This is a genomic window from Psychrobacter sp. 28M-43 (assembly GCF_014770435.1).
Taxonomy (GTDB): Bacteria; Pseudomonadota; Gammaproteobacteria; order Pseudomonadales; family Moraxellaceae; genus Psychrobacter.
Window position 1 is genome coordinate 1,094,534 of record NZ_CP061739.1, and the last position, 115,343, is coordinate 1,209,876.

At 42.6% G+C, this 115,343-nt stretch carries 89 protein-coding genes and 1 tRNA gene (2 of these 90 running past the window's edge); 46 read left to right on the forward strand and 44 right to left on the reverse strand.

Features of this window, described 5'->3' with window-relative positions:
• From IEE84_RS04745 to dinB, 5 genes are all read right to left on the reverse strand, one after another.
• On the reverse strand, window positions 1-699 hold the 5' portion of the coding sequence (locus tag IEE84_RS04745) for an asparaginase (protein ID WP_191115041.1). 402 nt of this gene lie to the left of the window's left edge; 699 of the gene's 1,101 nt are visible here — the first part of the coding sequence; the start codon lies at window positions 697-699; its stop codon lies off the left edge, out of view.
• A 163-nt stretch (window positions 700-862) separates the two neighbouring features.
• Window positions 863-2,539 carry a FimV/HubP family polar landmark protein gene (locus tag IEE84_RS04750; protein ID WP_191115042.1) on the reverse strand — a complete coding sequence of 559 codons (1,677 nt, stop codon included), beginning with the start codon at window positions 2,537-2,539 and terminating at the stop codon, window positions 863-865.
• Between the two features lie 51 nt (window positions 2,540-2,590).
• Window positions 2,591-4,348 (reverse strand): FimV/HubP-related protein, encoded by a 1,758-nt coding sequence (locus IEE84_RS04755; protein WP_191115043.1) that lies wholly within the window; start codon window positions 4,346-4,348, stop codon window positions 2,591-2,593.
• A 110-nt stretch (window positions 4,349-4,458) separates the two neighbouring features.
• Window positions 4,459-5,661, reverse strand: coding sequence for a tRNA preQ1(34) S-adenosylmethionine ribosyltransferase-isomerase QueA (queA, locus tag IEE84_RS04760; RefSeq protein ID WP_191115044.1), 1,203 nt, complete (start codon window positions 5,659-5,661; stop codon window positions 4,459-4,461).
• Between the two features lie 167 nt (window positions 5,662-5,828).
• Window positions 5,829-6,914 carry a DNA polymerase IV gene (gene dinB, locus IEE84_RS04765; protein ID WP_191115045.1) on the reverse strand — a complete coding sequence of 362 codons (1,086 nt, stop codon included), beginning with the start codon at window positions 6,912-6,914 and terminating at the stop codon, window positions 5,829-5,831.
• Between the two features lie 506 nt (window positions 6,915-7,420).
• Here dinB and IEE84_RS04770 point away from each other — a divergent pair.
• On the forward strand, window positions 7,421-7,666 hold the full coding sequence (locus IEE84_RS04770) for a hypothetical protein (protein ID WP_191115046.1): 246 nt from the start codon (window positions 7,421-7,423) through the stop codon (window positions 7,664-7,666).
• Between the two features lie 83 nt (window positions 7,667-7,749).
• Here the strand turns inward: IEE84_RS04770 and IEE84_RS04775 are convergent.
• Window positions 7,750-7,836, reverse strand: a tRNA-Leu gene (locus IEE84_RS04775).
• Window positions 7,837-7,988: 152 nt separating this feature from the next.
• Entirely contained in the window at window positions 7,989-8,762 is a 774-nt protein-coding gene (locus tag IEE84_RS04780; RefSeq protein ID WP_101205461.1) for a ferredoxin--NADP reductase, read from the reverse strand.
• Between the two features lie 426 nt (window positions 8,763-9,188).
• On the opposite strand from IEE84_RS04780, the gene tsaA reads away from it, so the two are divergent.
• The 8 genes from tsaA (at window position 9,189) to gspK (ending at window position 17,245) form a co-directional block, all read left to right on the forward strand.
• Window positions 9,189-10,043: a tRNA (N6-threonylcarbamoyladenosine(37)-N6)-methyltransferase TrmO gene (tsaA, locus tag IEE84_RS04785; RefSeq protein WP_191115047.1), complete on the forward strand. Its 855-nt coding sequence runs from the start codon at window positions 9,189-9,191 to the stop codon at window positions 10,041-10,043.
• A gap of 59 nt (window positions 10,044-10,102) precedes the next feature.
• Complete coding sequence (gene tfpB / locus IEE84_RS04790; RefSeq protein WP_191115048.1) at window positions 10,103-11,890, forward strand: type IV pilus assembly ATPase TfpB; 1,788 nt, start codon at window positions 10,103-10,105, stop codon at window positions 11,888-11,890.
• A gap of 158 nt (window positions 11,891-12,048) precedes the next feature.
• A complete protein-coding gene (locus IEE84_RS04795) occupies window positions 12,049-12,837 on the forward strand; it encodes a TatD family hydrolase (RefSeq protein WP_102094913.1) in 789 nt (262 codons plus the stop codon).
• Between the two features lie 233 nt (window positions 12,838-13,070).
• On the forward strand, window positions 13,071-13,754 hold the full coding sequence (locus IEE84_RS04800) for a TetR/AcrR family transcriptional regulator (RefSeq protein ID WP_057759351.1): 684 nt from the start codon (window positions 13,071-13,073) through the stop codon (window positions 13,752-13,754).
• Window positions 13,755-14,133: 379 nt separating this feature from the next.
• Window positions 14,134-14,760 (forward strand): prepilin-type cleavage/methylation domain-containing protein, encoded by a 627-nt coding sequence (locus tag IEE84_RS04805; RefSeq protein ID WP_416383475.1) that lies wholly within the window; start codon window positions 14,134-14,136, stop codon window positions 14,758-14,760.
• A 38-nt stretch (window positions 14,761-14,798) separates the two neighbouring features.
• Complete coding sequence (gene gspI, locus IEE84_RS04810) at window positions 14,799-15,269, forward strand: type II secretion system minor pseudopilin GspI (protein ID WP_224737900.1); 471 nt, start codon at window positions 14,799-14,801, stop codon at window positions 15,267-15,269.
• Window positions 15,266-16,129, forward strand: a complete 864-nt coding sequence (gene gspJ / locus IEE84_RS04815) for a type II secretion system minor pseudopilin GspJ (RefSeq protein ID WP_191115051.1) — start codon at window positions 15,266-15,268, stop codon at window positions 16,127-16,129. Before gspI ends, gspJ begins: the two co-directional genes overlap by 4 nt.
• A gap of 48 nt (window positions 16,130-16,177) precedes the next feature.
• Window positions 16,178-17,245 carry a type II secretion system minor pseudopilin GspK gene (gene gspK / locus IEE84_RS04820; protein WP_224737903.1) on the forward strand — a complete coding sequence of 356 codons (1,068 nt, stop codon included), beginning with the start codon at window positions 16,178-16,180 and terminating at the stop codon, window positions 17,243-17,245.
• A gap of 22 nt (window positions 17,246-17,267) precedes the next feature.
• On the opposite strand, the gene IEE84_RS04825 is transcribed toward gspK, so the two are convergent.
• From IEE84_RS04825 to ychF, 4 genes are all read right to left on the reverse strand, one after another.
• On the reverse strand, window positions 17,268-17,948 hold the full coding sequence (locus IEE84_RS04825) for a TetR family transcriptional regulator (RefSeq protein WP_057759356.1): 681 nt from the start codon (window positions 17,946-17,948) through the stop codon (window positions 17,268-17,270).
• A gap of 104 nt (window positions 17,949-18,052) precedes the next feature.
• Window positions 18,053-19,468 carry a deoxyguanosinetriphosphate triphosphohydrolase gene (locus IEE84_RS04830; protein WP_191115052.1) on the reverse strand — a complete coding sequence of 472 codons (1,416 nt, stop codon included), beginning with the start codon at window positions 19,466-19,468 and terminating at the stop codon, window positions 18,053-18,055.
• Window positions 19,469-19,742: 274 nt separating this feature from the next.
• Window positions 19,743-20,351 (reverse strand): hypothetical protein, encoded by a 609-nt coding sequence (locus IEE84_RS04835; RefSeq protein WP_191115053.1) that lies wholly within the window; start codon window positions 20,349-20,351, stop codon window positions 19,743-19,745.
• A gap of 128 nt (window positions 20,352-20,479) precedes the next feature.
• A complete protein-coding gene (gene ychF / locus IEE84_RS04840; RefSeq protein ID WP_102094907.1) occupies window positions 20,480-21,571 on the reverse strand; it encodes a redox-regulated ATPase YchF in 1,092 nt (363 codons plus the stop codon).
• A 409-nt stretch (window positions 21,572-21,980) separates the two neighbouring features.
• Here ychF and IEE84_RS04845 point away from each other — a divergent pair, with 409 nt between their 5' ends.
• From IEE84_RS04845 to IEE84_RS04855, 3 genes are all read left to right on the forward strand, one after another.
• The gene (locus tag IEE84_RS04845; protein ID WP_191115054.1) at window positions 21,981-24,170 is read left to right on the forward strand and encodes an ATP-dependent helicase; all 2,190 of its coding nucleotides are present in this window, start codon (window positions 21,981-21,983) and stop codon (window positions 24,168-24,170) included.
• A 343-nt stretch (window positions 24,171-24,513) separates the two neighbouring features.
• Window positions 24,514-25,761: an NAD(P)/FAD-dependent oxidoreductase gene (locus tag IEE84_RS04850; RefSeq protein WP_191115055.1), complete on the forward strand. Its 1,248-nt coding sequence runs from the start codon at window positions 24,514-24,516 to the stop codon at window positions 25,759-25,761.
• 163 nt (window positions 25,762-25,924) lie between these two features.
• Entirely contained in the window at window positions 25,925-26,263 is a 339-nt protein-coding gene (locus tag IEE84_RS04855; protein ID WP_055124581.1) for a RidA family protein, read from the forward strand.
• A gap of 187 nt (window positions 26,264-26,450) precedes the next feature.
• Here IEE84_RS04855 and IEE84_RS04860 read toward each other — a convergent pair whose 3' ends face one another.
• The gene (locus IEE84_RS04860) at window positions 26,451-27,263 is read right to left on the reverse strand and encodes an enoyl-CoA hydratase (protein WP_191115056.1); all 813 of its coding nucleotides are present in this window, start codon (window positions 27,261-27,263) and stop codon (window positions 26,451-26,453) included.
• A gap of 210 nt (window positions 27,264-27,473) precedes the next feature.
• Window positions 27,474-27,974 (reverse strand): lactoylglutathione lyase family protein, encoded by a 501-nt coding sequence (locus IEE84_RS04865; RefSeq protein WP_102094903.1) that lies wholly within the window; start codon window positions 27,972-27,974, stop codon window positions 27,474-27,476.
• Between the two features lie 107 nt (window positions 27,975-28,081).
• Between IEE84_RS04865 and IEE84_RS04870 the strand changes: the two genes are divergently transcribed.
• On the forward strand, window positions 28,082-28,951 hold the full coding sequence (locus IEE84_RS04870) for a LysR family transcriptional regulator (RefSeq protein ID WP_191115057.1): 870 nt from the start codon (window positions 28,082-28,084) through the stop codon (window positions 28,949-28,951).
• 95 nt (window positions 28,952-29,046) lie between these two features.
• Here IEE84_RS04870 and IEE84_RS04875 read toward each other — a convergent pair whose 3' ends face one another.
• From IEE84_RS04875 to ppsA, 8 genes are all read right to left on the reverse strand, one after another.
• A complete protein-coding gene (locus IEE84_RS04875) occupies window positions 29,047-30,183 on the reverse strand; it encodes a glycerate kinase (RefSeq protein ID WP_191115058.1) in 1,137 nt (378 codons plus the stop codon).
• Window positions 30,184-30,295: 112 nt separating this feature from the next.
• Entirely contained in the window at window positions 30,296-31,654 is a 1,359-nt protein-coding gene (locus tag IEE84_RS04880) for a GntP family permease (protein ID WP_228724811.1), read from the reverse strand.
• A 469-nt stretch (window positions 31,655-32,123) separates the two neighbouring features.
• A complete protein-coding gene (locus IEE84_RS04885) occupies window positions 32,124-32,363 on the reverse strand; it encodes a hypothetical protein (protein WP_191115060.1) in 240 nt (79 codons plus the stop codon).
• A gap of 355 nt (window positions 32,364-32,718) precedes the next feature.
• Window positions 32,719-33,225, reverse strand: a complete 507-nt coding sequence (gene rplI, locus IEE84_RS04890; RefSeq protein WP_057759378.1) for a 50S ribosomal protein L9 — start codon at window positions 33,223-33,225, stop codon at window positions 32,719-32,721.
• Window positions 33,226-33,245: 20 nt separating this feature from the next.
• The gene (rpsR, locus tag IEE84_RS04895; RefSeq protein WP_010198808.1) at window positions 33,246-33,476 is read right to left on the reverse strand and encodes a 30S ribosomal protein S18; all 231 of its coding nucleotides are present in this window, start codon (window positions 33,474-33,476) and stop codon (window positions 33,246-33,248) included.
• A 16-nt stretch (window positions 33,477-33,492) separates the two neighbouring features.
• On the reverse strand, window positions 33,493-33,897 hold the full coding sequence (gene rpsF / locus IEE84_RS04900) for a 30S ribosomal protein S6 (RefSeq protein ID WP_101205443.1): 405 nt from the start codon (window positions 33,895-33,897) through the stop codon (window positions 33,493-33,495).
• 291 nt (window positions 33,898-34,188) lie between these two features.
• Window positions 34,189-35,169, reverse strand: a complete 981-nt coding sequence (locus tag IEE84_RS04905; protein WP_191115061.1) for an RDD family protein — start codon at window positions 35,167-35,169, stop codon at window positions 34,189-34,191.
• A gap of 114 nt (window positions 35,170-35,283) precedes the next feature.
• A complete protein-coding gene (gene ppsA / locus IEE84_RS04910; protein WP_191115062.1) occupies window positions 35,284-37,668 on the reverse strand; it encodes a phosphoenolpyruvate synthase in 2,385 nt (794 codons plus the stop codon).
• A gap of 713 nt (window positions 37,669-38,381) precedes the next feature.
• On the opposite strand from ppsA, the gene ppsR reads away from it, so the two are divergent.
• Together ppsR and sthA are read left to right on the forward strand one after the other, a co-directional pair.
• Window positions 38,382-39,278: a posphoenolpyruvate synthetase regulatory kinase/phosphorylase PpsR gene (ppsR, locus tag IEE84_RS04915; RefSeq protein ID WP_101205440.1), complete on the forward strand. Its 897-nt coding sequence runs from the start codon at window positions 38,382-38,384 to the stop codon at window positions 39,276-39,278.
• A gap of 143 nt (window positions 39,279-39,421) precedes the next feature.
• A complete protein-coding gene (sthA, locus tag IEE84_RS04920) occupies window positions 39,422-41,071 on the forward strand; it encodes a Si-specific NAD(P)(+) transhydrogenase (RefSeq protein WP_057759390.1) in 1,650 nt (549 codons plus the stop codon).
• A gap of 103 nt (window positions 41,072-41,174) precedes the next feature.
• Here the strand turns inward: sthA and IEE84_RS04925 are convergent, their stop codons facing one another.
• The 5 genes from IEE84_RS04925 to IEE84_RS04945 form a co-directional block, all read right to left on the reverse strand.
• Window positions 41,175-42,365 (reverse strand): ABC transporter permease, encoded by a 1,191-nt coding sequence (locus tag IEE84_RS04925; protein WP_191115063.1) that lies wholly within the window; start codon window positions 42,363-42,365, stop codon window positions 41,175-41,177.
• On the reverse strand, window positions 42,365-43,675 hold the full coding sequence (locus IEE84_RS04930) for an ABC transporter permease (protein WP_191115064.1): 1,311 nt from the start codon (window positions 43,673-43,675) through the stop codon (window positions 42,365-42,367). The genes IEE84_RS04925 and IEE84_RS04930 overlap by 1 nt, the downstream gene beginning before the upstream one ends.
• A gap of 3 nt (window positions 43,676-43,678) precedes the next feature.
• Entirely contained in the window at window positions 43,679-44,878 is a 1,200-nt protein-coding gene (locus IEE84_RS04935) for an HlyD family secretion protein (protein ID WP_191115065.1), read from the reverse strand.
• Window positions 44,879-44,926: 48 nt separating this feature from the next.
• Window positions 44,927-45,793: a YihY/virulence factor BrkB family protein gene (locus tag IEE84_RS04940; protein ID WP_114700932.1), complete on the reverse strand. Its 867-nt coding sequence runs from the start codon at window positions 45,791-45,793 to the stop codon at window positions 44,927-44,929.
• 102 nt (window positions 45,794-45,895) lie between these two features.
• Complete coding sequence (locus IEE84_RS04945; protein WP_191115066.1) at window positions 45,896-47,554, reverse strand: TolC family protein; 1,659 nt, start codon at window positions 47,552-47,554, stop codon at window positions 45,896-45,898.
• Between the two features lie 542 nt (window positions 47,555-48,096).
• Here IEE84_RS04945 and glpK point away from each other — a divergent pair.
• The 4 genes from glpK (at window position 48,097) to IEE84_RS04965 (ending at window position 52,686) form a co-directional block, all read left to right on the forward strand.
• On the forward strand, window positions 48,097-49,707 hold the full coding sequence (gene glpK, locus IEE84_RS04950; RefSeq protein ID WP_191115067.1) for a glycerol kinase GlpK: 1,611 nt from the start codon (window positions 48,097-48,099) through the stop codon (window positions 49,705-49,707).
• A 247-nt stretch (window positions 49,708-49,954) separates the two neighbouring features.
• Window positions 49,955-50,467: a hypothetical protein gene (locus tag IEE84_RS04955; protein WP_057759401.1), complete on the forward strand. Its 513-nt coding sequence runs from the start codon at window positions 49,955-49,957 to the stop codon at window positions 50,465-50,467.
• A 266-nt stretch (window positions 50,468-50,733) separates the two neighbouring features.
• Window positions 50,734-51,756, forward strand: coding sequence for an endonuclease/exonuclease/phosphatase family protein (locus IEE84_RS04960; RefSeq protein ID WP_191115068.1), 1,023 nt, complete (start codon window positions 50,734-50,736; stop codon window positions 51,754-51,756).
• Between the two features lie 237 nt (window positions 51,757-51,993).
• Window positions 51,994-52,686, forward strand: a complete 693-nt coding sequence (locus IEE84_RS04965) for a TetR/AcrR family transcriptional regulator (RefSeq protein WP_101205430.1) — start codon at window positions 51,994-51,996, stop codon at window positions 52,684-52,686.
• A 116-nt stretch (window positions 52,687-52,802) separates the two neighbouring features.
• Here IEE84_RS04965 and IEE84_RS04970 read toward each other — a convergent pair whose 3' ends face one another.
• From IEE84_RS04970 to IEE84_RS04990, 5 genes are all read right to left on the reverse strand, one after another.
• Window positions 52,803-53,579 (reverse strand): hypothetical protein, encoded by a 777-nt coding sequence (locus IEE84_RS04970; protein WP_191115069.1) that lies wholly within the window; start codon window positions 53,577-53,579, stop codon window positions 52,803-52,805.
• Between the two features lie 155 nt (window positions 53,580-53,734).
• On the reverse strand, window positions 53,735-59,062 hold the full coding sequence (locus IEE84_RS04975; RefSeq protein WP_191115070.1) for a DUF11 domain-containing protein: 5,328 nt from the start codon (window positions 59,060-59,062) through the stop codon (window positions 53,735-53,737).
• A 139-nt stretch (window positions 59,063-59,201) separates the two neighbouring features.
• The gene (locus IEE84_RS04980) at window positions 59,202-61,310 is read right to left on the reverse strand and encodes a beta strand repeat-containing protein (protein ID WP_191115071.1); all 2,109 of its coding nucleotides are present in this window, start codon (window positions 61,308-61,310) and stop codon (window positions 59,202-59,204) included.
• Between the two features lie 77 nt (window positions 61,311-61,387).
• Window positions 61,388-61,852 (reverse strand): hypothetical protein, encoded by a 465-nt coding sequence (locus IEE84_RS04985; protein ID WP_191115072.1) that lies wholly within the window; start codon window positions 61,850-61,852, stop codon window positions 61,388-61,390.
• Window positions 61,853-62,093: 241 nt separating this feature from the next.
• The gene (locus tag IEE84_RS04990) at window positions 62,094-64,124 is read right to left on the reverse strand and encodes a hypothetical protein (RefSeq protein WP_191115073.1); all 2,031 of its coding nucleotides are present in this window, start codon (window positions 64,122-64,124) and stop codon (window positions 62,094-62,096) included.
• Window positions 64,125-64,707: 583 nt separating this feature from the next.
• Here IEE84_RS04990 and aceE point away from each other — a divergent pair.
• On the forward strand, window positions 64,708-67,518 hold the full coding sequence (gene aceE, locus IEE84_RS04995) for a pyruvate dehydrogenase (acetyl-transferring), homodimeric type (RefSeq protein ID WP_191115074.1): 2,811 nt from the start codon (window positions 64,708-64,710) through the stop codon (window positions 67,516-67,518).
• Window positions 67,519-67,546: 28 nt separating this feature from the next.
• The gene (locus IEE84_RS05000; protein WP_191115075.1) at window positions 67,547-69,244 is read left to right on the forward strand and encodes a 2-oxo acid dehydrogenase subunit E2; all 1,698 of its coding nucleotides are present in this window, start codon (window positions 67,547-67,549) and stop codon (window positions 69,242-69,244) included.
• Between the two features lie 196 nt (window positions 69,245-69,440).
• Here IEE84_RS05000 and IEE84_RS05005 read toward each other — a convergent pair whose 3' ends face one another.
• Complete coding sequence (locus tag IEE84_RS05005) at window positions 69,441-70,067, reverse strand: OmpW/AlkL family protein (protein ID WP_191115376.1); 627 nt, start codon at window positions 70,065-70,067, stop codon at window positions 69,441-69,443.
• 714 nt (window positions 70,068-70,781) lie between these two features.
• Here IEE84_RS05005 and IEE84_RS05010 point away from each other — a divergent pair.
• A complete protein-coding gene (locus IEE84_RS05010) occupies window positions 70,782-71,765 on the forward strand; it encodes an ion transporter (RefSeq protein ID WP_057759421.1) in 984 nt (327 codons plus the stop codon).
• Between the two features lie 127 nt (window positions 71,766-71,892).
• Here the strand turns inward: IEE84_RS05010 and IEE84_RS05015 are convergent, their stop codons facing one another.
• The 3 genes from IEE84_RS05015 to IEE84_RS05025 all read right to left on the reverse strand — a co-directional run bounded on the left by IEE84_RS05015 (window position 71,893) and on the right by IEE84_RS05025 (window position 76,848).
• Window positions 71,893-72,540 (reverse strand): TerD family protein, encoded by a 648-nt coding sequence (locus IEE84_RS05015; protein WP_191115076.1) that lies wholly within the window; start codon window positions 72,538-72,540, stop codon window positions 71,893-71,895.
• 97 nt (window positions 72,541-72,637) lie between these two features.
• Window positions 72,638-73,780, reverse strand: a complete 1,143-nt coding sequence (locus tag IEE84_RS05020) for a helix-turn-helix transcriptional regulator (protein ID WP_191115077.1) — start codon at window positions 73,778-73,780, stop codon at window positions 72,638-72,640.
• A gap of 227 nt (window positions 73,781-74,007) precedes the next feature.
• Window positions 74,008-76,848 (reverse strand): ATP-binding protein, encoded by a 2,841-nt coding sequence (locus tag IEE84_RS05025; RefSeq protein WP_191115078.1) that lies wholly within the window; start codon window positions 76,846-76,848, stop codon window positions 74,008-74,010.
• A 357-nt stretch (window positions 76,849-77,205) separates the two neighbouring features.
• On the opposite strand from IEE84_RS05025, the gene rsmG reads away from it, so the two are divergent.
• From rsmG to IEE84_RS05075, 10 genes are all read left to right on the forward strand, one after another.
• Window positions 77,206-77,922, forward strand: coding sequence for a 16S rRNA (guanine(527)-N(7))-methyltransferase RsmG (gene rsmG, locus IEE84_RS05030; protein ID WP_191115079.1), 717 nt, complete (start codon window positions 77,206-77,208; stop codon window positions 77,920-77,922).
• Between the two features lie 238 nt (window positions 77,923-78,160).
• Window positions 78,161-78,940, forward strand: a complete 780-nt coding sequence (locus IEE84_RS05035) for a ParA family protein (protein ID WP_191115080.1) — start codon at window positions 78,161-78,163, stop codon at window positions 78,938-78,940.
• A gap of 157 nt (window positions 78,941-79,097) precedes the next feature.
• Window positions 79,098-80,267 (forward strand): ParB/RepB/Spo0J family partition protein, encoded by a 1,170-nt coding sequence (locus IEE84_RS05040; RefSeq protein WP_191115081.1) that lies wholly within the window; start codon window positions 79,098-79,100, stop codon window positions 80,265-80,267.
• An 85-nt stretch (window positions 80,268-80,352) separates the two neighbouring features.
• Window positions 80,353-81,078 (forward strand): MotA/TolQ/ExbB proton channel family protein, encoded by a 726-nt coding sequence (locus tag IEE84_RS05045; protein WP_191115082.1) that lies wholly within the window; start codon window positions 80,353-80,355, stop codon window positions 81,076-81,078.
• Window positions 81,079-81,143: 65 nt separating this feature from the next.
• The gene (locus IEE84_RS05050; protein WP_057759437.1) at window positions 81,144-81,575 is read left to right on the forward strand and encodes an ExbD/TolR family protein; all 432 of its coding nucleotides are present in this window, start codon (window positions 81,144-81,146) and stop codon (window positions 81,573-81,575) included.
• 75 nt (window positions 81,576-81,650) lie between these two features.
• Complete coding sequence (gene msbA / locus IEE84_RS05055; RefSeq protein ID WP_191115083.1) at window positions 81,651-83,438, forward strand: lipid A export permease/ATP-binding protein MsbA; 1,788 nt, start codon at window positions 81,651-81,653, stop codon at window positions 83,436-83,438.
• Window positions 83,439-83,504: 66 nt separating this feature from the next.
• Window positions 83,505-84,635 carry a tetraacyldisaccharide 4'-kinase gene (lpxK, locus tag IEE84_RS05060; protein ID WP_191115084.1) on the forward strand — a complete coding sequence of 377 codons (1,131 nt, stop codon included), beginning with the start codon at window positions 83,505-83,507 and terminating at the stop codon, window positions 84,633-84,635.
• A 49-nt stretch (window positions 84,636-84,684) separates the two neighbouring features.
• Window positions 84,685-85,497 carry a 3-deoxy-manno-octulosonate cytidylyltransferase gene (kdsB, locus tag IEE84_RS05065; protein WP_191115085.1) on the forward strand — a complete coding sequence of 271 codons (813 nt, stop codon included), beginning with the start codon at window positions 84,685-84,687 and terminating at the stop codon, window positions 85,495-85,497.
• 104 nt (window positions 85,498-85,601) lie between these two features.
• Window positions 85,602-86,732: a DNA polymerase III subunit delta' gene (locus IEE84_RS05070; protein WP_191115086.1), complete on the forward strand. Its 1,131-nt coding sequence runs from the start codon at window positions 85,602-85,604 to the stop codon at window positions 86,730-86,732.
• A 111-nt stretch (window positions 86,733-86,843) separates the two neighbouring features.
• Complete coding sequence (locus IEE84_RS05075) at window positions 86,844-87,191, forward strand: PilZ domain-containing protein (RefSeq protein WP_101205408.1); 348 nt, start codon at window positions 86,844-86,846, stop codon at window positions 87,189-87,191.
• A 176-nt stretch (window positions 87,192-87,367) separates the two neighbouring features.
• On the opposite strand, the gene ppk2 is transcribed toward IEE84_RS05075, so the two are convergent.
• On the reverse strand, window positions 87,368-88,447 hold the full coding sequence (ppk2, locus tag IEE84_RS05080) for a polyphosphate kinase 2 (RefSeq protein WP_228724812.1): 1,080 nt from the start codon (window positions 88,445-88,447) through the stop codon (window positions 87,368-87,370).
• A gap of 186 nt (window positions 88,448-88,633) precedes the next feature.
• A complete protein-coding gene (locus tag IEE84_RS05085; RefSeq protein ID WP_191115087.1) occupies window positions 88,634-90,163 on the reverse strand; it encodes an acetyl-CoA C-acetyltransferase in 1,530 nt (509 codons plus the stop codon).
• Window positions 90,164-90,712: 549 nt separating this feature from the next.
• Here IEE84_RS05085 and IEE84_RS05090 point away from each other — a divergent pair.
• From IEE84_RS05090 to IEE84_RS05105, 4 genes are all read left to right on the forward strand, one after another.
• Window positions 90,713-92,113, forward strand: coding sequence for a 3-oxoacyl-ACP reductase (locus IEE84_RS05090; protein ID WP_191115088.1), 1,401 nt, complete (start codon window positions 90,713-90,715; stop codon window positions 92,111-92,113).
• A gap of 324 nt (window positions 92,114-92,437) precedes the next feature.
• A complete protein-coding gene (locus tag IEE84_RS05095; protein ID WP_191115089.1) occupies window positions 92,438-93,352 on the forward strand; it encodes a MaoC family dehydratase in 915 nt (304 codons plus the stop codon).
• A gap of 58 nt (window positions 93,353-93,410) precedes the next feature.
• A complete protein-coding gene (locus IEE84_RS05100; RefSeq protein WP_323969921.1) occupies window positions 93,411-93,983 on the forward strand; it encodes a protein tyrosine phosphatase family protein in 573 nt (190 codons plus the stop codon).
• Window positions 93,984-94,261: 278 nt separating this feature from the next.
• Window positions 94,262-95,698 carry a serine hydrolase domain-containing protein gene (locus IEE84_RS05105; RefSeq protein WP_191115090.1) on the forward strand — a complete coding sequence of 479 codons (1,437 nt, stop codon included), beginning with the start codon at window positions 94,262-94,264 and terminating at the stop codon, window positions 95,696-95,698.
• A 55-nt stretch (window positions 95,699-95,753) separates the two neighbouring features.
• On the opposite strand, the gene IEE84_RS05110 is transcribed toward IEE84_RS05105, so the two are convergent.
• The 3 genes from IEE84_RS05110 to IEE84_RS05120 form a co-directional block, all read right to left on the reverse strand.
• Window positions 95,754-97,001, reverse strand: coding sequence for a cation:proton antiporter (locus IEE84_RS05110; RefSeq protein WP_057759457.1), 1,248 nt, complete (start codon window positions 96,999-97,001; stop codon window positions 95,754-95,756).
• Between the two features lie 250 nt (window positions 97,002-97,251).
• Entirely contained in the window at window positions 97,252-99,138 is a 1,887-nt protein-coding gene (ilvD, locus tag IEE84_RS05115; protein ID WP_191115091.1) for a dihydroxy-acid dehydratase, read from the reverse strand.
• 220 nt (window positions 99,139-99,358) lie between these two features.
• Window positions 99,359-100,171 carry a hypothetical protein gene (locus IEE84_RS05120; protein WP_224737907.1) on the reverse strand — a complete coding sequence of 271 codons (813 nt, stop codon included), beginning with the start codon at window positions 100,169-100,171 and terminating at the stop codon, window positions 99,359-99,361.
• A gap of 233 nt (window positions 100,172-100,404) precedes the next feature.
• Here IEE84_RS05120 and IEE84_RS05125 point away from each other — a divergent pair, with 233 nt between their 5' ends.
• From IEE84_RS05125 to dusB, 3 genes are all read left to right on the forward strand, one after another.
• The gene (locus tag IEE84_RS05125) at window positions 100,405-100,845 is read left to right on the forward strand and encodes an HIT family protein (RefSeq protein ID WP_191115092.1); all 441 of its coding nucleotides are present in this window, start codon (window positions 100,405-100,407) and stop codon (window positions 100,843-100,845) included.
• A 310-nt stretch (window positions 100,846-101,155) separates the two neighbouring features.
• Window positions 101,156-103,201, forward strand: coding sequence for a BCCT family transporter (locus IEE84_RS05130; protein ID WP_191115093.1), 2,046 nt, complete (start codon window positions 101,156-101,158; stop codon window positions 103,199-103,201).
• A gap of 121 nt (window positions 103,202-103,322) precedes the next feature.
• Window positions 103,323-104,354 carry a tRNA dihydrouridine synthase DusB gene (gene dusB, locus IEE84_RS05135; RefSeq protein ID WP_191115094.1) on the forward strand — a complete coding sequence of 344 codons (1,032 nt, stop codon included), beginning with the start codon at window positions 103,323-103,325 and terminating at the stop codon, window positions 104,352-104,354.
• A 79-nt stretch (window positions 104,355-104,433) separates the two neighbouring features.
• Here dusB and IEE84_RS05140 read toward each other — a convergent pair whose 3' ends face one another.
• Window positions 104,434-104,835 (reverse strand): DUF1622 domain-containing protein, encoded by a 402-nt coding sequence (locus IEE84_RS05140; RefSeq protein ID WP_224737909.1) that lies wholly within the window; start codon window positions 104,833-104,835, stop codon window positions 104,434-104,436.
• 220 nt (window positions 104,836-105,055) lie between these two features.
• Between IEE84_RS05140 and IEE84_RS05145 the strand changes: the two genes are divergently transcribed.
• From IEE84_RS05145 to IEE84_RS05165, 5 genes are all read left to right on the forward strand, one after another.
• A complete protein-coding gene (locus tag IEE84_RS05145) occupies window positions 105,056-105,943 on the forward strand; it encodes an SDR family NAD(P)-dependent oxidoreductase (RefSeq protein ID WP_191115095.1) in 888 nt (295 codons plus the stop codon).
• Window positions 105,944-106,254: 311 nt separating this feature from the next.
• Window positions 106,255-107,292 (forward strand): DUF1852 domain-containing protein, encoded by a 1,038-nt coding sequence (locus IEE84_RS05150; RefSeq protein ID WP_191115096.1) that lies wholly within the window; start codon window positions 106,255-106,257, stop codon window positions 107,290-107,292.
• 54 nt (window positions 107,293-107,346) lie between these two features.
• Window positions 107,347-108,375: a methionine synthase gene (locus IEE84_RS05155; protein WP_102090954.1), complete on the forward strand. Its 1,029-nt coding sequence runs from the start codon at window positions 107,347-107,349 to the stop codon at window positions 108,373-108,375.
• Between the two features lie 105 nt (window positions 108,376-108,480).
• Window positions 108,481-108,996, forward strand: a complete 516-nt coding sequence (locus tag IEE84_RS05160; RefSeq protein WP_191115097.1) for a flavin reductase — start codon at window positions 108,481-108,483, stop codon at window positions 108,994-108,996.
• Window positions 108,997-109,109: 113 nt separating this feature from the next.
• The gene (locus IEE84_RS05165) at window positions 109,110-109,925 is read left to right on the forward strand and encodes a sulfite exporter TauE/SafE family protein (protein ID WP_191115098.1); all 816 of its coding nucleotides are present in this window, start codon (window positions 109,110-109,112) and stop codon (window positions 109,923-109,925) included.
• A gap of 146 nt (window positions 109,926-110,071) precedes the next feature.
• Here the strand turns inward: IEE84_RS05165 and IEE84_RS05170 are convergent, their stop codons facing one another.
• From IEE84_RS05170 to lipB, 3 genes are all read right to left on the reverse strand, one after another.
• Window positions 110,072-110,536: a hypothetical protein gene (locus IEE84_RS05170; protein WP_101205393.1), complete on the reverse strand. Its 465-nt coding sequence runs from the start codon at window positions 110,534-110,536 to the stop codon at window positions 110,072-110,074.
• A gap of 157 nt (window positions 110,537-110,693) precedes the next feature.
• Window positions 110,694-111,224: an inorganic diphosphatase gene (locus IEE84_RS05175; RefSeq protein ID WP_191115099.1), complete on the reverse strand. Its 531-nt coding sequence runs from the start codon at window positions 111,222-111,224 to the stop codon at window positions 110,694-110,696.
• Window positions 111,225-111,463: 239 nt separating this feature from the next.
• Window positions 111,464-112,303 carry a lipoyl(octanoyl) transferase LipB gene (lipB, locus tag IEE84_RS05180; protein ID WP_191115100.1) on the reverse strand — a complete coding sequence of 280 codons (840 nt, stop codon included), beginning with the start codon at window positions 112,301-112,303 and terminating at the stop codon, window positions 111,464-111,466.
• A gap of 406 nt (window positions 112,304-112,709) precedes the next feature.
• Here lipB and IEE84_RS05185 point away from each other — a divergent pair, with 406 nt between their 5' ends.
• Both IEE84_RS05185 and IEE84_RS05190 read left to right on the forward strand, forming a co-directional pair.
• The gene (locus tag IEE84_RS05185) at window positions 112,710-114,194 is read left to right on the forward strand and encodes a coniferyl aldehyde dehydrogenase (RefSeq protein ID WP_191115101.1); all 1,485 of its coding nucleotides are present in this window, start codon (window positions 112,710-112,712) and stop codon (window positions 114,192-114,194) included.
• 453 nt (window positions 114,195-114,647) lie between these two features.
• Window positions 114,648-115,343, forward strand: partial view of a glycine betaine ABC transporter substrate-binding protein gene (locus IEE84_RS05190; RefSeq protein ID WP_191115102.1) — the 5' portion only. Its footprint extends 1,233 nt past the window's final position; only the first 696 of its 1,929 coding nucleotides appear in the window; it begins with the start codon at window positions 114,648-114,650; its stop codon lies off the right edge, out of view.

Below are 115,343 nucleotides of genomic sequence, written 5' to 3' on the forward strand. Positions count from 1 at the left end.
GTTTTCAGCACGTGTTTTAATACTGGACAGCAAGTCTTGTTGGTCATCGAGCCAATGTTGCCTACGCGTGTCAGGTAGACTTTTTATATAGCTATTGGCTGGATAAGCGGCGCGGGAATGACCAGTAAATGCCATCAGATCATGGCTGTGAATTTTTTGTACCGTTTGAGCAGGCCATGATTCGCCGCTAAAACTAATTTTCACGCCTGATTCACCAGCAGCGGCTAGTTTTAATGAGTCGTTGAGATTGCCCCAAGCATCGCTATGTTCATCGATGTTATAGGAATGCAATATCTCACTGTCTAATAATGGACGCATACTTGCGGTCAAAACAATACAGATATCACTACCTGCAAACGCTTCTGCTAAAAATGCGCCTAAGTAACTCAACGTATCCGTGCCAGTGATGAGTACAAAGCGTCTATCACCTTTGGCATAAGCATTCAGGAGTAGTTGATAGAAATGGGTAAAATCGACAGGGGTAAGCTGGCTGCTGTCTTTGATCAGGGCGTTTTCCAACCATGAGACGGTCGGTAAGTTATTCGTACTGTCTTGCGCGGACAAAAGCTTTTGTAGAGTAGGCAAAAACACTTCTGCTGATAATGGCGCTAAAGGTCTGCCGTAGCTACCAAAGGTACCGCCAGCATAAATCAGTTGAATAGGATCGGATAGATTTTTGAGCATAACAGAAGAAGGCATAGTATCAACACAGTAAACAATTATGGAAGAAAAGAGGCGCTAGAGGATTGAGCAACTATGGCTGAAGGGTTCAATAATAGATAGTATTAGAGTTAAAAGCAAAAAAAATCAGCAAGCATCCCGTGATTAGGAAGTACTTGCTGATAAGAAACTAGACTATTAACTACGCAGTACGTTCGAGTAATAGCTGTGCTTGCTGTTTCTGCTCACTAGTACCTTGAGCTATCACTTCATTGAGTAAACGCTTGGCACTATCATATTCACCCAGTTGTAGGTATTGATCTGCCAAGTCTAACGTCACTTGATTACTGTCTAATGACTTTACGAAATCAAAGTCTGCTGCGAAACGTGATGAAAAGTCTTCTGCTGATTCAATCTCTTGAGGCGTGACAGGAGTGTCGCTCTCAACTGGTGCAGCTATAGAGACTGGGGTAGTAGTCGACGGAGCCTCAAATAGAGAATCAGCATCGTCGATATTAAAATCATCGTCTATCAGCGTATTGTCATCAAACCTCAATGGTGCAGCAGGTGCGACATTCGATTCTTCAACAACGCTAACATCATTAACCTCGATATCATCATTGAGTAATGGTTCCTCAAGATTAATATTTGCAAAGTTGTCTTCTTCAAGGGTCATACTCTCAGAAGCATTACTTCCAAAATCAGTATTTTCCAGAATGAAATTGTCAAAATCACTGTCGTTTTCAGTCGTAGATAGGTCGTCATTGGAGACAGTACTGATATCATCTGGTGCATCTAGACTGCTCAAAGATAAAGCAAAGTCATCTTCACCGTTTTGGATAGTATCAATAGAGTGTTGTTCTGAATTCGTAGATACGTCATTAGGGACGATATTGTCTTTGTCTGTATCGGCTGCTAAATCATCGAAATCTAAGATAAAATCTTCTTCTAGTGCGGCTTCCTCATTGTCATCATATGAGAGGTTAGTGTCTATAGATGATTCATTCGAAGTATCATCAAATGAATCAAAGTCAAACTCAAAGTCACTAAGATCGTTATCTTCGTTATTACTAATATTATCGTTAGCGGAGCTCTCTAAAACGTCGTTATTTACATTGTCCAATGGTGTGACAGGCATTTCACTTGTCGTATTAGGCGCATCGAAATCATTCTCTAGATCGCTGAGCGTCAGATCAAAGCTATCATTCGGATTTTCGGTAATAGAACTAACATTGTCGACTTTATCTGATAACTCTAAGCTGTCGATAGAATCATTTATTGCAGTCTCATTTAGTGCAGTATCGTTATTACTTTCTTCAATTGGCTGATGAGCTACTGCATTAGTACTATCATTCTGACTAATAGGTAAATCGAAGTCGATAGCGCCAAAATCGTCTTTGGTATTGTCTATGGCTAGCGTTTGCACAGCGGCAGGTTCTAATTCCTCAAAAGATAGACTTCTTATCTCGTCTGCTTGAGCGATAGTCTGACTATCATTATGGGCTCTTATAGACTCATAAATATTATTAAAATCTTCTGGCTGGTTTATCGTCGCGTATATGCTGAGTAGTTTAAGAGACAATGCACTGTTATGAGGTTTTTCACTTAGACCACGTTTAATGGTTTCGATCGCCTTGTCATAGCGCTGCTGATCCATAAAACGCTGAGCAATAGTGATATGGTCAAATTTATGGCTATTGCTGACATTAGTGTGGGTAGGAGTACCATAATCTACTTTTGGTGAGGGAGTAGACGTATTTTTTCTTGCATTAATAGGCGATGGTGCTGACGATTTCTGCGCCTTGTTTTTGCGCAAGAATAAAGCAGCCACTAACAGAATAAGCGCCAATCCGGCGATGATATATAGCATATTGTCCATAGTTATTCCTACGCCTGTGATCACAATCTAATGTATGAATCAGTTAGGCAATTATTGATTGCGTAATTTTTCGAGACGAGCCTGTAGCTCAGCCAATTTTTGGTTTTGTAATTGAATTTTTTTAGTATAGCTGCTAAGAGTGCTACTTGTACTTGATAAACGTTGGGCTTGTGATGCTGCCTGCTGCCGCGATGCTTTGAGTGTCGCTAATATATCTGTGCTCAAACCATTTCCTGTGTTTGATGCTGCTTTCGCTTGAGTGCCATCTGCATTGCCATCTCGCCCAGGCGCAAGCACAGAAAATTGTGCTTTTGATAAAGTCTGTGTTTTAGTTGTCGTGGCTTTCTCAGGGCGTTTGGCCGCTTGCGTACTTATAGAGGGTTTTTTAAAAGGTCTTTGAGCTGTTTTTTGCATCGCCGCTGTATTTGCTCTGCGAATATACTGTCTTTGTGCATCGATAGCCGCTTCTAAGTTTTTCTGTGATGGTATGACATCATAACTGGGTAAAATAAGCTTAGCATCTGCTTTTAATTGATCTGCGTCTTTATTGATAAAGGCATCAGGGTTTTGTGACTGAATTTGCTTCATCACAATGGAAGTATCTAGATTATTTTCTTGCGCGATCTGCTGAGCAATAATCCATAGGCTATCGTTACGTTGTACTTGGTATTGATTAGTTGTCGTACTATCTATTGCTCTATCATTTGAAGGTACATTATTAATAGCGCTATTAGGGGTTTTCGACGTTGCATTGCCAATAGAAGCTGCCACGACGCTAGTAGCATTTTTCTCAGTATTGCTTGCTAAGATGCTAGTAGTTGGAGTAGGTATGGGTGATACGTCAGCGTCTGTATGTTTACGACTCGGCTGTATCTGCCGTGTGACTTGAATATTTAGAGTATCGAGTGGTTTATCAATCAATACTTTATCTAAGATTGGAGTGTTTTTAATACTTGCTTTGGCGTTATCATTGGCACTAACTTTCGTAGTTTCAGTGTTGTTATTTACATTTAAGGAACTGCTATCTAAACGGTTCGCTGAACTAAGTCCGTTATCAGTCTTCTTTGCATTACTGATAGTATTTTTTATATTAGAGTCGCTATTTAAACGCCCATTATCAAGTCGACTAGGCGCGTAAGTAAGATTGCTAGTCTGCGAAGTAGCTGTCACTGTCGGTGCTTGTATGTTAGACACTGCTCTAGAAATAGAAGAATCAACTGTTGCTATGTTTGCTAGAGTTGGTTTATTTGCAGCAGCGTTAGATACCGATATTAATGGCGGCGGTGCACCTTTTCTTACGGTTAACGGTTTTGCAGCACTTGCAGAAACACTTGGTAAATTAAGTTTCTGAGTGCCTTTGACACTATTTTTGGAAGCATTATTAATCGGTAGACTATCGTTTAACGGCATTAATAATGTTTTTGGTACAACATTTTGCTGCCCATTATCATTGATCGATAACACCAAATCAGCAAAAGGCTTGGACACAGGCTGTGATGTGCTGATTAATACCTGACCACTGGTCGCAGAAGTTGCTTGAAAGTGCACCTGCATTGAGTCAGTCGGTGTCAAGCCCATCTGTTGATAAATAACTGGATTGGCCAAGCTCGCTGAAAAATCAGCCGCTCGTATGTCAGTAACCACGATACTTGCGCTCAACGGTTCATGCTGGGCTGAGCTAACCACTGTCCTACCGATAGTTGCCGCTTGCGCGCTTGGAATAAGAGCGGCCAAACCTACAGAATAAAGTAATGCCATCGATACCGCGCGATGTACAGGAGTCAAGCGACGAGATAAATGACAAGACATGAGCAGTCCTTTACAAAATAAGTTATCTTTGCTGTTATAACAAAGTACGGTTTAGTTTACCAGTTTATTTCACAACTGTTGCGTCCAATGCATAAATGTTTATTTAATGTTCAGCTTGTTTTCTTGTCAAGTAACATAGCATCACCATAACTAAAGAATCGATATTCTTTTTTAATAGCATGTTGATAGGCATATTCAATCGATGCTTTGCCAGAAAAAGCTGATACCAACATTAGCAACGTCGATTTGGGTAAATGAAAGTTTGTTAACAGTCGATCAATGACACCGAATTTAAACCCTGGATAAATAAAAATGTCTGTGTCCCCTGACCAACTAGAGAGTGCTTGCCCATTGATAGCTGTTTTTTGATAAGCCGTTTCAAGGACGCGAGTCACCGTGGTACCAATAGCAATAACCTTATTACCATTTGCATGCGTCTGATTAATCAGCTCAGCAGTTGCTTGTGGCAAATGTGCATACTCACTGTGCATAATATGACTGAGTAGGTTGTCTGTTTTAACTGGCGCAAAGGTACCAGCGCCAACATGCAATGTCACAAAAGCAGTATTGATGCCTTTTTCTGCCAACTTATTGAGCACCAAGTCATCGAAATGCAAACTTGCTGTCGGTGCAGCGACACTTGCAAGCTTAGCGGGATCATGAAATACCGTTTGATAACGAGTATTATCAGTGTCATCAGCATGACGTTCAAAGTAAGGCGGGATAGGTAACTCACCGTAAAGTTCTAAATTAGGCAAAATTGGCGCATCAAAGGCTAAAATAAACAAGTTGTCCTGACGACCAATCATCGCGCCACTCATATGACTATCAGCAAGTTGAAAACGTTGACCAAGTTTCAGTGCTTTGCTGGCTTTTACATGGCAAAGAGCAATATGTTCTTGATTGACTGACTTATTATCTGAATCTTCTAAATGCAGTGTTGCTACATCTAAGTCTGAGACAGTAACCAATCGCTCAATCAAGACCTCAAGTTTACCGCCAGTGTCTTTTTGACCAAATAGGCGTGCCTTCATTACCTTTGTATCATTAAAGACAATCAGGTCTCCAGCATCTAATAAATCAGGCAACTCAGAAAACAAACAGTCTTCTACAGGCGTAGCATTTGTAACAGTGTGAGCAGGCAAGTACAAAAGTTTTGAAGCAGAACGCTGTGCCAATGGATATCGCGCAATCAAACGATCTGGTAAGTCATAGTCGTAATCTTCCACGCTTAGATAATCTAAGACGTCACTATTGTTATTGGTATTAAGCGAGGCATTAGAATCGGAAGATGCAGTGTGAGTGTTGGTCATAATCAGTCTTTAAATGGATAGAAATTTTGGCATAATTGTAGCAGAAATACTGCTATAAAAGGTTGCTTTACAAAGTAGTCACCGTGCACAAAACATATTTGAATAGCCTAAGCAAAAATAATAGTTTTCAACTGTTCTAATGTTTATTACGTTAGTCTTTGCTTATTTTACTCAAATAAATTTAATTGAGGCAATAGTTGAGCTGCAGGTGTCAATGACGAAAAAGTGACCCCGACTAATCGGATAGGGAGCTGGCGCGGAATATCTAAGAATAATTTGTCTAACCAGTAATGAGCAGATTCAGCACTACTAAAAGCGGTAGTCAGCGTGTGCGTACGGGTAATCTGAGTAAAGTCGGCATACTTAACCTTGAGCGTTATAGTATGAGCGATGAGATTTTTTTTGTGCAGTTGCGAGAAGGCATCCGCATTTTGTTCATAGATTTGTATACGTAACGCCGTGTCATCGTTTAGATTTTCTCTAAAAGTAGTCTCCGAACCAACAGACTTATGCAGGCGCTCAGACTTGACAGCGCGTTCATCGCGACCATGAGCGATATCATGATAAAACTGTCCTCGCTTACCAAACTCATTAATCAATACATCGGCTGACATACGGCGTAGATCAGCACCATTAGTCACGCCCATCGCATGTAATCGTCTTGCCGTTGCTTTACCTATCCCGTGAAATCGTTCAATAGGCAGTGTACTAATAAAAGCATCAGCGTCTTCTGGTGTGATAATAGCGGTGCCGTTAGGCTTATTGATATCAGAGGCAATCTTGGCCAACATCTTGTTGAAGGACACGCCAGCAGAAGCAGTCAATCCTGTATGTTGCAATATTTGTGCTCTTAACCAATTTGCCATTAATGTCGCTGAGCCTTTATGTACAGTAAGACCAGTGACATCAAGATAAGCTTCATCTAGCGATAATGGCTCAACATGAGGCGTTAAGCTGTACATGATATTGCGAATATCGCTGCTAACAGCTCGATATACTTCAAAACGTGGTCTGACAAATATGACTTCTGGACAACGTTTGCGAGCCTCATAACAAGACATGGCTGAGCGCACCCCAAACTGACGTACCTCATAGCTAGCCGCTGCTACAACACCGCGACCATTTGGATCTCCACCAACCACTAGTGGTTTGCCCCGTAATTCTGGGAAGTCACGTTGTTCTACACTGGCATAAAACGCATCCATGTCTATATGAATGATTTTACGTGGACTGGATGCTGTAGGAGTTTTCATGGTTGATATTTTACATCACTCAATACTTCTGTTTCAGTATCGATTATTAAACGGTAAAGGGGTTTTTCGAATATAGAACCATAAAAATATGGCAATATGTGAATAATTTATATATCAATAATTAAATTTAGTGTAAAGTTAATAGTCAGAGATATATGGCGTTAAGACACTAGTAAATTTAATATAGTTAACATATGTTCACTAACAGATGTTCAGTATGGTGTATACCTTAAGTTTTTCAGATTTTCTATACCGCCTATCTGAATATTATCGCCTTCCATCATGAATATTATAGTTACATGTTACAGTTCTAATGCTATCGTTTTACAATATATTAACCACGATAATCAATAGTTATGAAAGTAATAAATGGTCTTTTATAGGAATTGTATTTACCTGATAAGACATTGTTTATAGCTCATACCAAACTTATGAATTGAGTACTGGTAAATTAACTTTCTAAAAAAATAGTAATGAGAAAGTTCAAGATAATTAAGGAGCTGATGATGAGTCATGAATTAAAAGGGAGCGATTTGACACGAGCAATGCTAGCGCGGGGTGATAAAAAAATATGGTGCGCAGTGTGTGATGAAGGCGATGAACAAGCGATGATGGATCAGTGTGGTAATGATTTTACAGCCTATATTGTGTCATTTAATGATGGATATTTTTATTGTAGTGCTGGCATGCCATGGAATTATGCGGTACCGATTAAGATAAGTGCTGTCATGCCATTTGAAGTATCGATATAAACAAGCTAGGAATTTATTAAAACAAATATAAATAATAAGCACAAAAAAACCTCCGATAAAGGAGGCTAGTTTGTACTAAATATTGGTACCAGTGGTCGGACTCGAACCGACACGCTTTTAAAGGCAACGGATTTTGAATCCGTCATGTCTACCAATTCCATCACACTGGCATGTTAGGTGATAATAGTTATTGACTAAATATTACCGAATTGGGTTACAGTGTTGACTGTATAGGCTGCGTATTATAGCAGCCTATTTACATGCGTCAAGTATTATTTTATACAATTTTTCATTTATTCTAGTGATGCTAAATAGCATCATTCTAGCCGACAAAGGCACGCTCAACTGCGTAATCTGCTTGCACACCCATACGTGGTGAAACAGTCAAGCCAAAGTCATCTAAAATAGCAGAAACCTCAGCATTAAACGGCATACTGCCACAAAGCATGACACGGTCGTCGTCTTTATTCATTGGTGGTAAACCAATATCTTCGAACAATTTGCCTGACTTCATCAAATCAGTGACACGTCCTTGATTTCTGAATTCTTCACGCGTAACCGTTGGATAATAGATGAATTTTTCGCGATACCATTCACCAAAGATTTCATCATTAGGTAGCTCGTTTTCGAACATCTCGCGATAAGCCAAATCATGAACATGACGTACGCCATGTACTAAGATAATTTTGTCAAAACGCTCATACACTTCAGGATCACGTGCTAGTGACAAGAAAGGAGCAAGGCCAGTACCAGTAGAGAGCATGTAAAGGTTCTTACCTGGTAGCAGATCGTCCAATACTAGTGTGCCTGTTGGCTTTTTACTGACTAACAGCTCATCACCTACTTTGATATGCTGTAAGCGTGAAGTTAACGGACCATCTTGAACTTTAATAGAGAAGAATTCTAAATGATCTTCATAGTTAGGGCTGGCAATTGAATAAGCGCGTAGTAGTGGCTTGCCATCAACAACAAGTCCAATCATCGCAAATTCGCCATTACGAAAGCGCAAGCCATCGTCACGAGTGGTTTTGATACTAAATAGAGAATCATTCCAGTGATGAACCTCTGTGACCGTTTCGGTGCGAAGTTTTGACATAAAGTCCTCGTTAATAAGTTGTTATTTGTGTGTTAAGTTTGAATAAGTATTAAATCAGAATGTTCAATGTTAGATTGAACATTATAAAAACGTATCAGTCTTTTAATCGTTGTCGACACTGCTATTTTTATGAACGAGTAAATGATGGGTAAGCGCAATAGAATTGGTTTATCAGCTTATGTACAGCCATTTATTATGTCATTAGACATAGTAAATGTGCGTCAACGATGACAGCATTACTGCTCATATCATCCAAATGTAAATGACTCTCATCAAATTTCTTGCTCATAATACCAAACTTTAAAATAAAAATCCGTCTAGCAGTGATTGTCTAGCATGATAAAATGGAATATCGTTAGTGAGTAATTTCGTATCATTTGGCAAAACTGCTTTATCAAGGTAGTTTTGTATTACTGGAGTTGGTCTATGCTTGATGAAAATCCCCTGTTAGATAACTACTATCAAGCTCCTATTATTGGCTATCATCGTGCGCCGCTTTCGCAGAAATTTGGTGCGCCGCGCCAGCCAAACCTAGTCGCTTTGACTAGTGTCATTGAGATGTTAGCGCTATATGATACGCCAGCTGCATTTGATGGTTTGGATAAGTTTAGTCATATATGGGTGAGTTGGCAGTTTCATCATAATTATCGATATAAAAATAACAATGAAACCAGTACTAGTTTTCGCGCTCAAGTACGTCCACCAAGATTGGGCGGTAATCAAAAAATAGGGGTGTTTGCCAGTCGCAGTATGTATCGTCCTTCAGGACTAGGTTTGTCTGTCGTCAAGCTCGAACAAGTCAAAATAATTCAAGGTCGTGTATTATTAATTATCAAAGGCGCTGATATGATAGATGGCACACCAATCATCGATATAAAGCCATATGTGGCCTATAGTGATGCGCTGATCCAAGCACAGAGTGGATTTGCACCAACTGCTCCAGAATTATTAAACGTAACCGTGACCGATGCCGCTAACGAACAATTTATGATGTTAGTAAGTGCAGGCGAGTCTAGTAATGCTAATAATGATAAAAGTATTAAAGACGCAAACACTGGATTAAATAGTGCGACAGTTGCGTCTACGGTTCATCGTATACAAAATCAAGTAGTAGCCTCAGATATGAGCATTATCAAAGAATTAATTGCTCAAGACCCGCGTCCAGCTTATCGACGGACAGAGATAGCCACGCCATTTGTTATGCGTTATAAATCGGTTGATGTGAGTTTTCAGTTGATGAAATCAGGACAGCTACAGATAATCGCTGTAGTTGCAATATAACTGGCTTGCATTGATATCATTTTTGACAACACATTGTAAAACAATAGAAGAAGAGAGATATGTCTGCTCAACAGTACTCGATAGTGATTGATTTGCGTTGGTGTCTAGATGAGCTATTGGCAGATAAAGTGATTGACCAACGCGGCTATAACCTAGTCATTACTAGCCGTCGCGACAAAGCGCAGCACCCTCTACTAACGATTAGTGAATTTGGCTTGCCTAATGGCCATGCGACGGACAATAGCGCTGAAAATAAATTAACTTTGGCTTGGCTCAACCAATGGTTGGCGGCTAAAGCAGATATGTCTCTCGTTCGTATTGACCCTCTAAAAGTTGATGTCCCTGCAGTTACACAATTGATGTCATTTGAATATGCACGCTCGCAGCATATTTTGCCGATTGAGGTCGCTATAGACGAAGTGATTATCGGAACGGATCAGCCTTTTTATACTGACTGGCACTCAAGTATTGAAAAATTGATCAAATCAAAAAGCTATCGCACAGTCTATATCAATCCTGAGCAGATCAAACGCTTCCGGCAAGAGTTCTATCAAGTTACCCAAGCGATTGCAGGCGCAAATAGTGTCCATAAGCGTGCAGCTGCCGACGTGACCAATGTCGAAGCATTATTGCAATTGGGCGACAATACTAATCCCGATGCCAATGACCAACATATTGTTAGAGTTGTTGATTGGCTGTTGCAATATGCCTTTGAGCAACGAGCTAGTGATATCCATTTAGAGCCACGCCGTGAAACAGGTAAGGTGCGCTTCCGTATCGATGGTGTGCTCCATACGGTGTATGAGATGCCATTGGCAATCATCGTCGCGGTAACCGCACGTATCAAAATTCTAGGACGGCTAAATGTTGCAGAAAAGCGTAAACCGCAAGATGGTCGTTTAAAGACGCGAACGCCAAAGGGGCTAGAGACAGAACTTCGTTTGTCGACTATGCCAACCGCTTTCGGTGAAAAGTTGGTCATGCGGGTATTCGATCCTGAAGTGCTGGTGCGTTCCTTCGCTCAGCTTGGTCTATCGGGCAAACAGCTTGAAACGTGGCATGAATTGACTGCTCATCCAAATGGGATTATTTTGGTCACCGGGCCTACAGGTTCAGGTAAGACCACGACCTTGTATAGTACTCTCAAGCAGTTAGCGACTGAACAAGTCAATGTCTGTACCATTGAAGATCCTATTGAAATGATTGAACCTGCATTTAACCAAATGCAAGTGAATCCAGGTGTCGATTTAAACTTTGCTGACGGCATTCGCTCCTTGATGCGTCAAGATCCTGACATCATTATGGTAGGGGAGATTCGTGATGCTGAAACAGCCAATATGGCAGTACAAGCCTCATTGACAGGGCATTTGGTGCTCTCGACACTACATACTAACGATGCGCCAAGTTCAATCACTCGCTTGCATGATTTGGGGATTCAGCCATTTTTGACATCAGCGACTATCTTAGGTGTGATGGCACAGCGATTGTTACGTACGCTATGCCCGCATTGCAAAAAAGCAGTAGACGTTGTGCCAGACAGTGAGATTGCTATTCAATGGCAGGAGTTGGTACAACCTTGGCGCGCACCTGCCCCAGCACAAATTTATGTGGCTCAAGGCTGCGAGCATTGTCGACACACTGGTTATCAGGGACGAGTCGGCCTATACGAGATTATGCCATTGTCTAACGAATTAAAAAAACTGGTCGCAGCCGATACAAACTTAGATGTGCTTAAACAACAAGCCTATCGAGAAGGTCTACAGCCATTACGTTTATCAGGTGCAAAACGTATTAGTGAAGGCGTGACAACCATAGAAGAGGTGATGCGAGTCGTGCCTCTTAATTAGTCTCATGTATTAGGCCATGAATTGGGGAATAGTATTTTAAGAGTAGGAAATATGATGCCACTTGAAAACAGCTTCCTTCACAGCAATCAATGCAAATAAGATTCAAATTTTTAATTCCCAGACTTTTAATTGAGAAAGTTTTAATAACGAGATTATTTATGTTTACAGATACTCATTGTCACCTCAACCGTTTAGATTTGACGAAATATGATGGTAAATTATCTGGCGCGATTGACGCCATGAAAACTGCTAATGTTACCCGTGCGATGGCAATCATGTGTGATTTTGCAGAATATGACGAGATTGCCAATATTGTGAGCACCTATGGTGACGAGACGCTAAATCTAGGGATGAGTGTAGGGATTCATCCTTGCGAAGATATCGATGTACTGAAATCAGCAACGGTTGAGCGTCTAGTAGAGACTGCTGATAAAGACCATGTATGGGCAATAGGCGAGACAGGGCTAGATTACTACTGGTCTACAGAAAATAAAAAAGAGCAGCAAGCCAGTCTTGCACGTCATATCCATGCCAGTCAGCAACTAAAAAAACCGCTTGTCATACACATGCGTGACGCAAAAGAAGATACGATCGATATCTTAAAAAGTGAAGGCGCTGAGCATGGTATTATTCATTGCTTTACTGAAGATTGGGAGACTGCGAAACGTGCTTTAGATTTAGGATTTTATATCTCCTTCTCAGGTATTGTCAGTTTTAAAAGTGCCCAAAATATCCAAGACGCTGCACGACATATGCCTAGAGACAGAATCTTGATTGAGACCGACAGTCCATATTTGGCGCCTGTGCCTAAGCGTGGTCGTCCCAATGAGCCCGCCTACGTACCTTATGTCGCGAGCTTTATCGCAGATATGTACGGGTGTGATAGTAACGAGGTTGGAGCATTAACCGCAAAAAACTTTGAAAATTTACTGGCACAGTATCGCTAAAATGGTTATGCTATGACCAGTCAGTCATTTATGTGGTGGTCGTGTAGTTTAATCCCCTTTAGTATTTAATTTACTAAATGTAACTATATGATTATCAATGACTATTTGTAAATATAAGCATATCCCTTTTATGGTATTTCAGCAGTTCTTGTATAGTTTTATACGCTCATTGCCAAATGTACGCACATAATTGATGGTCATATGCTTAATCTTGTCATGTTTTAGGAGAGATTATGAGTCGTCAGCACCAGTTCAAGGCACGAGAAGAGAACATCTTAGCGATGGCAGAACAATTGCTACTTGAGTCAGGCGATGGTGATATCACTTTAGACAGTTTGGCAGATCAGCTCGATTTGGCTAAAGGCACCCTGTACAAGCATTTCTCCAGTAAAGATGAGCTTTATCTGCGTATTATTATTCGTTATGAAGAGCAATTGTTTGAGATTAACCGTATTGATGACTGCCCGTCGGCAGGCGTTGCCCGTATGATTTTTCAGCAGTTATTCAACCCGCAAAAAGCCATGCTATTGAACCAAATCGAAGAGCGTCTGGCAGCATCAGTGACTGGGCTCAATCGTTTGTTTGGTGAGTTATATGATATCCGTCGCCAGCGCATGAAGCGTTTGATTGATATTATTAGCGCATACCTAAAAGATGAGCACAGTAATTTAAGTACTCGTGATTATCTATCGTCTATTTGGGCGATTGGTCAGGGCGGTGCAGGACTATTGAATTCCAGCTTTTACCAACGCTACTTAGGTCGTCGTGATACGCTGCGTTATGCCTTTGTTCAGCAAGTGCTAGAGTTGCCAAGCCATTATCCTGCTGATGATGAAGAGGTCATGGATGAAGACATGCAAGAGCTAGTAGAGCAAATCGATACTGAATCAGAAGAGCACCGCAATACCAACTACTAAAGTAGTTATTGGTAAAATAGCAAGTAATTGTTGGGTTATGAACCTTTCTTGGTTTTAATAAATCGTGTTGTAATGCTTACTATTGCAGCACGATTTGCAGTATTAATTCATATATCTTCTAATATTCTTTAAAATTCCTTTCTCATTCTGCGACAATTAAAATTGGGCTTATAGGTGCAATATGCCGGTCACTGTCAAGACGCAGTCCAGTTCAGCGGCTACTTGCTCTTTTACTCTAATTAGTCAAACGTCTCAGTCCAACTGCTTAGATACAAGACCTACAGACCATTGTCGCCGCTGCGTCTCCATACCAAGGGATGCTTATCACTTATCATCAGTCTCATCAATAAACAGTCGGACACAGGCTGGTTTTACATTGGTGGAAATCGTGGTGGTAGTGGTTATCTTGTCTATATTTGCTGGCATAATGAGTTTGTCTGTCGGTAGCAGTGAATCCCGCAAAAATCGCGCTTTTTATGAGCATCTTACCGATTCGTTGAGCTACGTTCGACTATTATCGGCTGAACGTATGCAGCCGATGGGTTTGCGTATGCAGGCAGATAAGCAAGGTCAAGTAGAGCCAGTCATTGTTACCCTATCAAATCCATATGTCGCGTACCAGACAACAGAGATGATGTCAGATAGCATCGATAGTCAGCCTAAGAATGCTATGGAGCTATCGGCAGAGGTTGCTGGTCTATCAGGCTCTACTGATGAGCAAAAACCAACGCCAAGTTGGGAGGTCGAGTCGGGTATTAGCTTGCCTGAACTACCCACTGGCGTAAGTATTAGAGTTCAAAGTTTGGATTCTAGTGGTTTACAAAATACGGGACGAACCCAAACGTTACAGCCTTGGTTTAGCGACCAAAACGTACCGCAGGTATTGTGGTTTGGTACGGGACAAGCAACGCCTGTCACCATTGAAGTACTTCATGATTCGCGTTTAGTGGGCGAGGTGATTACGATAATGCCAGATGGTAGCATGCGAATCGGACAGGGGTTATAGTGACTAAATTATATAAACCTCCTATGACAAATCAGCCTATGTCACCAAAATTTATATCACTCAAGCCTAGGCGCGAGAGCGGCTTTACCCTTATCGAAGTGATGGTTGCTCTAGCTATTTTGGCAGTGGTAGCAGTCGCGGCGAGCCGTGCCAGTAGTGCATATCTGAGCTCAGTTGATATATTGCGTACTCGTACGCTTGCTCACTTCGTCGCTCAAAATGCCGCTGCTGATTTACGTATTCAAGAGACGTGGCTGACAGTCAACCGCACCCAAACCGTTAATGCACAAGGGCGCAATTGGCAAATAGAAATGACAGTCGGTGACGCCATCACACCTGCCTTAAAAGAAGTAAATATCGCAGTTGCGCCTATTATAGATGGACAGACTCGCACATCGGTCACTGATATCACTGTGATGCTAAGTAATGCTGAGCAAGATACAGGCAGTTTGGATTCGAGTGGTCTAAGCACAATAGATAATAGCGAGCAGGCAGGGGGCGGTCTGTGAGACTTCAGCGTGGTTTCACACTGCTTGAGCTAATGGTTGCCATGGCAATATTTGCGATGTTAGCCGTTGCAGGCTGGCAAGTGTTTGATGGGGTCAATCGTGCTCGTGAGCGCGCAAAATTCCATGCTGACAATCTGGCTGTCCTGCAGTACGCTTATTTACAATTACAGCAAGACATGGGTCAAATCATCCCTTATCAAGCGGCTACTACCCAGAATGTCAGTACAGCGAACAATAATATAAGCAACAGTACTAGTTCAGGTAATAATACTCAATTAAGCGAGCAAATAGATGAAATAGCGCCTGAGCCCTTTATGAGCTTAGATGATGAACATGTCAGCTTTGTACGCTTTGCCGATCCTGATCCACGATATCAGAGTAGCAATAGTCTCCAACGTATCGAATATATTTTTGCGGATGAGCGTTTGATACGTCGCCAGTATAACAGTATGGAAGGCGGGCGTGACAGCGTCAGCCTAGACAGCGTATTGCTCGAAGGTGTCACAGCAGGAAGCTGGCAAGCTTATCTACCAGAGCTAAGTACCAAGTTTCCGAGCGATGACGCTAACAGTGGTGGTAGTATAAATACAGCGGTGAGACAATCAGCGAATACAGCGAGTCCTAAGCCCGCAGCTGCCTTATTACCGAAAGGAATCGCGGTTAGCTTTACATACCAAGATATGCCAATCACTTGGCAATGGGCACTTGCCCCGCAACCGATATCGCATAGCAATAGTCAAAGCACAGCCAATGATACAGATGGTGGTAGCAATGATAATGTTAATAATGACAACAGCGGTAGTGATGGTAGTAACAATAATAGTAGTGCGGATAATAGCAGTGCGGGAACGAATAATTGAGAAGGTAGTGGTTAAAATGTATCAATTGCTCAACAACAAAGGCTATGTATGTCGATGACTGCGAACTCTCAACGCGGTGTTGCGCTGCTGACTATCTTATTACTGGTAGTAAGTATTACTGTGGTTGCAGGGTCGATGCTTGCTAGCCAAAAAATCGCAATTAGGCGTAGTGGTCTGTTATTCGATCAAAATCAATTGCTGCAAGATATCGATGGAGGTCAACAGTTGGCGGTGACGATGATTCGCGCTGATAGCAACCTCAATGATACGGATAGTGCGCAAGATATCTGGGCGCAGCCCATACCACCTTATACATTGTCCAATCATAGTGTCAGCATCGAGCTACGCGATGAGTCTGGTCGTTTTAACATTAATAACTTGTATCAAGGTGGGGCGGCCAACACCACTGCTTTAGCAGTATTCCAACGACTACTCACGCAACTAAATCTAGAGCCTGATATCGCTATTGCTATACTTGATTGGCAAGATGCAGACGGCGAGGTATATCAAGATGGCGGTGATGAAAATACGGTATATGCGCAGCAGTCAAACGCTGTAGCAACAGATGCTCTGCCAAATCAGCCTTTTGTCAGTATCGATCAGCTACTAGAAGTGAAAGGAGTGAGCGCTGAGACATTATCAGTATTACGACCTTATCTTACTGCGGTGCCTTATTATGTGCCTATTAATATCAATACTGCCAGTCCCGTATTGTTAGCCGCACTAGTTAATGGTGCTAACAGCCAACAGATGCAGGCTCTGGTAGATATGCGCGCACAGCAGGCGCTGACGTCTATTGATGCAGTATGGCAATTGCCGATATTCGGCAGTGTGAATGATGAGCAACGAAAAGCGTTAACACCAATTCTCGCAGTTGATAGCCAAGCATTTATGGCGCTTATCACAGCGACTGATAATGCAACTGTCGGTCAGGCGAGAGAGCGTTTTGCTACTGTTTTGATTAGTAAAACTGTCGTTGATAATAATCAAGTAGTTAATAGTAGTGAGGCTGCTAATAATAATCAGGCGAGTAATCGTAGTGAGGTAAACGGTAAAATGCCCAAGGAAGTCAAAGTAGTGACACAACGACTATGGGCATTTCGTCCGAGCTTTTAGCAGATGGTGTAGAGATCGACATTTAGTCTTTTAGACGTGTTTCTTCGCTAGACTTCCAGTTATATGCCCCGTAAAAAAGCATCTGTGCTTGACGAGTACAGTTATGTAGCATCAGCTGTTTGTTCTCTTCGATTTCGTTTAGATCAATCTCGTCATCATGATCTTCCGTGTAGGTCAGCTCTAGCCAATCAATAATCCAAGAGAAGAACATATTTACGCCAGCCTCAGCCAATAGGCGACGGTCATAAGCATTGATATGGGTAAAAGCTGGCTGCAACGCTAAGTCGTCGGCCAAACCTTGAGCATGTATCTTAATCAACTCATTAATGGCTTTGCGTACTGCTTCTGACCCACCATAACGCTCACTGACTAAGAACTGCCAGTAATAAGGCTGATCGCTGACCATATACAAGAATAGCTGAATACTTTTTGCGATTTGACGATCGAAGCTACGTTTACGGCCAATCTGCAGGCTATCACTTAACGTGGCTAACGTACCGCCCAATTCCTCAATGACCAAAGCGCGCCCGAGTGACTCCATATCATCAAAATGGCGATAAAACGCAGTCGGCACAACGCCAACCTCGCGTGTTACTTGTCTGAGACTGATAGAGCTAAAAGATTGCCCTGTCATACATAAATCGAGCACAGCATTAAAAAAAGCGTGCCGAGTTTGAAGTTTTTTTTGTTCGCGACTGCTCATAATATTTCAAAATTGTCCGGTAGGTGTTTATCATACTCATTTCAACGCATAAATACGACTGAAATACGCCATTCGTGTTAATTTACTAAACCTGTACTGGTCTTTTAAACCACTGTGCCCCAATGACCCTGCAGTTCTTGCGCCAGTCGATATGCTTCATGGTCATTCATACCTGTAATAAAATCCAAAATATTTAAGACATTATGATAGATATCGTCAGACAATATGCGGCGATGTTCGTCAAGATGGGGCTGTAGCAATCTTAACAGACGTTGCTGCTCAAAAGACATCGGCGGCTGCATAGTAGCAGATTGAGACCCTATCCAAGCCAGCGGCATAAAGGCATTCAATAGGCTATGCAGGCATTGATTGGCCATCAGCTCCATTCTTACTTTGCTCGGATGATTAAATATTTTTTCGCGTGCCAGTTGCTTAGCTTGATTGATACCATTTTGTACGCTGGTATCGCAATGGGCAAATAGGCTGCCTTGCAACGTGCCAGCTAGCAATGCATCACTGTTGGCTACAAAGGCATCGGTGACGGTATTGACCAACCGCATCATGGCTCGTGCCCGCAGGGAGGCGAGACTTTGTCTGACAGACATATGCGCTGGCAAGTTTACGCTACTCGGACGTTCACCAATCAGCTCATAAAATATCGTGGCGACTTCGCTATAGGTTAGCATATTCAGATTGATGCCATCTTCTAAATCGATTAGCGCATAACAGATATCATCTGCTGCTTCTAGCAGGTAAGCCAATGGATGGCGCGCAAAGCCATCGTGTTGCTCTGAGCGTGGTAAGTGCAAACATGCCGCTAACTCTTCTAGTTGAGACGCCTCGCTATAAAAGCAGCCAAATTTTTGCACGTTATAATGGTTGTCATTGACATCGTTACTGTGAGTTGCTAACCACGGATATTTCATAAAGGCGCCTAACGTGGCACAGGTGAGCCGCATGCCACCCTTGTCAGGATGATGCTCATTACGTGCCAATAAGCGAAATCCTTGAGCATTACCTTCATAAGCCAGTAAGTCTAATCGCTCGTTGCTGCTTAAATTTTGCAAAATCGCTTGCGGTTCAGGCTGCCTAAACCAATCACGAATCGCATACTCTCCAGCATGGCCGAAAGGCGGATTGCCAATGTCATGAGCGAGACAAGCTGCTTGTACGATCACACCGACATCTGCAGGTGAAACTCCTGCTGGTAGGCCGCTACCTAATGCGTCATGGATTTTTTCGGCGGCCATCATTCCCAAAGAGCGACCAATAGAAGAAACTTCTAGCGAGTGAGTCAGGCGCGTATGAATACCGAGCTGATTGGTCAATGGATGGACTTGGGTTTTTTGATTTAACTGGCGAAAAGAGTGAGAAAATACCAGTCTGTCATAGTCTTTGTGAAACTGAGAACGAGTACTGGTATTGGCGTTAAATTTTTTGGAAGCACCAAGACGTTGTGAGTTGAGAAGATGTGACCATTGTGTGGTAGGGGACGACAAGGAGGTTGGTTTATTTAGCATATTGAAACATCCGGAACCAAGGGAACCTCTAGCATAGCAAAATAGCGCCTTTGGTACAGCTATATAGTCAGAGAACTACTAAACGGCTACGGCGTTACCCTCCTTAGAGCTACTATTTGTACAATCTGCAGTCGGCTACCTTGTACCTTTTTTAGACTTCTTTGACTAGAGTTAATGCCCTATAAATTGGATACGGTGTCAGTTTTGCTTAGCCTACTACTGGTAGTGCTTTCATTCGCCTTGCTTGTATCCAAATTATATTGAATCAACTATATTAAGACTTTTGACAGTTAAAAATTACGTCTTCCTTGTCGATAGCTACATCGCTGTCCAGTGTTTTATTGAGCAATGTCGCTTTGTCTCCATTTACTTGCCATATGATGCCGTGGGTATCGTCTAATCCAATATCGCTGGTATAGATGTCTTTATCAGCATCAGTTTCACTATTAGCAGTAGCAGTTAAATCGTATTCGATACCATCGATGAGCAAATGCGCTGTCTGTGGTGTACTGTCGCTATGATAAGAAACACCGATAGTAGCAGTAGGCTCACAAGAGAAAGGAGTGCTGCTGCTGGCATGAGCGGCATGATCGTGACCTGCGTGCGTATGTTCCTCGTGGCTATGACTCTCATGACTGTGATCTTCATGATTAAGCCCTTCATGACCATGTTCCATATTGCTATGCTCTTCGTGGCCGTGATCTTCATGCTCTTTATCATTATGCATTTCATGACCTTGTTCATGCTCGGCGTGATTATCTACTGGTGCTCCTTCAGTTACCACTGCATCGGTATCGCTGTTTGGCTGACAGCCCAATAGAGAGCCTGCCATCACACTACCTAATATAGTAATACTTGCAAGTTTAGAAAAATAAGCCGCCATAATATAAGTCCTCAAATAAGAAAAATAAAGATATGTTATAATATAACATTTAATATATAAAATAAAGCCGATGATGGAGAATATCCAACATCGGCTAATTAACTTTAAATAATCTGTACTACTTAAAGTTACACGTTAAATCTAAAGTGCATCACATCGCCATCTTGCACGATGTAAGTTTTACCTTCTAGACGCGATTTACCAGCAGCAGCAGCGCCTTTTTCACCGTTGTATTCGATAAAGTCGTCATACGCAATGACTTCAGCACGAATAAAACCACGCTCAAAATCAGTATGAATCACGCCAGCTGCTTGCGGCGCTGTCGCACCAATAGCGACAGTCCAAGCACGTACTTCTTTTACGCCAGCGGTAAAGTAAGTCTGCATATCAAGTAAGTCATAGCCACCGCGAATGACTTGATCAAGACCAGCTTCTTCCATATCCATCTCAGCTAGAAAGTCTTTTTTATCGTCTTCATCGAGCTGAGCGATTTCAGATTCGATCTGGTTGCATAGGGCGATGACGATAGAGTCTTCACCAGTGGCATAATCACGAACAGCGTCAAGGTATGGGTTATTTTCAAAACCATCTTCAGAGACGTTAGCGATATACATGGTTGGTTTTAGCGTGATTAGACCATAGCTTCTGATCAGTTTTTTCTCATCAGCGTCTAGGTTAGCAGCACGAGCCGCTTTGCCTTCTGCTAGTAATGGCTCAATCTTTTTGAACACATCAAGCATGGCGCCAGCATCTTTATCGCCGCCTTTTGCTTTTTTGGTCAAGTTAAATACCGCGCGCTCAACAGCTTCTAAATCAGCAAGTGCCAGTTCAGTATTGATGGTTTCGATATCATCAATCGGGCTAACGCGGCCATCAACGTGTACCACATTGTCATCATCGAAACAGCGTACCACATGAGCAATCGCATCGGTCTCACGGATGTTGGCTAGGAACTGGTTTCCCATGCCTTCGCCTTTTGACGCGCCTGCGACTAGACCTGCGATATCGACAAACTCCATCGTCGTTGGTAATACGCGTTCAGGATTGACGATATCAGCCAGTTGCTTTAGGCGTGGATCTGGTACTGGCACGATACCTGTGTTGGGATCTTTGGTACAAAATGGAAAGTTTTCAGCGGCGATACCCGCTTTGGTCAACGCATTAAACAAGGTGGATTTACCCACGTTTGGTAGGCCGACGATGCCGCAATTAAAACCCATAACATTCTCTCAATGTATTAATAAAATCAGTTGGTATAAAGTTTGGTTAAATGATAAATCAAAATTGGGCACATTGTAGCAAATTTACCCGAATAGGGGTGAGGTTGTTACGGTATATGCTCAGGTTTTTACTCGATGATAATACGCAGCTTTATGATAAAAGCAGGTCATATTAGGAGCTTAAACATGAATAAGGCTAATCAATACGAGTGATAAGTAGTTTATGTGGGCTGATAAACCCTATTTTTTAATATGCTAAACTGTCACTCATAGATAAGGGCTTAAATTTCACGTAAATTCAGCATATATATGCTGCTAATTTTAGCAAATCATACTTATCCTAAAGCTATAAACAGTCAGACATAAGCCGATGATATCGCCAAAATAAAATGTAAGGCAATTTTAGACAATGACAACCTCGATTTTTGACACACGCCACTATAAATACCCGCAAAACTTCCTTGAGATGAAGCCTAAACTGACTCGGCTTGAGCAGGCTATTAAAAAGCTAGAGGCAAATTTAATTGATACTGCTGAGCCGACAAATATTAAGTTGTTAAAGCAGAGGCTAGATAGTGGATTGGGGTTAAAGGTCGATTATGCCAGTGAGCTAAATCCCGATCAGTTAATGGCCGCAACTACGATCGAAGGCAAAGTGCTAGTGATTGCTGGAGCTGGCTCAGGCAAGACTAAAACGCTCACGTATCGCACCAGTTATTTGTTAGAGAACGGGGTCACGCCCAAAAGTATCTTGCTACTGACTTTTACGCGTAAAGCAGCGAATGAAATAAAAGATAGAGCTAAGTCTTTGCTAGCAAGCACCTTGTCTAACGATGAGCTGGCTGAAGACAATCTGCCAACTGATAAGCGGCTCAACGATATCACTAGTGGTACTTTTCACTCGTTTTGTAATATGCTGCTGCGCCAATATTCAGGGCTACTCGGTATCAATCCGCGATTTACGATTTTAGATACTGGCGATAGTGAGGATGCTATCGACTTGGTGCATAAAGAAAAAAAGTATCCTGCTCAAACCAAGGCACAGGCCTTTCCGCGCAAAAAAACACTGCAAAATATCATATCGACGTCTAGAAATAGACGTATACATATTCGCGACTTAATCGAAAGTAACTACCCAGATATCGCCGTGCATATTCCTATCATTGAGCAGCTGGCAGTTGACTTCCATGAGTACAAGCGGGCCAATCACTTATATGATTTTGACGATATTATCAGCCAAGTGGTACGTCATTTGAAGACCAATGACACCTTTCGACAGCTACTGCAAAGCCAGTATCGTTACATTATGGTTGATGAGTATCAAGACACTAATATTCCGCAAAAGCAGCTAATCGACTTAATATGTGAGCCTGAGTCGGTATCGCTGATGGTAGTCGGTGACGACAATCAAAGCATCTATGCCTTTCGCGGTGCCAATTATGAAAACATTTTGCTATTCGGTGAGACTTATCCTCAAGCCAAACTTATTAAGCTTGAGCAAAATTATCGTAGCTCGCCATCCGTTTTAAATTATATCAATGCGTTGTCCGCGCAAATCACGCTAGGCTATCAAAAGCAGCTGTATTCTGATGCGCCGATAGAAGGACACAAACCAATATTTCGACGACTCAGTGATGAGCCAAAAGAAGCGGGCTATATCACTGATAAGATCGTCGCGCTTAAGCCAGAGTATGACTACAACGACTTTGCGGTATTATGCCGTACGTCTTTTCAGTCCAATTACGTACAGCTAGAGTTTATGGCGCGCAATATTCCCTTTATCGTGGTGGGTGGTATCAAGTTCATTGAAAGACGTCATATCAAAGATGTCTTAGCCTTTGTAAAAATACTCTACAACCCAAATGACACAATTGCTTGGCATCGTATTTTAACTTTGTTTAAAGGGGTGGGTGCAGTGACGGCGACGCGCTTAACCCAAGCCATTACTGCTGACAATAATGCATTCGAATCCTTACTGGCCGCGCCTTTTGCAAAAAAGAGCAATCAGCTAGAACCTCTATATCATGCGCTTACCAAGGCACAGCAAGCTGAATCGGTCGAGACAGCTATTGAGCATATTCTTGAGTTTTATATTCCAGTGTTAAAGCTGATTGAAGAAAATTGGCGTGAGCGTACCGAAGATTTTCGGGTGCTAAAGAACTTAGCGACAGAGCACACAAGCCTTGATAGCTTTTTAGAAAATCTCGCTTTAGACCCACCTAATGATTCGGTGGCTGTGATGGACAATTCGGATAATGGACAAGACAGTAGCAATGACAAAGTCACTATCTCCACCATTCATAGTGCTAAAGGCCTTGAGTGGCCAGTAGTGTTTGTCAACTCATTGGTAGATGGCATCACGCCGCATCATCGTTCTTTGGATGACTTTGAAGCATTAGAAGAAGAGCGTAAGCTGTTCTATGTTGCCTGTAGTCGTGCAAAGACACAGTTATATCTGACGGCACCGAACTACTTCTCTAGTTATTCTGGATATTTTGATAAGCCGTCACGGTTTATCGCTGAGCTATCTGCGGACGAGGTAACGGTTGAGACGACAAGGCGAATCATGATCGAAGACGATGACCCAGTTTGGTGGTAATAAGCTGTGTTTAGTTGATTATCCAATCAATTAACCATAAGCTAATAAGGCTATTCAGTAATATAGATAAGTGAACGTTCAAATACTTGAACGTTTTATAACCAAAAACATTAGATAATTTGCCGCGATTCTCAATAAAATTGTTGCTAGATTATTGCTCAAGGCCAGTATTATTCCTATCAAAAATACCTTCTCAAAAACCCCATAACCAAAAGTATGTGACGCAAAAATATTTCTAAGATAAGGGTTTCAAATTTATCCTAATGCGTTACTATTACCACCTAATTCTGTTAGACCCTTATATTTGATACTCTGTATTAACACCCTAAGAAAAGGATAGGTTATGCGCTACGAAGTTATCGTTATCGGTGCAGGTATGGTTGGCACGTCAATCGCGTGGCATCTACAAAAAAATAACTCAAATGTATTATTGTTAGACAAAAAATTGCCAGGGTCAGAGACCTCATACGGCAATGCAGGATTGATTCAGCGCGAAGCCATTCATACACATCCTTTTCCTCGTCAGCTGACAGAAATGATCAGAGTGTTGCCAAACCAAGGAACCGATATTCGCTATCGTATCCCGGCCATTTTGCGTTATCACCAAGCGCTGCTTCAGTACTGGAAATACTCTACACCTGCTTCAGTCAAAAAGATTGAATCAGAGTGGCAGACGTTGATTGAGCATTGTACCAGTGAGCACCAAACTATGATTAGCGCCTCTGGTGCTGACGAGCTCATTACTCGTGATGGTTGGTTGCAATTGCATCGCTCAGAAGAGACATTTAAAGAGGCGCAAGTATCAGCAATCGACGCGCGTAACCAAGGTGTTGAGCATAACGTACTGAACCTTGAAGCGCTAAAAGCAATGGAGCCTAGCGCCAATTTCGAAGGTTTCGTTGGCGCGATTCATTGGAAAAACTCTTGGCAAGTATCAAACCCAAGCTCGCTAGTAAAAGCTTATGCAAAAAACTTCCAAGATATGCAGGGTACGATCAAAGAAAGCGATGTGAAAGAAATCGTAAAAGATGGCGAAGGCTGGAAAGTTATCACTGATAACGATACCTACTATAGTGATAAATTGGTCATCGCAGCAGGCCCATGGTCTAATGATTTGATCAGACCACTTGGTTATAACTTGCCACTATTCCCAATGCGCGGCTATCATCAGCATTTCAAAGTGACAGAAAAGAACACCATCAATCACAGTATGTTTGATATGGACAAAGGCTTTGTGATGGGGCCAATGCAGCAGGGTATCCGTATCACTACTGGTGCTGAGATGACCACAATGAATGCGCCAAAGAACTTTGGTCAGTTAAAAACTGTATTGAAGCTGGCTAAAAAAATCTTGCCACTAGAAGATGCAGTTGAGAGTGAAGCATGGGCAGGTTCACGTCCTTGTATGCCTGATATGAAGCCAGTCATCGGTCCTGCTGACAAGCATGACAAACTATGGTTTGCATTTGGTCACAGCCATCAAGGCTTTACCTTAGGTCCAATGACAGGTCGTCTGGTTGAAGAGATGATCCACGATAAGCCTACATTGGTCAATCTTGCACCATTTAGCGCTCAGCGTTTTTCTAACTAAGCGCGTATCTAATATATAGTTGATCCAATTTAAGAGCGGTACAAGGCAACCGAGTGCAGATGTATATGTCATACTTCAAGCGAGGTTAACGCTGTAACGCTTTTATAGTGGATTGACTATAGTTAGCACAGAATTAAATTAATAAATAAAAGGTATAGATATGATTAAGAAGCTACATAGCAATCAGCGTATGAGCAAAACCGTAATCCATAACCAGACTATCTATTTGTGTGGTCAGGTCGGTAATGCAGAAGACGATATCAAAGCGCAAACGTTGACTTGTCTAGAAAAAATCCAAACGCTATTAGAAGAAGTGGGTAGTGATAAATCAAAGCTACTATCAGTAACTGTCTGGATCAAAGACATGGCAGACTTCGCTGCTATGAATGAAGTCTATGACCAATGGTTTGAAGGCATACAGCCACCAGCGCGCGCTTGTGGTGAATCAGCGCTTGCGCGTCCTGAGCTATTGGTTGAGATGATTGCTATCGCTGCCGAGTAATAAACGGCTCGCAGTACTTGTAGTATCGGTATTAAATAGAAATAAAAAAGGCCATGATAGCGATATCATGGCCTTTTCTATGCGTAGCAATAAGCCAACTCGATTATTGAAAAGGAATATGCTAGCTTTTTAATCCAAGCACACGCCGTATAACGTCAGCGAAGCAATACAATGATTATTATAGGAATTAGCATCCTTTCCATACTGCTTGGCGTTTCTCAATAAAAGCATCAATACCTTCGCCCACATCGTCTGCCATCATATTGCAAGTCATTACCTCACTGGCATAGTCATAAGCGTCTTCGACACTCATATCCAGCTGCTTATAAAACATATCTTTGCCAGTTCTTACTGCTACCGGAGACTTGGCAGTGATTGCTGTTATCAGTGATTGTAGTGTTTGATCGAGTTGCTCTGCTGGCGCAACTCGATTGATCAATCCATATTGCAAAGCGGTATGCGCATCGATAAATTCACCTGTAATTAGCATCTCAAATGCCTGCTTGCGGGGCAAATTACGACTGACGGCTACAGCAGGCGTGGAGCAAAAAAGTCCCACATTTATCCCAGAAGTAGCAAATTTTGCATTATCAGCGGCAACGGCTAAGTCACAAGCTGCGACTAGCTGACATCCTGCAGCGGTAGCAATACCTTGTACTTTCGCGATAACAACTTGCGGCATACGATTGATGGTGAGCATCATTTTGCTACATTGCTGGAATAAGGCGCGATGAAACGCTTCATCGTCGTGGGCGCGCATTTGTTTTAGATTATGACCCGCACAGAACGCCTTGCCAGTCGCTTGAATCACGACCACTCTGATCGTATCGTCTTGAGCGATATTGTCCAGTTCTGCTTGCATGGCAGATAGTACTTCAACGGACAACGCATTGAATTGTTTGGGTTGGTTTAAGGTAAGCGTGACCACGCCACTATCTCTATTGTCTTCTCTAATAACCAAAAGGTCATCTATGTCTAGAGTGGTGCCTAATTGAGTCATTTATCATCCTTGATAATGGGTTGGTTTATAGTTTTATATATAGCTGACTAAATAGTAGCATGGCTCATATTCTATACAATAGATGACTGACATAGAAAGCGCATAAAAAAATAGCGCACTCAGATGATGAGTACGCTATTGGTTTTTCGTTTAGATATAAGCTAAATTTATACTAAGTTAAATTCATACTAAGCTGTATTTATATTAAACCTAGTATGCGCCTTCGCTATAGATAAGCTCGTAGCTATGGCTATATATCTCGACGATGTTACCGAACGGGTCTTCCATATAAATCATGCGATATGGCTTTTCGCCAGGGTAGTAGTAACGTGGTTTTTCCATACGCTTTTTACCACCTGCTGCAACCATACGCTCAGCCAGTTCTTCAACATTTGGATCTTGAACGCAGAAGTGAAAGATACCTGTTTTCCAATATTCAAAGTTATTTTCAGGGTTTTCTTGATTTTTGAATTCAAAAATCTCAACACCGATACGGTCACCAGTAGATAGGTGAGCGATACGAAAGCTGCCCCAACCAGCACCGAATACTTCAGTACACATCTCACCGATCGGGCTATCATCTTCGATAATCTCAGTTGGTTCCATGATGGTGTACCACCCCATCACCTCAGTATAAAATTTTACAGCAGCATCTAAGTCAGGGACTGACAGACCGATGTGCGAAAAGCTTCTTGGATAAACGTTGTTCATAATTTGTGCTCCTGTTTGCTGTACTCTTGTTTAACGTGAGACCAGTATACAAATGCACCTTCATTATGTAAAATTATCAAATATTATAAAAATAAGTATAAAACGTAATGATTAATGTCACATGGCTACGCACCTTTTGCACGCTTGCTGAAGTTGGGCACTTTACCCGCACAGCTGAACGTCTATATATGACGCAGTCTGGTGTGAGCCAACACATAAGTAAGTTAGAAGAGCAACTAGATACGGACTTGTTGATTCGTCAAGGAAAGCAGTTTTCATTGACCAATGCAGGTGAGCAGCTTTATAAAGAAGCAGGCGAGATATTGCAGCGATTATCAAATTTAGAACAGCGCATCGGTGAAGATCCACCTTATGAAGGATTGGTGCGGTTGATGTCACCGGGTAGTGTGGGACTTAAACTATATCCGCAGCTTTTGACACTACAGCAGCAGCATCCAAAACTAGTGATTGATTACCGTTTTGCTCCAAATTCTGATATTGAGCGGGCGCTTGCAAATCACGAGATTGATATTGGCTTTATGACGGATATCTCAGACGATGAAACGGTTAGTTGCAAACCTATGGCGCAAGAAGCATTGATACTAGTAACCCCTGCGGCTACAGTAGAGCCTAGCTGGGAGCAGCTTATGGCACTTGGATTTATCGATCATCCGGATGGCGCCCATCATGCAGGCATGCTACTGACTGCCAATTATGAGCAATTTCAGCATATCAATGATTTTGAGAAAAAAGGATTTTCGAATCAGATAGGGTTAATCTTAGAGCCAGTCAGCAGAGGATTAGGCTTTACTGTTTTGCCAGCACATGCCGTGGCTGCTTATTCAAAGCCTGAGCTGATTAACAGTCATCATTTACCAGTTGCCGTTAGCGAAACGCTATATCTGGCAGTCAGACGACAGCAAGCACTTTCTAATAGAATGCATACGGTCATTGACGAAGTAAAAAAATGGCTATAGACATGTTAAGAATGATAAATGCACAGCTAACGAAGGGTTAATCGAAAGTTCAATAGCTGTGCGTTTAGTGGAGGAGGTTCATTGATAGGTTACGTCTATCTTAAAGTCTGCCCAAGTTTGATACTTGCAGCGATATTAGCAGCAGTCGTCTCAATATTGTTGTAAGCAGAACCCAACACATTATCAATCGTGTCTACTTTTTGGATACTCGGCATGACCACATTGAACTGACTGGTCTGGGCAGGTTTTAGTCCATCGACGCTGCCGCAGATAGCAATGACAGGTGTACGGCTAGCCTTAGCGATTTGGCTGATACCGCCTGCCACTTTACCCATGGCTGTTTGCGCATCGAGCTTGCCTTCGCCAGTGATGACGAGATCAGCCTCTGCAATATGCTGTGACAGGTGAGCCACTTCGGCAACCGTATCAAAGCCTGACTTTAGCTGAGCTTGAAAGAACGTCATCATCGCATAACCAAGACCGCCAGCAGCGCCAGCGCCTTCGACATGTTGACAGTCTTCATAGCCATGCTGTCCACATATGGTCGCAAAGTGACTGAGTGCCTTGTCCAAGGTATTGACTTGCTCTGGACAGGCGCCTTTTTGTGGCCCAAATACTGCGCTTGCACCTAGCAGACCGCATAATGGATTGGTCACATCACAAGCAACCTCGAATACCGTGTCTGATATCTTTGTATGAAGGCTAGTATTATCGAGCTTATGTAAGCTGGCAAGTGCGCCACCACCATGAGTCAATAGGCTATCATTGATGTCATGAAATGTTATGCCTAGCGCCATTAGCATGCCAAGTCCTGCATCATTGGTTGCGCTACCACCTAGACCGATAACGATACGCTTAGCACCTTCTTCTAACGCATCTTCGATCAGCTCCCCAACACCATAACTACTCGCAATAACGGGATTACGCTCATCGGCTGTTAGTAGATGCAATCCGCACGCTTGAGCCACTTCGATAACAGCAGTCGCATCAGGCAATAACAGATACTTTGCCGTAATCGGTCTCATTAATGGGTCATGTACTCTGACTTCTTTCCAGCGCCCGCCCAATACATAAGACAATACCGCTGAGGTGCCTTCGCCGCCATCGGCCATTGGCAACAGCTTATAGTCAGCATCTGGAAACACTGCGCTAAAGCCAGATTGAATGGCATGGCACACGTCCAGTGCTTCTAAACTTTCTTTAAACGAGTCAGGGGCGATCAAAATTTTCATACGGCTCTCTTTGAATATCTTAATGACACGATCATTGCGATAGTGTCATGTTTTAAAACGTTTATTTAGCAATCATCAAATAAACGTATGTATAAGTACCCAATTTCATGAACTAGATAAATACTAGGGTCAACAACCAGATAAATACGATGCTAGTCACACCTTGGATACCAGTAGCCATTGAATGAGCTTTGTACGCTTGTGCCACGCTCATACGACTAAACTGGCTAACAATCCAAAAGAAGCTGTCATTGGCATGTGAGATAGTCATAGCACCAGCACCAATTGCCATCACGCAGAACACGCGTCCAAGTTCGCTGTCTAGGCCAATCTGGCTCAATAGTGGGGCAACCATAGCAGAAGTCGTAACCAATGCGACTGTGGTTGAGCCTTGTGCTGTTTTTAGCGCAGCAGAGACGATAAATGGCATGAAGATACCTAAACCCAAAGCAGATAGCGTCGAACCTAAGTAGTCACCGATAGGTGTCACTTTTAGCATGGCACCAAATGCACCACCAGCACCAGTAATCAATAGGATAGGGGCTGCTACTACCAAACCTTGCGAGATACTGTCGCTGATTTCTTGCGTTTTTTGACTTGATTTAATCAAGAAAAACGATAAGAACAAACCGATAAGTAGTGCAGTCAATGGATTACCAATGAATATCAAAATCTCCGCTACCATGCTACTGCCAAATGGTGCGCTTGGGAAGTTAGCAACCGAAGACAGGCAGATTAATATGATAGGAACGATAATCGGTAGGAAAGCCATTGTTGCTGAAGGCAAGTGGCTGTAATCATCACGAGTTTTAATTCCTTCAGGCATTGCGGCTGTAGGAGCATCTGCCGCATTGATATTGTCAGGAGTAGCGTTAAGGAAGCGATTAGACCACCACCAGCCAGCTAGTACCGCAACCGCTGTCACCACCACACCGACCATAATGACCAAACCTAAATTTGACTCTAGACCTAAGTTACCTGCCGCTGCGATTGGGCCTGGCGTCGGCGGGACAAAGGTATGGGTAGCGTATAGACCAGTGGCCAAGGCAATGCTCATCGCGACACTTGATACATGTAAGCGCTCAGCCAAAGACTCTTTTAGAGAGTTCAAGATAATATAGCCAGAGTCACAAAATACAGGTATAGAAACGACTGCACCGACGATAGACATGGTCAAAGTAGGGAAGCGTGGCCCCAATACTTTGATGACTGACTCTGCCATTACGATAGCAGCACCCGTTTTTTCAAGGATTAAGCCAATAATCGTACCAAATACAATCACAAGACCGATATAGCCTAAGATACCACCGAAACCATCAGAAATCGTTTTGGCGACAGTGTTAAGTGGTACTTGATAAAATAGCGCGACCAAGAAAGCGGACAGAATCAACACTAAAAAAGGATGCCACTTTAATTTTGCGGTAGCGAAAATAATAAAAAGAATGGTCAGCACAAGCCAAAATACAATCATCACTGTCTCAATATGGTTTATATCTTAATTGATTACCAATGCAATACAGCCAATTATATCGAGATTAAATACGGTATATAACGTGCTAAGTCTACTCTGTGTAGTACTTTCACAGGCTTTTACCATGTCTATATTTAAACGATATCGAACCAACTATCTGCATCACTAACGATACGAAATTTTAAAGGGGCATATTTTATAGCAAATAGACGTCGCTAGGAAATAGATTCGTTAAATAGTTGGCGCTGTTGACAAAAAATCGAGAGATACTTAATTTTGAAATGACGGAAGTTAGTAAGAAAACGTCGAAGAATCTAATGGAAATACTTATATAACTAGTAATTGCTAATACTTCAAACCAAAAAAAACTGGCCATTTATAATGACCAGTTTTTATCTAAACAATATTTACCTACCTGAGTAATAATTATTCTTAAGATAGGTATTTTAAGAAATGCCCTTATTGATAATTAGGCAATCTTATCAAAAAAAGCTTTGTTATTGGTAGCAGTTTCAGTATCAAAGCTGACGTAAATGCCCTGATCATCCAACGTGGCATACCAATGATCATCGTTGCCACTGGTCAACAGCTGAAAGTATTTGTCATTGACTATTCTGCCAACTGTATATACTTCACCTTCGGAGTAGTATGCATTACCTTGGATGCAGATAAGCTTATCATTGGTATGGATGTTATTATTTTCTTTCATGTTCTTGCGCCCTACTAGTACATTAGATAGCAGTAGATTATCAATTCTGCTAATAGTAATAAAGATGATTATATAGGCAGTATCTTGTTGTTTGGTATAGCGTTTTTAAAGTAGTTGTTGCATTTAGTTACTACAACATTGCATAGACAACACCGCTATCATAGCAATAGATTTTTTGAGAATCCTAAGCTGTTTAGGAATATATAAAATCCTAATTTATCGAGATAAAGGAGTGCAAGTTAGCAATATAAATAGTCTAAACACATAGACTTTAATGTCAAAAATGACGCACGTAAAAAAAGCCAGCAACCTAAGTTGCTGGCTTTTTGCAGACTGAGTCTAACTACATAGAAGATTACTCTTCAGAATAGTCTTCTTCAGCAGCTTCTTCGTCAGCTGAATCTTCGTTGTTACCATCTTCAGAAAGAATAGTAACTAAGATGCTAGCAGTAACGTCATGGTGTAGCTGAATATCAACATTGTATTCGCCAACTTGACGTAGAGTGCCTTCAGGTAGCTTGATTTCAGCACGGTCTACTTCTAGACCTGAGTTAGTCAATGCTTCAGCGATATCGCGAGTACCGATAGAGCCGAATAGCTTGCCTTCGTCACCTGATTTAGCACGCATGATAACATTAACGTCAGTCAATGCATCAGCACGCTCTTGAGCAACAGCGATCTCTTTTGCTTCTTCAGCTTCAAGTTCAGCACGACGTGCTTCGAACTTTTCAATGTTAGCTTTAGTAGCGGGTAGTGCTTTGCCCTGAGGGATAAGAAAGTTACGTCCGTAACCTGGTTTTACATCGACAGTTTCACCGAGTTTACCAAGGTTGACGATACGCTGTAACAAAATAATTTGCATGAGTCATTCCTAGTTAGCGGTTAACCTTGATGGTTATCAGTGTATGGAAGTAGCGATAAGTAACGAGCTTGCTTGATAGCAGTCGCTAATTGACGCTGATATTTAGTAGATGTACCAGTAATACGGCTTGGTACGATTTTACCATTATCACTAATGTACTGTTTTAGCAATTCAACATCTTTATAGTCGATGTGAGTGATGCCTTCAGCAGTGAAACGGCAGAATTTGCGACGGCGATAGAAACGTGCCATGAGTATTCTCCTTTAATTAGTCTTCACTGTTGTCGTTGTCGTCATTATCGTTTTCACGATTGTCTGGACGACGAGTAGTTGCTTTGCGTGCGCGTTTTTCATCGGCATTCTTGGCTAACTGCGACTCTTCAGTGACAGCTTCGTCACGGCGCATAACTAGACTACGAATGATCGCGTCGTTATAACGGAATAATTCTTCAAGTTCAGCTAAAGTTTCACCGTCAGTTTCAATGTTGAAAAGAACGTAATGAGCTTTGTGAATCTTGTTGATTGGATAAGCCAGTTGACGACGGCCCCAATCTTCTAGACGATGGATAACACCGTTGTTGTCTTGAACTAACTTGATGTAGCGCTCAACCATGCCGACCACTTGGTCGCTTTGGTCTGGGTGTACAAGTAACACCAGTTCGTAATGTCGCATTATGACTCCTTACGGATTAGTAGCTATTAACCCTATGTTAATAGCAAGGAGATTTATAAGGTAAGCCCAATTCTAATCATATTTTATAGAAAACAATCAAGAATAAGCTTAGTTTATAAAGCGCCGTATTATAACAGTACTCGGCAACTAACACAAAGGTTAATCACCAAGCTACTGCCAATAAAATATAAAAAGAGGCTAAATAAGCTTTGCTAAATAAAAAAGCCGCGATAGTACGCAGCTTTTTTAAGTATAACGAGCTATAAAACCAATAACTAAACCAAAATACTATTATTCAGATTTTGACTTTTTTACCAGTTGGCTACTGTCTGCTTTGACCACTAAGGTTTTGGCAAGTTTGTCATGCCAACCAATGTTTTCAGGGCTTTTAGATGCCATGTAGTAATGGATAGCGATAATCACAAAGCCTAAAAAGCTGGTAAACGAAAACAGTAGGTTATAGATAATAAATAACAATAACGTACGTGTACCGATAAGCTTAATAAACGAAGGTAGACGATGCGTGGTTTGATCCACAACACGAATACCAGTGATTAGCTTGCCTAGCGATTGACCGCGCATGGTAATAAATACCAATTGTAAGGCAAATAGACCAAAGACCATCACTTGTGACATCATCAATGTGCTACTAGGAAGACTTTCCATGAGCGTCATTGAATATTGATAGGCGGCGTCCATGTCTTGGATGTTTTGGAACTTGGTATAGTCCACATCCATCTTAGTCAATGCCATTACTAGCGGCAGTATGGCCAATATATAAAGTAGGCCATTCAATGCAGTCGCCAATACGCGTGACATGATTGGCGCAAGTACCACGTTGCCGACGACTTTATCATTGTCTGCAACAGCCTTTTTGAGAGTAGACTTGTTTAATGAGACATTGTTGTGCGGCGTTTGATGACGATTAGTCGTCATGTCGGCTTTTACGTTTTTAGGACGTTCAGGCTTGCCATATAGTCTGTCTAACGATACTGACTTATCATCTTTTGCTTTACTGGTATCTTCAGGAAAGACGGTCACGTTATTGATGATAGAGTCGTTTACTTCAGGCGTGTTAGCACCGGTCGGGCGATAAACCGTTTGGTTATTGGTAAGATCACCTACGCGCTGCCACTGAGCTAAGCCTTCATGCCACATCAGATCATCAAGCAATACTTCACCAGATGCCAGCATGATATTCAGCTGCTCCAACTGATATGGGCCAGCTTGTACGTTATTTCGAGCAAGGAAAATCTGCATAATTGCCTGCATAGTTAGTCATGTCTTAGGACATTATATTAGGGTCTATTTGAAAAAATCAAATAGACCCTAATAGTGGTATCTTTAATGACTGTGTGAATGACCGCTGTGACTAAACGTAGCGGTTTACTTCGCTTCTTCACCAGCTAAGAAGAACCAAGTATCTAATACTGAGTCAGGGTTCAATGACACTGAGCTGATACCTTGCTCCATTAGCCAGAATGCTAGATCTGGATGGTCTGATGGACCTTGACCACAGATACCGACATACTTACCAGCTTTGCGGCAAGCTTCGATAGCCATAGACAATAGTTTCTTAACAGCAGGGTCACGCTCATCAAATAGATGAGAGACGATACCTGAGTCACGGTCAAGACCAAGCGTTAACTGAGTCAAATCGTTAGAACCGATTGAGAAACCATCGAAATGCTCTAGGAACTCTTCTGCCAATAGGGCGTTGGTTGGTAGCTCACACATCATGATGACGCGTAGACCATTTTCGCCACGTTTTAGACCATTTTTCTCAAGTAATTCGATGACTTCTTTGGCTTCGCCGACAGTACGTACGAATGGAATCATGATCTCAACGTTGGTCAAACCCATGTCATCACGTACACGTTTTAGTGCTTTACACTCAAGCTCAAAACAGTCACGGAAGTTATCAGACACATAACGGCTAGCACCGCGGAAACCAAGCATTGGGTTCTCTTCTGATGGCTCGTATAACTTACCACCAAGCAGGTTAGCGTATTCGTTCGATTTAAAATCTGACATACGAACGATCACTGGCTGATCCATAAAGGCAACAGCTAGCGTTGAGATACCTTCAACCAATTTATCAACATAGAAGTCAACAGGTGACGCATAGCCTGCGATACGCTCTTGGATTGCTTGCGCAATTTCACGTGGCAAGCTGTTCATGTTTAGCAAGGCTTTTGGATGCACACCAATCATACGGTTGATGATGAACTCTAGACGTGCAAGACCAATACCTTCGTTTGGCATTTGGGTGAATGAGAATGCGCGATCTGGGTTACCAACGTTCATCATCACTTTGAATGCTAGCTCTGGCATAGATTCAACAGAGTTAGTCTGTACTTCAAAATCAATCTGGCTTTCGTAGATGAAACCAGTGTCGCCTTCAGCACAAGAAGCAGTTACGTCTTGACCATCAACCAATAGCTCAGTTGCGTTACCACAACCAACGATAGCTGGCACACCTAGCTCACGCGCGATAATAGCAGCGTGACAAGTACGACCACCGCGGTTGGTGATGATAGCAGAAGCACGCTTCATAACTGGTTCCCAATCCGGATCAGTCATGTCTGATACGAGTACGTCGCCTTCTTCTACTTTGTCCATCTCGTTTAGGTTGCTAACGATACGCACTTTACCTGAACCGATACGTTGACCGATTGAACGACCTTCACACAATACTTTTGCGCCAGTCGTGTCGATGACATAACGTTCCATTACGTTGCTGTCTTGACGGCTCTTAACCGTCTCAGGACGTGCTTGAACGATAAAGATTTCGTTAGTATCGCCGTCTTTTGCCCACTCGATGTCCATCGCTTGGCCATAATGCTGTTCAATCGTTACCGCTTGCTTGGCAAGTGAGGTTAGCTCTTCAGTCGATAAAGAGAACTGCATGCGATCTTGTTTTTCAACATCAACGGTTTTAACTGATTTAGCAGTGCTGCCTTCATCGCCATAAACCATTTTCTTATGCTTGCTACCTAGGTTACGGCGGATAACTGATGGCTTACCGTTGGCTAGCAATTTCTTAGAAATGTAGAACTCATCTGGGTTAACCGCACCCTGTACAACCATTTCACCTAGGCCATAGCTTGAGGTGATGAATACCACTTGATCAAAGCCACTCTCAGTATCTAGCGTGAACATAACACCAGCAGCACCAGTCTCTGAACGTACCATACGCTGTACGGCAGCAGATAGTGCAACACCTTCGTGCTCAAAACCTTTGTGTACACGGTAAGAGATTGCACGGTCGTTATATAGAGAGGCAAATACTTCTTTAATAGCAATTAGGACGTTATCAATACCGCGAATGTTCAAGAAGGTTTCTTGTTGACCGGCAAATGACGCATCTGGCAAATCTTCAGCAGTGGCAGAAGAACGTACAGCAACAGCGATGTCTTCGCCGCCGCTCATGGTTTCAAATGATTGACGTACTTCTTGCTCAAGATCTTTTGGCAGTTCTTGTTCAATAATCCAAGTACGAATCTTTTTACCAGTAGCCGCAAGCTTATTAACATCATTTACGTCTAGTGTTTTTAGCTCGCTGTTGATTTTGTCAAGCAAGCCCGTTTCAGTCAAAAAGCGGTTGAATGCATTTGAAGTGGTGGCAAAGCCGCCTGGAACACTAACGCCTAAATCAGAAAGATGGCTGATCATTTCGCCAAGCGAAGCGTTCTTACCACCAACCATTTCGATGTCGTCTTTTCCTAGCTGATCAAGATTGATTACAAGTGCTGTAGATTGCGCTGCCATGATAACTCCAGAAAATAAGGTTATTTAGTAAAGATTATAACGGTGAATTATACCGCCATATTAGGACAATTTCGAGGGTTTTCACCAAAAAACTTGTTAAAAATATACAAATTGTGGGGTTTGCTACATAAATTAGAGCCAGTCCTACCAAGTTTCGTATTTACTAGGATGAAAAATATCATTGTTAGTGACGATGTTATACGCTTTTAAAAGCCAATTACTGCATAAAATAGATGCATTCAAATAAGCCACATCTAGAGCATTTCCATAACTTATGTTTCAATTTTATGTATCTGTATAAAAGAAACATAGTAGAGAAAGCATAAAAAACGTCTTAATGAGAGGCGGATTAGCTATGACGACAAGATGAAAAACAATGTTGGTGCTAAGTGTACGCCTGTAACATTGATTTCTATTAAGAGGCTAATATGCGTATAATGTAGCGCATAGATAGTTGATGCACATTGCATGATAAATGTGCGGTATAGGTACTGAAAAAGTCTCGTTTTAAGAAGGCAGTTATAAAACTTAGTTATACGAGTTATAAAGGTAACTATAAAAAGTCGAGTAAAAGTAACGCTGTCAGATGGTCAAAGCAATACTATTAATAGTCAATAACTGATAAACGATTGCCAAGTCTGAATTATTACTAAGATCTATACCAAAAACTAAATGAAGGTCACTATTGAGTTTTCAACCGAGGTGTCAACGATATGTACTCAAGCAATCCATCTGAACAAGTTAAGTCCACTATCCAAAATCGCCACGCGCTAAACTTGGACAGCTCACAAGCCATTAGAACGGCGTTTTTTATCTCAGATGGCACAGCGATTACGGCTGAGACACTGGGACGTGCTATTTTGAGTCAGTTTGCCTCAGTTCCCTTTGAGACAAGAGTATTGCCATACGTCGATAGCTTAGAGCGTGCAGAAGATGCGGTTGAACAAATCAATATGGCGTATCAGCGCGATGGATCGTTGCCATTGGTTTTCGATACGATCGTCAATCCTGAGATTCGTGAAAAGATTAACTCAGCACACAGCTGTAACTTGGATATGTATGAAGGTCTGATTGGCCGTGTTGCAGAAGAGACTGGTGTGGAGCCAGATGGTCATTCGGGGCATGCACATGACGATGTTGATTCTGAGACCTATAAAGAGCGTATCGATGCAGTGCATTTTGCCTTAGACAATGACGATGGCGCACGTACTCGTCACTATAATGCAGCCGATATAATTTTGGTGGGTGTATCGCGCTCTGGAAAGACGCCGACTTCTTTATACTTAGCATTACAATTCGGTATTCGAGCGGCTAACTATCCTTTAACCGAAGATGACTTGTACGACAATCAGTTGCCGAAAGCATTACGTGAGCACAAAGACAAGCTGTTTGGTTTGCTCATCGATACTGATCGCTTAGTAAAAATCCGTCAAGAGCGCCGTGCAGGCAGTCGTTATTCTAGCTATCAGCAATGCCAGCAAGAGCAGCGCGCGATACAAGGCATTTATATCACGCACGGTATCCCAAGCTTAGATGTATCAGAGATGTCTGTTGAAGAGATTGCCACGCGTATTTTGCAGATGACAGGTCTCAAACGCCGTATTGGATAATTAGAAGCTTTGGTAGTGGTTACTCTATGTCAATGTTGTAAAAACCACACTTACGGCTTATGGTGAGCTGAATTTCAATAGCTTGCCTAAATTTAAGAAGATTAACTCGTACACAAATAGAATCAACAAATAAAGAGGACATCATGGTAAGTAAAAGTGCAAGCGACGAGACCAACGATACTGGTAAAGATATTCATACCGAAGTATCAAATAAATCTAGCGGACACGTGCCAAGCCCTGAACATACCGAAGGTAAGAACAAAAAAGAAAAGATAGAGCAGACTCACGAGCAAGTGACTGATGATGTCATGCATCATCCTGACCTAGTGAATCCGCTTGATGACACACGAATCGATATTAAATCTGGTTTTACCAAAGACTCTCGTCGTCTAAAAAGTGACGATCATGAGTATGAGTACGATGCCGTTGTTTTGGGAGCGGGCCCTGCTGGTGAAGCCGCTGCTATGAAGCTGACTAAGTCTGGTAAAAGAGTGGTGGTCGTCGATCCACGTGATCAAGTAGGGGGTAACTCTACTCACGTTGGTACGATTCCAAGTAAAGCACTACGCCAATCTGTATTTAACTTGATTAACTTCCGCCGCGATCCAATGTTTACCAAGGCGATGGAATATAAGCAAGTACCGCTAAATGAAGTACTCGCCAAAGCGCGTCAAGTTATTCGTCGTCAAGTCAGTACCCACACACGTTTTTATGAGCGCAACCGTATTGAAGTCATCCAAGGTTGGGCAAGTTTTATTGACGCACATACGCTACGTATTGAAGTCGATGAAAATGTTTACGAAACCATCACTTTCAATAAAGCCATCATTACTGTCGGTAGTCGTCCTTACCGTCCTGAGATTTTAGACTTTAACCATCCACGCGTTTTTGACTCTGACAAAATCTTGCAAATGGATTATGTGGTCAAAAAAATCATCATTTATGGTGCAGGGGTGATTGGTTGTGAGTATGCGTCTATCTTTACTGGTCTTGGCTACAAAGTTGATCTAATCAATAACCAAGATCAGTTGCTCAACTACTTAGACAGCGAAATCAGTGATGCCATCGCGCATGACTTTAGACAGTTCGGTGTGCTTATCCGTAGTAATGAAGAGATTGATCATCTTGAGACTCATGATGATTATGTGGTGTTACACTTAAAGAGTGGCAAGCGCATCAAATCTGATGCCATTCTTTGGTCAAATGGTCGCTCAGGTAATACCGAAGGCTTAAACTTAGAAGCCATTGGGCTAAAAGCAAACGGCCGTGGTCAGCTAAAAGTAGATGACACTTACTGTACGGACGTCGACAATATCTATGCGGCGGGCGACGTAATTGGTTGGCCATCATTAGCTTCTGCTGCCTATGACCAAGGTCGCTGTGCCGCTGCATTTATGGTCGGTGATAGTGATGCTGAGCCAGTATCTAGTGTACCGACTGGTATCTATACGATTCCTGAAATCTCTTGTATCGGTAAGACAGAGCAAGAGCTTACGGATGAAAAAGTTCCATATGAAGTGGGTCAGGCATTCTTTAAACATCTGGCACGTGCCCAAATCATTGGTGAACGTTCAGGCGTATTAAAGATATTATTCCATCGTGATACGTTAGAGATTCTAGGCATCCATTGCTACGGTAACCACGCTTCAGAAATTATTCACATTGGTCAAGCAGTGATGAAGTGTAAGAGCAACAATACGCTTGAGTACTTTGTAAATACGACTTTCAATTATCCAACGATGGCAGAAGCATACCGTGTGGCAGCATTGAATGGTTTGAACCGAGTGTTTTAAACCACTGTCTATCTATATCGTATAAATAAAAAAGCGCCTGCTACTATATTATTAATAGTGCAGGCGCTTTTTTTATGCTCATATATTACATTAATTTGAAGATTTATAAGTAGGCCTTTCGTTGTGGAATACGCTTGCGTAAAAATAGCAATAAAACAAAATAGAGCAACCATAAGCCAGCCAACGCATAAAATCCTATAGCGACTTGAGAGACACTGGCACCCATTTGGTTAAGCTGCACAGAGGTATTGATTGCAGGCGTGGTCGGTACCAGCCAACGTATTACTTGTAATACTTGAGGCAATTGGTCTGCTGGCCAAGGGTAGCCGCTTAAGAAGAATATCGGTAAGGAGATAAAAATTAAGATCTGCATGCTGCGCTCACGCTGCCGGAACCATAATCCGAGCACGCAGCCGAGCGTTGCGACTGTCGGACAAAATAGTGCCAAAAACAGCAGCGTACCAAGCATGTTTTGTCCGCGTGGATAATGATGTAGCTCAAACGCCCACCCATAATAAAAGCAGCCAACGATAAAGCTAAGTGAGCTTAGCGCTCCAATACGTCCTAGCCAGCCACGTATACTGGTACTGTGACGGCGCTGCTCATACCATGTGCCAATCAGCATCGCAGTCGCCATTAAAAGTGTCTGCTGTAAAATGATAACAGAGACAGCTGGTACGACATAAGCACCATAGCCTTCAGTTTGGTTATACAGTGGTATAATCCGCAGCGGTACAGCTTGAGTATTCTGTGCTGCGGTAGATGCATAAGCGCCTTTCGCAATGCTTTTCTGTACTTTAATACCAGCCGATACTGTACCCACTGCTTGAGAGAACCCCAGTTGGACGTTTTTATTTAAAATAAAATAACCGCCATTACCCAGTACGCTGACGTGTGCTTGCTCTCCGGACTGAACTTGTTCTTCAAGACCAGCTGAGATCACCATATAGCCTGCGATTTGATCTGACCATATGGCTTCTTTGGCAGCCTGCTCATTGATAAATCGTTCAGTATCTAGGTATGGACTAGCACTCGCATAGCGCACGAGAGTACGCGATAAGTTACTGTTATCATGATCAATGATACCTACTGGCACATGATTGACCACCTCAGACGAGTAGGGCCAAGGATAGAAAAACCCATAGATAATTGGGGCGATCACTAGCATCAAAAGTACGCCTTTATCGCCAAAGACGTCTTTGAAAGTTTGAATAAAGCTGTTCCAAAAACTGTGTGATGCCGGAGTGTCGGTTAAATTGGTTTTTGAGTGTGTATTATTTGATTGTGCAGACATTAGCGTGCTCCCCAACGTTCAGGATGCGCCAATGCGCGCTTGGTTAATAGTGCTGCAAGTATTAGCGCTATTATGGCTGCAAGCATGAGGCCATAGACGATAGGTAGCGATATGGCGATCGGTGCTTGCATTTGTAACTGTGCAATATGGAGCTTGAGATAGTGCGTTAGCGGCAGCGCATTTGACCAATATTGCGCGCTATCACTAATCGCAATATATGGAAAAGTAACACCGGCAAAGGCATAAGAAGGCGCTGAAATAAATCCGGTAGTCGATAGACCCATACGTAATGAAAAAGAATTCAAAGTAAAAATAGCACCTAGCCAAAACGACAATACCATTAGGCACAAAAACCCAGCATAGACTGCCATGAGAGACGTAATATTTATATTCTGATTGGACGTTGCCAGCCACAATATCAATGCTGACCACAAGCTATAAGCCAGTATTGGCCAAAAGTATTTACCCAATAAACCAAATACCAACACTGATAGGCTGACCGAATTGGGCACTTTTGCGCTTGACGATGATGCTTTGTTATCGCTGCTATCTTGTTTGGTTGATAGCGAAGATGTCGTTTTTGAGGCTTTAGATAAGGTTAGATGAGGCTTGCCTGTATTAATGAAACGGTACCAGCGACCGATATTCTTATCACGTAACTCGCGGCCAATCGTAGTTGCGCCAATGACCATTGCCAATATATGTAATAAGGCAGGTATGACGGTCGATGCCAAAAACTGCTGATAATTGGTCGCAGCATTGAATAAGCTAATACGCTGCACACTGATAGGCGCGTAAGCCGTCATCGCTTGTGATGGCGCTACGCCTTGTTTGACCAATCGTTTGATCTCTACACCTGCGGATAATGTACTAGCGACTGCTTGGACACCTGCCTGAATAATACCAGAGTGTGTACCATACTGTGCATTGACTTGTAGAGTCAATGGAGCAGGCTGGCTCGATAAGATATTACGAGAAAAATCCTCTGGGATAATGACAACAGCGTAAATATCGCGCTGTAAAATGGCAGCCTCTGCATCCGCTTGGGAGTAATACAGCTGTCTGACCGTCAAAGTAGGACTGGCCTCTAAGTAATGGACGGCAGTATTGGCAACAGCGCTGTTGTCTTGATCGATGACTCCGATAGGCAAATCGGTAATTTGAGTCTGTGAAAATATCCACCATATTAGCAGCACCGTTGCCAGTGGTATCCATACCACCATGCTAAAGTCCCAATGATTTTTTGCCAAAAAACGGCGCTCGTAGGCTGCACTGCGTAAAAAAGCCTCACTTAACTTAGTCAAGTGCATGGCTTACTCTTGGTTCTGATTGACAGGAGTATGATTGATACGTACGACCACGCTCATACCCGAGCGGATACGAGCATCAGGCTTAGAGGGTCGTGCCTTTACCTCAAAAGTACGCACATCAAAACCATCATCGTTATTGGTCGGACGCCAAGTGGCAAAGTCTGATAAGGTCGATGTCGCATAGACGGTAAACTGTTTTGTATAAGGCTTATCCGCTGATGACAGCGCTGGGATAGTACCGGCAAATGTCTGACCAATAGCAAATTGATTTAAATAAGACTCAGTGACGTTAAGTACTACCCATTGGTCATTGGTATCCACCAACGTCAGGAGCGGAACCCCTTGACCGATGACTTCTCCAGCACTCACGATGACATTATCGACGATACCAGCGATAGGACTTCTTAGGTTCGCTTCCTCTTTTGCTACTAGCGCTTCATCTAGTTTTGCATCGACCTGTGCAACTTGTGCAGTGGCCGCTGACTTATCTTCAGTACGTGCGCCTTCTAACGCCAGATCATACTGCAAGCGAGCTGCTTCGGTTTGGTCTTGAGTAGCAAGATATTGCGCATACGCCTCATCGCGCTTTTGTCGCGCCATCAATCCTTCTTCGTAAAGGCGATTGACACGTTGATAGGTGTTTTCTGCTAAGTCAGACGCGGCTTTATTGGCTTGCCAAGCAGCTTTTGCTTGGGCGATTTCTTGCGGGCGCGCACCATTTTCTGCTTTGTCTAATTGGCTTTGTGCGATTTGCTTACCAGCACGTGCTTGATTAATCTTGGCATTAATCTCAGGCGAATCCATCTCAACCAGTTGCTGACCTGCCGTTACCGTATCACCCTCTGTTACCATAATTTGGGCAATACGCCCTGGTACTTTTGCAGCGATCGACGTTTGCTGCATTTGCATTTGTCCTTGCAGCGTAATAACTTCTGGCTCGCTATGCGCATTACTTTTGTATAAGCCGTACGCAATCGTACCAAGGACAATCAGTATGAATAGTGCAAGTAATGCTTTTTTTATATGCGCAGATTTGTCAGTTTTAGAGGCGTCACGATTATAAGTAGGTGTCGGTTGCTCTGGTTCAATATCAGACACGTCTTCTACAGGATCGACTGAATTTTGTATATCTTGAGAGGTCACTGACTCGGTTGCATCAGCTGATTTATTTGAGTCGTCTGATTCGCGTGGTAATTCTGTCATGACAATGAGATTCCTAAAGCAACAAAGTTGAAAATAAAGGGTTTATTACTAGTACACTCGAAACGCATAAGGCTTGGCGTTGTCTATGGTTTCAGAATTAAAAATAGCACCAAGAGCGACGATAAATGCTGAATAATAGAGCCATAGCATAATGACCACGGCAGCTGAAAGTGCGCCAAACTCAGCACTATAGTTATTAAAATTTTGCACATAAATTGAAAACAAGATGGACAATATAATCCATAAAACCGTTGCCAGCGCAGCGCCCGGCATCAATTTTTTGAGGGCGACGGCATCACGATTTGGGGCTAGGCGATAAAGGCCTAAAAAGCTTAAGAATATGATACCTGTCAATATGGGCCACCTGCTCCAAAGCGCAATTGTCTTTGCTATCTGAGGGAAAGGGAAGTAGGCGGCTCCCAAAGGAATAATTGCGATAGAGGAGACTGCGATAATCAATACGACTACTGCTGCAAAGGTCAGACCAACTGCGCGGATCGTGCTTTGTACAAAACTGCGCTCTTGAGTGATATGAAACGCAAGGTTAATAAGAATAATTAAAGATTTGATACCTTTAGAACCCGCGTAAAGTGCGAGCAAGGACGATATAAGCAGGCTGAAAGTCAGAGCAGACGTAGTTGTAGAAACCAACTCGCTCAGACGGGAGTTGAGCACTTCATATACTGTATCGGGTATAAATTGACTCAAAAGCGAGATTTGCTCTTGCATCTCAGCAGGAGAAAACGCAAGACCATAAAGCAGTACAAACACAGCCATCACTGGAAAAATTGATAAGAATCCAAAGAAACCTACGCTTGCGCAATGCGCCCAAACGTTAGAATTATTGGCAATACGCCACGTTTCTAGTAACGTCTGTAGCCAGTTTTTTATCGATTTAGAGGTCAATTTTTTCATAAAAGCAGCTATTTACAATAGGGTTGGTAATAGTATTTTCGATGTCAGATTTATAGTAATACAAAGCATTTATCAGCACGACTTATGGTTTCTCATATCACATCATTGCTCAGTATATAAAGTAGGCAATTGAATGTCAGCGGTATTGAGATAAGCATTAAAAGCAAGTGGCGTACCACAGCTTTGCATAAGGGCAGCCAGTGACTGTACATAGTCATTAGCAGCCTGTGCTTGCTCGGTACGTGCTTTAAGCGATTGCGTTTGTGCTTGCACTACGTCAACGGTGGTATTCACACCTTCTTGTAATCCTAAGCGTCGTAGTCGCAATACTTCTGCGGCCAAATCAACATTACTTTGCAGTGCCTGATAGCGTGATTGGGCATTATTGACATCGTGCCAGTTTTTTTCTACCAGTAGCAATAAATTGTCACTGACTTCAATCTCAGAGAGATCGGCCTGACGAATTTTGGCACTACTGGATGCTAATGATGCGGCTTTATCGAGTCCACCCCATAGCTTCCAACTGGCAGATATACCAGCGACCCAGCTTGGATCTTTCTCTACCTGACCATAACCGTATAGCAATACCGTAGGCTTGTAGCCCGTATCTGATAGCGCATGTAACTGCTGAGCCTGTGCCCGCTTGGCTGCAACTTTTTGTAGTCCGGGATGGTTATTTAGTGCCAAGTCCTGAAAGTAGCTCACATCTGGTAGAGGGCGACTAGAGACAAACAAAGGCGTGGTTGGTTTAATACGGTAGTCGGTACGTAGTAGACGCTGTAGCGCAATCATGGCTAGGCGCGCATCATTATTGGCATTGACGGATTCACTCTTGGCATCCGCAAGCGCCGACTGTGCTTCTAGTCTATCGACACGTGAGATAAAACCTTCTTCAAACAAACGCTCGGCCATATGGTCGGTCTGCTGCAATGTATCATAAGCGTCTTCTCGTAAGTAAGCGGCGATAATCGCTAACTGTGCCTTAAAATAACGCTCAATTAACGTATTATAAAGCTCGTTCTTATCCAGTACGCTATCAGCCATCGCTTCTTGCGTACGTGCATCCGAGGCGCCAGTCAGTGCGTCCGTACGTCCAGCAGTATAAATAGGCCAAACGACGCCAAGTCCTGCGCCTGATGTAGAGCCTGAGCGCTTGAGGTTGTAGGAGTCGGGGATACGCTCACCGACCAGCTCACCAAAGTCTGGTAGGTCTGCTGTAGGAGGGACTATGTTATCTACGCCATTGTTTACTTCGTTCACGATACCGCTTCTGAGAGAAGATAAATCTATATCCTCATCTAAATGATAGGCACTGGCAGATACTCGAGCAAATACGAGTGGATTGTCGATAGTTCTGAGTGCGTCAGTTTGGTATTCACTAGCAGCAATCGCTGCTTGATTGGCAGCAATTTTAGGTGATACTTGTACCAGAAGCTTCTGCGCTTGCTCTAAGCTCAAAAAGCTTGAGACGTCTAGTGCGTAGCTGTTATCGACGGCTTTATGTGTGATAGGGTCAACAAGCGTAGACAGTGCCTGCGACTCAGCCTTATTAGGATTTGGTACTGTATGAAAAGGCGCTACAGTTGGTTTATCATTATCAGTTGGACTATCAGCATCTATGATTTGTGTCACAGCCACTGGTGTAACATCATCTGACACTTCTATACTGTCAGTGTCAGTGCTCGCGTAAGTCATGACAGGCACGCTCATGACTGCAACTGTCATCATAGCAGTCGGTAGCGCTGATAAAATGAATTTCATAAGTCACATAAGCCATTAATTAGAATGTAAGGTATTATAAAATAAGGAACAGCACCAATAGGTTTCATTGCTCAGGATATAAAGTTGCTGAACTATTATAGACTATTTGCCAGCTAGCGAAAAAATGATGCTTAAATAAATCATTCATATTCTAATATAAAAATACGGCTATATTAAAAGCGCTAACAAGCGGTCATTCGTCATAAGAGGTACACTGTAGAGCCACAATGGTGACGGGTCAATGCTCAGTATTTTGCCGTTTTCTATTGTGTGACCAGTAGCGGTATGATAGAGGTTGGATTTAATTTTTAAATATCTGTTTATAAGTAACAACATAGCCAACAAGACGTTTTCAATTCGCGCGATTTATTTTTAGATAGATTTTGTTTTTAATCTCATTATGAAAGCATTTAGACGATAATTAACAAATAAAAAATGCTCAATAAGCATCAGTCAATAAGTAGCAATTAATAAGTAGCAGTCAATGAATAGTCACTAAATGGCTATTAAGTAGAATAAATAACATTGGTAGAGGGTGAGTCATGGCAGGTTATATTTTAGCGTTGGATCAAGGGACCACATCGAGTCGTGCGATATTGTACGATGATCATGCACGTCCTATCAAAATGGTACAACAGCCAACGACGCTGCAAACACCAAGAGCTGGATTCGTTGAACAAGATGCACAGCAGATCTGGCAAACTCAGATTAGCTGTGCACATGATGTTATTAATCGGGCAGGACTGCTTGCCACTGACGTTACCAGTATCGCGATTACCAATCAGCGCGAGTCGATTGTGATGTGGGATAAGCAAACTGGTAAGCCACTGGCTCCCGCCATTATTTGGCAAGATAGGCGTACCGCAAATTACTGTAAGACGCTCGCTGCTGAAAGTGCTACTAATAGTATGAATGACCCTGTGCATCAGGACATTGATAGTGTCAACATGGCACATGAAGTTCAGCGTATTACAGGCCTGCGTTTAGACCCGTATTTTAGTGCCAGTAAGATTGCTTGGTTACTTGAAAATAATCCGAAGCTGAGTGTACGAGCCAGCAGAGGGGAGATAGCGGTTGGCACGATTGATAGTTGGCTGATTTATAAGCTCACAGGCGGGGAGCATGTCATCGACGTGACCAATGCTTCTCGTACATTGTTATTCGATATCCATAAGCTGGCATGGTCAGAGACACTTTGTGACCGATTTGCTATACCTATGAATATATTGCCTAAAGTACTATCGTCCGACGGTGATTTTGGCAAAACTAAAAAAGGCCTGTTTGCAAAGCAAATACCTATTCAAGCAGTATTGGGTGATCAGCAAGCAGCGCTCTTTGGGCAAGGTTGCCTTGATGCAGGCATGGCCAAAAACACTTATGGTACAGGCTGCTTTATGCTAATGAATATTGGCCAACAGCCAAAATTGAGTGAGCATAAGCTGCTAACCACCATTGCATGGCAACGTAAAACGTCACCAATTCGTCCAGACAATTTATCATTTGACCAAATCGTACAGTCAGGCAAACGCATGCTACAGCCGCCTAAAAAAGAAGTCACTTATGCTCTAGAGGGCAGTGTCTTTATGGCAGGGGCTATCGTTCAATGGCTGCGTGATAATTTGGGTATGATTCAGCAAAGTAGTGATGTCGAGGACCTAGCCCGTCAAGTAGACAGTAGCGAAGATGTTGTTCTATTACCTGCCTTTACTGGACTGGGCGCGCCTTACTGGCGTTCGGATATTAGTGCTAGCATTACTGGTATGAGCCGCGGTACTACTAAGGCACATATTGCTCGCGCTGCATTGGAGGCCGTTGCCTATCAAACCTATGATGTGCTTATCGCTATGCAAAAAGACAGCCCTCATCCTTTGACTGAGCTGAGGGTAGATGGCGGCGCTGCAAATAATGATTTACTCATGCAGTTCCAAGCAGATTTGTTGGGTGTTCCGGTATTACGTCCTAGAGATACAGAGATTACGGCGAAGGGCGCAGCACTCCTCGCAGGTCTGAAAACTGGGCTATATGACGAATCGACAATGAAAGCTTCATGGCAAGTAGATCGCGTGTTTGAACCAAGTATGTCGTCTGATACTCGTGAGCAGCATCTTGCTAAATGGCAACAGGCTATCAAAAGGTCTCTAATGCCGTTATAAGATTGATTTACTTAGTAAATTTATTGTGATCGTACATTTATAATTACTGAAAGTATGAGGCTGCCGTACACGAATGTGATAAAGATACAGGCTGTAACGCAAGATAATCGCAATACGGACACAGTTTACAAAATCGGCCTATCTGTCCTTACCTATAAATTTCTATACTTCAATTGGATTTAGTAAGACCGCTAGTTTTTAGCAAATAAATAATTCAATAAATAATAAATAATTTAAGGACAATACTATGAGTAACCATGATGCTATCGATCGCAGTGAAGTAAAACATATGTCAAAAGAAACAAAAGAAGACTTAAACGCAGACATCATTACCGGTGAGCCAGGTTCACATCCAGTAGGTACAGGTATCGGCGGTGTAGGCGGTGCAGCAGCAGGTGCAGCTATCGGCACAATGGCAGGTCCATTAGGTACGCTAATTGGTGGTGCTATTGGTGCTATCGTTGGTGGCGGCGCAGGTCATGCAGCAGCAGAAGCCATTGACCCAACTCATGAAGAAGCGTACTGGCGTGCAGAGTATGCAAACGCCGATTACCATAGAGAAGAATACGACTTCGACCGTGATTTGCATCCAGCATATGCAGTTGGTTATGCGAACCGTGCTCGTTATCCAGTAGATGCTCGTTTTGAAGATCACGAAGCAGATTTAGAGCGTTCATGGCACGAAGTAAAAGGTGAGTCTCGCATGGAATGGAACGAAGCGCGTCAAGCATCACGTGATGCATGGAACCGCGTATCATAAGAAAGTTTAAATAATTAATAGAACGGTTAGGCAAACATCTTGGCAGACAGTTCACCTAGTAATTAGCTAATATTAGAAGTTGCTATACCATTACCTAAAATAGATTAATTGTATGTCCAGTTCTATTAGTAAATCTACTTATCAACATTTATGCTATTTTAAAACTTCCAAAGTTTAACTTTGGGAGTTTTTTTAGGCATAAAATTTGCAGCGTATACACATACGTGAATATTATGTACTATAATAATGAGAACGATGGGGAACATATGAGTAATAACACTGAAAGTAGTAAACAGTTTTATATCGCAACGGCAAACCTGCTGAACTTTGCGAACCCTAATCGAACTTATTATGAAAATGCGCCAGCTTATAACGATGAAACCTATGAACATAAGCTGCGAGGTCTTACAGATTTGTTGGCTAAAGCGCATGCTGACATTATCGCAGTACAAGAGGTTTGGGATAGTAATGCATTAGAGGCGCTGGCTGTTTCACTAGGTTTTAAGCCCGAGCATGCGGTCATTCCACTTGCAAGTAACGATAGCGCCAGTATATATACTAAAGGTATGGGTGCACAGAATACGCCTGCTGTCGGTATTATCAGCAGATTTGAGCAGTTAGAAACCAGTTTGCTAGAAAATATAGCACCAAAAGCCATTATTGATGTACCTGATATCGGCCCTTATCAACGCTTCAACCGTCCTCCATTAGTATTACGTGTTGACGCGTACGGGCAGCCCATTACAGTTATTACAGCGCATCTAAAAAGCAAACGTGCTTTTTTCTTACGTGACGAAAATGGTGACCTATTAGAAGACATGGACGATCCAAATATTCGAGTTCGCGCCAAGCTTCGTAGTTTATGTATGCGCGCGGCAGAAGCGGCTTCTATCCGTATGTCTATCATAGAACGATTGCAACATACCCGTGAACCATTGATTCTATTGGGCGATATGAATGATGTCACAGGTAGCGTGACTACTCAGTTGATGACAGAAACTGGGGAAGTGAATTACGATAAAAGTATGCGTGATGTTGCACTATTTGATGCTGCTCGGATTCAGGCACGATATGGCTGGATGAAGGATGTTGCCTATACCCATATATATCAAGGCATGCCAGAAGTTATTGACCAGTTATTTGTCTCAGAAGAGTTTTTGCCTGATAGTAAGTTTTCGCTCGGTTATGTCGAACGAGTCGATTATTTTAATGATCATTTGAAGTGGGACTATGCCGATAGAGTCACTGAGCATGGTATTATAAGGGCGAAAATAAAACTCAATGATTAACTTTATAAAATTAGACGGTTAGCTCTATTAAATTGCTGATCGTAGTATTGTTTTTTAACCTATTCATGTCCCTTGCTTGATAATGTGCAAGCGTTTATGATGCCTCTGCATTGAATATAGTAGTGACCATACAGGCTTTATATTTTAGCTGACAGTCAACCATCCTTTATCTGAGGATAAATACTATTCAATGAAGATTATATTTATAAAATAGGGCGCAACATTAAGAGATTCACAATGAGTGATAATAAAGACGAAAAGATTGAAGATGTGTTGGTAGATTCGGAATTGGCAAAGAAGCTTGTACCTAATAAGTTTAAGTTTACTAGCCAGCAAGGCCGTGCACGTCGTCAAAAACTATTGGCTGGTGCCAAAAAATTGAGCGAAACGCATGCTATTAACGATATTACGTTAGCAGCTGTGTGTGAAGAAGCGGGTATACCAAGAGCTTCTGCTTACCATTTTTTCCCTAATATTGAAGCAATATTTTTAGCATTGCGTTTTTTGAATGCGATTGAAATATTAGAGATGGTAGAGACGGTCGATATTGGCAACTATGACAGATGGCAAGGGTATTTAACGGCGCTTATCGATCATTGTATTACCATATTCCATAATGATGAGACAAAAGCCAAGCTTATCTATGATACTAATACACCTGATTTTGAAGGTGACAGTTTTGGTGAGGATATGGATCATCAAATTGTTGATTTGGTCTATAAGCGTTTGTCAGAGCGTTATGAGATGCCAAACTTCCATGATATCCAAGATACCTTGTTGATTGCTTATAGTATCGTAAATGCTATCTTTACGTTGTCTTATCGCCGTCATCAGAGTATCACTGAAGAGTATATCCAAGAAGCAAATACAGCATTTATTGCTTATTTACGTTGTTACCTACCAGAAAAGTTGCCACGTAAAAACCGCTAATTGAGCTTACTTTAAACATAAAAAAGCCGACAAATATGTCGGCTTTTTTATGTTTAGTTTTTAGTATAGGACTGGAAATAATACAGATTAATATCTCTAATAAAACAGCGACTATTCTAACGGTTAGACGTCAAATCTTGTCCACGGCAAGTATCATCGCTCGCATCTAAAGGCGAGTACTGCTTATGATAACTGACTATTGACTTCTCTAGCGCTACATTGGTCTGTGAGTCATTTGCATTGACGTAAGCTTCGCGGGCTTGTTCAAGCCAGCGATCGGCCATACGAAAATGCATACCAGATTCGCGCCAGCCTCGCGCACATTGATTGGTTGCTGCCCAAATTAAAGCCACTTCACTAAATGCCATCTCACGTGGTGCTGATGTTATGCCATCGCCGTCTTTAAGTGCGCTTAACGTTGCCCATAGATCAGGACGCATTAAGGCAGAGGTAGACGGAATATCTTGATGCAAGCCCAAGTCTTGTACCGTATCATTATCTAGCGCTTGCAATATAGGCTCTGCCATTTCTAACGCAACTTGACCTGCGGATGAGCGGCTATTCATACTGTCTTGATGAATAGCATAGTTCAACCACGCTTGCGCTTTGTAAGCGAAATACTGTTGAGCTGCTTTCTTGTCTTTTTGTTGATAAGGTTTTAACTGCGTGACCATACAATTTAACAGGCGCTGTTGTTCGCTTTGATATCTATAAGAGCGTACTTGAGTCTGACTATCATTGCGGCAGTATTCAGCCATGCTAGTTGAGTGAGCCACTTGGACAGTCTCACTCTTAGCTAAAGCTGGCTGCATAAAGGTTAACGAAAATAAAGCTGACAGTGTAACGCATACTGAGCGCTTGAAAGGTGCTGCTTTGATGGCTGAATCAAACATGGTATAAACCTTATGTTAAGGTAATAAACGTTGGTATTATTTACCATTACTAGGGCTGACTTAATTGTTTATTGAATGACAAAATAATTTATCATAAGACAAGCATGATACTGTCATAAGGATGTACTTACGACAGTGTCATTAGTATCAATCAATTAAAATGCAGAATTGCTGCTCAGACGTTGGTTCTTACGTGGGTCTTCACGTTTGAATAGGTCTTCATCAAACTTAAAGCGCAATCTAAAGTAAGCACCTTGCTGAGTACTGTCGTCATAAGCAATATCTTCATCTTCAAAGCCCATGAAGTTATAACCAAGTGATAACCAAAGGTTGGTCATTGGGCTATAACCCACTTCTGCACCAAGCATATAAGCCAAGTCATTTGCCTGATCATTCCAATAAGTACCTGCTTGTAAGCCAATATCCCAGCGCTCACTAATGTCATAAAGACCGCGGCCATAAACAGCATGAGCCGTGTTATCGCTGGTTAAGCTATCTGCTTCGTATTCTGTATACTTACCAGCATAACGTCCAGACAGCGTTAGAGGACGCGTAGGATGGTAATTACCATTCCATGACCAAACCATAGTGTCTTTTTGATAAGCGTCATCGCCAGTATTATTATCATCTAAACGATATTCAAATTTTGCAAGCATATCTAACTGATTGCTATCGTAGTCACGATACGCAGCACCTAGCTGAAAACGATTGATAGTGCGATCACCATCACTATAGTCAGTGCGTGAGTAGATGTCTTTGGCTAAGAAGGTAACCTCATCAGTATAGCGATAGGCGATACCAGCACTACCAAGTAGCGTATCACTTGTTTCACCCCAACGTTTTTCAAAACGTCCCGATGCCTTATAGTTCTCTTTGGCAAGATATTCAACACCGATACCTGCCGCTGTTGCAGTGTTGCTTTCTTCACCTTCCAGAGACTCGACACGCTCAAATAAAGTGTTTAAGGTTAGACCTTCTTGAACATACCACTTGTTTTTTAGACCAATAGCTGCTTCTGCCTCACGTGCACTGATGGCGTCACGCATGCGGTATTCGCTATAAACCTTACCATCTTTCATGTAAGTGGCATCAAAACCAACAGTGGTACGTTGACGCTCATCTGTATCATCAAGACCATAAGTACCAGATAGGCTGTTGATCAAATCATGACGAGCGTATAGACGACCCAAGTCCCCAAGTGCTGTCTCACCACCGATAGAAGTTGCATTACGTGAGCTGTTTTCGATATCTTGCTCATACTCTGCAAATACCAAGCTGTTATTCAACTTAGGTAGACGAGAGGTAATACGAGCGCGAACAGTCGTACCTTCAATATCTTCTTCAGCATTACTAACGCTGCTCAACGCTGACTGATTGATGATGTCATCATTAAACAGAGTGTCGTCTGTAATATCTACAACGTCTGTCGCGGCTTGAGTATTACGTGAGGCAGCAGTCGCGTCTTGTTTGTAATAACGAACCCCAATTTCACCAACGATGTTTTCACTTAAACGATGCTCAACGCTTGCTTGCACGCCTTCGCGGCTAGCGTCAGTAGTATGCTCTTCTGTGCGTATGCCTTCTAACTTAAGAGCAGTTTTCTTATCATTTAGAGTATGAGTAACCTCTACACCAGATTCAGTACGTCCAGCAGTAAGCGGTGATGCACCAGTGACAAAACCTTCATCAGCATCATTATAATAAGCTTTGGCAAGCGTATTTTTCTTATTATCAAAATCAAGCTCAATACGTAGTGCGTTACCTTCAACATCACTATCAGTCAATTCTGTCGCGTTGATTTGATTACTTGACTGAAAATTTGGATTCTCAGCTTTGTTCATCGCATATTCTGCGACCAGTTTTAGCTTATCATTGAATTTAACAACACTATTAACACTAGCCAACTCTTCTTTGTTCAGTGGGTCATCGCTATTCACATAGCTACCACCGATGGCGACTTTATCCGTCAGTTGTTGCTTCGCGGCAATACCACCGACGAAGTAATCTTCACCGCCTTCATCAACTTCGACAATGACACGGATATAGATAGGATTGCCCTCGATGTCTTGACTAGCAATCGGTGCAGTTAAGAATAAGCTGCGGCTGATAGGGTCAATCTCATAATCAGCAAAGCGAGTAAGCGTCTCACGATTGATAATAAGCCCAGGGTTGTTGGCGTCACGAGTAATAACTTCAACCGTTTCAGAGTTTTCTAATACCGCATCGAAGTTCTCAGCCAATGGATATGGGCCTGAAATGCCCAAACCGCGAGTCTCATTTACACGTTGGCTAGTACTGGTCTCTGCTAAAAAAGCAGTAACACGAGTATTGCTATCTTCAAATTGAGCTTTTAGACCAGTTAATGTACGGTTGTATTGACCAAGTTTGATACCTTCATCGTTATCAATTTGTGTTTTCAAATCACCATACATAGCGAATGAGCGACCTTTATCAAGGCGCACGTAAAGCTTGCTAGTAGATTGCGCATCGAAACCTTTGGCTGATGAATCGCCATAGACAGGATAATATTCGCCAGGCTCGATATCACGGAACAAACGCTCGCCTTTTTTATCACTATCATATGCAAGCGTAAGCAGATAGTCGCCGCGTACTTTTCCTTTGAGGAACATCGCGGCACGACCAGAAGCTGTGTAATCATCATTACCAGCAAAGTCATTTAGCTCTTGCTCAAATGCACCTTGAGCATCGGTAATGCTGCTACCGTCAAAGTCTTTTAGTGAAATAGCACCTTCTACAATACCAACAGCAAGTAGTGGACGTAGTTGAGCTGTAAACTGTAACGGAATGATTTGTTTGCTGCTACCAGTGTCAATTACTAGCTCGCCCTTACCTGGTACGCTAGGTGCAGTTACGGGTATTAATAGCTCACCACCAGAAACAGTAATTTGAGTACCTGCTTTATCTTGACTGTCATCCTTTAGATTGATACGACCGATATTAGTATCAAGCGTAAGAGAAGTAGTACCAATATAAGGACGATTATCGCGATCTTTCAGGCTGATGATGACTTGGTATTCACTAATACCGTCAGCTGGAACTAATTGTGCTTGAGTACGGTAGTCGATAGCTTGTAGGCTGTCAGGAGTTAATACCTTAATCGTCTGCTCAGAGATGATCTGACCATTTATATCAGTCGCAACACCACGTAAGGTGTTCTTGCCGCGCTGTAAATCAACAGCATAGTAATCGAAAGCCGTTACATTCTGTTTTTCTTGCTCAGCAGTTTTACCGATCTTCTGTTCTGATACAGCTTTGCCGTTGGCATATAGTGTGAACACAGACCCAAGCGGTGCCTGAACCTGTACCATTTGTTTATAAGTGCTAAGCTGCTGACCTTCGTTCAGGTTAATGAAGGCAACATCGTTACTCGCCACTTCTTTTAAGTATTCTTCGAGCTCTTTTTCTACTGGCGGAGCAACAGTGGTCACTGTCATATCAACACGGCTATCTATTGGATTAACCATGTCATTAACGATAGCCGAATCACAGTTATTACCAAGGTCTAAGTCACCATTGATGTTACAACCACTAGCATCTACATTGTCAGTAGTATCGGTATCATAATCAGGATCTAAAGTCAGCTCGGTTTTTACCGCTTGCTCTAACGTGTCATTTTTAGCTTCTACTAATTTGCTACGAGCAATTAGCTCAGCGTTTAAGCGTTCAGTGCTATCCGCCATGCCACCAACGATTGCAAAATCTGCACGATGTAATTCGCCGTACTTCAAATCAACAAAACGACTACCGGCATCACCAGCATTACGATTGCTTTGGGTAACCAGTTCAGTCTCTCTAGGGATAGTAGTACGATCGACCTTTAGTACGTGTGTTTTGGCACTGATACCATAGAAGTTATATTTACCTTCAGGATCAGTCACGATGAAGTTGCCGTTCTCCATATAGATACGTACACCAGCGACACCAAGCTCGCCGCCTTCTTTTTGCTGAATACCATCGCGGTTGATATCATGATAGACCTTACCAACGATAATACCATCAGTATTCATCGCTCCGCGATCTACATCAATTTTCCACTGAGCTTCTCTTGAGCCGACGCTTTGACCTTGGTCATCTCTAGCAACTGCGGTGGCGCGGTTGATACCATCGCCGCCTAGTGATGACGCACCGATGAGCACACGATAAGTAACTTTTTTACTTTCGTTAACTGCCATGTTTCCTAAGTTCAATACCTGATATTTACCATCAGCTTTAAACTCAGTGGTCTGCGCTTGGTTGATATCAATATCAGTCGTTGGACTAACACGTACACTGTTCTCAACGTAGTCAAAACCACGTGGTAAAGCGTCTTTTAGTTGTACATCGTAAGCAGTCGATTTGCCGTTATTGGTAATATCGATGGTATAGCTAACATAATCACCAAGCTCTGCAGTTTTGACATCACTTTCTTTCGTAACAACCAAACTGGCACTATTATCAATGATACTTACTTGAGAACTCAGATCCTCGATAACTACAGTAAAATCGCTATTACTTGGTAGCTGATCAGCGTCTGTACCAACAGAAGGAGCAATACACGCTGTTAACTCAGCAGTCAACGTATCGTTAGCTAATGTCTGAATGAACTTATCATTAATAGCATTGGCGTTGTTTTGTGTCGGTGCAGTTAGACGATATTTGCCTGTATTATTACCAGTTTCAATTCCTTTAAGAGAGTGGGTATCACCAGTCGTTGGCGACTTAACAGTAATCCATACTTGATCAGGTTTATCAGATTGCACGTTACACTGCGCGTAACTGGCATCAATGTAAACGTTGTCCCCGATTTGCGAGGTGGTTTTAGTACCGTCAAATTGAGGGGTAGTAAAATTGATTTTAGGTTCAACAATAACTAGTCTGTCAATTGCTTCAACGGCTGCTATTGATGGATCTTCTAGTATGATAGCGCCAATCTTTACATCAGCGGTATCGCCATCTTCACCGTCGGCATTTGATAGAGCCTGTACGATAAGCTGAATACTCTCACTCTGACCAAGTTTGATCTGAGCGCTCAGGTTATCGAGCATGATTTGTCGATCTTCTGAATCGACTTCACCATTATTATTAAGATCTTGATAGACCTTTAAATTAGAAACAGTTGGTGATATAGCAAGTGTCAATTCAACAGTCTGATCACTATAGCTGGTGTTACTCAGTACGTTGATCCAACTTACCTGTGTATTAGGCATGACTGTGCGTAAAGCATGCTGAGTCAAACTGATACCATACTCAGGTAAGGCAGAGGCTTTTACTTGTACTTGGTTTGAGTCAGTACTGATAGTCGTACTGGTCTCACTGTCAACGTTATAGCTGGCCTGAGCAGTATTATTGATCAGTTGTACCAATGAATCAGTTGCAGCAGATGCGGTATTTGATTGCATAAGCAACATTGCAAATGACAGCGCAGAGATCTTCGCTGTATGCAACGTAGCACGATTAGACAGTGTCATTAAAGATTTAGTCATATGTCGCTTATCCAATAAAATATAAAGGGGTAGGGTAGTAACGCTCCAGCTTGGCTAACCAAAATCAATTAGGTCAAGCCGGAGCGTTAGTCTATAAGCATCTTGTGAAGCTTATAGACTTTGCAATATCAAATATAAATTAACGAGCGTTTTTGATTTTGATCTTAAAGGTCAATGTGCCAACGCCCTGAGGAACTATAGTGTAGTTAGTACCAAGAACCGCAGTAGCCGAAGTGCTAGCTGTGCCTGCAGTAGATGACGTAGTAGCAGAAGTAGCAGGTGAATTAGCTACTAAATCCGCACCAGCTGAAAAGTTAGACAACAAATCCGAAATCGTTACACCAGTAAGATTAAAACCTAATGCTGCTGAAGAAGTGTTAGTCGCCTGAATACGATAGATAACACACTGATCAGGTTTCGCATTGAGCGCAGTTTGAACAAAGGTACTTGAAGCAACGGTAGCTTCACAAGCAGTATCTAGTGATTGAGACTTCACCAAAGATAAGCCTCTGACATTAGTCGTATCAGTCACTGAAGTAGCAGCAGGCGCACCAACACCAGCTGGGGTCAAAGTTACGATAGTCGTTTCAGTGCTACCAACAGCCGCCGCATCAGCAGCAGTTGCAGGAGTAGTGACATTACCTGAAGAGACATTATAGTTGATTGCTAATGTGCCACCAGGTGCAATACCGTTTGGAAATTGAGCGGTTGGTAGTGTAGTGCTATTAAGAGTGTACGTATTACCACCAGCAACGGTAGGTTGTAGCGTTATAGTAACTGGAGCTCCACCATTAGGCGGTGTATAAGTAACACTGATAGGACCAGTAACCGGTCTGACAGCCGCATTATTGCCACCATCAGCAATAGTGAAAGTCAATGGATTGGTATTAGTACCTTCAGCATCCTGACCGCTGTTAATAATAGTAGTCTTCTGTGTGACTTGACCATCAGTACCTGAGGCAGGGGCAATTTCTCTAGTCGTTGGATTGCTCACTATAACCGCTCGTCTGGTAAAGTTAGTCACACCAGGAGTATCTATACCAGCGCCGTTACCTTCACCCGCATTATCAGGTATTCTAGTAACACCTATAGTGCTATCTGTACTATCTAAAATGTCATAGTCAGTACCAAGTACAGGAGCAGCAATTAACGGGCTAACCGGACCGACGAACTTATCGTAGACTTCTGCGTTGTTAGTTACTGAACTATTAGCAGCTGTATACTGCTCTCTATCAACGTTAACCGTGAAAGTAATCGTGCGACTTGCGCCAACAGCTAAGTTTGCTACGGCAACATTAATAGCTTGTCGAGTACCGATAGTGGAAATCGTAGCGGTACCAGCACCAGTTACGGTCACGTCTGATGCTGCGCCATTAGGCAAACTTAAACCTGCAGGAAGGACATCCCTGATGACAATATCAGTCGCAGCAGCACTATAGTCAGTAGTAGCGTTAGTCACTACGATACTATAGTTGATCTGCGGATTAGCTACTGTCAAATCGACAGTACTCGTCGCTGTTTTTACAATTTTGAAGGTAGGCAATCTCACGATAGTTTGGTTTTCATTCACTAATGTCGCATTTGCTGGAAGATTAGCAGTAAAGAAAGTACTGGTTGCTGTTAATGTACCTACACCTTTGTCATTACCATTACGAGCGTCTGGCGTAGCTGCTTCGTAGCTTAGATTAGCTCTAGTACCTGGCTGTAGTTTAATAGTACCACCATTAGCTATGGTACCTGTCTGTGCTTGACCATTTAAAGCGGCTACTTGAGTAGAAGTTAAAGGAGTGCCATCTGCTTGTACAATAGTAAACGTAACAGGCGCAGTACCTAAAGCATAGTCTGGAGTAGCCGTTACTAGTGCTGAGTCATTACCTGTGGTATTAATGGTATAAGTATCCGTCACGTTACCCGTATTGGTTAAATTATGAGTAAAGGTAGTCGTACCACCTGGCGTAGCAGTCTGATTAATAGCAATATCGTCACCAATGCTGCCATCATCAATAGTCGACGTGAGTGCAAAGTTAGCCGTTTCGCTAACGTTGACAGTCACGATGTTTGACGACACGTTTGGCTGAGCGATACCAGCAACACTATAGTTTGCGGTTGCAACGTTATTGATGGCAGCAGCACCTGCACTAACACCACCAGTAGTATTAGGAGTAGCTGCATTAGCACCACCAGAGATACCCATTACTGCGGCAATACCGACAGCAAGCAAGCTATAGTTAAAAGTATTTGATTTCATGTAGTACTCCAAAATGGATGGTAAAAAGCCGAATAAATAATGGAAGGGTGAAAAATAAAGGTTTAACCTTCTGTTAATTAGTTAACAGTAGTGTTTAAAGCCACAGCAGCTGATTTCTTAGCTGGTAACAACTTGATATTCCAGCGTAAGGTACGGTATTCAGAATACGGAACTTGAACCATTTTGCCATTTACCTTTTTCATTAAAGGCATATCAGCATAGTTTTTGCCATCAGTGCTGGCTTGTGCGCTGGCAGGATTTGCCTCACCAGTAAATGTCATGTTTGCAGGGATAGGCAGTGTCACCATCAGATCATTAATGTCTTTATTGATGGTATTGGTATAAGTTGCTTTGTATTGAATGACCGTACCAGCTGGTGCTGTACGTACTGGTGAATATACTGTTTTGCCGTCCGCATTCTTAATGACCTGATTAGCAGTCAGTTCCATTTTTAGAGCGTCGTCAGCATGAGCAGTACCTAGCAAACAAGCAGAGGCAAAAGTTGCTAACATGACATTATGTAAGAGGTTAAAACGTTTCATATAAAATCCTTTCTTAGAACATGACTATCAGTAAAAAGCGAACGTCGTATATCATGATGGAGGAGCTAGTAATCTAATATCATTCATCGTTTTAAAAGGCGTCTATCTCCCTTTCTTCTATTTTCACGTAATTAATACAATTAATCATCACAAAAATGACAACTGGCATTTTGGAGTATACAAACGGTAAAAGCCCTGTCTGGTTAGACAGGGCTTAAGTAAATGTTTAATAAACAGGTGTTTAGTTACTAATGGTAGTACCATATTTAGTATTAAAACGAATGGCCTGACGGCGAGTAGTGGTGGTAGTACCTAAAGAAAAAGAATTGGTAGTAACTGTACCGTTGTTGCCAATAGATACCGAATTTGTTGCAAATGATGGAGTACCACTATTTTCACCAATAGGTGTTGGATTGGCTAAAGTAGAGGTAATCAATGAACTATTAGAGTCATTTTTACTCTGTAGCGTATCCTTAATAACAATATCTGCTAAGGAAACATTACCGCGATTTATAGCTTCAATTCTATAAGCGATACATTGTCCAGGGATAATGTTGGATATTGGTTTTGTACTATACGCACTACTAGCACTACCGTCATAATTAACACCAATTGTGGCAAGGTTATTTAGGCTACAGTCATGGACATACTGACTTTTGATTAATACCAACGCAGCATTTTCTTGAACAACATCACCAAAATCATTGCTAGGGTAATTGTATTTACTGTTAGTAATGTCTATTTGTAGGACGTTACTCGTAGTATCTACAGAATATGTATAGTTGCTAGGCTCATTTTGAGTAACGCAAAGCCTTGTATAACTACCTACTTGTGCTGGCGTCAAGCTAAAACTATAGGTTCCATCATTACCAATGTTTACCGTCTGAGGTGAGAACGTACCACTATCACCTGTACATTTGTTTAGAGTAATGGTATGACCTGTAGTAAAAGGAATACCAGATTCAGTTGGTGAATCGTATTTGCCATTGAAATAGAGGCTATTATTTAAGTATTTGCTAGATATATCATCCTTAGACGGATTTAAAACATTACCGTTATCGTTAAATACTGTACCTGAAAATACATAGTTAGACCTGCCGTTCGTAATTGTACACGTCCAGTTATCTCCATAAGTCAGCTTGAGGTTTTTTGGGTCTAAAGTGCTAACGGATGTACCATCTGACTTTCTACATGCGTATAGGGCAGTATAGTCTGCTAAATTTGTCGATCCTGAGACTGCTTCTGTCAATGTATAGGTCTTGGTAGGATTAACCTTGAAAGTTCCTGTAGTACCTGTGCCAGTCGTGACAGCATTATTCGTCCCCGTTGTAGTAACAGAAGTAATACCGCTCGTAACTACCGAATTATCTGCATTGTCTTTAATCTGAACAGTAAATTGATCTGTATTCGTTTTACGAGAAGTCGAAAGCGCTTTTGTATATGTTAAACGCGGCTGCGGTAAGTAACAATAACCATCAAATACGATATTTATTAACTGATCACCAGGATTGCCAAGATTGCTAAAGTCATAATAGTTCAAATCAGGATTATTGCCATAAGTTACATCTACTCTAACTACAGGTTGATCAAAAGCAACTGATACTTTACATTTTTCATCTACCGAATCTGTACTACATAAAACGCTACTAGTAGTAGTGGTTTGACGATAAGGAGCTGTAGTCGTTATTCCTGTGCCCCTATATTTCAAAGTTGGCGTCACACTAGTCCCCGAACTAGTAACACCCGTTATCGTGACTTGGTCAGAAAACTCGAAATACCTAGTCCCTGAACTTGTTGAACCTATATAGTTTACATCTATATCATATATACTTAAGCTCACATTATTAAGGGCTTGAGACTCATTAGTAAAGCTGTTTTTAAAAGTATATGAGGCCGTGCGAGACGATCCCTTATTAGTAAAATCCTGAAAAAATTCAAACGATTGGAGGTTGCCCGCTAGCGTTTTAGGTCTATAAAAATTTGAGCCGCCAGCATCTAAATTACCAGTAGTAATTAAACTGTTAGAAGCAATAATGTAACTTTCACTTTTGAGACCGTTCAAAAGTTGGTTTACACCAAGAATAGGTGGTGATGCCGTCGATCCTAAGTTGCTGTAATCAGTATTTGAAAATTCGTCCGAAATGTATCCAGCAGGACATGTTGTTATTGCTGCGAAAGCTAAATAATTAGGTAGCAGTATTAATAAGGATGGTAGAGCTATCCAACGCGTTACTCTTGACTTTAGAGTCGATGGTATAATAGACGGGTTCATAATAGCTCCGAGAACAAGGATAGAATATACGTATAATCTTATAATAAGAATAATACTTAAATCACAATTAATATACACAAATGAGACGAATGTCTATTTATGGGGTATGAGTAACAAGAAGCATATTTTCGATTGGTGTTTTTATTAATTAGAAAAGCAGATACCTACCGCTATGGAAAGTAAATTTCGTCTACCTATTACTAAAATCTTGGTATCAATGGAATAATGGTTAATAATATTTACCTAACAACTAATCATTATTTATTTAAAAAATACTTGTTATTTCATCATTTCTCTACAGCCATAAACAACTTAGCCGTAAAGGCTTATAATGGAATGTCATAGTCAAATAATGATTAAACGAGTAGCTATAGCATTATGACGGTTTGGCAGATGTGTTGATTTGATGCATTTGTCGATATGAGTAATACTATTTTTATAATCAAGCTGTATGTCATCGCAAAAAACAATGGAATGCTTGGACGTAGCAAGGATGTCATAAGTAAACCAATCTCTCATCATGTATTTTTCAATGAAGCCCTGCCATTAGGTAGGTATGACTGATATAAAAGGATTAACAAGAATGAATTATTATAAGGATGCTGATAGCACCGAAACTCAGGAATGGCTGGCAGCCTTTGAGTCTGTGGTTAAACACGCAGACAAGGACCGTGCTCAGTTTCTCCTAAAAGCCTTATACAATATGGCGGTTCAAGAAGGTCTTCCGTTCAACAGACTAGACACCGCTTATGTCAATAGTATCGCTGTTGAAGATGAGCCAATGTACCCAGGCGATCTAGGCATGGAGCGTAAGATACGTGCGCTAATTCGTTATAACGCACTTGCCATGGTCATGCGTGCCAATAAAAACGACGATGATCTAGGTGGTCACTTAGCGACATTCGCCTCTAGTGCAACACTTTATGAAACGGGTTTTAACCATTTCTTCCGCGCCGCTAGCGATCACTTCGGTGGCGACATGATCTATTATCAAGGTCACTCAGCACCAGGTATCTATGCACGCTCTTATTTAGAAGGTCGTTTGACCGAAGATCAGCTTGATAACTTCCGCCGTGAAGTAGGCGGCAAAGGCCTATCAAGCTATCCGCATCCATATCTAATGCCTGATTATTGGCAGTTCCCAACGGTATCAATGGGACTTGGCCCAATCATGTCTATCTATCACGCCCATGTACATCGCTATATGGAAAATCGTGGATTGCTAGAAAAAGAAGGTCGTAAGATTTGGACATTCTTGGGTGATGGTGAAACTGATGAGCCAGAAAGCTTAGGGGCAATTTCTCTCGCTGGTCGTGAGAAGTTGGACAACCTAATATGGGTAGTCAACTGTAACTTGCAGCGTCTTGATGGTCCAGTCCGTGGTAACGGCAAAATCATTCAAGAGCTAGAGTCAGTATTCCGCGGCGCAGGCTGGCGAGTTATCAAAGTCATTTGGGGTGGCAACTGGGATTCATTACTTGGTAAAGATCATACGGGTGTCCTTAAACAACGTATGGAAGAAGTGGTGGATGGCGAGTATCAGCTATATGAAGCGCGTACGCCTGAATTTACCCGCAAAGAGTTCTTTGGTAAATATCCAGAGTTGGAAGAGATGGCAGATGCGTTGACTGACGAAGAAATTTCACGTCTGAACCGTGGTGGCCATGATCCAGTTAAAGTTTACGCTGCCTTTAGCGAAGCTATGAAAACTAAAGGCCAACCGACGGTTATTTTGGTTAAGACCGTTAAAGGTTATGGCTTGTCTGCCCAAACGCAAGCAGTCAATAAATCGCATCAGGTGAAGAAGCTTGATCAAGAAGCGTTGATGTATTTCCGTGATCGTTTTGATTTGCCATTTACTGATGAGCAGTTAGAGACTCTACCGTTCTACCGCCCTGAAGAAGGTTCGGCGGAAATGAAGTATCTAAAAGGTCGTCGTGAGTCGTTAGGTGGGCATCTACCAAACCGCCGTAGTGGTCACATCCCATTGAATATCCCTGAATTATCAATGTTTGATCGGGTATTAAAAGGCAGCAATGGTAAAGAGCAGTCTACGACAATGGTATTTGTACGCTTACTATCTGCGATGCTCAAAAACAAAGACATTCAAGATCGCGTTGTACCAATTGTACCTGACGAAGCGCGTACTTTCGGTCTAGAAGGTATGTTCCGTCAATTGGGTATTTACTCGGCTGTTGGCCAAAAATATACACCAGAAGACAGTGAAGCGTTGATGGGCTATAAAGAAGCTATCGATGGACACATGTTAGAAGAAGGTATCAACGAAGCAGGCGCAATGAGTACTTGGATTGCATTGGCAACCAGTTATTCTGTGAACGCGCTACCGATGATTCCGATGTATATCTATTACTCAATGTTTGGTTTCCAACGTGTGGGCGATTTGGCTTGGGCGGCAGGTGACTGTCAAGCACAAGGCTTCTTGTTAGGCGCAACCGCTGGTCGTACAACGCTTAATGGCGAAGGCTTACAGCATCAAGATGGTCATTCGCAGATTCTGTTCAATGTCGTGCCAAACTGTGTTAGCTATGATCCTTGCTTTGGTTATGAGCTAGCCGTTGTCATGCATGACGGTCTACGCCGTATGTATGGTGAAGGCGAGCGCGTTTACTATTACTTGACGTTGATGAATGAAAACTACGAGCAACCTGCTATGCCAGAAGGTGCCGAAGAAGGTATCAAACGTGGTATGTACTTGTTAGAGGACAATGGTTCAACACAAGTACAGCTATTAGGTTCTGGTGTTATCTTACGCGAAGTACAAAAAGCATCACAGATACTAAAAGACGAGTTCAATATTACTTCTAACGTCTGGAGCGTAACCAGCTTTAATGAGCTGACTCGTGATGGTATGGTTTGTGACGATTACAACCGTCTACATCCAATGGATGAAGAGAAAGTGCCTTGGGTTACTGAGCAATTAGCACCGCACGAAGGTATTGTAGTTGCAGCGACAGATTATATGCGTAACTACTCAGAGCAAATCCGTGCTTGGTTACCAGATAACCGTCCTTATACGACTCTGGGTACCGATGGTTATGGCCGTTCTGATACGCGCGAAAACCTACGTAGTTTCTTCAACGTTGATGCTGCGCATATCGTTGTGGCAACGCTTAAACGTCTAGCCGATGAAGGCGAAGTTGAGATGCGTTTGGTTAAAGACGCGATTTCAAGCTTAGGTATCGATGTGGATCATCCACCTGCATGGCAGCAGCAGTCTTACTATGATCAGTCTCCAGATGCACCAGCACCAGGTAATGTAAATCCAAATCCTGTACCTGAGTTTATCGCTGAAGACGATGATGAAATCAGTAATGAAGGCCGTGCTGAAGATCAAGCAGATGCAAATGTACTTGATGATAAAGATGTCAAATAATAATAACCATAAGACGAGGAAATAAATCATGGACATTAAAGCCCCCGATTTAGGTGTGGATAGCGCCGAAGTCAGCGAGATTATGGTAGAAGTTGGTGATGTCATCGCAAAAGACGACAACATCTTATTATTAGAATCTGACAAAGCATCGGTTGAAGTACCAAGCTCTGCTGCTGGTAAAGTGACTAAGATTAGTGTTGCTATCGGTGATCAAGTCAGCGAAGGTATGGTGCTGATTGAGCTTGAAAGCGCAGACGATAGCGCAGAAAGCAACGATGACATTGCTGCTGCTGAAGAGCAAGAAGCGAACAGCACAGACGATGTTAAACCAGAATCAAAACCTGAACCTGCTGCAACTGAGTCAACGCAATCAGAGTCTGCTGCCAAGCCAGCCGCTAATGCTGGTAAAGCAACTACTCATGCACTACCTGACTTAGGTGTTGACGAGGCACAAGTTTCTGAAATCATGGTGAGCGTTGGTGATACTGTTAGCGCTGAACAGTCGATTTTGCTAATTGAATCAGATAAAGCATCGGTTGAAGTACCAGCACCAGTTGCCGGTAAGATTGAAAAAATCTTGGTCGAAGCAGGCGATATGGTTGCTAATGGTCAGGACTTTATCGTTATCATGGCAAGTGGTACAGATGATGCTAGTGATAGTAAATCTGAAGCGCCTAAGCCACAAGAGCCAGCACCAGCTAAAACCACTGGTGAGCCAAAACAAGCTGCCAAACCGAACAATACTGATACAGCTGCTAGCAAAACAGAGGGTAAGTTAACTGAAGCACAGGTCAATGAAAAATTGGTTGATGTGTACGCAGGTCCTGCTGTTCGCAAACTAGCCCGTCAGTTAGGTGTTGATATCACACAAGTGAATGGTTCAGCTCTAAACGATCGCATTCTAAAAGAAGACTTGTTTGCACATGTTAAAAACAGTCTAACCAAGCAGAAAGCGGCACCTGTGAGCAGTAATCCTGTTAGCTCAGGTCTACCGAAACTGCCTGACATGAGTAACGCTGAGATCTGGGGTGAGACGGAAACACAAGACCTCAGCCGCTTGCAGAAAGTCTCGATACCACAGCTCAACTACAATACTTTGCTACCGCAAGTAACGCAGTTCGATCTCTCTGATATCACTGAGACTGAAAATCTACGTGGTGAGCTAAAAGGTGGTATGAAAGCTGAAGGTGTTGGCTTTACTATCTTGGCATTTGTGGTTAAAGCTACTGCTTACGCGTTGACTCAGCACCCACGATTCAACAGTCATTTAAGCGATGACAATACTCAGGTTATATTGCGAAAAAGTGTCAATATGGGTATTGCCGTGGCAACAGATGATGGTCTTATCGTACCTGTTATCAAAAACGTACAAGATAAAGGCCTGAAGCAAATCGCAATTGAGATCGGCGAGCTTGCAGTAAAAGCTCGTGATAAGAAGCTCAGCACTAAAGATTTGCAAGGGGCAAGCTTTACCATATCGAGCCAAGGTAACTTGGGTGGTACCGCCTTTACGCCGTTAGTTAACTGGCCACAAGTTGGTATTTTAGGTGTCTCTGAAGCAAGTATGCAGCCACGTTGGGATGCGAAGACACAAAGCTTTGAGCCACGTTTGATGCTGCCACTGTCTTTGTCTTATGATCATCGTGTAATTAATGGCGCAGACGCTGCTGTATTTACTCGTTATATCGCAACACTATTAGCAGACCCACGTCGTATCTTGATCTAAAACTAGCTAGCAATAAAAAAAGACTGCCCACGGATGGTCTTTTTTTATGGAGATTATTTGTTCTTATAGGTTATTAGCTGTTTTTATAAATAATTGCTTAGTAACTAGTGTAGACAGATGGTAATAACCATAATTAATGAGCACAAAAAAGCCAGCTATCACGCTGGCTTTTATTACGCATGGTATCTCTACTAATTTAGAACTGTTTAACGAATGCTACACCGTATACCCAAGGGCTAATGTCGATCTCGCCAAGATTTACGTCATCTAGAGTAGCATCTGTTTTGATGTCCATATAACGGGCATCGATACGGAAAGCTTCGGTAGGAGCAAAAGGGATATCAAGACCAACATGACCAGCCACGCCAACGCTATCGTCAAGGTCCAAGTCACCACCAGTAGAAATTCTTTCTTTGAAAAATGTTGTATAGTTCACACCAACACCGATGAAAGGCTTGATGTTCATTGGCATGTTTTCATAGTCAAAGTGATACTGTACGGAAAGAGTGGGTGGTAAATGCTGGGTCTTACCTGTTAGAACCGTTGTACCATCAGCACTATTTAAATCAAAATCATGATGAAACGGAAGTGCAGCTAGTAATTCAACACCAACGTTGTTAGCGATGAAATACTCACCACTGATAGTTGGACGTACATCGCCATCAACATCAACAGATAAACCGTTATCTAGAGTACCGTTATCGCTTTTAGGATCAACATAATGTGCGCCAGCAGCAACAGACCAAGTACCAGCAGGGACTGCAAAAGCAGTTGTCATTGTAAGTGCAGCAGCAGTTGCTAAAACTAGGGATTGTAGTTTCATCATTTCATTCCTTAACGTAATAAAAAATCATCAGCAGTTTTCTAATGAGGGATGGCATTAGCTACTGATACATAATGTCATGATTAAAGTTTAATCTGTAACATTTAATCTCTATTATAATACGAAAATCATTATTGTTGGTAAGGTTTTGAGCATAAAGTAGCAATATTTCTGCAATAAATTACATTCACATGTAATTGAATTGTCTACAGTCTATAATTAAACACAACAAAAGCTGCTTTTTAAGTAAGTGTCATTGACTTGGGTCGGTATCTCTTATTTATGATTCAACAAGAGGTGCAACATATTAATGCTTGGCTATTGCAGTAATTCCCCTCTACGCTGTACAAATGCGCGTACTATGAAAATATTGAATCAGGTAGACTCTTGTTGTCCTGAATGTCACTTGTTTTTGATACCTGCGCAAGATATTAGCCAGCAGCTTCGTGCTGACGAACAGTTCTTAAGGTTCTCTATCCTACTAATTGTGTTTATACTGCTAGTATCGGTCTATATTTATTATCTGCATTTTGTATAGCCGATAGTCATGGATGATAATAGACAAGTCAGTACCAAATGAAGTGCTTCTGATAAAAGTCACGGATAATTGCTGCAAATATCTCCTATGTTCTGTGATGAAAGTTTGGTTCTTATTGTTTGACCGTTGTTTTATTCTACTAATATCAAATCGGTATTTCACCGCATAGGGCTGGCATGTTATTCCAATCTATACGGCGCTTGCGTCATTTTGTTTATGATATTTTACAAAATGAAGAACATGACACGTTATTTAGCCGTTACGTTGATTATTTTCTTATATTTTTGATCATGACTAACGTAGCTGCTGTGATAGCCGAGTCTGTCGATCAGTGGTATTACCCTTATCAAGATTACTTCACCTTATTCGAAAACTTCTCTATCGTTGTCTTTTCTATTGAGTACTTACTGCGTCTGTGGAGTGTGGCTGAAGCCAAGCCCGATAATACAACGTGGAAACAGCGATGGGATTGGCTTAGAAGCCCATCTGCATTGATAGATTTAGTAGCCATCGTGCCCGCCTTTTTAAATTTCTTCGTCAACATTGATTTGCGTTTCTTGCGTATTCTACGTTTATTTCGAATCTTAAAATTGACGCGTTATTTTGCTTCAATGCGTATCTTGCTAGTCGTGATTAGCAAGGAGCGAGGTTCGTTTCAAGCCGTTATCTTTATTCTTATTATTATGATTGTGACCGCCTCTAGCGGTATATATCTGGTAGAGAATCACGCACAGCCAGATGAGTTTGAGTCCATACCTAAAGCGATGTGGTGGGCTGTGGTAACACTGACAACCGTAGGCTATGGAGATGTCACGCCAATTACTAATGCGGGCAAAATATTGGGTGCGGTCATTACGATATTGGGTGTGGGTCTCGCTGCACTGCCAGCTGGTATTCTAGCGACAGGACTAGCAAATGAGTTGGCTCAGCGCCGCGAGGAGCTTGAACAGCATTTTCGTGAGCAGCTCATTGATAGCGATTTTGATCTGGTACAGAATCAGATGATGATTGATAAAATTCGTCGAGAGCTGGGTTTAGATAAAGAGCAGGCACAAAATATCGTCTTACAGGTACTTCGAGAGCAAGAGCTCGAACGGCGTGAAAAAGAAGTTGAAACGCGCCAAAAGAACTTCTGTCCGCATTGCGGTGAAGTTTTATAGGCAAGTATGAAATGGTTTATAACAGATAGGTTTTTAGCAATTAATCGTAGTTAATATTTTGACTATAAAAAGAGGTCTTGTGTTTACATAGCACAAGACCTCTTTTATATGCGATTACTAATTGCTCTTATATTCCCTGAGGGATAGGCAATGCACGTGCTAACTCATGAGCCACTTCTTGTGCTGCATTTGCTAGACCCTCTGCAGTGAGTGGTAAGTTTTGCAACGTTAAATGCCAGTCGTCAACAGATCGACGCAAATGCGCTACCCATAGCGTGGTGCAGTCGCGTGGGAGCTGCTTAAGGTTGACTTCAAAACAACGGTTTCCTTCATCGTCACTCAGATGAATTTCGCCTTTCTTGACTCTAGAAAACGAATGACCATGGTATGAGTTGGCAATTAAACCAATATGATTAATATGAGCGGGTATTTTCTCAAGCTCCAATCTGATTTGCTCTTGATCAAGGGGGGCCAGATACATGGCTTGTTCACCGCGATCCTTACCATTTAAGCTGTCACCTTGATGCTTGACCGATTCAGCTTTATCTCGTAATTGCTTAAACCAAACGATGTCACTGATGACGCAATTGTCATCGTACAACACACAAGCCAGATCAATATCCATCGCGCTTTGATTTTTCTTAAAGCGCTTAAACATGCCTTTTGGTTCAATTTTGGTAAATTCATAATTGAGCGCAAAGAACAAAGTCCCTGCGTCTAGTCCAAGTCCTCGTAAACTATCTGACAACAGTGGTGATGGGGCAGTGGTCGACATAACTTTCCTTTTTTATTCTTAGTTTCTAACCGTTATCTAGATTTGATGTTTGCTTACTTAAGGCGTGCGGATGTTAGCCTATCTCAGGTCAGTGATGTCACTCACTGATTGCTGTCGAAGACTTATCTAATACCGCTTGATAAAGTAGTTCAGGCTTAGCATCTAATAACCCACTACCAAACCCACGTAGCCACCAGACCAGCTGTGAGGTCAAGTTAACAGTGGCTTTGATAGTAAGGGTGTTATCCTCATTTAGCGTCACGGTTTGATCGTCATTAAGCTTACTTTCGGTCAGACTCTTACCAGCCTGCCTGGTAAACCTAAGCTCAACAGCGGTATTCTTGCCACGCTCGTCCAATTCGCCAAACAGTGGGTGACTAAAGCCCATGCTGCCTTCATCTAAGTACATATCGAGTTGAAAGTTCTCTGGTGTTTTTGCAGCGGTTTCGAGAATCTCAACACTATCAAAACGATGTAAAGCAAAGGTGCGAATGGTGGCTTCTGGATCGTCAGTACGAGTTGCCAGCAGATAGATAATCACACCGCGCTGGATAATTGCGATTGGATTTAGGATATATTCGCTGGCTTGTAATTTGTTGCTACGAGTATAACAAGCATGAATTTGCAGCTGATAAAATAGCGCGTGGTAAATATTGTCTTTACTGTCCAAATCTATATCTGGTGCAATAAGCGGCTGTGTGGCAGGCTCGATACGCACTCTGTCTATCCAAGAGTGGGTCACTTTGCTGTTTTTGAGCTGTCGCCGTGCTAAGTCAAACCAAGGAAATAATTCATCTAAGATAACAGGTGGCAGTAACTGGGTCAGATTGGCCTCGACCATATTAAAAGCAACCGCTTGTGATAAGTTCATATGCGGCAAACTTTGTAATGGGGCGTCTTCTTTCCAGCGCCATCCTTGAGGATTGGCATTGTTTTTTTCGATAGGGAAGCGTTTTGCAAGGGCATTCAAATCGCGTTGGACAGTACGTAGGCTGATATCGAAGCCTGCCATCATCAGCTGCTCATAGATATGTGTGGTGCCTACCCAGCGATTGCGCTGCAGCTGTGATAGTACTTGCCATTGCCGAGCAGTCGTTGCCGCACCATGTCGATTGTCACTAATATTGGCGGCATTGGCCTCTTTTGAGGTACCAGTGTCTACAGCTGCAAGCGCACCTGTCTGCTTACTAGGATTGGACTGAGCTTGGATGTTATCAGCATCAGTAGGATGTACAGTCATTAAGAGATACCCTTTATGAAGTTACAAGTCGGTTTCTGGCACGATATTGCTCGATCAGGAACCGTTAATCATCGCAGAAAAGCAGCGTAGCGTCTAGCGACGTTCATGCATGCGTATGTTTATTTGATGGTTGCTATTCGATGGTTGCTGCTCGATCTAGCTATAGATATAACTATAAATTTAGTCGAACAGCAATGTGCGTACGTATCGGTAGTACCGTTCAAATTTTAATTGTCATCCTCATCGACAGCTGTTGTCTCGCTATCGTTTAGGGTGTCATCAATAGGCTTAGCATCGCTTTGCTTGTTACTTTCCTCGCTACCTTTCTTATCACTTCTCTCACCTTTTCGCTTTTCTTTTATTCTCTTATCTTCTTTCTTTTGACGTTTTTCTTTACGCTTTTTCTTCGCTTTCTTTTTGGACTTTTCATCATCGATGTCATCAGTGCTTTCTTGGTTTTCATCCCATAGCATCAGACGGCTTAATACTTTGCCAAATAAAGTATCTTTACGATAACGGCATTTTTTATTCATGGTGTCGATGGGCAAACCAGTCATCAGCGTCAGGGCTTCACTTAGCGTATAGACGCCATAGATATGAAATTTGCCTCTATTTACTGCATCGATAATATCATCACGTAACATCAGTTGTTTGACATTGGCCATCGGAATGACGACGCCTTGATCGCCTGTTAGCTCTTGCTCGCGGCAGGCGTCGAAGAAACCTGCGATTTTAGCATTGATGCCACCAACTGCCTGTACTTCGCCTAGCTGGTTCATAGATCCAGTAATCGCGAGAGACTGATTGATAGGAACGTTTGCTAACGCGGATAGCAATGCACAGCCTTCGCTCACAGTGGCACTATCACCGTCAATCTGCGCGTAGCTCTGCTCGAACGCCAGTGATGCACTAAAGTTCAGTGCATGATGTTGACTAAACAACGCGCGCAAATAGCTGGTCATAATCAGCATGCCTTTTGCGTGTAAACTACCACCCAAGTCTACATCACGCTCAATATCAAGAATTTCACCTGTGCCAATATTGGGCTGAATGACCGCAGTAAGCCGTGCTGGCATGCCAAACTCACTATCGGCATAACTAACCACGGTTAATGCATTAACTTGTCCGATAGCATCGCCTTGCGTTTGTATCAGCTGTTGGCCGTTTTTCAGCTCATCCCAGTACAGATCGCGCAAATATCCTGAACGCTCATCCATGTCATCGATTGCTTGAGTGACGTGATCTGCCGTCACCATAGTCTCATTGTTTAATCGAGCGTGACGGTTTGATTCATGCAAGAGTTTAATCAATAAGTCACTGTGTAGGCTTAAACGATCTTGTTCTTCAGCTTGCAAGCTTAAGTGCTCAAGTAGTGTGGCCTGTGCACTGCTATCAAACGGATAAAGGTCGGCATAGTCGATGATGTCGGCCATTTTTGCGACCAATGCCAATTCATGCTCAATGGTACGAGGCACATCGTCATGAAAGTCAGCTCGGACTTTGAATACCGCATCAAATTCAGGCTCAAGCTCTAGCAACTCATAATATAAATCTGCTTCACCTAACAAGATAACTTTGATATCTAAATCAATAGGCGCTGGTGAGAGAGATAAGCTGCCTGTTAGCGTTAGCATTTGCTCTAGACTAGACAGTTTGATTTTTCGTGACTGTAATGCGCGCTTTAAACCTTGCCATGCATAAGGATGCTCAAGTACGTGGCTAGCTTCTAACAGTAAATAGCCGCCATTAGCGCGATGTAGAGCACCTGCACGAATCATACTCACGTCAGTGGTTACTGTGCCTAATTGGGTGATTTGCTCGACATGCCCCAATAAATTGAGATGGGTTGGCAAATCCTCAAAGACCACAGGTGCGCCACTGTCAGGTGTATGACTGACAATAACATTTACTGCATAACGACTGGGCGTCGTAGCCAACACTGCCGTCACAAACTCCTCATCATCGCCATTGACGATACGCTCTACGTGAGTGACCATGTCATCAAATACAGCTTTGAGATATTCTACGACAAGTGGATGAGTCGCAAACTGCTCGTAGATAGGGGTAAATAATGGCTGTAAAGCACGTTGGGCAATACTACGATGTAATGCCTCTATCTCATCGTTGGCTTCGTCTTCTAGTTGCTCTAAAGCGATAGTCAATTGACTTAGGCGCTTTTGCATATGGTTCTTTTGCACGAAGTTATTCAGCTCAGCTTCATACTCATTATTGCCATATGTAGAGTCTTGGTTTTCCTTACGCTCATTATTTTTTTCGCTCAAAATATTAACTTTTTCGCTATCATCGAGCTTTTCAGAATTTTTATGATTGCTAGGTATTTTTATTTGCTTGTCATCATCGCTATTACTTTCTGTAGGCAGCTGACTAGGATGAACAAATACGGCTTTATTATCGAACGAGCGAAACGTTAATGCTAGGTCATATTGTTTGCCTTCAGCATTAAGCGCGTCATAGGCATGACTTTCTTTTTGATGAGTACTGTTTTTGATGGCTTCAATTTTGCTTTGGTATTGATCGCTACGAAAGCGTTGGCTTAAACGCTTTTTTGCTTGCTGCCATAAGTTATTAACTTGCTGCTGTAATAGCGAGGCTTGACCAGCTGGTAGACGCAGCGCCAATGGTGTGCGTGGATCAGTGAAATTATGCACGTATACCCAATCATCTGGCGTCGGCGCGTCAGCAGCGATACGCGTTAACAGACGACTAATCACAGTACGCTTGCCCAAACCGTTTTCACCAGCGGCAAACACATGATAACCACTGGCTTTGATATCTAGCGCTGTATGTAATGCTTTAAGCGCGCGTTGTTGACCGAAGCCAACATCTAAGTCAGGCGCAGTGCGAGTGTCTGTAGGCAATTCATCAGGGTCGCTATAGCGTTTTAATTGCTCAGCGGAAATGCGACAATTTTGCTGAACTTCTGTGAAGATAGGGTTTGGGGTATCAGGTGCTTTTTGCTTAGTATTTTTTGTATTGGTAGTAGGTACTACCATATTGTTAGCGTCTTTTGATACTTGCGATATAGGGGTGTAGGGTTGTTCTGTCATAGGCGTTTGAAAAATCATCTTAAAAAGTATTAAAGGAATATGAGAAGTGATTGGTTTTATCTGTTCATGCGTATTCTGAGTTTTTTATAGTCAATCATGACATCTTACAAGATATAGTCACCTATTAGCGAAGTCATTAAGCGCAGTTTTGTATCATATTTAGACAAATGCCTGAGTAAAACTGGTAAAAAACGAATGAATTAATCAACGAATTGGAGGCAATCAAAGCAGAATAACGCCTCATGATAAGCGTAGATAGTATAAGATGTCCCACATTGGCGCAATCTGCAACTATTCAATGGGCAGACTGCATGATAAAATAAACGGTTCACAAGTCAAAACTGGATAACTCGTTGTATGTCAGCTTCCGCTAAAAACTCTTCATCGTCTGCTAGTATGGGTAATACTAATATTGATCCGGCTGGTTTCGTAAAGCTTGGTGCGCAACTGCCAAAGCTGGCCAATATCTTGGCGCAAGCGATAAATGAGCTAGGTCTGCCGTTAAGTGAAACGCAGCAGCGCACGTTATTATTGTACTTAGACCAGCTTTTATTATGGAATAAAGCGTATAATCTGACCGCGATCACTGATCCAGAAGAAGCGCTGATCAAGCATGTGGTAGATTGTCTGTCTATTATAACGCATTTACCCGCCGGATCGTTGCTAGATATCGGCACGGGAGCAGGGTTGCCAGCAGTTATCATTGCCATTTGTCAGCCTGAGCGCCAGTGTACTGCGCTTGATAGCAATCAGAAGAAAATTCGCTTTATTAAGCAAATCAGCAGCGAGCTCGGTTTGAGTAATATGCAGCCGATCGCATCGCGTATTGAAGCGCATGAAGCAAGTTACGCTGTGGTGACATCACGAGCGTTTGCCAGTTTGATAGATTTTGTAGAAGTAGCGCAGCCAAGATTGGCAGATGGCGGCTTCTTATGTGCTATGAAAGGCAAAGTCCCGAGTGAGGAAGAGCTGCAAGCACTTGATAGTGATTGGCATATCAAAACCATTAAGCTGACGGTGCCACGTTTGCACGACAGTCGCCATTTAATTGAAATGTCTGCCAAAGACAGTTGAACCATAAATACTTCGCAGTCATGAAACAGGTACGGTTTTTTGTGAAACACAGTTTACGTCTGTATCTAAATGACATAGTATTTAAAAGCATTTAAAATGCTCGACCGTAAACTGAGTATTTTCGACCATAAGTTGCTTATTTTTAAATACTGAGCGAGCGTCGCTGTATAAGATTGAACAAAAATAATCGTACCAACCGAGTCAAAAGTAATAGACCCTAATAAAATTGAGTGAGTGTATGGAAATCATAGCAATTGCGAATCAAAAAGGCGGTGTGGGTAAAACCACAACGGCAGTAAATTTGACCGCCAGCTTGGCTGCTAAACGCAAGCATGTACTGCTGATTGACTTAGACCCACAAGGCAATGCGACCAGTGGTACAGGCGTTGATAAAAACGAGTTGGATCTTACCATAGCGGACGTTTTGCTAGATGGTGTCGCGTTGTCTGAAGCAATTGTTACTAGTCCTGCAGGGTTTGATGTCATTGGTGCCAATCGCGATTTGGCTGGCATGGACATTACCTTAATGAGTAAGACAGATAGTCATGAACTGTTCAAAACTGCGATGGCTGAGTTGGTTAACGATCAGGTATCCACACAAAAACAGCCATACGATTATGTGATTATCGATTGTGCGCCTAGTTTGAATCTACTGACGATTAATGCGTTGGTTGCTACGGATAGTGTGATTATCCCTATGCAGTGTGAGTACTATGCACTAGAAGGGTTGGCTGACTTATCGCAAACGATTGAACGTCTTACAGAGTTGAACCCTCAGCTATACATTCGCGGTGTGGTTAGAACGCTATTTGATGCGCGTAACACGCTTGCCCGTGATGTATCTACTGAGCTAGAAGCGCATTTTGGCGATATCATGTACAAGACTCATATTCCAAGGAATATTCGCTTAGCAGAAGCTCCCGCGCATGGCTTACCAGTTATTGCATACGAGAGATGGTCAAAAGGTGCACGCGCGTATCAAAAGCTTGCCGCTGAAGTGATGAAACAAAGCAACTAGTTTCTATCTAAAGTTCTTACAAAGGATTTTTAGATAAAAAGCGTCACTGATCAGCACAGTGAATGAATAGCATAAGTATAGAACACTTAACATTGTATTTAGTAAGCCGCATCATTAATCAATTGGCTTTTATTTTAGCGTTAGAGGATAGGTAATCATGGCGAAGAAAAGAGGGTTGGCTGCTAATCGAGGCTTAGATGCCTTATTAGGGTCAATCAAAAAAGAAAAGCAAATTACCGCCTCTGCCTTGCAAGACGACATGGTGGCGCGTGAAAATGCTACGCCAGATGCTAATGTGCTTGTAGATACTAATGCGCCTGTAAATACTGTGTCTACGGATATAGCGCCTGATATCGCTCCTACAAAAGCCAGTAAAAAATCATCTGCGAAGACTACTGATAACGATGCTGCTAGTGAGAATAGCACTCGCGCGCCACGTTCATCACGTACTACTAGCAAGGCGTCGCTCAATAAATCGCGTGGCAATAGTGCAGATACGAGCGCAACCGAAGATCAGATTAGCCTTGTGCAGATCGATGTCACACGCTTGCAAGCAGGTAAGTACCAGCCTCGTCGTGATATGAGTGAGACAGCACTTGCAGAATTGGCGTCTTCTATCGAGCAGCATGGCGTGATGCAGCCTATCGTTATCCGTCCACTGTTGGCAAATGAGGATAAGAGTGAAGCATTTGTCACTCACGAAATTATCGCTGGTGAACGCCGCTGGCGCGCAGCAAAAATGGCAGGAAAAGCAGTTATCCCTGCGATTGAGCGCGCTTTATCCGACGAGTTGGCGATTGCCCTAGCATTGATTGAAAACATCCAGCGTGAAGACTTATCAGTGATTGAGCAGGCAGCGGCGTTGCAGCGCTTTCATACGGAGTTTGGTATGAGTCATGCCATGATCGCTGAAGTCGTCGGCAAGGCGCGTACGACAGTATCGAATCTACTTCGTTTAAATCAGCTGCATGATAAAGTAAAAGACCATTTAGCCAACAGTGCGCTAGATATGGGTCATGCTCGTACGCTTTTAGCATTGTCCTCTGAACAGCAACCTATCATCGCGCAAAAGATTATCGATGGCGGTATGACCGTGCGAGAAGCTGAAAAGTTGGTCAAATCAATCTTGCAGCCAGCGCCCAAAATCAATCGTGCTGAACAAGCACAATCTCGTGATGTAGAGCGTTTGACCCAAAGATTGACAGACATGCTTGGTGCTGAAGTCAAACTAAAGCATAAAAAAGATGGTCAAGGTAGTGTTGAGATATTTTTCCGCAATCAAGATCAATTAGCTGCGTTGATTAAACATATAGAAGCTCAAGCTTAATAACGTTTGCGAATTAGCCGTATCTATCCAGATGCTAAGTCGCCTCTGAACATTTATTTTTGCAAAAATATGGAAGAGAGTGGGTATGTGGGAGTTGGTAAAAGCAGGTGGCTGGCTAATGACACCTATCGTGGTCTGTTCTATATTGGCTTTGGTTATCATCATTGAACGTAGCCATACGCTACAGTTTAACAAAGTCGCTCCTAGCAGGTTGCGCGAACAACTAATAACTCGTTTACGTGAAAATGGCGATATTGGTCGCACACAGTTGATGAATGTAAAAGAAAAGACGGCACTTGGCGATATCTTGGCAACGGGGTTGCTATATCGTCAGTACGGGCTAGAGTCGATGACAATGCACATGCAAAACCGTGCCAGCGTCCAAGTTCATCAGTTAGAGAAAAACATCAATATGTTAGGTACTATCGGTGCGATAGCGCCGTTGCTTGGCCTATTAGGTACGGTACTAGGAATTATCTCTTCATTCTTAGCGATTACCGATGGCGCAATGCAAGATCCGACGATGCTAGCCGCTGGCGTGTCACAGGCACTAATCACTACCGCTGCTGGTATGATTGTTGCTATCCCTGCGCTGGTTGCTTATCGTTATTTTCAGCGCCGTATCATTGATATTAATGCTCAGTTTGAGACTCAAGCAGGGCTTATGATTCAAGAGCTGTATGATTATCATTTGCTTGCTAGTGCGCAGCCATCTACAGCTTCTAGCCGTCTGTCAATAGAAGATAGTATTGTGCAAGAACGTTCATTCGGTGGGTTGGATTCGGATAAGACTAGCATAGCGGCAATGTAGTCAATGCGGTTTTAAAGAATAGAAATCTTGAGCCTATACATGGTAGCTGAATTAAAGAGATTGATATGCGTTTTAGAAAACCAACGGTTGAACCACTTGAAATTAATCTAACACCGATGATTGATTGTTTACTGTTTTTGATAGTGTTTTTATTACTTGCTACTTCATTTAATCACTTTAGTCGTTTAAATATTATCCTTCCTGAAGCGGAAGGTGTCGCACTGACAGAACAAAACAACAGTATCGAAGTAGCTGTGCAAGAAGATGGTAGCTATTTGGTCAACGGCATTACACTTGCTAGTAGCAATGAGGCTGAACTGACCAGTATGTTGCAGCAAGAGGCGGGCAGCAATCGCGATATGTTATTTGTCATTGCAGCGGATGCCAATGCGACTCATCAGTCTGTGGTACGAGTGATGGATATCGCTGGAAAGCTCGGATTTTTGAATTTAAACATCAGTACAGTGGTACCACTTGGCCAAACGCTGCCGCAATAACAGATATAGTCTTATCATCATAAAACTGTGTAAAACACAGCCCATTCATACCACGATACCCAAATTGAGGCTTTTATGAGCCAAGCTTATTTACCTGACTCTAAAAAATCTTCTGATAAAAATGCATCGGCAGTATCGCCCGTTACGCCTAAGAGTAAGACACTATTACGCTTATTAAGGTATTTAAAGCCTTATTGGTGGGCATTGCTATTGACGGCGTTAGGTTTTGCGATTAATGCAGGGACAGAGATTTGGACTGCCAAGCTTCTGCAATATATTACTGATGCTATCAATCAGAATGATCGAAGCAAACAAACCTTATTTCCGCTATTGATTATATTGCTATTCTTTGTGCGCGGGGTTGGTAGTTTTTTGGGTAACTATTACTCTGCATTGGTCTCACGCAACTTAGTCTATGAGCTACGTGTAGAAGTTTTTAATAAGTTACTGCGCTTGCCTAGTTCATTTTATTTGGCCAATCCAGCAGGTACGATTTCATCGAAATTGATATTTGATGTTGAACAGGTCACGGCCGCCAGTACAGACTCAATGAAGACTTTGCTGCGTGATGGTTTGACCGTTGTCGCATTGATTGGTTTTTTGTTTTATAGCAATTGGCGTCTAACGCTTATTTTATTTGTTGTCTTGCCACCAATACTATGGCTGGTACGTATTGCATCAAAGCGCTATCTTAAGCTCTCAAAAGGTATCCAAGAGACGATGGGTAATGTCAGTCACATTACCAATGAAGTCATCGGCGGCTATCAAGTGGTCAAAAACTACGGCGGTCAATCATACGAGTCAGCACGCTTTGACAAAACATCTAAGAAAAACCTACGCCAAGGTATGAAGGTGGTTGTTACCAATAGTATTAATACGCCAGCCGTACAGCTGTTGATGGCGATTGCGATGGCCGTTGTCGTCTGGCTTGCGTTGCGACCTGCAGTAATAGATGATATTTCAGCAGGTGAGTTCATCTCCTACATTGCAGCAGCAGGTTTATTAAGTAAGCCTGTACGTTCGCTGACTGATATTAATCAGAAGCTGCAAAAAGGTCTGGCTGCTGGTGAGTCGATTTTTGCACTACTTGATGAGCCAGAAGAAGAAGACACAGGCACAATCAGTAAAGCGCTATCAGGGCAAATGTCGTTAGACAATATCAGCTTGGTATATCCAGATTCGACGGTGGCTCTACGTGACTTTACCTTGAATATCAAAGCAGGCGAGACAGTTGCATTAGTAGGGCGAAGTGGTGCGGGCAAGTCCTCACTAGTCAATTTATTAACACGTACTCTAGAGACGTCTTCAGGACAAATCACATTAGACGGTATGCCTATTGAAGACATTAAGTTAGAGAGTCTGCGTGCCCAGATTGCGATGGTGAACCAACAAGTAGTATTGTTTAATACCACTGTATTTAATAATATTGCTTACGGCAGCCTAGCTGATAAGACTCAAGCTGAGGTTGAACAAGCCGCAAAAGATGCCTTCGCTCATGACTTTATTATGAAAATGCCAAACGGTTATCAAAGCGAAATTGGTGCTGAAGGGTTGCAACTATCTGGTGGTCAGCGTCAGCGATTATCGATTGCTCGCGCGTTGCTAAAAGATGCACCGATTCTAATTTTAGATGAAGCCACCAGCGCACTTGATAATGAGTCTGAGTATTATATCCAGCAAGCACTCGATAATGTGATGAAAGACCGTACTACATTGGTCATTGCCCATCGACTGACTACTATTGAATCAGCAGACCGTATTGCTGTGATGGATGGCGGCCAGATTGTTGAATTAGGAACGCATAATGAGCTAATGCAGCTACAAGGCCACTATGCGCAAATGTATGCTCGAGATTTCGAGTAGTCAGTTTAGAAGTTTTTAGCCAATTTTTATGCAGCCATGAACCAATAAGATAAGCGACATTGATTAATGAGTATTGAGACGACAGTCACCCGCGCATGGCAACGTCAAGCTGTTTGGTTGTGGTTGTTGTTGCCTATCAGTTGGTTATACGGCTTCATTACCTTATTGCGTCGTCAGGCTTATAAGGCTGGGCTATTATCAAGCTATCGAGCACCTATTCCCGTGATGGTCATTGGTAATATTAGTGTGGGCGGTAGTGGTAAGACGCCGTTGATTATCGCTCTGGTCAACTACTTACAAAAAAAAGGCATAAAAGTAGGGGTAATCAGTCGCGGATATGGCGGTGATACGAGTCAAATGCCTGCATTGGTTAGTGCTACCAGCTTACCTCATGTAGTAGGAGATGAGCCGTGTTTGATTGCTCATATGACAGGCGCTACTATGGCAGTGTGCCCCAATCGCCAACAAGCGATTGCTACTCTATTAAAGGCAGAGCCTGATTTGCAATTGATTATTGCAGATGATGGGTTGCAGCATTATGCACTACAGCGTGATATTGAATGGATTGTGGTAGATGCCGCCCGTGGGTTTGGTAACAAGCAGCTATTACCAACAGGTTTTTTGCGTGAGCCGATGTCACGATTAGAGGGTGCAAATGTTGTTTATCATGAAAAGCCAAGTACAGATTTAACTCGGACTTCTAGAAGTGGTAATAAGATACAGTCTACTGATCGTTTGACCATGCATTTGCAAGCTGGTGAGTTACAGCGCCTATGGAATCATACATCGAGCGCAGCTCAACTTAATAGTGTTAAGCCTACTAATAACAGCCGCGTCCATGCTGTCAGTGGTATCGGTTATCCACAGCGGTTTTTTGATACCTTAGAATCTATTGGCTTTGAGGTCATAGGGCATCCTTACCCTGATCACTATGATTTTAGTTTGGCTGAGCTTTTACAATATGGTGATTATCCTATCATCGTAACCAGTAAAGATGCGGTAAAAATCAACGCATTATTGGCAGACTATACAGCGACACAAGCACTCAATGATGAGTATGTAGAACTTGTCAGTAGACTATGGGTATTGCCAGTGACGGCTGTATTATCTGAGAATAGTTACCATAATCTAGATGCACAGCTAAAGGCGCTAGGGGTTCGCATCGACCATGATATAAATACGTCAGCCTCATTATAAACATCAGCCAATATTTTAAATCTCCGTACCACTTTTATAGGAATACGCCATGTCGTTCGCCACCACACCTGCCAAAACCCATATCGTGATTCCTGCACGTTTTCAAAGTACGCGCTTACCTGGTAAGCCATTGCTAGCTATTCATGGTAAACCGATGATACTTTGGGTAGCAGAAAAAGCGCAGACAGCAAGTTTTGCTGATGACATGTGTATAGCAACTGATGATGAGCAAATTGCAAAAGCTTGCACCGATGCAGGCTTTGATGTGGTTGTGACCAGTAGCGAGCATGCTTCAGGTACGGATCGTTTGGCAGAGGTAGCAGCTATCAAAGGTTGGGCTGACCACGATATTGTGGTGAATATGCAAGGCGATGAACCCCTTGTACCGCCATTGCTTTTGGAGCAAGTACAGGCGCTTTTGGTAGCGGATGAGGATAGCGTGATGGCCACACTTTGTGAGCCTATTGATGACTATGATACGTTCCAAAGACCATCGGTAGTAAAAGTAGTCAGCCAATTTGCTAATAACTTACAGCGTGCGCTTTACTTTAGCCGCGCACCGATTCCTTGTGATCGTGATGTTGTATTGGCTGATAATAACCAGATGCAGCCACCAAAGAACGCCTATCGCCATTTGGGTTTATACGCTTATCGTGTCAGTCTATTACAGCAGTTCGTAAACTGGCCACAAACGCCACTTGAGATACTCGAAAGCTTAGAGCAATTACGTGTTTTAGAAAACGGTCAGCATATCGCCATCGCAGAAGCTGCCTGTCAGCTACCAGCTGGCGTCGATACACAAGAAGATTTAGACCGTCTAAACGCGATGAGCTTAGATAACTTTCAAAACCCTACTAAGTAATAGTCTGAGCAAAGTTGCGTGTGATTCTAAGCTTCCTACGACGCTAAAGTATCGTTGTTGTGGCTATACCTGAAATACCTAATCAATGTGACAGAGCCATAACCATGAATAATTTGACAGGAAATATGGACGCACTAGATAACACAGACCGTATATATTTTGCGCCACTACTGCCATGGCAAAAAGTACTGTGGTTACAGTTGACCGAGCGCGTACTTAAGCAGCAGTCCTTGCCGCATGCATTGCTCGCTGCTGGTATGCAAGGTATGGGCAAACGCGCCTTTGTATGGCGATTGGTCGCTTGGCTATTATGCCGTGAGCGTGGTACACACCCACTAGGTGCTTGCGAAGTATGTGAGAGCTGTCAGTGGCTCAAGTCGGGAACTCATCCGAGCTTGCAAGTATTACCACTCGTTAGTATGCCTATCAGTGCCGAAAGCGATGCGCTTCAAGAAAAATCAAGCAGTACAAAAGATAAAAAAGGCGCTAAAGCTACTAGCAATAGCGCACTTAAGATCAAAGTAGATGATATTCGTGCTTTGCAGCCTTTTATTTATCAAGGCGGGCAAGGAATGCGCATCTGTGTATTAGATCACGCTGAAAAAATGACGGTGGCCGCTGCTAATGCGCTGCTTAAAACATTGGAAGAACCGCAAGCGCAGGTGCATCTGTTTTTGATTAGTGATACGCCTGCTCAGCTATTGCCAACGATTAAGAGTCGTGTTCAACAGTTAGCATTACAGACGATTGAGCCGACTGTTGCTGTCGATTATGTGACGCAGGCGCTAGGTCACACGATTAACCGCGAAGCCGTCGGTACCGCTGCGATTGAACAGTTGATACAATTGGCCAATGGTGCGCCGTTAGCTGCTATAGCTTTGGCACAAGCACCATGGTATAGCAAGCGCAGCCTATGGCTGACCACGTGGCAGGCATTACGTAGTGGTAAACGTAGTGGTGTGGCGGCAAGTGATTATTGGCAAGGTCAGCTTAATATTAAAGAGTTTATACAGCTGTCTGAGCTGATGCTCCTTGAGATACGCCGTGTCTGTTTGGGCCTTGTTGAACTACAAAAGGATGTCAATCTATCAACAGTATTGGCGACTTATCAGCCTACTGATAGCGGGTTAGAGGCATTTGCCAATAGCGTGCAGCAGACCAAAATCGCACTACAACAAAATGTGCAAGAAAAATTTGCCTATGATAAGCTAATGCAAGAGTTAGCAAGCTTATAGAGCCTTGCTTGAGCATTTAATTAGTGTTCGAAAATTTGCAATTGTTTTTAACTATATACTATCAATTATTTATATAAACATACTAAACCCAGTTGATGAAGGAAGCTGACTATGGCAATGCCAGGACGTGGCGGGATTTTAACCTGTCATTACGAAAGTATCGAAATGTTATATGCCAGCTATTTATCTTTTGTCAGTAATGGCGCTTTGTTTGTACCATCTGATAAACCTCAGCAATTGGGTGATGAAGTGTTTATTGCTATCACCCTACCTAACTCTAGTGAACGCCTACCAATGAATGGTAAGGTGGTTTGGATTAACTCTAAGAGTCAAGGCAGTCGCCCAGCAGGGTTTGCTGTGCAAATTGGTAGTGACGTCTCTGGTCAAAGAATCAAGAATGAAGTTGAGCGTTTGCTAGCTGGAAAAATCGATAGCTTGCAATCGACTTATACTATGTAGTATCTATTAATAACTAGGTAATAACTAAGTAGTATCTAGAAATCACACCTGTATCTTTAATAAGTTCGGCTGTGGTTTTTAACTTATAAATATAAAAAAAGCAGCCTTATTATTTAGTAAGGCTGCTTTTTTAGATCAAGTTTCTTTAAATTTTTATAGTAGTAGGCGCTAGTCGCTTAATAACGAGGCGGCACATACATATCATCGGGAATAGGTTCGCGGTAGTACTCATCATCGCGTTTGCGATTGGGTAACTCAATTTCGTCACGAGGCACTTCTTTGTAAGGGATTTGGTCGAGCAAATGGGCAATACAGTTCAGCCTAGCACGTTTTTTATTATTGCCTTCGACGACCCACCAGGGTGCTTCAGGAATGTGAGTGCGCTCAAACATGGTTTCTTTTGCTTTGGTGTAATCTTCCCAGCGTCGGCGCGACTGTAGGTCCATTGGTGAGAGTTTCCACTGCTTGAGCGGATCATATATTCGGCTCATAAATCGTGCATGTTGCTCATCATCAGTGATAGAAAACCAGTATTTTACTAAGCGAATGCCTGAGCGTACGAGCATACGCTCAAACTCTGGTACTGATTGAAAAAACTCTTCATATTGCGCGTCAGTACAAAACCCCATGACACGCTCAACACCTCCGCGGTTGTACCAACTACGGTCAAACAATACGATTTCGCCTGCTGCAGGCAAGTGGGCCACGTAACGTTGGAAGTACCACTGCGTTTGCTCGCGCTCAGTGGGAGCCGGCAGGGCAGCTACCCTGCACACGCGTGGGTTTAATCGTTGGGTAATGCGTTTAATGGCGCCACCTTTACCAGCAGAATCCCGCCCTTCAAAAATAACGACGATACGCTCACCGCGATCAACTACCCAATCTTGTAGTTTTATCAGTTCTCGCTGTAGTCGTACCAACTCTTGAAAGTAGGTGCGTCGATCCAGTTTTTCTTGCTCGCTCATCTCACGTCCGTTAAAACGAAAGTCACGTGCATAGTCATCTATTTCATTTTCTAGTTCTTCATCATATGTATCGATTAAGTCTTGGTGCATTTTTCGACGTAAATCATCATCAAGAATGTCTTTTTCGATGCGTTCAGTAAGAATGGCTTGTTCCTGATGGTACCGATCTAAATCCTCCTCAGTCGTTAGAGATTGAAAATCAGCGGTTGCAAGCGGTTCTGTCATCACCAGTTTTTCAGAGCCAAAAATGACTTGCCTCATTTTTCTTAATAAAATTTTTGTCTTACCCATAAATATTACCTTTGTTTTGCGTATCGGCTTTTTTAAGAGGCTACTATCTAGGTCGTTTCTATCATAGCAAAGTACAGACAATAAAAAATGCCCTTTAAATAAATTAAAGGGCATTTTTTTATTGATAGATATGTACTGATTAAAATAATAAGTCAGCGTATCTTTTTCACTTAAAAGTGACCAAGCTTATTTTTCTAGGATACAAGTCACGCCTTGACCACCTGCTGCGCAAATAGAAATAAGTGCGCGGCCTGAACCTTTTTGATCCAATAATTTAGCAGCAGTAGCTAAAATACGGCCACCAGTTGCTGCAAATGGATGACCTGCCGCTAGTGATGAACCGTTTACGTTTAATTTGCTACGATCGATAGAACCTAATGGTGCATCTAAGCCTAAGCGCTCTTCACAGAATTTCTCATCTTCCCAAGCAGCTAAGGTTGATAGTACTTGTGAAGCAAAGGCTTCATGAATCTCATAAAAGTCAAAGTCTTGTAGAGTCAGACCAGCGCGCTCAAGCATACGTGGTACCGCATAAGCTGGTGCCATTAGTAAGCCTTCTGTGGTGCCCGATTTACCAATAAAGTCTACCGCTGCAGTTTCTTGATGGACGATATAAGCAAGTGGTTTTAGGCCGTGCTCTTTTGCCCACTCATCAGTACCTAGTAGTACACAAGAAGCACCGTCAGTAAGCGGCGTAGAGTTAGCAGCAGTCATCGTTGGATTGGCGTTTTTTCTACCAAATACTGGCTTTAATTTACCCAGTTTTTCTAATGTAGTATCTGGACGCAAGTTGTTATCACGAGTCAGGCCTTTATATGGCGTGATCAAGTCGTCAAAGAAACCTTCGTCATAAGCGCGTGCTAGGTTTTGATGGCTGCTAAATGCAAGTTCATCCTGTGCTTCACGGCTGATATTCCATTCAAGCGTGGTAATCGCTTGATGATCGCCCATTGATAGGCCAGTACGTGGCTCACCATTTTGCGGTGAATCGATTAAGTCTTTTGGATTTAGACCCATTAGTGCTTTTAGACGTTGTTTGTTGTCTTTTGCTGCACCAAGTTTGATCAGTACTTTGCGCAAGCCATCGCCGACAGCGATAGGAGCGTCAGAAGTAGTATCTACACCGCCAGTAATCGCCGAATCAATCAGACCAAGTGCAATCTTGTTAGCAGAAGCAAAGGTCGCTTGTAAGCCAGTACCGCAAGCTTGCGAGATATCATAAGTTGGCGTATGTGGGTTTAGCGCGGTATTCAATGTGGCTTCACGAGTAAGGTTGATATCACGGCTAAGTTTCATGACTGCGCCAGATACCACTTCACCTACGGTTTCGCCTTGCAGGTTATAACGCTCAACCAAGCCGTCCAATGCAGCGGTTAACATGTCTGTGTTGCTAACATCAGCGTATGATCCATTTGAGCGCGCGAATGGAATACGGTTACCACCTAAAATAGCAACACGATTCAGATTCGAAGCTGGTTTGGTTTCGCTGGCTTTTTTAGCTGGAGCAGGTTTTTTAGCAGTAGTGGTTTCTACTTTTTCATCGACCGCTTTTTTGCTAGTAGTTTCTTTAGCACTAGTGTCTTTAGCGCTAGTGTCTTTAGTCAAGGCGTTTTCTGCAGCGTCTTCTTTTTTTGCTGTATCTGATTTTGTATCCGTTGCTTTAACAACTGTACTTTCAACAACAGGGCTATCTGGATGATTGTTTTTATTACTCATAATATTATCCTTAAAAAGTATGGGTAGAAGTAAAAAGTGATAGGTAACAATAAAAAATAGTTAAGTTATTTTATACAAGCAAATATTATCATTTATTACGCAATACAGCTGTTTATCATAAGGCGTTTTTTATTCACTTAATGTATCTCTTTAGCAAACTATGTGACGCTTGTATGAGGTCGGTAGTAGATTCATGACCATGACGCATCGCTCTAATAGACTGGCTAGTAGGAAATATTAGCATTGCATAACAGTACGTTTGATAATATATTGTTATCAATAATTAAGTATGCCATAACCTATAGGTCAGATTTTAACATGTTATAGTGGCGCTTAACGCTGCTAAAAACGACTGGCTTGTATACTGACTTGTTTACAGATTGTTGTAGACATTATCTGTTTTTGGACTTGTTTATAAGGGAAGTGTATAGTTAGGCTAGTTTTGAGGCGATTTACTAAATTTAAATAATTACGATGTCAATGTCTCTATATAATAGATTCATTGCATTTTTTATTATTATACGAATCATTAATTATAAGGATTATATTATGTCAGACCGTTACGGTGATTTTGTTCAATCTTCTATTGGCAAAAAAGTAGCAAAAAATTTAGGTTTGCCGATGCCAACGACGCTTGATCGTTTCGAAAGTGGCGAGCGTTTGGTACGTGGTAGCGTATTGGTTGGCCGTGCTACTGGTGATGACAAGAGTATCAGTGAGTCTGTTGCCCGTATCCTGTCAGACGTCCATGCCGAAGTATATGTAAACAGCAGTGATGACATCAAAGACGCACTTGCTGATGCAGGCGTAGAGGCAAAAGCCAACACGGGCGGCGATGATCAATTCAAAGTACTGCTTTTTGATGCCAGCAATATCAGCAATGCTGAACAGCTAAAAGAGCTTTACGAGTTTTTCCATACAGTTGCACGCCGCGTAGAAAAATCAGGCCGTGTGGTTGTGGTTGGTCGTACGCCAGAGAACTTCACTGATATTGAATCTGCAATGGCTCAACGCTCGCTTGAGGGTTTTGTGAAGTCAGTGGGTAAAGAGTTTAAGCGCGGTATCACAGCGCAGCTGATTTATGTTGAAGAAGGCGCAGAGCAAAACCTAGATTCAACCTTACGCTTTTTTACGTCAGCTCGTTCAGCTTATGTATCAGGACAAGTAGTACGTGTCAGCAAAGGCAGTTCAGTCGATGTTGACTGGAACCAGCCGTTGGGCGGCAAAACTATGCTAGTGACTGGCGCAAGTCGCGGTATTGGCGAAGCTATCGCTCGTGTATTGGCTCGTGAAGGGGCGCATGTTATCTGTCTAGATGTACCGCAGCAGCAAGCTGACTTACAAAAAGTTGCTAGCGAAATCAGCGGCTCTGCTTTGACGGTAGATATCACTAGTGAAGACGCTGGTGCAGAAATCGCTGACGCTGCCCAGAAACGTGGTGGCCTAGATTCAATCATCCATAATGCTGGCGTGACTCGTGATAAGACGTTGGCTAAGATGGATGAGAAAAAGTGGAACATGGTCATTGATATCAACTTAGGCAGTATCGCTAGATTGAATCGCTACTTGTTGGACAATGACGTACTGAAAGAAAACGCACGTATTGTATGTGTGTCATCAATTTCAGGTATCGCTGGCAACATGGGTCAGACCAACTATGCTACTTCTAAAGCAGGTGTAATTGGTTTGGTTAACGCAACTGCCAAGCAATTAGAAGACAATGCTAAAGGCATGACGATCAATGCAGTCGCTCCTGGTTTCATCGAAACCCAAATGACAGAAGCCATTCCATTTGCTATTCGTGAAGCTGGTCGCCGCATGAACTCAATGAGCCAAGGCGGCCTGCCAGTAGATGTGGCTGAGACTATCGCATGGTTCGCGTCACCTGCGTCTGGCGGTCTAAATGGCAACACGGTTCGCGTCTGTGGTCAAAGCTTACTTGGTGCATAATGTTGATTAATTGATAAGTATATGTGAGAAACAAGGTACAGATAGAGAAAGTAGTTGTATCATATGAGCTATTATTTCTCGTTTGTATCACATATGCTTACGAAATAATCTCTGATAAAGTGTAATAAAGCTGCCCAAGGGTGGCTTTTTTATGATAAAAACACAAGAACCAATAGCCAAACTATTTTTTGCTGTTAAAGATACTCATGAGGTTGATTAAAGTTAATGCTTATTAGATGATTTAATAGTAGGCTTTAGTCAATGACTGCAGATTGTCTTTATATATGTTAAAGAACTTGTTCAAGCCACACTTAGGATGTACTTATGTCAGACAAACATTATGATGCGTTGCCAAAAGCGCACACCACTTACGCCAATATTGTCAAAAGCTTATTGCCTATCGGTAATGGTGGCAAGGTTAGTAGAGACCAGTTGCCACAATCTACTTACTTTGTAGATGACTTGCATATCGATCAAGAAAACCTAGATGACTATCGCAAAATTTGCGGTTTTGCTGATGATGGCAAAGTGCCAGCGACTTACTTCTCGGTATTGTCACAGACGCTACAAATGAACATGATGGTCAAAGAGCCATTCCCATTTGCCATGTTAGGTCTTGTTCACGTTGATAATAGCGTTACCCAGTATCGCCCGATTGGAGAACGTGAAACGGTAGCAATGTCGGTCACTTTTGACAACCTGCGCGATCATGCCCAAGGTCAGCAGTTTGACTTCGTAACTATCGTAAAGTCAGAAGATGAAGTCATCTGGGAAGGTACGTCGACTTATTTATCACGTAGCAAAAAACCTAGCAGTAAAGATAAGAAGAGCGCGCCGCGTCCGGTAATGGTCAAGCCTGAAGTAAACGAAGCAGGTGTTCATAGCATTTTTGAAGTGCCAGAAGATATCGGTCGTCGTTATGCCTTTGTATCGGGCGACTTTAACTTGATTCATTTGCATCCGCTATCAGCACGTGCGTTTGGTTTCCCTAAAGCGATTGCGCACGGTATGTGGTCAAAAGCTAAGTGCCTTGCTCTAATGGGTGACTTGCCTGACGCTTATACGATTGACGTCTCATTTAAGCTGCCTATCTTTTTGCCAGCTGAAGTAGAGTTGATTGCTGAGCCAGTAGCCCAGCTCAAAAAAGTAGATGATACTTGTGAGTTTGGATTATATAGCTCTAAAAACAATAAACCGCATTTGGCGGGTGTTGTAACCTTAAAGAGTGACAGCAAGTAGAATAAGCATCTTAAAGCTTCTATTTTAACAGCCATATTTAACGTACATATTTATTATTATGACTTCACAAAACATGCCTTCAGAAGAAAACGCGATAGACGTAGATCAATCAAATAGCTCGATAGCAACCGATACGGTCGCTGCTAACGATAGCGGCGCTAACATTCATATTAGTGCCGATAATGGCATTGATTTGACTGATATCTTTGAGCCTTATTTTCGTCCAGATGCAAACACTATCGTGTGCGGTGCATTAGACGACGAAAAAGTTGCGGCTTTAGCGAAAGCAGGCGTCGAGCTGGTCATCAACTTGCAGCCTGATGGCGAGTTAAGCTTTGATGAGGCATCGGCGGTTGAGCAGGCAGGTATGTACTACGAACAGCTGCCTATCAGCGGTGCTAAAGAGCTAAAGCAGCTTAAAATATTGGCATTTGACAATGTGCTACGTCAACATCATGGCAAAAAAGTCGCTATGCATTGTGGGTCGGGCAATAGAGTAGGCGCTGCAATAGCGCTGCGGGCAGGATGGTTGCGTGGACGTAAGATGGATACGGCTATGGAACGTGGTCGCAGTCATGGTTTGACCAAGCTTGAACAAGAAGTTCATAATCGTTTGCTAGTACCGCGTTAACTAGATTTGTGGCATTGAATATTATTGCTGTCTTAGACGTGATCAGACTCTAAAAATATCATCGAAATAAATAATAAAAAAGGCGACCAATGGGTGGCCTTTTTTATTGGCTCATAATTCATTTATACTGGTTCGAATATTTTATATAGTCAAAGAACTACTTGTGTAATCTGTAATCAGCTAGCTTGTATGCGTTTTAAACTTCTTTGACTATAGCTTACGTCTTACTATCATCTTAAAAACAGAATAATTCATATCACTGGAGCAAGGTAATAATAATGGATCATAATACAGAAAATTCTAATACATCTATAAACGCTGACTTTCAAAAAAAATTACGGCAATTATTGACAGATTTGCAGCTTGATGATGCACCTGCTGGCGGGGCTGTGGCCGTGTATCAAGCAGGTCAGTGCATTGCGCAAGCCAGTACAGGTATGGCGCGTCCTGATATGTCGTGGCAGCCCAATACGTTGGCGATTAATTTTTCTACTGGTAAAGGGGTATTGGCAACATTGGTTCATGTGCTGGTTTCGCAGCAGCTGCTTGAATATGACAAACCTATTGCCCATTATTGGCCAGAATTTGCTGCAAACGGCAAAGACCAAATTACGTTGCGACAAGTCATGTCACATCAGGCCGATTTGTTTTCGATTCAAAGTATCGATGTCGATAGTGAGACGGTACTCGATTGGAATACGATGCTGCGCCACATTGCAGCGATGCCCATTACTTCTCCCGAAAATGCTACTAAGTATGACAGCGCTTATAGTGCATTGATCTATGGCTGGGTATTGGGCGGCGTAGTAGAGGTGGTTACTCATTTGTCGCTAGCCGAAGCACTGCGCCAGTATCTAACGGAGCCTCTGGGTATTGCCGACAGCTGCTATTTTGGTGTGCCAGATAGTAAAGTAGATCAGGTGGCAAAATTGGCCAAAGATTTTGAAGAAACAGAGGATACAAGCTCTCAATTAAAATCGAGACGTCAAAAACCAACCTTAAAAGTAGACTCTCAAGAGACTTTACGTACTTATGCAAGCTTACCTAGTTATCACTGCTGGCAGCAGAAAATGATAAATGATAAGCGTGCAGCTGAGACGCAAAATAGCCTTGATGACAGCCTTGATGAAAATCTAGATAGCTCTGATATTGATAACGCACAGCCTGTATTAAATACTGCGCGTATCAATAGCTTATATTTTAATACCAGTCAGCTCAATCTAAAAAACTATAAGGCGGCGCTGATACCTGCTGGCAAACATGTCCTTGATTATCATAAGCGCCAAACATTACAGGCGGTCATTCCAGCGGCAAATGGTGTCGCTTCCGCTAAAGCACTGGCAACGATCTATGCAATGCTCGCTAATGGCGGTATATGGCAAGGAAAGGCACTGATTGATAGTGCTACTTTTGAGCAGTTATCTACTCCGCAGGTTAAGGGTTTAGATGCGGTTATGCCAGCAGCTATGAAATGGCGATTGGGCTATCATAGATTATTTAACTTGTATGCTAACAACGATGATACGGATAAGAGAAAGAGTCCTGCTTTATCAGGATTTGGGCATATGGGATATAACGGATCGGTTGCTTGGTGCGACCCTGAGCGCCAATTGTCATTTGCTTTTATTCATAATTTTGATACCACCATGCTCAATGACGTTCGTCAGTTTGCGCTGACAGAAGCCGTCTTGAGCTGGGTAGAAGAGATACTTTAATAATGCCAACTTCAATCGCGAATTGATTCTGTTTCAAATATAAGCAGCATTAATTTTAATGCTGCTTATTTGGTGTCATTTTAAGCAATCTTGATGCGCTGAGACCATGGATAAAGATAGAAGTCAAAATGACAATTGAACAGACAATCCACAATTTAAGCGCATCTTCATCCGCGAAAAATCCTTGATTGAGCGCATAAGACAGATAATATAAAGTACCGATACCGCGAATACCCAAAGCCGATATCGCGTATTTCTCGGTATGAGGTAAGTTCAATCCTGATAAGGCAATAAATCCACCAATCGGTCGTATAAGTAGTAGGAAGGTAAAGCTGACGATATAGACACGCCATGTCAACTCGACACCTGCCTGCAACCCTTGACCAAGGAACATACCAAAGATAACCAGCACCAATGACATCAATAAGCCTTCTGATTGCTCAGCGAAATCATGCAGTTTTTGATGATAGGTATGCTCACACTCCGAGCGACGAAACGCAAATGCAGCCACAAATACAGCGATAAAGCCATAACTGTGTACATACTCTGCAAGTCCATAGGCTAGTAGCGTCAACGCAATAACCACATAGCCTTGCGAGATAGTAGTCTCACGGGTATGTTTAGAAAACACGACTTTGGCCAATATTTTACCAACCAATACACCTACTACTACGCCTGCGCCAATCTTCCATAAGACATCATGAGTAAACCACGACCATAGCATCTCGTAAGTAAAGGCTTTGCCTTCACTGAACGCTTCTGCGATCTTAATCGCTAGATACACAAATGGAAAGGCCAGACCATCGTTTAATCCTGCCTCTGACGTTAAAGTAAAACGCGGAGTGTCTTCTCCTCCTGTATTGGGAGGTCCCACCTGAATGCTCGAAGCTAACACTGGATCAGTAGGCGCTAACACTGCACCTAACAAAATAGCTGCACCAAGGCTTAAACCAAACGCGTAATACCCCAAGACTGCCATCGCAAAAATACCAATAGGCATGGTAATAAGTAGCAGTCTTACAGTTGGTCGCCACAATCGCCAAGACAACTCTGTATCGATTTTAATGCCAGCACCAACCAATGAGACCAGTACAACAATCTCAGTCAGTTTTTCGATGAGTAAACCGTTATCAAGTGGGTCTAAAAAGGACAAAGACGTCCACCAGTAGCCCATCATCAGACCGAAGCTGACTTGGAGCATCGGTAAAGAGATAGAGGTGCGCTTAAAAATAACAGGAAACAAGGCCCCTAGTAAAAAGGCAATCCCGCAGATTAATAAGAATAAGTTATATTTTTCAATCATAAGGTTTACGCACGTCGTTATGTTTTAAGGGTCAATTTTAAGAGAGTAATTTTAGAAATTGATGATAATTCACAGCAATAGTTGATAGTCAGTCACTGATACCCTTTATCATGACGCCAAAATAAAATAATTACCGCAAAAAATAGTTATCAAAACGACAGCTACGTTGTTTTTTGGTGAAAAAAAAGCCTGCATTACGCAGGCTTAATATATTTTTATCAGTATGTTTGGAGCATTGATAGCTTACAGACTAGCGCTCCACTTGGCTCACGTCACGTACGGCGCCAGTATCAGCACTAGTGGTCATAGCCGCATAAGCACGTAATGCTGGTGAGACATGACGATCACGGTCGACAGGCTTCCATGCATCACGTCCACGCGCTTCCATGGCTTCTCGGCGAGCGGCTAAGTCTGCATCGCTTACTTTCATGTTGATGGTACGATTTGGGATATCGATATGAATGCTATCGCCTTCCTCAACCAAACCAATCGCCCCGCCTTCAGCAGCTTCTGGGCTAGCATGGCCAATTGATAGACCTGATGTACCACCAGAGAAGCGACCATCTGTCAGTAGGGCGCATTCTTTACCCAATCCTTTTGACTTCAGATAAGTCGTTGGGTACAGCATCTCTTGCATACCAGGGCCGCCTTTAGGGCCTTCGTAGCGAATGATGACGACATCGCCTGCAACGATTTGATCAGCCAATACCGCAGCAACCGCATCATCTTGTGATTCAAATAGACGTGCACGACCAGTAAAGGTCAAGATGCTTTCGTCGACGCCTGCGGTTTTGACCACGCAGCCACGCTCGGCGATATTGCCATATAGTACGGCTAAGCCGCCATCTGTAGAATAGGCGTGTTTGGCGCTACGGATACAACCTGACTCACGGTTGACGTCGAGGTTTGACCACTCTTTTGATTGTGAGAATGCTTCCGTGGTACGTACGCCACCAGGTGCTGCAAGGAAGCGTGCGCGAGCTTCATGATTGTCAGGGCTCATGATGTCCCATTTGTCGATGGCTTCTTTCATCGTTGCGCTATGGATAGTTGGCACGTCAGTCTTTAGTAACTCGGCGCGATCAAGTTCGGCCAATAATGCAAAGACACCGCCAGCACGATGCACGTCTTCCATATGGTATTTCTGTGAGGCAGGCGCTACTTTTGCAAGGCAAGGCACACCGCGACTCAAACGGTCAATATCAGCCATCTTAAAGTCGATCTCTGCTTCATTGGCTGCAGCAAGTAGATGCAAGATGGTATTGGTTGAGCCGCCCATAGCGATATCTAGACTCATGGCATTTTCAAAAGCAGCTTTGGTAGCGATAGAGCGTGGCAGCACAGAGTCATCATCTTGCTCATAACGACGCTTGGCTAATGAGACGATCGTACGACCAGCTTCTAAAAATAGCTCGCGGCGCAATGAATGAGTAGCTAGCAGTGAGCCGTTACCTGGTAGTGCTAGGCCTAAAGCTTCGGTCAAGCAGTTCATCGAGTTAGCTGTGAACATACCAGAGCACGAACCACAAGTAGGGCAGGCTGAAGCTTCAATAGCAGCGACGTCTTCATCACTGATGCTATCATCAGCAGCGTCCATCATTGCATCGACTAGGTCAAGTTTGCGAACGGCACTGCTGTCACTACTATCCGTATTATGGCTCTTACCAACGGTACTGGCTAAGATTTTGCCTGCTTCCATTGGGCCACCTGAGATAAACACCACTGGAATGTTAAGGCGCATGGCGGCCATCAACATACCCGGAGTGATTTTGTCACAGTTAGAAATACAAACTAGTGCATCTGCACAGTGAGCATTGACCATATACTCGACAGAGTCAGCGATCAAATCGCGGCTTGGTAGCGAGTACAACATACCGCTATGGCCCATCGCAATACCATCATCGACCGCAATGGTATTGAACTCTTTTGCAACGCCGCCTGCTTGCTCAATCTCACGGGCGACCAGTTGTCCAAGGTCTTTTAGATGCACATGGCCGGGTACAAACTGGGTAAAAGAGTTAGCAATCGCAATGATTGGCTTGCCAAAGTCGCCGTCAGTCATGCCGGTTGCACGCCATAATGCGCGCGCGCCTGCCATATTACGACCGCCGGTAGAGGTTTTTGAGCGATAATCCATGTGATATTCCTTACAAATAGGCGGGGTTGTTAAAATGTGCACCCTCAGTTTTAATAGGGATAGTGTGCTTTTTATAGAGAGTGAGTACTAGTGAATAATACTAATTCGTTACCATACCATTAGATATGAATAACTAAAAACAATATGCTAATAACAGTGAATTAATAATAACGAATTAATAATCACAAGCGATGAGCAAAAAAACAGTTATTCAAAATAGCTATTCAATACGTTCTAATATGGCTTTGTCAAACCAAGGAAGATCAGCTTTGTCTGCTTCTAATTTCACAATAGCTGCAAGCGCATGAGTAGCCAGTAGCTGTTGGTAATCACTACTAGCTTCAATCGTCAACAGTGACTCGGCAGGTAGTGCTTGCGTATTAGGGTTTAACTCGTCAACGCTAATTAATGTCTGATTATTATTCTTATAAAGGACGTCTACACGACCAAAAAACTGCCAGTTTTTGAACGCTGCCGTAATTGCATCTGGTGCATCTTTGGTATATACCTGCTGCGTCTCTTTACCCGTATTGGTCCAATGTAGCCTTACGGCCAATTGCAATGCCTCACTAAATACGACCAACGAGCCGATAATTTTTACATGCCAAGGACTGGTCAGCAGCTCCTCGTCAATGCCAATTAATTTGGCAGCCTCATGAGCCGACATGGGTGTATTGAATTGAAGCAGTAACTCAGGAGTGAGCGGGTGCGTTTGTTTGATCGCATCATCTAAACTGTCATAGTGATACAAAAAAGGCAATGGCAAATCTTGCGTGACAGTCTTCTTTATAATTTTACAATTGTGTATCTGCCAGCTGATGACTTTATCAGTCAATGCTTCTGCTAATATGATAGCGCTTGGATCGATGGTTTGAGTAGTATTGACAGGCTCAGTACTAAGTTGCTCTAAACCAGTACTATCAGGCACAGAGACATTTGATCCAGACGTTTGGGCATTGTCATTGAGTGTTGAAGACGGGTCGCCATTATCTAGGCTATCTAATCTATTGGTCGGCAAAGTAGGCAAATCCATAAACATAGCGTTGTTAAAATAGAGGGTTAATATAACATTTTAAGGGCATGACTCGCCAATAAATTAGTGAGCTAGCATGGTTGGAATATGGCTTGATATTTTTCAAATTCGATTGTCATACTGACTTGTACTAAAGTCATATTTCGTCCACTATATGACAGATGCTTTTATCTATTTTGGATAGCTATTAAGCTATTCAATAACTAATAATAAAACTCTTAAAGGAAAAAATAATGACTGAATTGAATCAACAGACTGCTTATGACGACAATAATATTTTTGCCAAAATGTTAGATGGTGATATTCCGTATCACAAAGTATATGAAGATGATAAAACGCTCGCCTTTATGGATATCATGCCGCAAGCAGAAGGTCATGTATTAGTAATACCGAAGCAAAAAGCGGTAGATTTGGCAGATCTTGAGCCAGAGTATGCTGCTGCGGTATTAATGACCTCTAAAAAAGTTATGCAAGCCCAGCGTCAAGTGTTTGAGCGTGAAGGCGTTATCCAAATGCAGTTGAATGGTTCACAAGCAGGTCAAACAGTCTTTCATTATCATGTGCACCTCATTCCATCAAGTATCCATGAATTGGGTCGTCATGCAGTGACCCAAGCCGATAATAGTGATTTGGCAGATATTGCGCAGAAGTTGGCGGCAGTGATTGATGCCTAATTAGGAAACAGAGTGGTTCTGTTTAGGTACAAAAAATATTGGTATTTACGAATTAGCGAGCATTTATAGGTTATAAACTACTAAAAAAATATATATACAATCAAAAGGCAGCTAGCAAGCTGCCTTTTTTATTTTCTTGGTAATAGTCATGTAACATTCGTTAAAGTCATGTTACGAGTTGAACGCTTGTCTAGGGTTTTGGAAAAGAGTGTGATAATTATTATAACCATTCACACACATTTTCTAATCTTTGCCTTAATTAAAATTTTTTATAAAAAGGCATCGTCAACTTTTGAGGATATTATCTTTCATGAGTAAATTACCTCGTTCGACCATTTTATTACCAGTCTTTGTACCTGCAGCCATTATTATGCTGCTATTGGTCATTGGTACGGCGATTAATCCTGAAGCAGCGGGTGCTCTGTTTAGTGATGTGCTTAGTTTTACGACTGAGACATTCGGTTGGTTTTATATGCTGGCAGTGGCACTGTTTTTGATGTTCATTATTGTACTGGCGTTTTCGTCTTATGGCAGTATCAAACTAGGCCCTGATCATGCTGAGGCGGAGTACGGATTTCTTGAATGGTTTGCCATGCTGTTTTCGGCAGGTTACGGGATTGCGCTACTGTTTTATGGGGTAGCGGAACCAGTGATGCACTTTTCCAGTCCGCCAATGTCAGATCCGCAGACTATCGCCGCGGCAAAAGAAGCGATGCAAATTGCGTATTTTCATTGGGGTTTTCATATTTGGGCGATTTATGGTGTCGTTGGTTTATCACTAGCTTATTTTGCGTTTCGTCATGGTCTACCACTATCAATACGCTCGACGCTGTACCCGATCATCGGTGACAGGATTCATGGCCCTATCGGTCATACGGTTGATGTGTTTGCGATATTGGGTACGATGTTCGGTATTGCTACCAGTCTTGGCTTGTCGGTGTCGCAAATTAATGCAGGACTCAATTATCTATTGCCAGATATCATTCCAGTGAATACGACCGTACAGGTGATTGCCATTGCCTTGGTGACAGCCGCGGCACTAGTATCGGTATTGGCAGGTATGGATAAGGGCGTAAAACGCTTATCTATTTTAAATATGCTATTGGCAACTGCGCTGATGCTGTTCGTATTTGTTGTCGGCCCGACCATTTTTATCTTGAATGCCTTTATGGAAAATACGGGTAGCTATTTGGGTAATATTGTCGAGCGTACCTTTAGCTTGCAGGCATACGAGAATAGCAATTGGATCGGCAGCTGGACTTTATTTATTTTTGCATGGACGATTGCATGGGCGCCATTTGTGGGTCTGTTTATCGCCAAGATTAGCCGTGGTCGTACTATTCGTGAGTTCGTGTTGGGTGTGATGTTGGTACCGACCTTCTTTACATTCTTTTGGTTTTCGGTGTTTGGCGATACCGCACTACACATGATCATGGTCGATGGTTATACCTCATTAATCAGTGAAGTACAAAACAACCAAGCGATTGCTTTGTTTAAACTGTTAGAGAATCTACCGTTTACTGAATTTGTGTCGTCATTGACCATTTTATTGATTATTACCTTTTTTGTGACGTCATCGGATTCTGGCTCATTGGTAATCGACTCGCTAGCGGCAGGTGGTCGCAGTGATACACCATGGTGGCAGCGTAGCTTTTGGGTAGTGACTGAAGGTGCTGTCGCAGCAGTATTGCTACTTGCAGGTGGTTTAGAAGCCCTACAAACAGCGGCTATCGTTAGTGCGTTACCATTTGCGATTATTATTCTTATTTCAATGTTTGGTATGTGGCGTGCGCTGCGTATTGAAGGACATCGTAATCAAAGCCTTGGTAATGATAACAGACTGCCACCGCATCTACTCAAACCGTCTGCATGGCGCGAGCGTATTGATTATATGACCGATAAGCCAACGCGTGAAAAGGTTCTTAGCTATATTAAAGAAGTAGTTATGCCTTCGATGATGGAGGTGTCGTCCAAATTTGCAGAAACTGGCTGGACGACTGAGGTCAACTATGACGCGGTCAATAACCGTGCGGTGCTTGAGTTACAACGTGGTGACGATGTCGAGTTTTGGTATGAAGTTCGCTTATCTGAGCATGATGCGCCTGATTATTATACTGAAGACAGCGCAGATACCTTGCCACAAGAGCACCATCATCGCGCTGAGGTGTATCTACGCCGTGGTGGTCAGACCTATGATTTATACGGCTACAAATCTGAATCAGTGATTAATGACATCATTGATCAGTTTGAGAAGTATTTACATTTCCTCAATGTATCGCCTGATAGTCTACCGTGGCGCATGCAAGAGCATGATGATGACATCACGCTAGAGCAGGGCAGTGTGCTTGATAAATAATGCATGGGATGTATTAAAAACGAGTAATGCTTATGCAAGTTATTCACGTGAATAGCTTGCATTATGTGCACGAATCCTTAGAATAACGGCTTGTTTTCTTTACAAATCAAGCCGTTTTCTTATGTCTATTGATTCTCCCATTTCACCTTCGTCCTCGACTTTGTCTGATCATCCATTGTTGCAGCCATTGAACATAGGTGGCCTGACGATTGAAAATCGTTTGATGGTCGCACCGATGGCAGGCGTGACAGACAATCCCTTTCGCCGATTGTGCAAGTCATTTGGTGCAGGTCATGCGGTCAGTGAAATGATCATCGCTGATACGGCCCTTTATGCGCGCAAAAAATCCTTATACCGTGCCAATTTTGACAATGAGATTGCGCCTATTTCGGCACAGATAGCAGGTGCTGAACCGGACAAATTAGCTGAAGCGGCCCGTTATCAAATTGATAATGGTGCACAGATTATCGATATCAATATGGGCTGTCCGGCCAAAAAGGTCTGTCGTAAGCTGGCAGGCTCTGCATTGTTGCAAGATGAAGATTTGGTCGCGCGATTACTAGATGCAACGGTCAATGCCGTTGATGCGCCTGTCACGCTAAAAACACGTCTAGGCTTTGAAAACGGTCGTGAAAACATCTTACGAGTCGCCAAGCGTGCTGAGCAGGCCGGCATTGCAGCGATTGCTATTCATGGACGTACGCGTGAAGACATGTATACAGGCAATGCACGCTATGAGCTAATACGCGAAGTCAAAGAAAGCATCAGTATTCCTGTCATTGCCAATGGCGATATCGACAGCGCACAAAAAGCCCAACACGTCTATGAGATGACAGGCTGTGATGCAGTGATGATTGGGCGTGCTGCACAAGGGCAACCATGGATATTTCGCGATATTGAGCACTTTTTGCGTACAGGCGAGCGTCTAGAGGCACCGAGCGTTAGTGAGATAAAAGAGATCGTACTGGCCCATTTGCAAGAGCTTTATGATTTCTATGGAGAGTACTCAGGCTGCCGTATCGCTCGCAAACATATTGCATGGTATACGACAGGTATTCCAAACTCTAACGCCTTTAGACAGGCGATGTATGGTGAAGAAAGCACGGTTGGGCAATTCAAAGTGGTCGAAACTTTTTTGCAGGCGCATGAGTAGCAATTGCTTAAATCTTGTTTTATAAACCGGTGCTAATCATGTCTATGCATCGCTTTTTGATGGCATTTTTGTCCAACAGCTATGCTTTGTCAATTGGCACAGTATGATTGTCCGTATCAGACTGTTTGTCAGGCGCGGATTTCTTGCTCTGCCAAGGGAATCGACCTTCTAATTCAACCTGTAATGATAAGCTTAAAAAGGTTCGAATCAGTACGATAAAACCTAGCACTAGTACGCTGCGTAGCGACGGATCGGTGACGACAGTAGCCACGATATCAGCGGCAATCAGTACTTCTAACCCCAACAATATAGACTTGCCTACGGTCTGTCTGATCTCGATGTAAGTATCATTATTGAAATGACCAGACGCTCGAAAAGCTCTATATAAAGCAAGAAATAGCCCAAAAAACATAATGAGGACGCCAATGACTTCGATCATTTTGGCAATTAAGTCGATATAGTGAGTTAGTGTGTCTATCAAAGCAGGTACTCCTCATAATTAATCAAAAAAAGCTTAACACTTAGTACTTAGCACTTAACAATAAGCTAAAAATGTATTTATAAATATTTATGTTGACGACAAAATTTGTAAAGATCCCGTCAGCTAACGCCCACTATGGTTTTGTTCACTCCATACGACATTTTTTTGCTATGCTATAACCGAATACCAATAACTATAGAATAAACGAAAAGGACTTTTTATGGCCAATCTCTCGAAAAAAGCAATTACCAAAGCTGTCAAAGGTAAGAATATTATCATCACAGGTGCTTCAAGTGGTATCGGTGAGCGTACGGCTTTTTTGCTCAGTGAATGTGGCGCGCATGTTATTTTACTGGCTCGTACTGAAGATAAGCTAAAAATGGTCAAAGAAAATATTGAAACACTTGGCGGCGCGGCTAGCTACTATCCATGCGACCTTACCAATATGGATGAGATTGAAAAAACCAGTGAAAAGATTTTGGCTGACTTTAAGCATGTCGATGTACTAATCAACAATGCAGGGCGTTCGATTCGCCGTTCAGTGCATGAATCGGTCAACCGTTTTCATGATTTTGAACGTACCATGGAGATTAATTATTTTGGCGCCGTCAAAATCATTCTTGGTTTCTTGCCAACGATGATTGGTCGCCAGACCGGTCAAATCGTGAATATCTCCTCAATTGGAGTATTGGCAAACAGCCCTCGTTTTTCAGCGTATGTCGCGTCAAAGGCTGCCTTAGATGCATTTAGTCGCTGTTTGGCTGCTGAAGTCAAAGGCGATAACATCAAAGTAACCAATATCTTTATGCCACTTGTACGTACCCCGATGATTGCGCCAACCAAGCTATATCGCTACATGCCAGCACTGATGCCTGATGAAGCAGCGATGATGGTCGCAAAAGCTATCGTTCATAAGCCAAATAGCATTGCGAGTAATATGGGTAAATTTGCATCGGCGACTTATTCACTGGTACCAGCCTTTAACGTTGGCGTTCAGTCCATTGGTTATCGTATTTTCCCAAGTTCGACCGCCGCACAAACGACTGATAGCAAGCCTAACCTTGCTCAGCGCGCCTTTGCCAAAATTCTTCCTGGTGAGCATCACTAGAGTCGGTTTGTTATCAGGCTCAAATTTGAATAAGAAGGATACTACGGTATCCTTTTTTTATGCCTCAAAAATATGCTTAAGCAGTATAAGAATCTTCTTCGCCACCAGTATGTGAAAGGCTTAATTATGCGATGAATAAATACTCAAAACTTCCTCTATTAAGTTTCCTTTATATATCTAATTTTTAGGAAGATGAATAAAATTCATCTTATGTTTAAATTGTATCGTTTTTATTCATGTTTAGATTTCGGTATGATTCACCTCATACACAGATTTGGTTTTATCTCAGATAAATAAGGTAGCGGATCACCATGAGTAAAGAATTCAATTGTTCAATTAAGCACATTCGTTTTGACGAAAACTATCAGCCTGCAGATAGTACGCGTTTGACGACTAACTTTGCAAATTTGGCACGCGGCGAGCACCGCCAAGAGAACTTACGCAAAACGTTAACCATGATTAATAACCGCTTCAATGCATTGGCGTATTGGGATAATCTGACAGCAGATCGTTATTCTGTTGAAGTTGATATCATTTCTGTCGATCTGGATGTTAAAGGCAATGGTCAGACCTTTCCTATTATCGAAACGCTAAAAACAACGATTGTGGATCACAAAGAAAACAAGCGTATCGACGGCATGGTTGGCAACAGTTTCTCATCTTACGTGCGTGATTATGACTTTAGTATTGTGTTACCAGAGCATCGCGACAAAAACCTAGCATCCATAACGCCAGATAATTTTGGTGAGTTGCACGGCAAGCTGTTTCAATATTTATTGAATTCAGAGGCTTACAACGCTCATTTTCACAAAAAACCTGTGATTTGCCTGAGCGTGTCAACCAGCAAGACTTACTACCGTACTGTCAATCAGCATCCTGTATTGGGCATTGAATACAAGCAAGATGAATACTCGTTGACCGACGACTACTTTCATAAAATGGGCTTAACGGTACGTTATTTTAAGCCTGAAGGTAGCGCCGCGCCATTAGCATTTTATTTTGCAGGGGACTTGCTCAGTGATTACACCGATCTTGAGCTGATTAGTGCAATCAGTACTATGGAGACCTTTCAGAAGATTTACCGTCCTGAGATTTACAATGCCAACTCAAGCGCTGGTCAAGTGTATCAACCTAGCCTGAATTACCAAGACTATTCATTGACGCAAGTAGTTTATGACCGCGCTGAACGTAGTCAAATGGCAGTAACCCAAGGTAGGTTTACCGAGACGCATTTTATTAAGCCGTATCAAACAATCCTTGAGAAATGGGCTGCAAGCTATGATGTAACAGGCGATACTGCTGAAAAAGAAGCTGCTGATAAAGAAACGGCTAGGAAGCAAGCCGCTTAACTGAGCATCACTCATCAACATAATAAAAAATAAATTAATTAGAAGATAAATTGTATGAAACTACTATTACCGACGTCTACCGCTGGCAGCTTACCAAAACCTTCTTGGCTAGCAGAACCCGAGAAAATTTGGTCACCTTGGGCGTTAGAGGGCGAGCAGTTGCTTGAAGCCAAGCAAGATGCGCTACGCGTATCATTGCAAGAACAACAGCATGCAGGGATTGATATTGTCAGTGATGGCGAGCAGACCCGTCAGCATTTTGTGACTACATTCATCGAACACCTTGATGGTGTCGACTTTGAGAAGCGTGAGACGGTCAAAATCCGTAATCGCTACGATGCGAGCGTGCCATCAGTCGTTGGTGCGGTGAGCCGTCCAAAGTCAGTGTTCGTTGATGATGCCAAATTTTTACGTCAACAAACCGATCAGCCAATCAAATGGGCGTTGCCAGGGCCGATGACGATGATTGATACGTTATATGACGGTCATTATAAAAGCCGTGAAAAATTGGCTTGGGAATTTGCTAAAATCCTGAATCAAGAAGCAAAAGAATTAGAAGCGGCTGGCGTCGATATTATCCAGTTTGATGAGCCTGCATTTAACGTGTTCTTTGATGATGTGAACGACTGGGGTATTGCAACTTTAGAGCGTGCCATTGAAGGCCTAAAATGTGAGACAGCTGTCCATATTTGCTACGGCTATGGCATCAAAGCCAATACCGATTGGAAAAAGACACTGGGCTCAGAGTGGCGCGAATACGAAAAAGCATTTCCTAAACTGCAACAGTCGAAAATCGATATTATCTCACTGGAGTGTCAAAACTCACGTGTACCCATGGATCTGATTGAGTTGATTCGTGGTAAAAAAGTGATGGTCGGTGCCATTGATGTGGCAACCAACACTATCGAGACACCAGAAGAAGTGGCAGATACGCTACGCAAAGCGCTACAATTTGTCGATGCTGATAAGCTATATCCTGCGACCAACTGCGGTATGGCACCTTTGTCTCGCCAAGTCGCACGTGGTAAGCTCGCGGCATTAAGCGCTGGTGCTCAAATCGTTCGTCAAGAACTGACTGCTTAGAGTTTAGCCGTTTAGGAAATTCTATTTAAAGAATTTCCTTTGCAAAACTAAAATTGAAGCACAATTTTTTAACGTTATTTTTTAACGTTTCTCGGGATTGAAGCAATGATTAAAGATAGGATTGACGCGACCGACTTTAGAGATGCCATGTCTTTGCTAACGACTGCGGTCAATGTGGTGACCACAGCAGGTGCAACGGGCGTACATGGGTTTACAGCATCGGCAGTATGTAGCGTCACAGACACACCGCCGACATTACTTGTCTGTATGAATCAAACGTCTCGGTCACATAGCTACTTTCTGGAAAATAAGATTTTAAGTGTCAATGTGTTAGGCGCGCAACATGAGCAGCTGTCCAATGCTTTTGCATCTAAACTGTGTTCAGAAGAACGGTTCGAATATGGTTCTTGGACACAATTACAAACAGGCGCTCCTGTGTTAGAAGATGCCTTGGTCAGCTTTGATTGCGAGATTGAACAAATTCAAGAAGTCGGCACGCATAGCGTCTTTATGTGCCGCGTTGTCGCCATCAATCAGGCTGAGCCACAAGGCGGCACTGATGAAGGGTTGGTTTACTTTAACCGTGCCTATTCTAGAGTTGGGCAAGTAGAGCTTATTTAATCCAACATCTATAATCCAACACCTAAGCATATGGACTATTGCTCGTTCAACATTAAGCAGTCATTTAACTATAATAATCATCTCATTAAATCTAAATAAGAAGTAACTATTCTGTGGAATTAATAACTTTTTTAATAATAGGGGCGCTAGCAGGATTTGCTGCAGGGCTATTTGGAGTGGGCGGTGGCACTATTATCGTACCACTGCTATTTATTGTCTTTACGCAAATGGGTTACAGTCCTGACACTATTATGCATTTGGCCTTGGGTACTTCACTGGCAACCATTATTGTCACATCCATAAGCTCGCTCATGGCGCATAACAAAAAGGGCGCAGTCATGTGGCCTGTCTTTAAAAATCTGACGCCAGGCTTAGCAATAGGCTGTTTTTTAGGAGCAGGGATCGCAGGTCAGATATCTGGGTTGTATCTGCAGCTGATTGTTGGTGTGTTTTTGCTTTGGGTCGCTTATAAAATGTTTATGGGTGGTAAAAAGAAAGCGAATAGCGAAGCTGGCAATGTCCATATAGCTTTACCTTCGAAGCCTAAGCAGCTAGCAGCAGGGGCGGGTATCGGTATCGCTTCTGCTATTTTTGGCATTGGCGGTGGTAGCTTAACCGTACCTTATCTCACGCGTTACGGTGTGGTTATGCAAAAAGCCGTTGGAACCTCAGCCGCTTGTGGCTTACCTATCGCCATTGCAGGTGCGCTAGGATTTATGTTCTTTGGCATGCAAGCTCAAGTCGACGTGCCCAATACGATTGGCTTTGTTCACATCTATGCTTTTTTAGGCATTAGCATTATGAGCTTCTTTACCGCCAAGCTAGGCGCAAAAGTCGCTCACGCATTATCGCCGCAGTTGCTGAAAAAATGCTTTGCAGTACTGTTGACCGTCGTAGGCTGTTACTTCTTATATAAAGGATTGCTCTAAGTAATTTGAGATTAATTGACACTTGAAAGGATTCAAAGGCAGGTTTTCAATGAACTATTCGACTAGCTACATTCTTAAATTATAGCTAGTCGGTATGCAGTTTTATAGAAGGTATGTTGATTCAGTCCTTTATTTAGCTAAATCACTTAACCAAATACTCGCCATAATATCCAAAATATTCCTATCATCAAGACAGCAATCACAAGCAGTCGTTTTAGCCAATAAGGCAGTAGGGGTTTCTTGTAGCCTAAGTCATTCAACTGACTATCGACACCATCTTGCAGCCCCTTAAACCCTTGACTCTGTTTGGTGGTTTTAACACGGTTTTTTACCAATGGTCCAGGCTCGTCTTCCTCTTGCTCTCTATCAAAGCTGATGGCCTGATTTGGAATGCCTTGTTTGCTAGCGATGGTATTGAGCTTCTGTTGTTGCTTTACTTTCAGCTGGGTCTCATAAGCATCAATTCTACTTTTGGCTTCATCCATACTGATGTTTTCGTCTGCCGCCAAAGTTTTAATGGCCATTACTAGGTTGTTTTTTTCGACCATCATAATGACGTCTCTTGGCAACTTGGTATTGACCGGTTTTGCGCTAGGGTCGGGGTTAAACATGACTGTCCTTATTACGGCGTATAAGTGTGAATGAGTTATATGCTCATTATAACCATGTTAGATAATCAATGTTCAAGCAAAAAAATACCGCGGCCACTATGGTGACTGCGGTATTTTATGATTTATCGTTATTGGCATTTTTGCCAATATTTGATAATTATAGATCTTTCCAGCGTTGGATAGACTCTTTGATAACTTCTTTCGCTTCTGCGACATCGCCCCAAGATTCAACAACCGTCGTACCAGATTTTTTCAGGTCTTTGTAATGGCTGAAATGGAACTCTAACTGGTTGATCAACTGCTTTGGTAGGTCTTCTAAGCTGTTGTAAGCATTACCTGTGTCACGATCATCAGCAGGGACAACAACGATTTTGTCATCTACTTCGCCATCATCAACAAACTTCATCACGCCGATAACTTTTGCTTTTAAGAAAATACCAGTCGGTAGTGGCTGCTCAGTCAATAGCAATACGTCAAGCTCATCGCCGTCTTCGTCAAGTGTTTGTGGGATGAAACCATAGTTGCAAGGTTTGGCAAAAATCTGTGGGTCAATACGGTCAAGCTCAAATACTGCTAATTCGCGATTCCACTCAATTTTATGGCTGCTACCAGCTGGGATCTCTACTACTACGTTGATGATGCCGCCGTCTACGTCGCCTGCGTCCAAAATTTTGTTAAAATCTGCCATAAAATGCTCCAATTTGCTTTTGTTTTAAATGTTTGAATAAGGGGTTGAGCTAGGGATACAGCAAGGATAGTTGCTGCGTCCGATTTGTACTGCATGCGATTATAGCAAGTTTGTACTGAATTTTCTCTTAATGCTTAAGTCTAAGCGTGCAAGATATTATGCAAAAAAAGATTATGCAAAAAAAGATTATGCAAAAAAAGATTATGCAAAAAAAGATTATGCAAAAATAGGCTCAAAATTTACTTAGGCGCGATAGCTCGCAACTCAATCAGCCCAGCATGACGCTTGGCGATGTTATCAATAAGTTTTTGAGTGACTGTCTCATAGCTGAATGAATCGCTCATTTGCTGCTCGGTCTGCGTCTCTGGCTCTGTTTGCTCTGAATCTGTCTGCATGGCTACAAAGTCAGACAGTCGCAACATTTGCATGCCGGCATAGCCACAAGGGTTGATGGCGTTAAATGAAGATAGGTCACAATTTAAATTAATCGCAATACCATGGTAGCTAAAGCCATGTTTAATCTTAAAGCCTAGCGAGGCCATCTTGCCAAGCATAATCTTATTATCAAGAGAGTTATCATCTGTAGAGGTGCGGTCATCTGCAACGGCAGTATCTGCATATAAGTAGACACCAGGAGCATCGCGGCGCGCATGAGCACTGATATTGTCACTATTAGACGGTGAGCTACGCAAACAGTCATTGATGACGTCTTCTATCGCTTGCTCAGCATGGGAGACAAGATTGCGCACACTCCATTTGAGGCTGTCCAAGTCAAACAACCAATAGATAACCAACTGCCCATGACCATGCCATGTCACCTGACCACCGCGATCGGTCTTGATGATAGGCGTGTCAGTGCGCTGTAATATGTGCTCTTCTTTACCTGCCTGTCCAAGCGTGTAGACATCGTTATGATCGACAATCCACAATTCATCAGGCGTACGCAGCCCTTGTTGTTTTTTTAGATCAATACGTTCAAGGGTGCGTGCCAGCATCGCATCGAGAGTAGGGACATAATCGGCCGCGGATAGAGATTTTCTGACAAGCGTATCATTAAGGGGTTGTGTGTCATTTTGCATGAGAGTATCTGTCTTATTATTATCAAGTTTAAAATAAATAATGCTCATCGGTAGTGTAGCAGTTTTGGTGACTATCGCCCAAAGATATATATTGTCGTAATGTCTGCAAGTGGTGTAAATGTTAATGGTCAACAGCTAACAATGGACGACGAAATAATAAGTATAGAACAGTGGTAGGTCGCTTATAAAGGTACTGCTAGTACAGACGCAGTAGTTAACCAAAGGTGCTGTTCATTGCTCAGCCGATGCGCTACATTAAAGTGTGATGAATGGAATCTGATGAAATTTATAGTCAGAGTAGGTTATCAAAGAGTGCACCTGACTAGAAAGATAGAGCCTCTAACCCAATATAGTATAGTGACTACAAACCTTATGACTATTACTATGATTATGACAAGGAAGACAAATGACAGATAGCAACCAAAGCGTCCATGAGCAGGCAGTGACCGAAACAGGTTTTGCGCTGCAGCGTGCGCCTGAAGCCCTAAGTACGGCGACGACTATCGATGAGATGAAAGCGCAATTCTCACGCTTGCAAATGTTAAGTCGCACCCAGCCAATCAATGATTGGGGCACTCGTACGACGCAGCTAGACAATCTAGAAGTGATGCTTAGTGACAACCAAGAGAGTTTTGCAAAGGCGATTAGTGCAGACTTTGGCTATCGTAGCCAGTCAGAGACGCAGTTCGCTGAGTTGTTTCCTAGCTTTACTGGTATCAGCCATGCCAAAAAACACGGTAAAAAATGGATGAAGGCACATCGTGCGCCTATCTCAGCGCTATATATGCCAGCCCATAATGAAATCCAGCCTCAGCCATTGGGTGTGGTCGGTATTATGGTGCCTTGGAACTATCCGTTATTTTTAGCAATTGGCCCGATGATAGATGCAATCACCGCAGGCAACCGCATTATGGTCAAAATGAGTGAGGCTGCGCCGCAATTTGCTCAAACGTTTGCTGATGCCATTGCTCGTTATTTTTCGCCAGATATGATTTGTGTGGTACTCGGTGAAGTTGAGATTGCCGCCGCCTTTAGTGAGCTACCATTTGACCATCTGCTATATACCGGATCGACTGCGGTGGGCAAAAAGGTCATGGCAGCCGCTGCGCCTAATTTAACGCCAGTGACGCTTGAGCTTGGTGGTAAATCACCAGTGATTGTACTGGATGATGCCAATCTAGAGTCTGTCGTCAATCGAGTGATGATGGGTAAGACACTAAATGCGGGACAGACGTGTATTGCGCCAGACTATGTCTTGATTCAGCGTCAATATCATGACCAGTTTATCCAACTCGCAAAAGAGTGGATGACCAAGCATTATCCTGATATCAAAGAAAACCCAGACTATTCTCGCATTATCAACGGTGAGCAGTTCAAACGGGTAAAAGGCTATCTAGATGCGCTAACAGGCGGCGAGGTACATGCGTTAACTGCCGTTGAATCTAATATAGAGACCCGTTTAATGCCGCCAGTCATCGTCAGCGAGCCTGCACCTGACAGCGACCTCATGCAAAATGAGATTTTTGCCCCGATTTTGCCGCTGATGCATTATGAGACGCTTGATGATGCCATTTACTTTGTAAACTCGCGTCCACGCCCATTGGCGCTATATGTGTTTAGTGACAACTACAGCAGTATCGAAAACGTGCGTAACAATACGGTCTCGGGTGGCTTATGTATCAACGAAGTTTTGATACATGTGGCTCAGCACGACTTGCCGTTTGGTGGCGTGGGTGACTCTGGTACTGGTGCGTACCATGGTAAGGCTGGCTTTGAACGTCTCAGCCATATGAAGCCGATTTTTGTCCAAACTAAGCTCAATGGCTTGAATTTATTATTGCCGCCTTACGGTGGACTGTTTAAAAAGGCGATGGCGCTGTTTTTGAAATAACTGTTCTTGAAAGAAAGGTCTTTAAGATAACAGCTCTTAAAATAATTGTCTTTAAAGTAACTATTTTCGAAGTAAACGTTTTCTAATAGCTATAGAAAGTAATAGTGACCTTTTTAATCGATATCATAACCAATAGCACCTATCCAGATAGGTGCTATTTTTTTGTCTAAAATATGACTTCTCAAATATAAATTTCTAAAATTAAGAGCGACTTGTCATAAGAGCTTTATCAAAATTATCGTAAATTTATCTAATGCGTTAATCGACAAATAAGCGTTTGTCATCACTTCTATAAATCGCTACACTTTGTAGTAAGTCTAAACAACAGTAGATAGTAGCTGAATGGTCTAGAGCCAGTATTGGTAAACTTGATATAGCGACGTTCAGCTATTTTTTAGTTCTATTGTTTTGATAGTGATTTCATGCCGATACAACATAATAATAGGAAAGAGTATGCGCCAATGGATTGCATTAAGCTTGCTGTGGATGAGCGTGATACTACTGCCTGTATCGGCGTCTGCAGCCTGCAACTCGCCGATTAAATTTGGAGCGCTAACCTGGGAGAGTGGGCAGTTTACCTCCGGCGTACTCAGACATATCTTAGAAGATGGATACGGTTGTACGGTAGAGGAAGTACCAGGAGCAGGGCCTGCACTTGATACAGCGCTATCACAGAACGATATTCAGGTCATCGGGGAGCAGTGGGTTGGTCGCTCGCCAATCATGGAAAAAGCCATTGAACAAAATAAAGTAGCCATCATCGGCGATACGCTAAAAGGTGGTGCAACTCAAGGCTGGTATGTCCCGCGATACGTCTTGGAAGAAAACCCAGGACTTCGCAGCTATCAAGATTTGCCTAAATATACTGAGCTATTTAAAGACCCTGAAGATCCTGGTAGATCACGCTTTATGAACTGTCCCTCTGGTTGGACGTGTGAGATTTTTAACACACGTTTGCTAAAAACCACCGGTCTAGACAGCCTTTTTAACAACGCACACCCTGGTACGGGTGCTGCTCTCGATGCCGAAATTGCCTCCGCTTTCGAGCAGCATAAGCCACTGTTGTTTTACTACTGGCAACCCACTGGGCTAATGGCAAAATATGACCTTGCGCCGTTAGAGTTCCCAGCTTATGAGGATGCTTGCTGG

Excerpts from the sequence above, each read along its gene's own strand:
- IEE84_RS04750 (WP_191115042.1), bottom strand. The coding sequence starts at position 2,539 with ATGGACAATATGCTATATATCATCGCCGGATTGGCGCTTATTCTGTTA.
- IEE84_RS04755 (WP_191115043.1), bottom strand. The coding sequence starts at position 4,348 with ATGTCTTGTCATTTATCTCGTCGCTTGACTCCTGTACATCGCGCGGTA.
- queA (WP_191115044.1), bottom strand. The coding sequence starts at position 5,661 with ATGACCAACACTCACACTGCATCTTCCGATTCTAATGCCTCGCTTAAT.
- dinB (WP_191115045.1), bottom strand. The coding sequence starts at position 6,914 with ATGAAAACTCCTACAGCATCCAGTCCACGTAAAATCATTCATATAGAC.
- IEE84_RS04770 (WP_191115046.1), top strand. The coding sequence starts at position 7,421 with ATGAGTCATGAATTAAAAGGGAGCGATTTGACACGAGCAATGCTAGCG.
- IEE84_RS04780 (WP_101205461.1), bottom strand. The coding sequence starts at position 8,762 with ATGTCAAAACTTCGCACCGAAACGGTCACAGAGGTTCATCACTGGAAT.
- tsaA (WP_191115047.1), top strand. The coding sequence starts at position 9,189 with ATGCTTGATGAAAATCCCCTGTTAGATAACTACTATCAAGCTCCTATT.
- tfpB (WP_191115048.1), top strand. The coding sequence starts at position 10,103 with ATGTCTGCTCAACAGTACTCGATAGTGATTGATTTGCGTTGGTGTCTA.
- IEE84_RS04795 (WP_102094913.1), top strand. The coding sequence starts at position 12,049 with ATGTTTACAGATACTCATTGTCACCTCAACCGTTTAGATTTGACGAAA.
- IEE84_RS04800 (WP_057759351.1), top strand. The coding sequence starts at position 13,071 with ATGAGTCGTCAGCACCAGTTCAAGGCACGAGAAGAGAACATCTTAGCG.
- gspI (WP_224737900.1), top strand. The coding sequence starts at position 14,799 with ATGTCACCAAAATTTATATCACTCAAGCCTAGGCGCGAGAGCGGCTTT.
- gspK (WP_224737903.1), top strand. The coding sequence starts at position 16,178 with ATGTCGATGACTGCGAACTCTCAACGCGGTGTTGCGCTGCTGACTATC.
- IEE84_RS04825 (WP_057759356.1), bottom strand. The coding sequence starts at position 17,948 with ATGAGCAGTCGCGAACAAAAAAAACTTCAAACTCGGCACGCTTTTTTT.
- IEE84_RS04830 (WP_191115052.1), bottom strand. The coding sequence starts at position 19,468 with ATGCTAAATAAACCAACCTCCTTGTCGTCCCCTACCACACAATGGTCA.
- IEE84_RS04835 (WP_191115053.1), bottom strand. The coding sequence starts at position 20,351 with ATGGCGGCTTATTTTTCTAAACTTGCAAGTATTACTATATTAGGTAGT.
- ychF (WP_102094907.1), bottom strand. The coding sequence starts at position 21,571 with ATGGGTTTTAATTGCGGCATCGTCGGCCTACCAAACGTGGGTAAATCC.
- IEE84_RS04845 (WP_191115054.1), top strand. The coding sequence starts at position 21,981 with ATGACAACCTCGATTTTTGACACACGCCACTATAAATACCCGCAAAAC.
- IEE84_RS04850 (WP_191115055.1), top strand. The coding sequence starts at position 24,514 with ATGCGCTACGAAGTTATCGTTATCGGTGCAGGTATGGTTGGCACGTCA.
- IEE84_RS04860 (WP_191115056.1), bottom strand. The coding sequence starts at position 27,263 with ATGACTCAATTAGGCACCACTCTAGACATAGATGACCTTTTGGTTATT.
- IEE84_RS04865 (WP_102094903.1), bottom strand. The coding sequence starts at position 27,974 with ATGAACAACGTTTATCCAAGAAGCTTTTCGCACATCGGTCTGTCAGTC.
- IEE84_RS04870 (WP_191115057.1), top strand. The coding sequence starts at position 28,082 with ATGATTAATGTCACATGGCTACGCACCTTTTGCACGCTTGCTGAAGTT.
- IEE84_RS04875 (WP_191115058.1), bottom strand. The coding sequence starts at position 30,183 with ATGAAAATTTTGATCGCCCCTGACTCGTTTAAAGAAAGTTTAGAAGCA.
- IEE84_RS04880 (WP_228724811.1), bottom strand. The coding sequence starts at position 31,654 with ATGATTGTATTTTGGCTTGTGCTGACCATTCTTTTTATTATTTTCGCT.
- IEE84_RS04885 (WP_191115060.1), bottom strand. The coding sequence starts at position 32,363 with ATGAAAGAAAATAATAACATCCATACCAATGATAAGCTTATCTGCATC.
- rplI (WP_057759378.1), bottom strand. The coding sequence starts at position 33,225 with ATGCAAATTATTTTGTTACAGCGTATCGTCAACCTTGGTAAACTCGGT.
- rpsR (WP_010198808.1), bottom strand. The coding sequence starts at position 33,476 with ATGGCACGTTTCTATCGCCGTCGCAAATTCTGCCGTTTCACTGCTGAA.
- rpsF (WP_101205443.1), bottom strand. The coding sequence starts at position 33,897 with ATGCGACATTACGAACTGGTGTTACTTGTACACCCAGACCAAAGCGAC.
- IEE84_RS04905 (WP_191115061.1), bottom strand. The coding sequence starts at position 35,169 with ATGCAGGCAATTATGCAGATTTTCCTTGCTCGAAATAACGTACAAGCT.
- ppsA (WP_191115062.1), bottom strand. The coding sequence starts at position 37,668 with ATGGCAGCGCAATCTACAGCACTTGTAATCAATCTTGATCAGCTAGGA.
- ppsR (WP_101205440.1), top strand. The coding sequence starts at position 38,382 with ATGTACTCAAGCAATCCATCTGAACAAGTTAAGTCCACTATCCAAAAT.
- sthA (WP_057759390.1), top strand. The coding sequence starts at position 39,422 with ATGGTAAGTAAAAGTGCAAGCGACGAGACCAACGATACTGGTAAAGAT.
- IEE84_RS04925 (WP_191115063.1), bottom strand. The coding sequence starts at position 42,365 with ATGTCTGCACAATCAAATAATACACACTCAAAAACCAATTTAACCGAC.
- IEE84_RS04930 (WP_191115064.1), bottom strand. The coding sequence starts at position 43,675 with ATGCACTTGACTAAGTTAAGTGAGGCTTTTTTACGCAGTGCAGCCTAC.
- IEE84_RS04935 (WP_191115065.1), bottom strand. The coding sequence starts at position 44,878 with ATGACAGAATTACCACGCGAATCAGACGACTCAAATAAATCAGCTGAT.
- IEE84_RS04940 (WP_114700932.1), bottom strand. The coding sequence starts at position 45,793 with ATGAAAAAATTGACCTCTAAATCGATAAAAAACTGGCTACAGACGTTA.
- IEE84_RS04945 (WP_191115066.1), bottom strand. The coding sequence starts at position 47,554 with ATGAAATTCATTTTATCAGCGCTACCGACTGCTATGATGACAGTTGCA.
- glpK (WP_191115067.1), top strand. The coding sequence starts at position 48,097 with ATGGCAGGTTATATTTTAGCGTTGGATCAAGGGACCACATCGAGTCGT.
- IEE84_RS04955 (WP_057759401.1), top strand. The coding sequence starts at position 49,955 with ATGAGTAACCATGATGCTATCGATCGCAGTGAAGTAAAACATATGTCA.
- IEE84_RS04960 (WP_191115068.1), top strand. The coding sequence starts at position 50,734 with ATGAGTAATAACACTGAAAGTAGTAAACAGTTTTATATCGCAACGGCA.
- IEE84_RS04965 (WP_101205430.1), top strand. The coding sequence starts at position 51,994 with ATGAGTGATAATAAAGACGAAAAGATTGAAGATGTGTTGGTAGATTCG.
- IEE84_RS04970 (WP_191115069.1), bottom strand. The coding sequence starts at position 53,579 with ATGTTTGATTCAGCCATCAAAGCAGCACCTTTCAAGCGCTCAGTATGC.
- IEE84_RS04975 (WP_191115070.1), bottom strand. The coding sequence starts at position 59,062 with ATGACTAAATCTTTAATGACACTGTCTAATCGTGCTACGTTGCATACA.
- IEE84_RS04980 (WP_191115071.1), bottom strand. The coding sequence starts at position 61,310 with ATGAAATCAAATACTTTTAACTATAGCTTGCTTGCTGTCGGTATTGCC.
- IEE84_RS04985 (WP_191115072.1), bottom strand. The coding sequence starts at position 61,852 with ATGAAACGTTTTAACCTCTTACATAATGTCATGTTAGCAACTTTTGCC.
- IEE84_RS04990 (WP_191115073.1), bottom strand. The coding sequence starts at position 64,124 with ATGAACCCGTCTATTATACCATCGACTCTAAAGTCAAGAGTAACGCGT.
- aceE (WP_191115074.1), top strand. The coding sequence starts at position 64,708 with ATGAATTATTATAAGGATGCTGATAGCACCGAAACTCAGGAATGGCTG.
- IEE84_RS05000 (WP_191115075.1), top strand. The coding sequence starts at position 67,547 with ATGGACATTAAAGCCCCCGATTTAGGTGTGGATAGCGCCGAAGTCAGC.
- IEE84_RS05005 (WP_191115376.1), bottom strand. The coding sequence starts at position 70,067 with ATGAAACTACAATCCCTAGTTTTAGCAACTGCTGCTGCACTTACAATG.
- IEE84_RS05010 (WP_057759421.1), top strand. The coding sequence starts at position 70,782 with ATGTTATTCCAATCTATACGGCGCTTGCGTCATTTTGTTTATGATATT.
- IEE84_RS05015 (WP_191115076.1), bottom strand. The coding sequence starts at position 72,540 with ATGTCGACCACTGCCCCATCACCACTGTTGTCAGATAGTTTACGAGGA.
- IEE84_RS05020 (WP_191115077.1), bottom strand. The coding sequence starts at position 73,780 with ATGACTGTACATCCTACTGATGCTGATAACATCCAAGCTCAGTCCAAT.
- IEE84_RS05025 (WP_191115078.1), bottom strand. The coding sequence starts at position 76,848 with ATGACAGAACAACCCTACACCCCTATATCGCAAGTATCAAAAGACGCT.
- rsmG (WP_191115079.1), top strand. The coding sequence starts at position 77,206 with ATGTCAGCTTCCGCTAAAAACTCTTCATCGTCTGCTAGTATGGGTAAT.
- IEE84_RS05035 (WP_191115080.1), top strand. The coding sequence starts at position 78,161 with ATGGAAATCATAGCAATTGCGAATCAAAAAGGCGGTGTGGGTAAAACC.
- IEE84_RS05040 (WP_191115081.1), top strand. The coding sequence starts at position 79,098 with ATGGCGAAGAAAAGAGGGTTGGCTGCTAATCGAGGCTTAGATGCCTTA.
- IEE84_RS05045 (WP_191115082.1), top strand. The coding sequence starts at position 80,353 with ATGTGGGAGTTGGTAAAAGCAGGTGGCTGGCTAATGACACCTATCGTG.
- IEE84_RS05050 (WP_057759437.1), top strand. The coding sequence starts at position 81,144 with ATGCGTTTTAGAAAACCAACGGTTGAACCACTTGAAATTAATCTAACA.
- msbA (WP_191115083.1), top strand. The coding sequence starts at position 81,651 with ATGAGCCAAGCTTATTTACCTGACTCTAAAAAATCTTCTGATAAAAAT.
- lpxK (WP_191115084.1), top strand. The coding sequence starts at position 83,505 with ATGAGTATTGAGACGACAGTCACCCGCGCATGGCAACGTCAAGCTGTT.
- kdsB (WP_191115085.1), top strand. The coding sequence starts at position 84,685 with ATGTCGTTCGCCACCACACCTGCCAAAACCCATATCGTGATTCCTGCA.
- IEE84_RS05070 (WP_191115086.1), top strand. The coding sequence starts at position 85,602 with ATGAATAATTTGACAGGAAATATGGACGCACTAGATAACACAGACCGT.
- IEE84_RS05075 (WP_101205408.1), top strand. The coding sequence starts at position 86,844 with ATGGCAATGCCAGGACGTGGCGGGATTTTAACCTGTCATTACGAAAGT.
- ppk2 (WP_228724812.1), bottom strand. The coding sequence starts at position 88,447 with ATGGGTAAGACAAAAATTTTATTAAGAAAAATGAGGCAAGTCATTTTT.
- IEE84_RS05085 (WP_191115087.1), bottom strand. The coding sequence starts at position 90,163 with ATGAGTAATAAAAACAATCATCCAGATAGCCCTGTTGTTGAAAGTACA.
- IEE84_RS05090 (WP_191115088.1), top strand. The coding sequence starts at position 90,713 with ATGTCAGACCGTTACGGTGATTTTGTTCAATCTTCTATTGGCAAAAAA.
- IEE84_RS05095 (WP_191115089.1), top strand. The coding sequence starts at position 92,438 with ATGTCAGACAAACATTATGATGCGTTGCCAAAAGCGCACACCACTTAC.
- IEE84_RS05100 (WP_323969921.1), top strand. The coding sequence starts at position 93,411 with ATGACTTCACAAAACATGCCTTCAGAAGAAAACGCGATAGACGTAGAT.
- IEE84_RS05105 (WP_191115090.1), top strand. The coding sequence starts at position 94,262 with ATGGATCATAATACAGAAAATTCTAATACATCTATAAACGCTGACTTT.
- IEE84_RS05110 (WP_057759457.1), bottom strand. The coding sequence starts at position 97,001 with ATGATTGAAAAATATAACTTATTCTTATTAATCTGCGGGATTGCCTTT.
- ilvD (WP_191115091.1), bottom strand. The coding sequence starts at position 99,138 with ATGGATTATCGCTCAAAAACCTCTACCGGCGGTCGTAATATGGCAGGC.
- IEE84_RS05120 (WP_224737907.1), bottom strand. The coding sequence starts at position 100,171 with ATGGATTTGCCTACTTTGCCGACCAATAGATTAGATAGCCTAGATAAT.
- IEE84_RS05125 (WP_191115092.1), top strand. The coding sequence starts at position 100,405 with ATGACTGAATTGAATCAACAGACTGCTTATGACGACAATAATATTTTT.
- IEE84_RS05130 (WP_191115093.1), top strand. The coding sequence starts at position 101,156 with ATGAGTAAATTACCTCGTTCGACCATTTTATTACCAGTCTTTGTACCT.
- dusB (WP_191115094.1), top strand. The coding sequence starts at position 103,323 with ATGTCTATTGATTCTCCCATTTCACCTTCGTCCTCGACTTTGTCTGAT.
- IEE84_RS05145 (WP_191115095.1), top strand. The coding sequence starts at position 105,056 with ATGGCCAATCTCTCGAAAAAAGCAATTACCAAAGCTGTCAAAGGTAAG.
- IEE84_RS05150 (WP_191115096.1), top strand. The coding sequence starts at position 106,255 with ATGAGTAAAGAATTCAATTGTTCAATTAAGCACATTCGTTTTGACGAA.
- IEE84_RS05155 (WP_102090954.1), top strand. The coding sequence starts at position 107,347 with ATGAAACTACTATTACCGACGTCTACCGCTGGCAGCTTACCAAAACCT.
- IEE84_RS05160 (WP_191115097.1), top strand. The coding sequence starts at position 108,481 with ATGATTAAAGATAGGATTGACGCGACCGACTTTAGAGATGCCATGTCT.
- IEE84_RS05170 (WP_101205393.1), bottom strand. The coding sequence starts at position 110,536 with ATGTTTAACCCCGACCCTAGCGCAAAACCGGTCAATACCAAGTTGCCA.
- IEE84_RS05175 (WP_191115099.1), bottom strand. The coding sequence starts at position 111,224 with ATGGCAGATTTTAACAAAATTTTGGACGCAGGCGACGTAGACGGCGGC.
- lipB (WP_191115100.1), bottom strand. The coding sequence starts at position 112,303 with ATGCAAAATGACACACAACCCCTTAATGATACGCTTGTCAGAAAATCT.
- IEE84_RS05185 (WP_191115101.1), top strand. The coding sequence starts at position 112,710 with ATGACAGATAGCAACCAAAGCGTCCATGAGCAGGCAGTGACCGAAACA.